This is a genomic window from Pannonibacter carbonis (assembly GCF_003012935.1).
In the GTDB taxonomy this organism is placed as follows: domain Bacteria; phylum Pseudomonadota; class Alphaproteobacteria; order Rhizobiales; family Stappiaceae; genus Pannonibacter; species Pannonibacter carbonis.
The window spans coordinates 56,363-169,072 of the sequence record NZ_PUDR01000008.1; the positions used below are offsets into that span (position 1 = coordinate 56,363).

Genomic DNA, 112,710 nt, shown 5'->3' on the forward strand with positions numbered 1-112,710 from the left:
AGCGGCAATGAGCATGGCGCGCGCGGTTGCCCCCGCCTGGCGATATTGCTGGAAGGAATTTGCGATGGCGGTGGAGCCGCCCGTGCCCTGCATGCCGAAGAAGAGGTTCTTGTAGACCTCCGCATTGGCCGGTGCGAATTCGACCTGGACCTGATCCCAGGCGGCATCCAGTTCGTCGGCAACCAGCGTGGCAAGGCCTGTGGCAATGCCCTGGCCCTTGTCGAGGTGTTTTGACAACACCATCACGCTGCCATCGGCACGGATGTGGAGGAAAGGTTGCACGAGACTGTCGCCAGTTGCGGCTTTTGCCGGGCTGCCGGGAAGTCGCAGGGCAAGCAGCAGGCCGCCGGCAGCGCCAGCGGTCAGCTTGAGGAAGGTGCGGCGGGACGGGGTGGCAGCGGCGATCGGACTTGTCAGATGGTGCAGCATGGATCAGCCCTCCAGCTTTTCGGCAGCGAGATGGATGGCGCTGCGGATCCGGGCATAGGTGGCGCAGCGGCAGACATTGCCGTCCATGGCCGCGTCGATGTCCTCATCGGTCGGTTTTGGCGTTTCGGTCAGAAGAGCAGTTGCGGCCATGATCTGCCCGGACTGGCAATAGCCGCATTGCGGCACGTCGAGTTCCGTCCAGGCCGCGCGGATGGCGGCCGCAGCCGGCGATTCAATGCCTTCGATCGTCGTGATGTTGGCCCCTTCCGCGTCACCGAGGAAGGTCTGGCAGGAGCGGACCGGGGTGCCATCGAGATGAATGGTACAGGCACCGCACTGGGCAACGCCGCAGCCGAATTTCGTTCCAGTAAGACCGAGTGTGTCGCGCAGGATCCAGAGAAGGGGCGTCTCTGGATCCGCGTCGATAACGCGCGCCTCCCCGTTCAAGGTTAGGGAAATTGCCATGTCACGTCTCCCGTGGCTAAAACCTGGCTGAAGGAGTAAACTACACGGTGCAGTTTACATCCGGTCCGAGCCATCTGTAAACTCCCGAGTTTACATAGGGTGCATTTTTTGAGATCAAAGCCCCATGAGCGAGAGTCAGGGCCTTTCTGTCAGCGACCAGAAGCGCAAGCAGATCATCGAGGCAGCGATTGCGGAGTTTCAGGAACGGGGATTTGCCGGGGCCAGCATGGACCGCATCTCCGATCGTGCCGCCGTGTCCAAGCGCACGGTCTACAATCACTTCGCCAGCAAGGACGTGCTGTTCCGGGCCATCATCGATTGTCTGACGGACCGCATGCTTGCGGCGCTTGATGTGGTTTATGTTCCGGGTGAAGACTTCAGGACGCAGCTGTTGCGTCTCGGCTGGGCCGAAGGAAATCTCCTGATCGATCCCTGTTTCATGCGCATGGCGCGGATGCTGATGGGCGAAACCATCCGTCATCCGGCGCTCGCGGCCGAGTTTGCCCAGCAGGTCGACAAGATGCGCGCCTTTGGCGCATTCATGGACGCAGCCTTCGCCGACGGTGCGCTGACGCAGGGCACGCCCGAGCTTGCTGCGACCCAGTTCATGGGCCTGATCAAGGCGCGTGGGTTCTATCCCTACCTCATGACGGGCGGCGCGCCTGACCGTGCAACGATGCAGGCCATCGTCGATGACGCCGTTTCCCTGATGATCAAGGCGTACACCTGAGGCGCCTCTGGAACTGAAGGCCAGCGTCTACTTGCCTCAGCTTGATGAGACCGAGCGAGATCCAGGAAGCAAACGCGGGTTGTCAGTGGTCAAAGGCCGACGCGATGCGCCGGCCTCTGTCATTCATCCGATCGGTCGCGGTCAGGCTGCTGCGACGTTGCGCAGGAACGAACTTACCAGATGGCCAAGCTGATCGACCCGACCGGCTACAGAGCCGGATGCCGTGTCGACTTCGTTGGCACAGGTTCGGGTTTCCGCCACCGAACTGGTCACTTCGTTCATGTTGCGGGCTGCGGCCACCGTGCTGCTGGAGGTGTCGCTTGCGCTGCGGCTGATTTCCCGCGTGGCTGCGTCCTGTTCCTGTACGGCGGCGGCAATCGAGCTGGTGTACTGGTTTGCCTTGTCCATGATTTCGGCAATGCCGCTGATGGCGCGAACAGCGTCACCGGTCCAGGACTGGATTTCAGAGACCTGGCCGCTGATTTCCTCGGTAGCCTTGGAGGTCTGGTTGGCCAGTTCCTTGACTTCGGCGGCAACGACCGCAAAGCCACGGCCAGCTTCCCCGGCACGGGCGGCCTCAATCGTGGCATTCAGGGCAAGAAGGTTGGTCTGTTCGGCGATGGCGCGAATAAGGTCGACAACTTCCCCGATTCGTTGCGCGGCCGTGGCGAGATTGTTCATCTTCTCGTTGCTCTCGATGGCCTGCTGCGTCGCATCACGGATGACAAGGGTTGTCTCGTTGACGCGGCCACCGATCTCGGAAATCGAAGCGGAAAGCTCCTCGGCTGCGGATGCGACGACCTGCACGTTCTCCGACGCCGTTGTTGTCGCGTCCGCTGCATTGCCTGCGGTCGCTGCGGCTGAGGTCGAGATCCGGATCAGGTTCTGTGCCGTTGTCTGCATCTGCTGCATGTTGGAGGCCACAGATCCAAGCATTTCCTCTGACTGGAAGCGGAACTGGTCGAGCAGGTCCTCGATCCGCTTCTGCCGTGCCAGGCGTTCTTCCTGCTCGCGCGCTTCGGCGGCAGCAAGACGCGCTTGTTCGGCCACGGTATCGCGGAAGCCGGCGATGGCCTGGGCAATATCGCCGATTTCGTCCTTGCGGCTTGCTGCCGTGAAGTCGACGTCGACATTGCCGCCGGCAAGCTCGGAGGCATCGCGCACCAGCCCCTGGATAGGCCGAACAATGCCACGGGCGATGAACAGGCCAACCAGCGCCACAACGACGGCAGCGCCGGCGAAGATAAACAGGATCTGGTTGCGCAGTTGCCGTGCTGGCGCGGTCACCTCGTCATAATCCTGAACGGCGACGATGGCCCAGTTCGTGCCCTGGAATTCAAGTGGCGTGACAGCGGCAACAAAAGTCGCGTTACGGTACCCGGTCAACTCGCCGGCGGCGGTCTTGCCGGAGATGCCGGCAGCAATAATGTCGCCACTGAGTTCAGTCACCTGGATATCGTTCACCTCGGGCGACTTGGCTGAGTCCGCCCGGAACCGTCCATCTGCGCCAATCAGGATGGTCTCACCACTGACCCCAAGTCCACCAGCCTGGCCCATGATGCTGTTCAGGCGATCAACCGGCATCTGGAAGGCAAGCACGCCAATCCGCTCCCCATCGCGAAAGACGGGAGTTGCGATAAAACTGGCCTGGGCCCCGTTGCTGGGGCCGTAGCCTTGGAAGTCGAAGAAAGCTGCGGTCCCGGCCGGCGACATGGCAGCAGCCCGGAACGCGTTGCCGAGATCGCTCTCTTTCCAAGTGCCGGTGTTCAGGTTGGTCGCGTAGTCCAGTTCCTTGAAGACCGTGTAGATCAGATCTCCCGACTGGTTGAACAGAAAGATGTCATAGTAGCCGCGGGTCTTGAGGAAGTCGCGCAGCCAGGGATGGTAAGTGCCGTGAACTGTATCATAGGCGCTCGTCCCGGCACTCATCAGGGCGTCTTTTTCCCCGGTCGGGTTCGGATTGTCCTCGATATAGGCCTTCTGCAGCGTTGCATGCGGATTTTCACCAAGTTGTTTCCATGCATCGTCATAAGCAAGCAGTGCCTGCGAGACCATCGGACTGCGGCTGATGACGGACAGGTCTTCGACGATACTGCCCAGATACTGCGCCAGTTCGGCCTTCCGGGCTTCCGCCAGGGCCTCGAGTTTGACTTCCGATGCCTTGAGCAGTTCACTTGAACTGCTCTGGTAGGACAGAACGCCGATGAGTGCGCCGGTTGCCAGGGCGCAGCCGACGAGCGCTGCGGGAATCCGGATGCTCAGCCGTGCAAGCGAAAATGCCATTTTTCTGTTCCCAACCTGTCCTGCTTCGGGACTGTTGAATCCACTAAGCGCCTGTTGCTTTAATAAATGTCTAAAGTTCTCGGTCTTCAGTGGCGCAACGGAAGTTGTTGTTCAATTTTATCGGCTTGCGCGGTTGCGGGTTGTTCGTTAGGTAAAGGAAAGATTGTTTCGATATTCTGCATCTATTTCACTATAGCGAACATTGTGAACATGTTCGTTTCTGTTCGATTTCGCTCACATAGGTGTGGGGTCTGGCGCTAGGTACTTGCTATCCTTTCAGCTGACCATCTCTAACCCTGCAAGGCCCTTGAAAGAAAAAGGACCGGCTATAACCGGTCCTTTCTCTTGGTTCCAAATCGGCAGCAAGGTGATTTACTGCAGGCGCGCGACCAGTTCATGCGTGATCTGGCCAAGCCAGGTTTCGCTGACCACATCGTCACCCTTCTTCAGGTAGACGCGGGCTTCGATCGGGTCGTGATCGGCAACCTTGGCGTCGAAGATCAGGCGCCAGCGGTCGGTTCCGACAACCGGCAGCAGATACGGGTTGATGGCTTCGCCGCGCGACAGTTCCACAACTGGCTTCACGCCATCGCTCTGGCCGAGGCCCTTGAGAGCCGGACCTTCGAAGTCGATGGACACCTTGATCTGGTCTGCCGGGCGCGGCTGGCCCGGGACACCGCCCTGGCCGACGCGGGTTGCAACCGTGCGCGAACCCACGCCCGGAAGCGGATGGTGGTCCTTCCAGTACATGCGATAGGCAAAGCGCCGCTCCTCGCCGGCGACCGGCAGGGTCTTCGGCAGGAAGTAGGCAACGATGTTGTCGTAGATCTCGTCGTCGGTCGGGATTTCGACCAGCTGGACAGCGCCTTCACCGAACGGAGCCTGCGGCTCGATCCACACCGACGGACGCTTGTCGTAGAACACGCCATCGTCTTCATAGTTGACGAAAGCTCGGTCACGCTGGGCAAGGCCAAAGCCCTTCAGGTTGGACGCCTGGAAGGTCGAGGTGCGCAGGCCCTTCGGGTTGTTCAGCGGACGCCAGATCTGCTCGCCATTTTCCATGACGATGGACAGGCCGTCGGTGTCATGCACCTCCGGACGCCAGTCGAGGCCCATCGAGCGGTTGGTCTCCGAGTACCAGTACATGCTGGTCAGCGGAGCGATCCCAAGGCGTTCAACGGGGGCGCGGAAGAACAGGCGGCTGTCGATGTCGATGGTCTGACCTTCGCCATCGGCGTTGCGCATGGTCATCTTGTAGGCGCCAGCAACGCTCGGGCTGTCGAGCAGTGCGTAAAGGATCATGGTCTCGTCGGCATTCTCGCCCGGCGCGAGCCAGAACGAGGTGAAGCGCGGGAACTCTTCCGGCTGCGACATGCCGGTGTTGAGCGCCAGGCCGCGGGCGGACTGGCCGTACTGGTTGGACTGGCCGTCGGTGCGGAAGTAGGACGCGCCGAGGAAGGAGATCCAGTCGGTCTTCAGATCGCCGCGCATGATGCGGAAACCGGCAAAGCCGATATCTGCCGGCAGATCACGGGCCGGGCTGTCGTCCGGGCTGGCGAAGTAGCTCGGATCATAGAGAATCTCGCGGGCAACACCGCTGTTGACCTCGTAGATCCTGACCGGCTGCTTGAAGTAGCGGCCAAGGTGGAAGAACTGCACCGGAGCCGTCTCTGAGATCTTCACGGTCTCGTCTGCATCGAAGCGGATCTTCCAGTGCGCATCAAAGTCGATCTTTTCCAGCGTCTCGGCAGCACGCGTGCGCGTTTCGACATAGGGCTTGGCACCAAGTGCCTTTGCCTGATCGATCACGGCGTCGAAGCTGAACGGTTCGGCTGGGCCGCGCTTGGCGGACAGGTCGCCGGCGACCACGGGGAGGGCAGGGGCGGCGAGAATTCCAAGGAGCAGAAGGCAGGAAGCGATGAAACGCATGGGTCACCCTTGTGGCAAAGGCGCCTGAAGCTGCAGGGAGGCAACGAGCGCCTCCCCACAAGGCGGCGGCGGAAAATACATCTGCCCCCGAATGCCTGCAAGCGGCTGATTCGCGGCGATGCATTCCATTTCCGAACAAGGTGAAGCCGCCTTACAAAAGGACTTTCCACTGCGCACGGTCCTGACTAGAGTGCCGGCGGTTTTGATGGCATTCGAACCTGGTTTCGGACGGCCAAATCTTTCGCAGAACAGCATCGGACATTTCTCATGGCCCATGGCGACATCAAGAAGGTCGTGCTTGCCTATTCCGGCGGCCTCGACACCTCCATCATCCTGAAGTGGCTCCAGACGGAGCTGGGCGCCGAAGTGGTGACCTTTACCGCCGACCTCGGCCAGGGCGAAGAACTGGAACCGGCGCGCAAGAAGGCCGAGATGCTGGGCATCAAGGAAATCTTCATCGAGGACGTGCGCGAGGAATTCGTCCGCGACTTCGTGTTCCCGATGTTCCGCGCCAACGCCGTCTATGAAGGCGTCTACCTGCTGGGTACATCCATCGCCCGCCCGCTGATTTCCAAGCATCTGATCGAGATCGCCAAGAAGACCGGCGCGGACGCGATTGCCCATGGTGCGACCGGCAAGGGGAACGACCAGGTTCGCTTCGAGCTGTCGGCCTATGCGCTCAATCCGGACATCAAGATCATCGCGCCGTGGCGTGACTGGACCTTCAAGAGCCGCACCGACCTCCTGGACTTCGCCGAGAAGCACCAGATTCCGGTGGCCAAGGACAAGAAGGGCGAGGCGCCGTTCTCCGTCGATGCCAACCTGCTGCACTCGTCCTCCGAGGGCAAGGTGCTTGAAGACCCGGCTATGGAAGCCCCGGAATACGTGCACATGCGCACGATCTCTCCGGAAGCTGCCCCGGATAAGGCCACCGTCATCAAGATCGGCTTCGAGCGCGGCGACGCCGTGTCGATCAACGGCGAGCGTCTGTCTCCGGCAACGCTGCTGGCCAAGCTCAATGACTATGGCCGCGACAACGGCATCGGCCGTCTTGATCTCGTCGAGAACCGTTTCGTCGGCATGAAGAGCCGTGGCGTCTACGAGACCCCGGGTGGCACCATCCTGCTCACCGCCCACCGGGCCATGGAATCGATCACGCTGGACCGTGGCGCTGCGCATCTCAAGGACGAGATCATGCCGCGCTATGCCGAGCTGATCTATTACGGCTTCTGGTTCTCGCCGGAGCGCGAGATGCTCCAGGCTCTCATTGACAAGAGCCAGGAGCACGTCGAGGGCGAAGTGACGCTGAAGCTCTACAAGGGCAATGTCATGGTCATCGGCCGCGAGAGCCCGAAGTCCCTCTACTCCGACAAGCTGGTCACCTTCGAGGATGACCAGGGCGCCTATGACCAGAAAGACGCGGCCGGCTTCATCAAGCTGAACGCCTTGCGCCTGCGCACGCTTGCCAAGCGCAACATGCTCGGCTGAACTGTTCTTTCAGTTTAGATCGGTCCCGGCGCGAGGCTCTTCGCGCCGGGATTTTTGTTTGTCGTCTGGCGCCGGACAGTGCACCGCTGCTGTGATACCGTCATGCGTATCCAGCTGTGCCAAATCGAGATTGACCATGGATCTGACACTGGGCTTGCCAATCGACCCGCTGCTGAATTTCCTGCAGGTGCTGGATTATCTCGGCGTTGCCGTGTTCGCGGTGACTGGGGCAATCGTCGCCTCACGCAAGAATATGGACCTTATCGCGTTCCTCTTCTTTGCCACCATGACCGGTATCGGCGGTGGTACGTTGCGCGACCTGATGCTCGGTGTGCCGGTGTTCTGGACGAAGTCAGAAGGCTATCTGCTTGTCTGCTTCGGCGTCAGCATCCTGATGTGGTTCGGCGCCCATGTCGTCGAGAGCTGGGGCAAGCCGCTGCGCTGGGCCGATGCGATAGGGCTGGCTGCCTATTGCGTGATGGGATCGGCAAAGGCTCTGTCAGTCTCCGACATGCCGGTTGTCGCCGTCCTGATGGGTGTGCTCACGGCTACGTTCGGCGGGGTTCTGCGGGATGTCGTGGTGGGCGATCCCTCGGCCATCGTTAAGCCGGAGTTGTATATTTCCGCAGCTGTGATCGGTTCCACGGTCTTTGTCGTGTTGACTGTGCTCGGGCTTGCCCTCTGGCCGGCGGCCATCATCGGTGCCGCAGCCGCTTTTGTCCTGCGGGCAGGGGCCATCGCACGTGGCTGGACGTTACCTGGCTACCGTCCGCCAGTATCCGGCGGCAAGTCCTGATACGGAGATGCTTCACGCCAAGCGCGCTTCCTCCGTAGATTTCACGGGAACATGCTGGCATTGTCAGCGAGGTCGTCAAACGCTGTTCGCCGTGAGGGCATCATGACAAGACATGGGCATTTTCACTGGAATGAGTTGAACACGCGCGATCCGGAAAGGGCGCGCATGTTCTATGGCGCCACCTTGGGCTGGGCCTTCTCGGAGATCCCGATGGAAGATGGCGTCTATTGGGTCGCCATGATGGACGGCTGCCCCGTTGCCGGCATCTTCACCATGACCAGCCCGGACTTTGATGGCCTGCCGGAGCACTGGTTTTCCTACCTCGCCGTCGATGACGTCGATGCACGAGTGGGGCAGGCCGTACAGGCCGGCGCCGAGCTGATCCGTCCGCCCTTTGAAGCTCCTGGTGCCGGGCGCCTCGCCATCGTTCGAGATCCGTCGGGCGCGGTGCTTGGGTGGATCACGCCGGAGGCCGACGACGCAACCGGCAGCTAAGGCTCAACAGTTGAAGGGCGCGCGCAGTTCAAGGGCCGGTGGATTGCGGCCTTCAGGCAGCGCGACTGTCCTTGCCGGGGGCGGGCAGGGCAGGGCCACCGGTCGTTGTCGACTTGTCTGCCACGACTGCACGCAGTTGATCTGCCTCCCGATGCCACTTGTCGGCTTCGCTGCGCTTCACCCGTGCCTCCCGACGCCATTTGCCCTGTTTGGCCCAGGCACCGAGACCGCCGAGCAGGATGCCGACGAGAATGGCGGCGAAGATTACCCAGAACAGCGGCACATCCGTAATGGTCAGGCGTGGATCTTGCGGATCAAACGGATTGAGCGAGATGTTGACGCCATGGCGGTTGGCAACAGACAGCGGCAACAGCACAAGTGCAATGATGAACAGGATGATGTTCTTCAGGAAGCGTGTCACGGGTCGGAAGCCTTTCGCTTGAATGCGGACGATCAGTCGTCGTCGTCTTCGCCGTGATCAACGCCGTCGTTCAGGCGTTCCCGCATTTCCTTGCCCGTCTTGAAAAAGGGCACGTATTTCTCGTCCACGTCGACCTTCTGGCCGGTGCGCGGATTGCGACCGACGCGAGCCGGGCGATTCTTGACGGAAAAGGCACCGAAGCCGCGCAATTCGACACGATCCCCGCGCATCAGCGCTTCGGTCACTTCATCAAGGATGGCGTTGACGATGTTCTCGACGTCCCGCTGGTAGAGATGCGGGTTCTGTTCGGCGATGCGCTGAACCAGTTCGGACTTGATCATTCCCCGCCCCCTCGTTTTGCTTCTGTCTCTGCCGCGTTGGGAGCGTGCCAAACAGAGACCAGTCCGTCAAGCGTAAGGCTCGGAGAAATCAGTCCTTTAGCGTCCGAAAGATGCCCGATGAGGGCACCGGCGAGGCCTTCGCCCAGGCTGCGGCCGATCTGCATCGAGAATGGCAGGTTTTCCCGCTCTGACGGGACCTTCCATGTCACGATGGGCAATCCGCCGGGGACGCCCTTTTCGGCGCGCAGCCAGGCAATCGCTGTGTCCTCGCCGCCGATGGCATCGATCAGGCCGGCCTCCTTTGCGCGGTATCCAGTGAGGATCGCGCCGTTGGCCAGTTCCCGGGCACGGGCATCGTCGAGATTGCGCCGGTCGGCAACGAGCCGGACAAACCAGTCATAGCTGTCGCCTACCAGTGTCTCGAGCACCTGACGGGCTTCCGGGCTTGTTGCGGAATAGAAGTCCGGTTCGGCCTTCAGCGGAGAGCTTTTCACGGCGTCCATCTCGACGCCGAGAGTGCTGAGCAGTTTCTCGATGTTGCCATACTGGAACAGCACGCCAATCGAGCCGGTGATCGAATTGTAACGCGCCACCACATGGTCACTGGCGAGCGCGATCATGTATCCTGCCGAGGTGCCAACCGTGCGGATTTCGGCCACGAGTGGCTTCTTCTTGGCCAGTTCTGACAGCGCTTCATACAGGGCTTCGCCGCCCGTGGTGCTGCCACCTGGAGAGTTGATCGACAGGATCACGCCCTTCACAGCCGTTGATTCCGAGATGTCCCGGATCATCTTGAGCTGCTGCCGGTCATCGAGGATGACACCCTCGACTGAAATGCGGGCAATGTGAGCCGAGCGCCGCGAGGGCGCGTTCAGGCCTGTCACGGCCATAATAGCCGCGCCAAGCGCGACGGCGAGGATCACGAAGGCGGCGATCCGCCAGAAGGTCAGCTTCCGGCGCAGGCGGCGGCGGTCAACAATGGCATCGGCATCCAGGGACATGCGGCGATCTCTCCGTGAGGACTGACCCTCGTCAGTGCTCATGGCTACACAGCCGCAGGAGGCTTGGAAAGACCAAATGCGGGTGAATCTGCCTGCGGCAATTTCACCCGGACGGTTTGCACCGGCTACGCGCCTGCATAACCCTCGCTCTCATGCCCGTTTCAGGCCAAGGACTAAGATGTCTGCAGCATGCTTTGGGTGCCGTAAGGTCAGGTTGGTCTCAGCTGACGCGCTGGGTTGCGATGCTCTCCGCCGTCCGATCCGCATGTCGCATGGCTGCCAGCGTTGCCTGCAAGGCACCGGCCTGGATGTCGGCGAGGTTGTCCATGGTCAGCTTGCCGGCATGTTCAGCGGTAAAGCCGCAAGCACTGAGGTGACCATTCTCGAAGAGATAGCGCATCGCAAGAACGGCTGGATGCGGGGCAGCCGGTGCGGCCTCGTCCCGGGGGTCACGATGTTCGATAATATAGCGCTCCAGCTCGAAGTCCGTCTGGATTTGCGGTTTAGATGCACGCATTCCGGTCCTCCCTGTGCCACATTCGTGACCGGCGATCTGGGGCTTGCCGGTTCAGAATGCCACTTTGTGACAGACAAGTTGCAGAACACTTGCGGGGCGGGATCCTGTTCAAGATACGGTTAAACAGATGGAAATGCGGCAGAATAAGGGAGCTTTGCCTTACCGGCGCCGTTTTCCGATAGTTGGCTAAGGAACAGTTGGTCGACCTGTTCGCCGGGGACGACGTTCTCTGCTCCGGAGGTTATTCTCATGCGCAAGACCCTGCGCTCGCTTATTGTTGGTGCATCTTTTTCTGCGGTTGTTCTGCCTGCTCCGGCAGCCTTGGCGGCGAAATGTGGCTCTGATGCCAGTGGCTTTGCAGCCTGGCTGCAGGCTTTCAAGCAGGAGGCCACGTCCAGGCACGGGTTGAGTTCCTACACCGTTTCTGCGGCCTTGAATGGCGTCACCTATGACGCACAGGTGATCAAGCTTGATCGGAACCAGAAGTCCTTCAAGCTGAGTTTCGATGAATTCTACAAGCGCCGGGTCAACAACGCGCTGATCAAACGTGGTCAGACCCTCTGGGCCCAGTATGGTGGCCTGTTCTCTCGCATCGAACGCGACTACGGCGTGCCGCCGCAGATCATCCTGGCCATCTGGGGACTGGAGACCGGCTACGGCTCGGGATCGGGCAAGATGCAGGTCGTGCGCTCGCTCGCCACGTTGTCTTACGATTGCCGCCGCAGTGAGTTCTTCACGCGCGAACTCGTTGCTGCGCTCAAGATCATCGAAAAAGGCGACAAGTCGCCGGAAGACATGCGCGGTGCCTGGGCCGGCGAGCTTGGCCAGACGCAGTTCCTGCCGAGTTCCTATGTCAATTATGCCGTCGACTATGACGGCGACGGCAAGCGTGATCTGATCCGTTCGGTTCCCGATGTTCTCGCCTCCACCGCCAATTACCTGAAGCAGAAAGGCTGGCGGCCGGGGGAAGGCTGGGGGCCGGGCAGCGCCAACGAGGCCGTCCTGCGCGACTGGAACAGGGCCGAGGTCTATGTAAAGACCATCGGTGTCATGGCTGAAAAGCTCGAGAACTGATCCGGACCGGTTGGCGCGGCTCTGATATCTTTCGCCAAGTGACGCGGAATTGCCGGCGTGAGGGCGCCAGTGCACTTGCGCCAGTGATGCGTGTCACTGGGCTGTTTCAGGAGTTGCAGATGTCGCGGTTCTCCCTCATTTCCCTGTTGAGTTTCCTCGTGCTTGTTGTCGGCGGCGGCCTGTTCATCGGCGCTACCAATCTGCCGGGCGAGTGGTACGCGGGGCTGGTGAAGCCGTCGTTTACGCCGCCAAACTGGCTGTTCCCGCCGGTCTGGACCCTGCTTTACTTCGCCATTGCCGTGGCTGGCTGGCGGGTGTGCGCCCTGGGGCTGACCGCCGCCCCGTTCCGGCTTTGGATCTTGCAGCTGGTTCTCAATTTCGCCTGGAGTCCGGTGGTCTTCACGCTGCACCGGCTGGATTTTGGCTTAGGGATCATTCTGGCGCTGCTGATCACCATTGTCCTGTTCATCCGGGCATCCTGGCCTGTCGATCGGCTGGCGGCGCTGCTGTTCGTGCCCTATGCGGTCTGGGTTGCCTATGCCAGCGCCTTGAACGGGGCTCTGGTGGTCCTCAACTGATCCGGGAAGACCGTTTACCGGCTTAACAACGGACCTTTCCTCCTCTATTGCGCTGCAGCACGAGCCTCATTAGGCTCTGCGGCCTTGGAATGATGAGAAGGGTCAGCCGATGCTCAGCCGGGCGACGGATTTCGACAGCCTGGGTGCCGGGTTCTCCTGGAGCCTGCCGGCGCGCTACAATATCGCCCGATCGGTCTGTGATGACTGGGCGGCGCGGGAGCCTGACCGGCTCGCGATCCGTCATGTGTTTGCCAATGGCAGCCATCATGACTGGAGCTACGCCGCGCTGGCTGCCGCCTCCAACCGCTTTGCCAATGTTCTGGTTGAATCGGGCATCAAGCCGGGCGACCGGGTGGCGCTGTTGCTGCCGCAAGCCCCGGAAACCGCGATCGTTCATCTGGCCGTCTACAAGCTTGGCGCCATCGCCGTGCCACTGGCGGCGCTCTTCGGGTCGGATGCGTTACGCTACCGGCTGACCGATTCCGGTGCGCGGGTGCTGGTGACCAATGCCGCCGGCCTGGCCAAGGTCACACCCTTGCGCCCTGAACTGCCCGGGCTGGAAAAGGTGATCAGTCTCGACGGGGCGGCGGACGGCGCAGACGGGTTCGAGGACCTGATGCTGAGGGCGAGCGATTGCTTCACCTGCCGTGATACCGGGCTGAGCAATCCCGCCCTGATGATCTACACCTCCGGCACCACCGGCCAGCCGAAGGGCGTGCTGCATGGCCACCGGGTGCTGCTGGGGCATCTGCCGGGCATCGAACTGTCGCAGGAATTTCTCGGTCAGCCGGGGGATCTGCTCTGGACGCCTGCGGACTGGGCCTGGGCTGGCGGCCTGCTCAATGCCTTGTTTCCATCGCTGCATCAGGGCGTGCCGGTTATTGCCTTCTCGGCGCAGAAGTTTGACCCGGAACAGGCGTTTCACCTGATCGCCTCGCAGGGCGTGCGCAACGTGTTCGTGCCGCCGACTGCGTTGAAGATGATGCGCGCGGTTGAAAACCCGGGCCGCCGGTTTGACCTCAAGCTGCGCAGCATTGGCTCGGCCGGCGAGGCGCTCGGCCGTGAAGCCTTCGAGTGGACCCGGGCCGAACTGGGCCTGCCGGTGAATGAGTTCTATGGCCAGACTGAGTGCAACGCCGTCCTCGGCTCTTGCGCCGGTCTCGGCGTCTCCCGTGCGGGTGCCATTGGCCGCGCCATCCCGGGGCATGAGGTTGCGATCATCGGGCCCGATGGTGCCGTGTTGCCGCATGGCACCCAGGGGCAGATCGCCGTTCGGCGGCCGGACCCGGTCATGTTCCTGCAGTACTGGAACAAGCCGGAGGCAACGGCGGAGAAATTCGTCGGCGACTGGATGACCACCGGTGACCAGGGCGTGATGGACGACGACGGCTATGTCGAGTTCATCGGGCGGGACGACGATGTCATCACCTCGGCGAGTTATCGCATCGGTCCCGGCGAGATCGAGGACTGCCTGCTCACACATCCGGCTGTGAAGTTGGCCGCAGCGATCGGCAAGCCGGACAAGCTGCGCACTGAAATCGTCAAGGCCTATGTGGTGTTGGCCGAAGGCTACCGCGGGGACGAAGCCCTGGCGCAGGAGATCCGCGCCCATGTCCGCACCCGGTTGTCGGCGCATGAATACCCGCGCGAGATCGCGTTTCTGGATGAACTGCCGATGACGACCACCGGCAAGATTATCCGGCGCGAATTGCGTGAGCGGGCGAAGGCCGAGGGCTGAGCCTTCCCCGTCAGCGCCGTTTCAAGCGGTGATACAGCCGTCGTGCCACCTTGAACGCGAAATTGTCCGCCGCCTGCACAGCCGCGATTGGCGCCGCCAGTGGACCCCGCGTGAAACGGAGCGTGGCATAGGCCATCCGCCCGCGCCACAGCGGGTTGATCATCGGATGGTCAGGGATGGCCAGGGAATCGCCGCCTCCGATCAGGCGGGCGTCATTCACTCCGGTACGCAGAGCCTGCAGCGTGATGCGCTGGCCGGGAGAAAAGCGGGCAAGCTCCTCGTCATGGGTGATCTTCCAGGCGTAGGCCCGGCCTCCATGCTCGGCCATTGCAAGCAGAGCAATCGGACGCCCATCGAGCCGCAAGGCCTCGACCCGCAACGCGTCTGCCTTCGCCAGTGCAGCCACGAAGCTATGCGCAAAGGCGGCCACTTGCCCGTTGCTGGCGAGCGCCGTGCCCGCGCGTCCCTTCCAGCCGGCAGCTTCCAGGGTCAGGAACTCCTCGAAGGCGGACAGGGCCGCAGCACCCCGGTAACTGTCCTCGCGCACGTCGCCAAGCTCCTGCAGGCGGCGCGCCAGCCGGTCGTATTCCTTGCGCCGCTTGCCGGTCATGACCTCTGCCAGCTGCTGCGCCCCTTCAGCGCCTGCCGAATGGGCCGCGCGATCCTCTGCCGGTCCTTGTGAGACGGTCCAGCCGTTTGCGCCCTGGCGTAACAGGCGGGCAACAGGCCCGTCCAGCGGCAGGAACGGGATATCGAGGGTGCTTGCACCCGGCAGGGTCGAGACGGATGCGGCCGTTTCCAGGAACCCCGGAATGGCGTCGGCAGGGCATTGCGGGTGAACAAGTGGCGTGCCGAGCGGGCCATATTCGCTGGCCCAGAGGGTGGCAGTTGGAACAAGGAACCCCGCACGCGTCCGACCGACGGGCGCCGCCATTAGCCAGCGCCCTGTTTCCGCGTCCTTGACGACGACAAGGCGCAACTGGCCGCGTTTCAGATGCGTGGCATAAGGCAGCAGGAAGCCGGGGCCGAAGAAGGGATTGGGCTCCAGCGCCTCGGCATAGAGCTGGTTCCAGCCATCATTTTCGGCAATCGGGCACAGACGGGCGGTGAAGGTCATGCGGTGCCTGTCCGGCTGGATTTGTCGCGCCTGTCCGGCAGCAGGGCGAAGGGGACAAACCCCAGCCGCCGCCGTGTCATCAGCGCAAGGGCAAGGGCTTCGATGACCATGGCAAGCGATGTCGCTATGGCAGCGCCGATCAGCCCATATAGCGGGATCATCACCACGTTGAGGCAGACATTGACCGCAAATACGCCGGCATAGACAGCGGCGCAGCTTTTCTGGTGGCCGCTCATGCCCAGAAGGGCATCCGCCGGCCCGATGCTGGCGCGAGCCAGGACCCCGATGACCAGGATGGCGATCAGCGGGGCTCCGGCGCTGAACTGGGGTCCGAACAGGGCCAGGAGCAGCGGCGACAGGAATATGAGGACAGTTCCTGCGGCCAGGGACGGCCAGAAGGTCCAGCGGCTGGCCTGCCGGGCATAGGCGGCCAATGCGCTGCGGTCCGCGTCCTGGGCAAGGCCGGCAAAGCGGTGCGCGGAGGCCGCACGGACGGCAAAATGGACAAAATGCACCAGGGCAAGGGTCTTTGAGGCGGCAAAGTAAACCGCAACCTCTTCCGGCGGGCGCCAGAAACTGACCATCACCACATCGGCACTGCTGAGAAGCTGGAGAAACCCTTCGACCATCAGCAACGGCAGGGACACAGTGATCCAGAGCCGCATCTCATGCTGGTGCGGGCCTGCGGGGATCCGCCGGTTCAGCTCCCGTCGCAGCCGCCAGGCCTGGTGTGCCGTCACGGTCAGGCTGGCCGCGACAGCCATCACGGCGGCAATGGCCGCTGTCACGGCATGGCCGGTCAGGACCAGGGGCAACAGCAGGGCCAGCAGCAGCAGCGGCCGGTAGATGAAGGAGGCAAGCAGTCCGAGCGCCGGCAGGTCATAGCTGCGGGCGATGGCATCCTGCACGCTGGTCAGCGCAAACAAGGGGACCGCGAACAGGGCAATGGCCGCAGGCCAGACATAGAGCGGATCGATCAGCGACCGGCTCCACAAGATGATTTCCAGCCCGGCCAGGGTGGCGAGACTGGCCGCAGCAAGCACGAGGAGACGGCTGGCGCTTAAAAACCCGCGCAGCCGGTCCATGTCCCTTGCGGCATTGTATTGCGGCACGAACCGTGTTGGCGAGGCGGAGAAGCCGAGACTGGCCAGCAGCCCGAGCACCAGCGCCAGCGTCCAGACGACGGCGAAAATACCGTAGTCGGCAGCGCCCATCCAGCGCGCCAGCACGATCTGGGACAAATAGGCAAACGCCGCGCCGGCGATGCGGATGGTGAGGATGACCAGCGCCATGCGCCCGGCACCGGTTGCAAGCCTTTGCGCCAAGTGATGACGCAGACCGTGCGGCAACACGCCTTGCAGGCGGGAAAACATGGCGGGTTGCCGCGCTGCGGCGCCTGTCCCTGCCTGTGCCGCCCGTTGCCTTGCCACCTGCTATCTCCGCCCGTCCGGTCTCTTGCCCGCCTTGTCTATCGCATGGCGCATTTAAGATTTGGTCATCCCGGCCCATCGCCTTGTGGCCAATGATTCTGGTTGTTCGTCAACGTGGCATGGCAAGGTCCGGCTTTCATCCGGGTTTGACCCTTGTGAAATTTTCGCTGCTTGACTCTCGTCCGGAGATCGGGAATCCATAAGAACAGAAAGAGAACAAAAGACGAGGCATTGAGGGCGCGATGGAAAGGTCCAGAACGGAACCGACCCCGGCTCGCCCGGTGGATGATGCGAAGCATGGCGCAGGCACGGGGACAGCGCAAGGTCGCGCTGCTGGCCCCGTGGAGCCTTCCGGAGAATCCTTCGGAAGGGGGGAGGGAGACTTTCCTGTGTCCTGTGTTGCCGCATCCCTGCCGCCTTGCCCCAGACAGGTTTCGCCTGCCGGAAACGAACAGGAGACGGTGCCCCCGCCCGCTCACCTGCGTTCCCGCCCGGCCCTTGATGAGCTGCGCCGCCGCATTGCCGGACTTGAGGGACGCCTCCCTTCAGACGCGCAGCTCATGCCGGTTTCCCCTCCCGCCGCCAGGGCGGGGAAACCGGCCAGGGTCGACCGTGCCGGCGCGTCGTTACAGGCAAAGTCCAGCGCAGGGCTGGACAAGGCTGGGGCCTCCGGTCGCGTCCGCCTTGGGGTGCCGGAGGTTGACAGGCTGATGGCCTGCGGCGCCGGCCTTGCGCTGGGCGCGTTGCACGAGATTGGTGCGGACGAAAGCCGGGATTGCGGAGCGCTGTCCGGTCTCGGGCTTGCCTTTGTCGCTGCCGCCACACGCTCACGGCTGGGGCACCTGCTCTGGGTGTGTGATCCGATGGTGCGGCGTGAGGCCGGTTTGCCGCATGCGCCGGGCCTGTGGCAGTTCGGACTTGATCCGGCCCGGATCATCCTTGTCCTTGCCCGCCGGCCGGAAGAGGCCTTGTGGGCGATGGAGGAAGGCGCCCGCTGCCCGGCGCTTGCCGCCGTGGTGGGTGAGTTTCATGGCTTTGTCCGTGCCCTGGACCTGACGGCCAGCCGCCGTCTGTCCTTGCGGGCGCAGGAGAGCGGCGTGCCGGTTTTCCTGCTGCGCCACGGCGCGGCGGCGGAGCCGGGGGCAGCGCTTACCCGCTGGCGTGCTGCGCCGGCCGCTTCGGGGCCTGTTACCCTTGTCCCTGGCGGCAATGAAACCGGGATGGGAAGGCATCCCTTCATTGGCCTGCCGCGCTGGCGGGCTGCCCTTGATCGAAACCGGGAAGGATCGTCCGCCCGGCTCACCCTGGAGTGGTCACATGCCGCGAGCAGACTTGCCGCGCCAGCGGCTTCTGACGCTCTGGTTTCCGCAACTGCCGCTGGACCGGATCCTGCGGCTGCAGGCGGTGAACTTGTTGCCTTCCCGGGGCGGCGGACAGGCTGAACTGGCCCGTGTGACGACCCGGCCGCAGGCCGTCATCCATGACAGCGGGCAAGCCTTGCGGCTACGCAGCCTTGATGCAGCTGCGGTTGCCCGTGGGTTGCGACCGGGTGATGCCCTGACCGATGCCCGGGCCCGGGTTCCGGAGCTTCAGGTTCACCGTGAAGCCCCGGAGCTGGAAGCTGCATTGCTTGCGTCGCTTGCCGACTGGTGTGACCGTTACACGCCCCTGGTCGCCCTTGAAGCACCGGATTGTTTGGTGCTGGACATAACAGGATGCGCGCACCTGCATGGCGGCGAAGCCGGGCTGATGGCCGATGCCCTTGCACGGCTTCAGCGGCAAGGCTTTGCAGTGCGGGCCGCCATTGCGGATACGGCAACTGCCGCCCGGGGCCTCGCACGCCATGCGACATCGGCGCAGCAGCCAGCGGTTCTGGTTCCGGAAGGAGAAGTGCGAAAGGCCCTTGCGCCCTTGCCGCTGGCTGCACTCGGCATTGCGCCGGAGACGGTGGCTGCGCTGTCGGCGGTCGGCCTGACCCGGATTGCCGACATCCTGGGCCAGCCCCGCGCCCCGCTGGCCGCGCGCTACGGCCTGGAGTTGCTGCGCCGGCTTGATCAGGCCCTGGGGGAGGCCGGCGAGAGCATTTCACCCCGGCTCGCCCCGCCGCTGATCCTGGCCGAACGGCGACTGTTCGAACCAGTGGCCCGGCTGGAGGATATCGAGGCGATCCTGCTTTCGCTTGGCGGGCAGGTCAGCGATGCGCTGGAGCGGCGTGTCGAAGGCGGGCGCCTGTTTGAGTTCACCCTGTTCCGGGTCGATGGCCATGTCCAGCGGCTGATGGTGGGCACCAGTCGGCCCCTGCGCGGCGGGGCGGGGCTTTTGTCCCTGTTCCGTCAGAAGCTGAAGGCCGACGAGGGTGCTTTGGAAGCCGGCTTCGGCTTTGATCTCCTGCGTCTCGCCGTTCTGGAGGCGCAGTCCTTTGCCCCGCATCAGACCAGCCTCGAGGGGGCAGGGGATGATGCGACAGCAGACCTTGCCGGCCTTGTCGACCGGCTGGGCGCGCGGCTTGGGCTCGCCCGGGTCGCCCGGTTCCTGCCGGTTGACCATCATCTGCCCGAGGCGCGGGTTCATCTGGTGCCGGCGGCATCGGTGGCTGATGCCGCACTGGCCTGGGACTGTGAGCCACGCCCCGGCGAGGAGGCCCCTCTGACACAGCCCCTGCGCCTGCTGGTTCCGGCCGAGCCTGTGGATGCCGTCGCCATCGTGCCGGAGGGGCCGCCGCTGCGGTTCCGCTGGCGCCGGGCACTGTATCGGGTGGTGCGGTCCGAAGGGCCGGAGCGTCTGGCTCCGCCCTGGTGGCTGGGGGCGGGCGGGGCCGGCCGCCTTCCGGACGTGCCGGGTGAGGCCGTTCACATGCCGACGCGGGACTATTACCGCATCGAGGACGAGGAAGGACGTCGCTTCTGGATCTATCGTGATGGTCTTTATGAGCGGGAGACGGCGGATCCGCGCTGGTTCCTGCAAGGGGTTTTCGCGTGAGCGGGCCCTTGCCGCCTGTTGCCATTCGTCCCGGGGGGCAGCAGGCGTCTTTCGCTGAACTGGGCGTTGCCAGCAACTTCTCATTCCTGCAAGGCGCCTCCCATGCCGAGGAACTGGTTGCAACAGCGGCGCAGCTCGGGCTGTGCGGACTTGGACTGACGGATCGCAACAGCCTTGCCGGCGTGGTGCGGGCGCATGTGGCGGCAAGGGATCTCGGGCTGCGCTATGTTCCCGGCTGCCGCCTGGTGCTTGCCGATGGCACGCCGGATCTTTTGATCTGGCCGCGCGACCGGGAGGCCTATGGCCGGCTTGCCCGTCTTTTGACCCTTGGCAACCGGCGCAGTGCCAAGGGGCAGTGTACCTTGATGCTCGAGGATGTGCTCGCTGCAGGTGGCGGTTTCGCGCTCGCACTGGTGGCTCCGCCCGGTCTGCCACAGCCGGAGCATCTCCTGCCCATTCTGTCCCGGCTGCGCGAGGGACATGGCGCAGCGCTGCGCCTGGCTGCCCCACCCGCCTATGACGGACTTGACCGTCGCCGGCTGGGTCTGCTGATGGAGATTTCCGGCCGGGCGGAGGTGCGTCTGCTGGCCACCAATGACGTGCTCTATCATGCGGTTGATCGTCGGCCCTTGCAGGATGTCCTGACCTGTATCCGCCTGCATGAGCGCCTGGCCACTGCCGGACGCCGGCTGGCGGCCAATGCCGAGCGCCATCTGAAGGGGCCGGAGGCGATGGCGCGTCTGTTTTCTCCTTGTCCGCAGGCGCTGCGCGAGAGCCTGGTCATTCTGGAGGAGACCAGTTTCTCGCTTGATCAGCTGGGCTACGATTATCCCGACGAGCCGACCGGCTCCAGCGCCAGCCCGCAGGAAGAACTGGAGCGGCTGACTGAATTAGGCAAGGCGCGGCGCTATCCGGGTGGCGTTCCGGCAGCTGTAGAGGCGGTCATCGCGCATGAGTTGCAGATAATTAGCCAGCTCAATTATTCACCCTATTTCCTCACCGTGGCGGATATCGTCCGTTTCGCCCGATCGCGCGGCATCCTCTGCCAGGGGCGGGGGTCGGCTGCCAATTCCGCCGTGTGTTTCTGCATCGGCATCACCGAGGTTGATCCGAAACGTGGGGACCTGCTGTTCGAACGGTTCATCTCGCCCGAACGACGGGAACCGCCCGACATTGACGTCGACTTTGAACATGAGCGGCGTGAGGAGGTGATCCAATATATCTACGGCAAATACGGGCGTGAGCGGGCCGGGCTTGCGGCAACTGTCATCAGCTATCGCTCCCGCTCGGCCTTGCGCGAGGTTGGCAAGGTGTTCGGCCTGTCAGGCGATGCCGTATCTGCGTTGTCGGGAACAGTCTGGGGGCATTCCTCCTCCGGCACGCGGGAGGGGCATGTGCGGGAGGCGGGGCTTGATCCGGACGATCCGCTGCTGGCCCAGGTGCTCGCCCTGTCGCGGCAACTGATCGGGTTTCCCCGTCATCTGTCGCAGCATGTCGGTGGCTTTGTCATCACGCGCGGCCGGCTTGACGAGGTGGTGCCGATCCAGAATGCGGCGATGGCCGACCGCACCGTGATCGAGTGGGACAAGGATGATCTTGATGCTCTTGGCATTCTCAAGATCGATGTGCTGGCGCTCGGGATGCTGTCGGCCTTGCGCAAGGCGCTGGACATGCTGCGAGCCGATTATGACCGCGACCTCACCCTTGCGACGATCCCGGCGGAAGATCCGGCGGTCTATGACATGCTGTGCCGTGCCGATTCCATCGGCGTGTTCCAGGTCGAGAGCCGGGCCCAGATGACGATGCTGCCGCGCCTCAGGCCGCGCCATTTCTATGATCTTGTCATCGAGGTGGCGATTGTCCGGCCGGGGCCGATCCAGGGCGACATGGTTCATCCCTATCTGCGCCGGCGCCAGGGCAAGGAACGGGTCAGCTATCCGTCGCCTGCGCTGGAGGCAGTCCTTGGCAAGACCCTTGGTGTGCCGTTGTTCCAGGAACAGGCGATGCGGATCGCCATTGTCGCGGCGGGATTTACGCCCGGCGAGGCCGATCGGCTGCGCCGGGCCATGGCCACGTTTCGCAAGGTCGGGACCATCGGCAGCTTTCAGCAGAAAATGATCGAGGGCATGGCCGCCAATGGCTATGACCGCGACTTTGCCGAGCGCTGCTTCCGCCAGATCGAGGGCTTTGGCGAATATGGGTTTCCCGAAAGCCATGCGGCCAGCTTTGCCCTCCTCGTCTATGCTTCGGCCTGGGTCAAGGCGCGCTATCCGGATGTGTTTCTGGCTGCCCTGCTCAACGCACAGCCGCTCGGCTTTTATGCTCCGGCGCAGCTGGTGCGCGATGCGCAGGAGCATGGCGTCGAGGTGCGCGAGGTTGATGTCAATCTGTCGGGCTGGGATGCGCATCTTGAGCCCGGGCTTGCTGCCTCGCGCGGCCTGCATCCCCGCCACCGGGAGATGGCCGGCGTTGTCCAGTCTGACCGCGCGGTCCGGCTCGGGTTCCGGCAGGTGAAGGGACTTGCCGAAGCAAACATGCGACGGCTGGTTGAACTGCGCGGCGAAGGCTACGATTCCCTTCGCGACCTGTGGCTACGCACCGGCCTGCCCCGGGCGGTCATTGCGCGGCTGGCGGAGGCTGATGCCTTTCGCTCCCTTGGGCTCGATCGCCGGACCGCGCTCTGGGCGGCGCAGGGGCTAGAAGCCGGCGGGGCGGCGGAGCGGTTGCCGTTGTTTGACCAGGCATCCCTGCCGGATCTGCGGCCCGAGCCCGATGTTGCCCTGCCGCCCATGCCGCCGGGCGCCCATGTGGTTGCCGACTATCGCAGCCTGTCGCTGTCGCTCAAGGCGCATCCGGTGAGTTTTGTCCGCGATGCGCTGATGCGGCGCGGTGTGACGCCAGCGGTGCATCTTGCCCGTCTTTCCACCGGGCGGCGCCTGTCGGTTGCCGGTCTCGTGCTGGTGCGCCAGCGCCCGGGCTCGGCCAAGGGCGTCATCTTCATGACGCTGGAGGACGAGGGCGGTGTTGCCAATGTCATCGTCTGGCCGGCAGTGTTCGAACGCTTCCGCGCCATCATCCTGGGGGGGCGCTTCGTCCAGGTGCGCGGCCGGCTCCAGAACGAAGCGGGGGTCATCCACGTGGTCGCGGAAGAGCTGGAGGATGTCACACCGCTGCTGGCCCTGTTGTCGGACCAGCCACTCACCAATGCCGGCTTGTCACGCGCCGACGAGGTGCGCCGTCCGGTGATCGAGCAATCGGAAAAGCTGAAACCTGCCAGTCGCCTTGCCATGCTGGTGCGCGAGGTACCGGAACTGCGGCAGGACATTGCCCGTCTGCCGCTGCCACGCGACCTGATGGACAGTGCCCGCCAGGTGCTGCCGCGTGGCCGCAACTTTCATTGAGCTTGATCCCGGCGCGGCCGGCCTCAGCTCTCGTTCAGGGCCTCGACGTAATACCAGCGCCCGCCGGATTTGCGAAACAGGCTCAGTTCCCGGTGGGTGTGCAGCTTGGCGGCCGCAAGGTAGCGCGCTTCGAACAGGACGGTGCCGTCGCGCGCCGTCCCCGTGCCCTTGTCTGTCGCCAGAACGGTCAGCCCTGTCCAGCGGCTTTCCTCCGCCCAGCGGCTGGTTGCGTCAAAGTCGAAGCCCGGCTGAAACTTCGGCCACAAAGTTTCCTTCAGATAGGCAATATCCTTGAGCACATAGGCGCTGTACCGCGAGCGCATCAGGGCCTCGGCGGTCGCGGCAGGCGTTGTGCGGGCCAGCGCCGGGCCACAGCACAGGCCAAGCGTCTGCCCTGATCCGCAGGGGCATGGCGGGTTCGGGGCAAGTGGGGTCATCGCGCTCATGCCTCAGGGCAGGGCAGTCTGCCCTGCGTTGCTGCCGGTCGCCAGCCAAGGGTGGTGCCCGGACAGGAAAGTTGCCAGGAAACTTGCCAGGAAAGTTGCTATAAAAATTGGCAGGAAGGAGCTGGTGGAGCCGAGGGGAATCGAACCCCTGACCTCTGCAGTGCGATTGCAGCGCTCTCCCATCTGAGCTACGGCCCCGGTCAGGTCGCGGCATTTAGGAGGGGGTTCGCAGCCCTGTCAAGCGCTTCGCTTAAGGCTGAAACCAGATCGCGTCTTGCAGCGGAAGAGGGGGGCCGCTACATGATGCGTCACGGCCAAACGCGGATACGGACAACACGATGCGTGCAATTCTCGACGTCTTCCTCCTGGTGCTTCAGCTCTACACCTATGTGCTGATCGCCAGCGCCATCTTCTCCTGGCTCTATGCCTTCAATGTGGTGAATTCGAGCAACCAGTTCATCGCGACTGTCGGCCAGATCCTTTACAATCTGACCGAACCGGCGCTTCGTCCGATCCGCCGCTTCATCCCGTCCATGAACGGGCTGGATCTCTCCCCGATCGTGCTTCTTCTCGGCATCTTCCTGCTGCAGAACGTGATCGTCCGTTACATCTATCCGAACGTTTTCTGATCCGGTGTCGAGCCGGCGCCGGCGATGACAGCACCCGCCACTGACCTGCCGTATCGCGTTGACCGTGACGGGATCCGGATTACCGTCCGGCTGACGCCGAAGGCCGCCAGGGACAGTGTCGATGGCCTCGGCATCTTGTCCGATGGCCGGGCCGTTCTTCTGGCCCGGGTCCGCGCTGTCCCGGAAAAAGGCGCGGCCAATGCCGCCCTGGAGGCTCTGCTCGCCAAGGCCCTCGGCGTCGGGAAGAGCCTCGTCTCTGTTGACGGAGGGGCAACCGCCCGTCTGAAGCAGGTCCATGTTACTGGCGATGCCGAGATCCTAGCCGGCAGTGTCCAGGCCTTGCTATATCCCTGACATGTCCCGACGGGGCAGCCCATCGGGACCTCGCCTCAGTCTTCCAGCTTGCGGGCCTCGTCGGCCAGCATGATCGGAATGCCATCGCGGATCGGATAGGCCAGCTTGGCAACGCGCGAGATCAGTTCCTGCCGCGCAACATCATATTCAAGCGTCGTCTTGGTTACCGGGCAAACCAGCAGTTCCAGCATCTTGCGGTCAATCCTGCGGTCGCCGGGGCGCGGAGTGTCGTCGGTCATCGTCGTTTCCTTGATGCGTTTATTGCAGTGTCGAGCCGCCGTCATTGCCCGCCGCGCGGGCCAGGTCAATCTCCGTGATGGCAACTAGCGTCTCGGCGCGTGTCTTCAGGTCCTTGGCTTCCAGCATTGCCTGCTTTTCGGCAGCTCCATAGGGGCTCATCATGCACAGGGCATTGACGAGCACCTCTGTCTCGGCGTTGTCGACACTGTCCCAGTCAGCGTCCATGCCATGGGCGTCGAGATAGGCGCGGAACGCCTTCAGCAGTCCGGCGCGATCGACCTCGGCTTCGCCAGTGCCCTGCATCAGATCACTCGCGTAAGGGGTGAAGTCCACTGCGGCCTGGCGGAACGGCGTGATGGTGTCGAGTTCCGACGTGAAACTGAACCGGGCAACGCCCTGGAGCGAGATCAGATAGCGTCCGTCGCCGCTTTCCTGGAAGCTGGTGATCCGGCCAGCGCAGCCAACGCGCGCCAGGGCAGGCTTTCTTGCGTCATCCGCCTGACCGATTGCGGGCTGGATCATGCCGATCAACCGCTGCCCGGCGAGCGCTGCATCCACCATGGCAAGATAGCGTGGCTCGAAGATATTCAGCGGCAGCTGGGTGCGCGGGAGCAGAAGGGCTCCCGTCAGCGGAAACACGGGCAACGTCGCCGGAAGGTCATCGATGGTGCGGTAGTGCGCATTCCCGGCCTGCATATCCTGATCCTTGAAAACGGGGCCTGCGGTCCGGCCAGTCCGGTCCGCAGGCCTTATACGCTCAGGAGAACAGAACGGACGACAGTTTCCGCCGGCCATAGTTGGTCGCCGGATCCTTCGCGCCCCAGGCCTCGAAGAACTGCAAAAGCTGCTTGCGCGCGCCATCCTCATTCCAGTCGCGGCCACGGCGGACGATCTCGATCAGATGATCGACAGCGCCCTGATGATCCGCGCGGGCGGCAAGGCCAAGGGCGAGATCGAACCGGGCCTGGTGGTCAGCCGGGTCTGCGGCGATGCGGGCCTCCAGTTCGGCAAGATCTCCAAGGGACTCCGCCTGTTCGGCAAGCGCAAGAGCGGCCAGGGCTGCGGTGTAGTGTGCATCCTTGCGGCCGGCCTCCGGAACCATGTCGAGCGCCTGGCGGGCGCGGTCGAGGTCACCGGCTCCAAGATAGCAGCGGGCGAGACCAGCGAGGGCGCGGACATTCTCCTGGTCGATCTGCAGCGCCGCCCCGAACATCTGGGCTGCCTGGCCATAGTCCTTGGCCTCCAGCAGGGCGTCGCCCTCCACCAGAAGGTCATCGGGTCCACCAGCCGGTGCCGGTCCGCCCAGGCGTTCGATGAAGGCCTTGATCTGGCTTTCGGGCTGTGCGCCCATGAAGCCGTCGACCGGTTGTCCGTTCTTGAAGGCGATGACGGCCGGAATGGACTGGATGCCGAGTTGGCCTGCCACTTCCGGGTGGTCGTCGATGTTCATCTTGGCCAGCTTGACGGTGCCCTTGGCGGCTTTGACGGCACCTTCAATCACCGGGGTCAGCTGACGGCACGGGCCACACCAGGGCGCCCAGAAATCGACGAGGACCGGCTGATGCCGCGAGGCTTCCAGAACATCCCGGGCGAAGGATGCGGTGGTCACGTCCTTGATCAGGTCATCGCCGCCGGCCGGCGCCGGACTGGCTGCCGGTTTTGCGCCGCCGCCAAAGCTGCCGCCGAATCCGCCGCCAATCTGGCCGCCCATGGAATAGCTACCCGTGCTCATGTGTCCTGGCCCCTTGAAGTGCCGGCCGTTCGACGCGGCCACAATGCCTTTGCAGCAGCGGGCGCCATTCGCCCTTGCCGCGATTTGTCGTCCATAACATGGACGTTGACCACGTGAATTACAAACCCTGCGCTTTTGCCTCTTCCGTCACCGCAATCACCAGCGGCGCGTGGCCGCAGCCCCTGGCAAAGGTCATCAGCCCATCGCGCGAGATCGTGGTGGTGGCGTCATTGGACAATGGATGGAAATTCAGCACATCGTGCTGCATCATCGCTGCGTCAAACACCACCGTCAGTTCCTGTCCGGTGTCATTGATCAGACCGAAGGGCGTAACCGAACCCGGAATGACGCCGAGATACTGCATCATCTGCTCCGGCGAGCCGAACGAGACGCGGCCGGATCCACTGATCAGATTGTGCACCTGTTTCAGGTCGACGGTCGCATCGTGCAGCACGACGATCAGGAACAGCTTGCCCTTCTTGTCCTTGACGAAAAGGTTGCGGGTATGGGCGCCGGGGATCATTGCATGGATGTCCGCGCCTTCCGCGACTGTGAACACCGGGCGATGGTCGACGGTGGTCGTCTGGATGCCGTGCCTGTCGAAAAATGCCATCAGATCGTCGCGGGTTGCCGGCATCAGGGTCTCCAGAATTGCGCCGGATTTCGTCGGCGGGTTGAGATTGTCGCTGTTCTAGCCGATGCGCCTTGCAGGGCTCAAGGCTCGGCGCGACGCCAAACAATGTGCAAGCGGCGTCCCGCAAGGAGGGGCAGCGGTCATCGGTAGAAGCCGGCAAGCCTCTGTCCACAGGTCGTCCACAGGGGCGCGGAAGCACTGAAAATGCCGCAAAAAACCCTGTTGCAATCTGAACCGGCTTGGTTCATATACAGCCCACCTCGACGGCGGGCAGCAATGTCGGTGCCGGAAAATGCGGGTGTAGCTCAGGGGTAGAGCACAACCTTGCCAAGGTTGGGGTCGAGGGTTCAAATCCCTTCGCCCGCTCCATTCTCTCTCGGTAACTGATCTGCGATCAGGAATTCGGTTGAGTTGGGTGGTTTCGAGGTTGCCGCCGGTTACCCACCGGTGGTCAGGATGCGGGTGTAGCTCAGGGGTAGAGCACAACCTTGCCAAGGTTGGGGTCGAGGGTTCAAATCCCTTCGCCCGCTCCATTTTCTCGCAAGTCGAGAGCAACAACAAAGCCACCGCAAGGTGGCTTTTTGCTTTTCAGGGGCCTTGTCCTCGCTGCGGCCGCTCACGCCACCCGCCAGCGGCCACGCCACACCAGCCAGGCCTCGACAGCCACCAGATTGATCAGCCAGCTGCCCCATGCCGTGACATTGTACGTCTCGAGCGGGGTCTGGCCGGCTACGATCAGCGGAATCATCATGATGCGCAGGGTCACGGCGGCGAAGGTCAGTGCTGCCGAGCGCAACATCCAGATCTGATGCTCGGCGAAACGCCCCTGCAGCGCACGGATGAGGCCCATGCCGGTCGTTCCGACCCAGAGCAGGGCAAGCGTGAAGAAACCGGCCGCCGTCCACGAGGATCCCTGATAGCCTGGCAGCATGGCCAGGGAGCCGATGGCGGCCAGCAAGATCGACAGGACATAGAGGCGGCCTGCCCAGCGGTGCAGGCCGGGCCGGCGGCGCGAACCCTTCCAGAATTGAAACGGCACCAGCGCCAGGGCCAGCGGCCCGAAGACGAGATGTGCAAACAGGGGCAGGCTATAGCCCTGCGTGTAGTGCACAAGATGCGCCATCACCTGTTCGAAGGGCGCGACCAGCCCGCGCCAGGACGCAACGGCAACCAACAGGCATGAGATGCTCATGGCAATGAACCACGGATTGCGGGTTTGCGGCTGTCCAGACATGTCTCCCTCCTTGACAGTGTAAAGTTTAGACAGGTTTGAGGGGCTTTCTTGACACTGTCAAGATCCGGAACATACTCGTCGCATGTCAGAAACACCGAAACCTGCCGATTCCCTGTCCGGACCGGTACGTCCGCATCATCACGGCAATCTGCGCCAGGCGCTGATCACGGCCTCCATTCAGTTGCTCGACGCAGAAGGGGCCTCAGGGCTGACCTTGCGCAAGGCGGCAGCGAGGGCGGGCGTGTCGCACGCTGCGCCGGCGCATCACTTTGCCGGCCTGCCGGATTTGCTGACAGCAGTTGCGACCGAGGCATTCGCCCTGTTCACCGGGGCGATGCGTGAGGCCCGCCAGGGTGCAGGTGATGATCCGACGGCACGGCTGGAGGGCATATGCCGGGGCTACATCCGCTTCGCCAATGACCATGCCGGCCTGTTTCACGTCATGTTTCTGGCTGCTGACGTGGATCGGTCCAATCCGACTTTCCTGTCGACGTCTGAAACGGCCTATGCCGAACTCCGGCTTGCCTGCCTGCCGTTTTCCCGGCAGGCGCCCGACCCGGACCAGCAACTCGAAATCGCGGTCTGGTCGCTGGTGCATGGTTATGCGGTGCTCGGATTTGGCGCATGTGATCCGAAAGGATTTACGCCAACACCCCGTCCGGACTTCAACGGCCTGTTGCGCCGGCTGGTCCTGCCAGCAGGAGCGGCGGATTGATCCTGCGCAAGGCCGCCCCGGATTGCCCGGCGTAGGCTCTTGTTGCGTGAGACTGTCGCGCGGTTCCGTTCCATCCGGCTTGGAGGCTATCCCGATGCGCTGGTTTCTCGTGCTTTGCCTTGCTGCGGCGGTTCTGATGCCCGCCGGGCCGTCTCTATCGGCCCAAGGAGACGCGGGGGCTGGTGAGCACCTTGCGCAGCAATGGTGCGCTGCCTGTCATGTCGTCTCGGAAAATCAGGCAAATGCGGCAACGATCGGGGTTCCGTCCTTCTTCGACATCGCCGCCAATCCGGACATGACTGAAGCCAAGATCGCGACATTTCTCGCCGATCCGCATCCGAAGATGCCGGACATGGGTCTTTCCAATCCACAGATCCGGGACCTTGCGGCCTATATCGTCTCGCTCGGGCGCTAGGATCAGGCGGGTCGTCAGCGTGGCCGATCAGTCACACCCTTCCGAAATTGACAATCCGGTAACCAGTCGGTTGCAATTGGAGGTATAAGCTGCAGGAACGTTGTTTCCCCAGAATCGGACCCGACAAGATGCTCCTGTATCGCTCGATCGCACTCGGCTCCATTGCAGCCCTCTCGTTGACCGCCGCGTCCGCCCTTGCGCAGGACGAGATGCCAATGCCGCAGAAACAGTATGTGCTGGATCTGGGCGCTGGCGTCTTGGTCAAGCCGCGTTACGACGGCTCTGATTCCTATCTCTTTTCTCCGATGCCGATCATTGCGGTCGGTCGCTTCTACATCCCGGGCCTAGGCCAGGTGGCGGACGGCAAGAAGGAGACGGGCGTATTCTTCTTCCCGTCCCTGAATTTCGTCGGCGAGCGCAAGCCGTCGGATGACAAGGACCTGCGCGGTACGCGCAAGATCAACTGGGCATTTGAAGCAGGCCTCGGGGCTGGCTTCCAGGGCGAGAATTTCCGCGTCTTTGCCGAGGTGCGTCAGGGCTTCAACGGCCACAAGGGACAGGTCGGCCAGGTCGGTGCCGATCTGATCACGCGTCCGATGGACCGTCTGGAGTGGAGCATCGGCCCGCGCGTCGGCTTCGCCTCGTCCAAGTACATGAACACCTATTTCAGCGTCTCGGCGGCAGAATCAGCCGCCAGCGGTCTGTCCCAGTTCAAGGCGGGCGGCGGCTTCAAGAGCGTCGGTGTCGAGACGCGCTTCAGCTACGATCTGAACGACCAGGTCAAGCTGCATCTTCAAGGTGGTTATGACCGGCTGATCGGCGATGCCGGCAAGAGCCCGCTGGTCAAGGTCGGCAGCAAGAACCAGTTCAACATCGGCACCGGCGTGACCTACCGGTTCTCGTTCGACGTATTCTGATAGACGCGATTCGAAAGACCCTTTGAAAGGCCGGACATCTGTCCGGCTTGAGTCTGATGTCAAACCTTGACCTCTCCGAAGTCATCCCGGCCAAGCGCAGCGCCGAGCCGGGACCGGAGAGCCGTGGCCTCTATCTTTCAATGAGTTACCACAGGAGAGACCTTGGCTCTCCGGTCCCGGATCTCCGCTTCGCTGCGTTCGGGATGACGATAGAGGGCTTGTCAGCAGTCTGAGGCCGGGCCAAGTGCCCGGCCTTTTGTATTCAGCTGCAAGGCTTCAGGTTTATGCCCTTGGGCAAGCGGGTTGCCGCGTCGCCGCAGGCATTGATGATGCGGTCCTGCGACAGGCCGCGGACCGTGCTGAGATCCGCGCCGGGCAGGCGTGTGTTGCGCAACAGCGCATCGGTCATGTTGGCATTGCCGAAATCCGCACCGGTCATGTCTGCACTGCTCAGGCGAACACCGGTCAGATCCGCCCCGCGAAACGAGGTGCCCCTGGCGATGAGCCGGTCGAGGTCCGCTTGCATCAGGCGTGCACCTGAAAAGTCTGCACCACTCACGTCCGCCCGTTCCAGGTCGACACCATCCATTTTGGCGTTGCTGAAGTTTGCTCCCATGGCGCCAGCCCGGATCAGGGAGGCGTTGCGCAGGTCCGAGGCGGTGAAGTCCGCGCCTTCCAGCCGTGTCTCGTTGAGATCGGCGTCCCTCAGGTCCGCGTTGCCGAACCGCGCGCGGGTCAGGTTCGCCTTCTCCATGTCGACACCGCGCATTGAAGCACCGGTCAGATCGGCCTCGACAAGCGTGGCACGTTCCAGCTCGGTACGGCGCAAGTCCGCGCGGGACAGCAGCGCACCGGAGAGGTCCGCCTCTTTCAGGTCAGCTTCCCGAAGATTTGTGCCCTTCAGGTCGAAACCCGCCATTTGCAGCCCGCGCAAGGTCGTCAGCCGCAGGTCGCAGGACGGGCAGCCCTGGTTGCGAACCAGGTCTGCGACCGGATCCTGCGCTTGCGCCGCGCCGGTTCCGAGGCCGATCAGCAGCAGGGCGGCGCCGATGCTCCCTTTAACGAGCGCAAGAAACACAGGGGTGCCGGTGACGATTGGATGGGAGGGGCGATCCGCTACCATGGGGGGTCTCCTTGTGCTCAACGATATCTAGACCTTTGCCTGGCAACTGCAAGGCGCAATCGGACGCGGGTGGCGCGGAAGGTCTGAACGGGCGGCGGGGAGAGGAAAAGCGGCACGGAAGAAAGTGGCGGGGTCGCAGGTGCCACTTTCTTCCGTCCAAAAGCGCTGACGACGCACAACCTGACAATCAGCATGTTCAAACTAGGGCAAATGTATTGCCAAATGGTTTTCGATGTATTTTTTGTTTTGTTTCAGTTGCGCTGATCGAATTAATGTATTCGAAAGTATATGTTGTTGCGTGGTCGCGTTATGCATCGCATTCTGCAAAATCGAAGTTAATTGCTGTTAACTGCATGCTGTTAGGGAGATTGCTCAGAGAAATTCTGCGCGAAGATCAACGGTAGAGCGATTGCCAATGTGGTCAAAATTGCGCTCAACCCAGCTGGCTGCCGTTTCGCGGCCAATCCGATGCAGCTCTTTCAGAAAGGCCCATTCCGCGTTCACTTTCGAGGAGGCTTGCAGCGGCTTGAGTGCTTCGCCGTCGATGCGGTGAAGCCGCACGTCCATGTATTTTTCAGCGCTCAGCTTGCCTTCCTGGATCAGCCTGCTGACAAAATCGATCGACCGCATCTCCCGCAGCAGCGTGGAATTGAAGGTGATCTCGTTCAGCCGGTTGAGGATCTCGCGTGCGGTGCGCGGGGTTTCCGCCCGCTCGATCGGATTGATCTGGATGAGAACAGTGTCCTGCGTTCCCGTTTCATAGAACAGCGGGTACAGGGGCGGATTGCCCATGTAGCCGCCGTCCCAGTAGGGCACGCCGTCAATCTCTACGGCCTGGAACATGTGCGGCAGGCAGGCAGAGGCCATGACGGCATCCAGCGTGATTTCCTTGCCGGAGAAAACCCGGATCTTGCCGGTCTGAACGTTGGTGGCCGCAAGAAACAGCCGCAGGCCATCGCAGGCCCGCACGGCGTCGAAGTCGACCGTTTCCTCCACCACCTCGCGCAAGGGGTTGACGTTCAGCGGGTTGAATTCATAGGGCGAGGCGAAGCGCGAGATCAGGTCGAAGGCAAGATAACTCGGCGAGAAATCAAGGCTCCACTGGCCAAGCGCCATGTCGAGGGGCGAGCGCTTGATCGGACTGAGGAACGCATGCTCGCTGACCTTCCGCCAGAATTGTTCAAGCGCTGCACGCGCGCCCTCGCTGCCGCCGGCATGAAAGCCGCTGGCAAGCGCAACGGCATTCATCGCGCCTGCAGAGGTGCCGGTGATACCGTCGATCTCGATCCGGTCATCCTCCAGCAACCAGTCGAGCACGCCCCAGGTGAAGGCGCCGTGGGCGCCTCCCCCTTGCAGGGCCAGGTTGATCCGCTTGCGGTTGGGCTGCGATGAGTGGCCGGGCGCAGGGCTGGTCTTGTCTGTCATGCCTTACTGCGCGGTCCAGCCGCCGTCCATCGGCAGGACAGTACCGGTCATCGAGCTTGCTGCATCCGAGCACAGGAACACGGCGAGGGCCGCAACCTGTTCGACGGTGACGAATTCCTTGGTTGGCTGCGCCTTGAGCAGGACTTCGCGCTTCACTTCCTCTTCGGTCATGTTGCGGGCCTTCATCGTGTCCGGGATCTGGGCTTCGACCAGCGGCGTCCAGACATAGCCCGGGCAGATGGCGTTCACGGTGATGCCCTGTTCGGCAACTTCCAGCGCCACCGTCTTGGTCAGGCCCGCAATGCCATGTTTGGCGGCGACATAGGCCGACTTGAACGGCGAGGCGACGAGCGCATGGGCAGACGCGGTGTTGATGATCCGGCCCCAGCCGCGCTTCTTCATGCCCGGAAGGGCAGCGCGGATCGAATGAAATGCCGACGTCAGATTGATCGCGATGATCGCGTCCCACTTTTCGATCGGAAACTCGTCGATTGGCGAGACGTGCTGGATGCCGGCGTTGTTGATCAGGATATCGACCGAGCCGAATTCGTTTTCGGCATTGAGGATCATGGTGGCGATCTCTTCGCCATTCATCATGTTGGCGGCCGAATAGACGCACTGGACGCCGAAGTCCTTCTCGATGGCGCTGCGCTCGGCTTCGATCTTTGCGGCGTCGCCAAAGCCGTTGATGACGATGTTGGCACCTTGTGCCGCCAGCGCGCGGGCGTAGCCAAGGCCGATGCCAGAGGTCGATCCGGTGATGACGGCGGTCTTGTTCTTCAGCATGCAAGGGCACTCCTGTTCAGCAGTTGGCCGGAGCTTCCCATGAAATCACCTTGCACTGCAACACGGCAGAAGATGATGTTTCTGTAACGGTTCGTCGGGACGGCCATCAGCGCCGGCCAAGGTTCTTGACCCTGGCAATGGCCTCCGCCGCATCATGGCGGGTGCGTGCTTCTTCCGTCTGGCCGGGGGTTAACCCGACCCGTTCGGCATATCGCTCGCGCACCAGCCCATAGCAGGTCGCATGCAGGCTGGCGAAGAGCCAGACGCTGACGCCGACGCTGCCGAGCGGCAGGGCAGCCGAGATCGCAAGTGCGACGACCGGATCTGGGAAAGCGGCCTTCAGGAGGCTGAGGATCCAGGTCCAGGCCAGCGTCATGACAACAGACAGCAGGCCAACGACCAGCGCCGCGAACGCCATCGCCCAGCCGAGGCCAGCGCTGGCACTCTACGACTGGCGCAATGTCAGGTCGTCCTCCAGCGCCGCGGCGGGCAGGATCAGCGACAGTTTCTGCATGAGCATGAGGGCAACGAAGGGCGCGGCGATGAAGGCGATGATGCCAAAGCCTGCGGTTACTGCCGTGATGATCCCGGCGATGGCGAACAAGGGCACCAGCATCAGCGCGCCCAGCAGCAGGAGCAGCAACAGCTTCACCATCACCTTGAGGACGCGCGGGGCAAACGAGAAGGGAAAGTCCCTCGCTCCGATCAGGATGCGCCGCATGTAGGCCGTGGCCGCAGCAAAGCCGAGCAGGATGTTTGCAAGGCCCGCGACGAGACGCAGCGCGCCATCGTCGGCGGCGACGACCGGTTCCGTCATGTAGGAAACTGTGGTGAAACCATCGCCGGGCAGCAGCTGGCCGCTGAGCGCGAGGTTCAGTCCGGCCATCAGCAGGATGTATCCCCAGCTGGCCGCCAGCAACGTTCCGATCCGCCCGAAGGCGAGCGCGAGAGCCCTTTCGAGCACGGACAGGATCATGACGGCCTCCAGTGATACGGTATCACCCCCAAGATAGGGATTTCAGCTTCCTACAAAAACAGGGTCGTTCGGGTTTTCTGCCCAGAGCGTCTCGATTGCCCGGCGATAGGCAACAGTCACGGCGGCGAGTACTACGCTCATGCCTAGGTAATCTATTGATGCCCTGATCGTAATCGAGAATAATTCCTCCAAAAAATGCGGAAAAATTCCAATCAAAAATGCCTTATCATAAGATGCCCAATAACATACTGCAGATGGAATAAACGTTAATATTCCGATTATTGTAATTAATAAAGCTATTTTTCTTGTCATTTCGAACGATTTAGACAATCGAATTCGATGATTAATGGCTGAAGCTGGAATAACAAAGCAGTATCTAAAATAAAAATAACTTGAAATCAAAATTATTACTAAAAAAGCTATGAATGAACTTGTTGATGGCTTCGTGTAAAATGCGTTTAAACCAAGATTGAGTACCCAGGACGCAGAGAATATCAGAGTTACAATCAAGATTAATGCGGGAAGACTTGCGATGGTTGCAAGCCAGATCCTCCCTAGGACCTTCAGCTCAAGCCTGCCAAAGCGCAAGTGAATGAGCCCGGGGCGTTCTTGCAGCAGGCCAAAGCGGTGCCAAGCCGTTGCGATGCTCGCATATGAGAGAAACGCCCATATGAATGCCGTGAGACTGAAGGCCGTTCCGATCCATGTGCCTTGCGTGAATGCCTCGCCAACGCTCAGCAGGATGCCAATCGCCATCCAAGCGCCCGCAATGCGCAAGGTCACTCCAATGTTTCCCGCAACGAGGGTGTATGTTTCTGAAAGAATGTATCGATACATGGGGCATGGTCCTGAAATCGAACATGCGCAGCGCGCCGTCGTCGGCGGCTACGACCGGTTCGGTCATGTTGGAGACGGTTGTGAAGCCATCGCCGGGCAGCGGCTGGCGGCAAGCAGCGTTTCGATCCGCCCGAAGGCGAGCGCGAGAGCCCTTTCGAGCACGGACAGGATCATGACGGCCTCCGGTGATGCGGTTTGTTCCTGGGATGGGGATTTCAACGCTCGGCAAAAACAGGGTCGTTCGGGTTTTCTGCCCAGAGCGTCTCGATTGCCCGGCGATAGGCAACAGTCACTGCGGCGAGTGTCACGCTCATGCTAAAAATCTGCAGCAGCGCAAAACCGATGGTCAGGAGAATCTGTCCTGCAAGTGTGGACGCCCCAACGAATCCATGGAGCAGGAGGGCAAAGAAGCCCAGTGAAATCAGGGCTGGGATTTGAAGGCTCAGTCCAGAGAGAAGTGCGGGAAAAAAGTAATTTTCTGAAATCAAATACGATTTTCTGATTCCGACGTTGTGTCCAACGGCGGCGGCGGGCACGATGAAGCAAACTCTGAAATAGAAATAGAGATAAAATAGAACGCATGCAAAGAGTGCGAAAAATATAAGTAAGCCGGAGAGGCCGCCAATTGGTATGGCATTTACGATCAAGACCAGAAATACAAAAGGAACGAATGCAAGTGCCATCGCGGGAGCGCTGACGAGCGCTGCCAGCAAGATGCGACCGAGAACTTTCAGTTCCAGGCGTCCAAAATGCAGCTGAAAGGTCTCAGGCCGTTCATTTAGCAATCCGAAGCGATGCCATGCTGTGGCGATACTGCCCGAGGCAAGCAGGCTGCAAATGATGTTTGCGACCATGAACAAGGTGCCAAGCGGACTGAATGAAGTCATGGTCTGGGCGAGGTTCAAGCCGATGCTGATCGCCACCCATGCGCCCGCGATGTGGAGGGTCGTGTGTATGTTTTCGACAACAAGCGCGAACATGTCCGAGAGAAAGGAGCGATACATTCAACGAGTCCAGTGTCTACCAACGGCGGGTCTGAGGCGAGTTTGCGGTTTTGATACATCCCATAGGTGTATATTTTGACAATGCGTTGCCCTTTCCCTCGTGAGACTTCGTCCCAGTTTCTTTGCGTGCGCTTCTTGATTGCCCTTTTGCCAAAGGCAAATTAAGCAAGCGCGGGGGCGTGAGGGGCGTTTTCCCGCGCGGATGAAGACAGGTTGGCCTGTACAATGACCGAATACACACCCATGCGCCTGCCGCGCCGCAGGTCTGTTGCCGTTCAGGTGGGGCATATCCTGGTGGGCGGCAATGCCCCCGTCGTCGTGCAATCGATGACCAACACCGATACGGCCGATGCCGACGCCACCGTTGCGCAGGTGGCAGCGCTGGCCCGGGCGGGGTCCGAGCTGGTGCGGATCACGGTGGACCGGGACGAGTCTGCGGCGGCGGTGCCGAGGATCCGCGAACGGCTGGAGCGGATCGGTGTGAATGTGCCGCTGATCGGCGACTTCCATTACAATGGTCACAAGCTTCTGGCTGATTATCCGGCCTGCGCCGAAGCTCTTGCCAAGTACCGGATCAATCCTGGGAACGTTGGTTTCAAAGGAAAGCGCGACACCCAGTTCTCCCAGATCATCGAGATTGCGCTGCAATACGACAAGCCGGTGCGCATTGGCGTCAACTGGGGGTCGCTCGACCAGGATCTTCTGACGAAACTGATGGACGAGAATGCCGTCAGCGACAATCCGATCTCGGCCGCAGCCGTGATGCGCGAGGCGATCATCCAGTCCGGCCTTCTGTCCGCTGCCCGCGCCGAGGAATTGGGCATGGGCCGGGACAAGATCATCCTGTCGGCCAAGGTCAGCCAGGTGCAGGACCTCATCGCCGTTTATGCTGATCTTGCAAGCCGTTGCGACTATGCGCTGCATCTCGGACTGACCGAGGCCGGCATGGGAACCAAGGGCATCGTTGCCTCTTCGGCCTCGATGGGCATCCTGTTGCAGCAGGGCATTGGCGATACGATCCGCGTGTCGCTGACACCGGAGCCGGGCGGGGACCGGTCGCGGGAAGTGCAGGTTGCCCAGGAACTGCTGCAGGTCATGGGCTTCCGCGCCTTCGTGCCGGTGGTGGCGGCCTGCCCGGGCTGCGGGCGGACAACTTCCACGGTATTTCAAGAGCTTGCGGGCGATATTCAGGATCACATCCGCGATTCCATGCCGGAATGGCGGGAGAAATATCCGGGCGTCGAGACCCTTAATGTTGCTGTCATGGGCTGTATTGTAAATGGCCCGGGCGAATCGAAGTTTGCCGACATCGGGATCTCCTTGCCGGGAACCGGCGAGACGCCGACGGCGCCGGTCTTTGTCGATGGCGAGAAGGTGACCACCTTGCGTGGGCCGAATATCGCCAGCGAATTCAAGGCGATGGTGCTGGATTACATTGAGCGGCGTTTCGGGCGCGGGGCGAAAGCCGTTCCGGAAATCGAGACGTCAGCCAGCTGAAGAAGGACTGCTCCGCGATCATGGCCCATGCCCCGAGCGAAGGTGAGGCCGACCGTCCGGCCATTCTGGTGATCACATCGCAGGTCGTGCGTGGCGGGATCGGTGGACGTGGCGTGGTGTTTGCGCTGGAGCGGCTCGGTTTCCCGGTCTGGTTCCTGCCAACCGTGCTGCTGCCCTGGCATCCGGGGCAGGGCCGGGGAACGCGGATCGTTGCGGAAACGGCGGATTTCAGCGCTATTTGTGCGGATCTTGCGGGCTCCGACAAGCTGCCGGAAATCGGTGGCATCCTGTCCGGATACCTCGGGCATCCGGCGCAGGCGGAGGCGGTGGCCGGGCTGGTCAAGGCGGTGAAGAAGGTTTCGCCGGAAGTTCCCTACCTTTGCGACCCGGTGATCGGCGACCTCGGCGGGCTCTATGTGCCGGAGGAGACTGCGCGGTCAATCCGCGACAATCTGCTGCCATTGGCAGACATTTCCACGCCCAATCGCTACGAACTCGCCTGGCTGACAGGACGGGACATCGAGACCGAGCTGCAGGCCCTGTCGGCAGCCCGCAGGCTTGGCCCGGAGCGGGTCATCGTCACCTCCGCACCGGCGCTGCGCCGCAACTCGATCTCCAACCTCCAGGTCGGACCGCGCGGGGCGATCGCTGCCGAACATGGCACGATCGAGAGCCCGCCGCATGGCACCGGCGACCTCCTGTCCGCCCTGTTCCTTGCCCGGCACCTGGAAGGGCTGGAGGACGAGGCGGCGCTGGTCAGGGCAGCAGGGTCCACATTCGAGATGGTGGCCCGCAGCGTGCGCAAGGGATCGAGCGAGTTGCTCTATCCGTCGGAGCAGCAGGCGGTTGCCAGGCCGATGGCGCTGGTCAGCACCCGGCGGGTGCTGGAAACCGCAACGGCGCGCTGAAGATGACGGGGGCACCGCGATGGATCGCCGGGGTGGACGGGTGTCCGGCCGGCTGGATCGCGGTGATGGCGCCCGAGAATGACCTGTCCCGGCCGCAGGTGCGGATCGTGCCGGCCCTGGCCGATCTCATGACCGCTGAGCCACGGCTCGAGGTGCTGGCCGTCGACATGCCGATGGGACTGCCCGAGCTGACCCGTCCGGGAGGGCGAGGCCCGGAATCGGCCGTGCGGCCCCTGCTGGGCGAGCGCCAGTCGTCCGTCTTCTCCATCCCCTCACGCCGGGCGGTCTATGCGCAGGAGTACCGGCAAGCCTGTGCCGAGGCGCTGGAAACGTCAGAGCCGTCGCGCAAGGTGTCGAAGCAGGCGTTCTTTCTGTTTCCCAAGATCCGCGAACTGGATGCGCTGCTTCTGGCCGGAGAGGAAGCGCGGCTGTTCGAGGTGCACCCCGAAGTTGCCTTCTGGCGCCTGAATGGCGAAGCGGCGATGCGTCTGCCGAAGAAGATCAAGGGCAGGGTCAACCCGGATGGCATGGCCGAGCGCCGGGACGTGCTCCGCCGGTTCGGGCTGCCGGGGAGCTTCCTGGAACAACCGGCTCCACGCGGGGCGGCGGCGGATGATTTTCTGGATGCGAGCGTCAACCTGCTGATCGCCGGGCGGATCCTGCGCGGCGAGGCGCGGCCTTTTCCGGCCGAACCAGGCCGCGACGCGCGCGGCCTGAGGATGGCGATCTGGGCCTGAAGCCACTCATACCAAGGCGTTGAGATGCTGACGCATCACGCCTTGAAAATGCTCAATCGCCACACGGGCTTGACCAACTCTCGGTGAGTCAAGCTCACCGAGAGTTGGTCTGAGGTGTTTCAGGGTTTGGCTGCAGGAACCTTGGAGACAGGCAGGGCGGTCGGCCGAGCCTGGGCCGTCGCCGCTGCAGCTTCAGGCGAGAGCGGCGGCAGATCGCCGGCAGCTTCTTCCTTCGAGCCAAAAGTGAACCAACGCTTGAGGAACCCCTTCTGCTCGCCAGCTGCCGTATCGCCGCTGGAGGCATAAGCCGTTGCCGTTACGTCAGAATTTTGCGGTGTAGTCGGCGATGCACCACTGGTCGCGGTACCGGTAAAGAGGCTAGCAAAGGCACCGTTGGGGCGTGGCGCAGGCTGGCCGGCACCTGAGCGTGGCGTCTGGTCGGCGGCTGACGCTACCGCCTGTGCCGCCGGTGTGGTGATGGCGCCAGGTTGTGCTGTTCCATTGGTCGCGGCGATCGCCGCTGTGCCTTCCGGTGCTGCAGCCGGCAACGCCGGCGACCCGTCGGCATTGAAGTCCTTGTTGCCAACGAAAGCGGCGATTTGCGTCTGGGTTTCCTTCCAGCGCTTTTCGCGGGCTTCCTTTTCGTCCAGCGCAGCAACCTGGGTCAGGAACGCGGCCTCATCCTGCTTCTGCTTCGAGGCAACGGCCATTGCAACGGCCTGCGGAACCTCAAATGCCGGACATTGGGCCGAAGCGCGGAACGGCACGCCGGCGACCAGAGGCGTTGCGTCGAAAACGTATTTCTTCTCGCAGACGGCGATCTTTGGCGGGACTTTCGTGACCTCGAAGTGGTCATAGCCGGTCTTCAGCATGCGCCAGAAGTCCATATGCGGGCTCTTGCGGTGCCGTGCCATGTTCTCGGCGGTCATACGGAAGGGAAAGGCCTGGACCTGGAACGACTTCTGGCCACCCTTGAAACTGTCGCGGGCCAGCGCATAGATGTCCTGGACCTGCTTGTCCGTCATGGCGTAGCAGCCGCGCGAGGAGCAGGCACCATGCACCATCAGTTCCGATCCGGTCCGGTTGTGTGCCTGGTCGAAGGAATTCGGAAAGCCCAGGTTGAAAGCCAGATGGTAGCTGGAGTTCGGGTTCATCAGACCAGGCGTGATTTCATAGAAACCTTCCGGTGCCTGCCGGTCGCCTTCCTTGATCTTCGGGCCGAGCTGACCTGACCATTTGCAGATGTCGAAATCTTCCAGGAGGGCATAGCGCCCGCTGCGTGTCTGCTTCCAGACCTCGAGCTTGGATTCTTCTTTGAAGATGCGGATCATGATCGGCGAGCGCAGATCCATCTTCAGTTCGGACAGTCTGGCTTTCACCTGCGGCGAGACCTCCCGCAGATGCTTGGGGCCTGACCCCATGTACATGTCGTCGGCCTGGCAACCGACAAGCAGCCCTGCCAGCGCAAGCGCGCCTACACCGCGCCCGATGCGTCCCAATCCGAGGGAATATCGCTTGGCCTTGCCCATATTCACGACACCTACCATCAACGCCGCATTGCAGCATACTACAGCAACGCCCGGCTCAAGCGTAGCGGTGTGTGGTTTACGAGACCTTACGCCCGGCCATACCGCCTGCTTTTGCGGGCTTGCCGCAATTCCTGCGGGATTGATCCCTGAAATTGCGGCAAAGCGACGGCAAGAGGATTAAAGCGAGCGGCCGATGGCCAGATACTTGGCCCGGCGCTGCTGCCGGATCTCATCCGGGGACAGGTTCGCCATGTCGGCCAACGCGGTTTCAATGGCGGAGCCGGTGCGGTCAATGATGGTCTCGCGGGCGCGGTGCGCGCCGCCAACCGGCTCCTCGATGATACCGTCGATGACGTTGAGCTTGAGAAGATCCTGCGCCGTGATCTTCATGTTGGTCGCCGCTTCCTGCGCCCGGGCGCTGTCGCGCCACAGGATGGAGGCCGCGCCTTCCGGCGAGATCACGCTGTAGACGGCGTGTTCCAGCATCAGCACCTTGCTGGTGGCGGCAATGGCGATCGCGCCGCCGGAGCCGCCTTCGCCGATGACAATCGCGATGCTGGGCACGCCAAGGCTGAGGCAGCGGTCGGTCGAGCGGGCGATGGCTTCGGCCTGGCCGCGCTCTTCAGCGCCGCTGCCCGGATAGGCACCGGCCGTATCAATCAGGGAGATCACCGGAATGCCGAAGCGCTCGGCCAGATCCATGATGCGGACCGACTTGCGGTAGCCTTCCGGCCGGGCCATGCCGAAGTTGTGGCGCAGGCGGGTCTCGGTGTCGGAGCCCTTTTCCTGGCCGAGAATGGCAACGGACTGGCCACGAAACCGACCGAAGCCGGCGATAATCGCCTGGTCCTCACCAAAATGCCGGTCGCCGGCGAGCGGCGTGAAATCCTCGATGAGGCCCTTGATATAATGGGCTGCATGCGGACGGTCCGGATGGCGGGCTACCAGCGTCTTCTGCCAGGGCGTTAGCTTTGCATAAATATCGGCGAGTGTCTGGTCGGCCTTGGTGTCGAGCCGGGCAACCTCGGCGTCCACGTCAACCGCTTCACCTGATGCAGCCAGGGCCTTCAGCTCCTGGGCCTTGCCCACGATGTCGGCGACGGGTTTTTCGAATTCCAGATAGCTGTGCATGAACCGGTTACCTGAAAGCCGCAGGCGAGGTGAGCATGAATGCTCCGCCCCGGCTGATCGTTGGGACTGGCCTTATGTCGTGGCGCGACACTGAACAGCAAGGCCTGGCAAGTCAAGCGGGCGCTGTACCAGCTGACCGGATGAGGTGCAAGGCAGGTGATTGATCGGACGGGCGTCAGAGCCTGGACAAGACGATAAATCCCGGGCGCAAGCTCAACGAGCGGCCTGATCCGAGCCCGAGCCGTCAAGTCTCAGCTTGGCCGCTTCGACAACCATCTGACCATTCTTGGTTGGGATCGAAATGCGGTAGGGAACCAGAACATCGTTCCGTCCCATCGGTGCAAGCCAGGTTTCGATATCGGCATCGGCCATCTGCTGGACCTGTTCACGGCCTGGACGATGCCCGGCGACCGGAACCCACTTTGCCGAGCAGACGACAACGGGGCCATCATAGCCACGACCGGAAACCTCGCGGACTTCCTTGAAGCTGAGCTGAATGTCGAACCGCGTCCAGCCATCGAACACTGGTAGCTTGCGATTGCAGGCGGCTGCACCGAGGCCGGTCTTGCCAGATGAAACCGGCATCAGCGCGGCGCTCAGCGGGTCCATCGCATTCTGGCGATGCTTCTTGGTGACTTCGATGCGATCCGGCATCGGCTTGAATGGAGGCGTGGCCTCGAAGTCACGGATGCTGCCAGAGCCCTGCAGCAGGGAGACGTAGAAGTCCCGGCTCGCGGCCTGGGAGGTCATGATGTATTTTGACGGGACCACCTTGGTGCCGACCAGCCAGCCGGAGGCCTCGGCCCCGCCCTTGCCGGTAGAAAACACGCTGCCGATGCCGGCAGGTTCGATTCCGACCTTGGCAGAATAGGCGTTGCCCTGCAGCACGAGCGACATGGTGGCGCGGCCGATGGTGAGACCCGCGACCGTAATGTCATAGAGCCCGCCAACCTTGTTGGTCTTGGCAAGCGCCGCCTCGTTGCCGAGCGTTGCCGCAAGCAGGGCTGAAACGGCAAGAAGGCCCTTGCGCCATCCGGCTTTCGTCATCCTCGACACGTTCTGTCCTCCTCGGGGCCTGTCCGTCTCGACGGGCGCGAAATACTTTGGCAAACTTATGGCTCTTGTCCAGACAAGAGCAAGCGAGCACGGGAACGTGACGGCGTTCGAGCGTCGCACGATCATGGTCCAGTACTGGTCCGGTCCGGCGATTTTTGGGCCGGTATGGTAACTGTTCGGTTAAAGTACCGCGTTTTGCAGGCAAATGCCATTGATTGGCACTGGTTCGTCGGCGAAGCCTTGACGTTGCCCCTCCAGGCCAGTATACGAACCCCGATTTTTCCGAAATTGGCCGGTGGTGACGTTGCCGGACCTCGCGGTCCGCCGCAAATCGGCTGTAACCACACCGGGACCCTTCGTGGCCCGGCCAGAAGAATAAAGGGTAGTCCCATGGCACGCCGCTGCGAGCTGACTGGCAAGGACGTGATGTCCGGCAACAACGTTTCCCACGCCAACAACAAGACCCGTCGCCGGTTCCTGCCGAACCTGTGCAACGTCTCGCTGATCAGCGACACGCTGGGTGCCAGCTTCAAACTGCGCATTTCCGCGCACGCCCTGCGTTCGGTCGAGCACCGTGGCGGCCTGGATGCCTTCCTCGTCAAGGCTGCCGATGGCGAACTGTCCGACAAGGCTCGCCTGATCAAGGCAGAAGTGCGTCGTCGTCAGGCTGAAGCTGCCTGAGACCAACACCCAAAGGGGTGAATTGATGATCAAGGCCGAGAGATTCTCAGCCGGTCGCGTCGCCATCGCAGTCACTGCGATGGCGATTGTCGTTCTGGCATCCAATTATCTGGTGCAGTTCCCGGTTCAGGGCATGCTCGGTGGCATTGTGCTGGCCGATCTGCTGACCTGGGGCGCGTTCACCTATCCGGCGGCGTTTCTCGTCACCGATCTGACCAATCGCCGTTTCGGTCCGAAGGCTGCGCGTCAGGTGGTCTATGCCGGCTTCGTGCTGGCCGTGATCCTGTCGGTCTGGCTGGCGACGCCGCGCATCGCCATTGCCTCCGGCACGGCCTTCCTCGTGGCGCAGTTGCTGGACGTGACGGTGTTCAACCGCCTGCGGCAAGCGGCCTGGTGGAAGGCGCCGTTCATCTCGTCGCTGCTGGGCTCGATCATCGACACGATCCTCTTCTTCTCGATCGCCTTTGCGCCGCTGTTCGGCGGCGATGACGCCTTCGCGCTGGAACTGGCCCCGTTGTTCGGCGTGTTTGCCACGGACGTGCCGCGCTGGATCTCCTGGGCGCTGGGTGACTTCTCGGTGAAGATGCTGGTGGCGATCGCGCTGCTTGCGCCGTACCGCGTGCTGATGGCGATTCTGGTGCCGGCAACGCAGGAACGCGCGGCCTGACAGGACTGCTTCCGATGAAACTAAAAAGCCCTGGGCCGATGGTCCGGGGCTTTTTTGTAGGTAACGGGTGTCGCCCCGGGCGCAGCGAAGCGGAGACCCGGGGCCTACTCGTTCGCAGAGCAGCAGGGTTCGGTCCAGCGGTGCCAAGGGCTGCAGTGCCATGCATGAGGGCTGCTGTTGCGCCGCGATCCACTCCTTGCCGCTCTGGAAGCGAGTAGGCCCCGGCTCTCGCGTTGCTCGGCCAGGGTGACACGGAGCGAAATTCTAACACTCAGTTGGGCCGGGATGACGCGGGTGGGCTATCGGCCTGTCCGGTTACGGTGGTCTAGTCGTTGAGGCGGAAGCGCAGCAGCAGGGTGCGCTGGAGCAGGGAGCGGTTGTCATCGGACAGGAGGGTGAGGATCGTGCGCCCCTGAGCGTCCTGATGCACGCCGAGGCCCTCCATGTTGTCGATCTGGTGCGACGGGCCTGCTTCCATCAGGACCGTGCCCTTGAGCACAGAACCGGGCTTTACGTCGGCGGCGGCAAAGCGGCGCAGGCGCATGCCGACCCAGTCGCGCAGGTTGAAGCGGCGCTCCAGCAGCAGAAGATCGCCGCCTGGCAAGAAGGCGGCGTCGGTGGCGTCGTAATTGCCGGAGCGCTCGATCTCGAAGCTGCCGGCGCGCGGGCCGCCGATGATGAAACCGGGCAGGTTGTGCGCCTGGCTCTGTCCGCGCTCGCCGATGGCCACCAGCGCGCCGCCGAGCGGGCCGTCGTCAGGAGCGGCGGCGAGGGCTTCGATCCCCTTGTTGCCGCGCAGTTCGCGCAGGGCCTTGGGTGTCTCCACGCCTGAAATCATCCGGCTGGCGCCGTTGGTCAGCGGCCAGGCAAAACGCAGGATGCGGTTGTTGCGTTCCGTGGCAACGAACAGTTCCAGCTTGCCACGGTTGCGGCCGAGGGTGACGGCTTCCGTGTCGCTGGAACTGGTCTTGCGCAGTTCGACGCCCTTGGCATCGAGCATGGGAGCAAAGCGGACGTCACTGAGACCGAGGGGCGCGCCCTCCGGTGACTGCCGGATCCGCGCGGCGACCCACAGGGCATTGTCGGTGACCGCCAGCATCTCAGAGCCGCCGTCGAGCACGATCAGGCCGGAGAGGCCGCCGATCTCGCGGTTGGTTGCAGTCAGATCGAGGCCGCCGAGAAAGGTCAGCTTGCCGAAGCCGGTGGCCTCGCTGCCGCGTTGGAAGCGTTCAATGCGGGCCGCTGAAATGGCGACGGGCGTGCCATCAGCCAGCAGCGGGCCGGCGGCGAGAGACGGCGTGGCGAGGCTCAGGATCAGCGCCAGAGCAAGGCCGGGCACCGAAAGGCTGGCCCAGCGGAACCGGCCGGTCATGCGCGCCGTCTTGCTCTGCCGCGACCTGCGCCACGGCCACCGGTGGCCTGCTGCGAGGTGTCCTCGAACAGGTCGGCGAGTTGGTCGGTCATGGCACCGGCCAGTTCCTCGGCGTCGACGATGGTGACGGCGCGGCTGTAGTAGCGGGTGACGTCATGGCCGATGCCGATGGCGATGAGTTCCACCGGCGAGCGGTTCTCGATCTCGTCGATGACGAAACGCAGATGGCGCTCGAGATAGTTGCCCGGGTTGACCGACAGGGTGCAGTCGTCCACCGGCGCGCCGTCAGAGATCATCATCAGGATGCGGCGGTTCTCGGGCCGGGCGAGCAGGCGGCGGTGGGCCCAGTCAAGCGCCTCGCCGTCGATGTTCTCCTTCAGGAGCCCCTCGCGCATCATCAGGCCGAGATTGCGGCGCGAGCGGCGCCAGGGCGCGTCGGCGGCCTTGTAGATGATGTGGCGCAGGTCGTTGAGGCGGCCGGGCTGAGCCGGCTTGCCAGCGGCCAGCCAGGCCTCGCGCGATTGCCCGCCCTTCCAGGCCTTGGTGGTGAAGCCGAGGATCTCGACCTTGACGCCGCAACGTTCCAGCGTGCGCGCAAGAATATCGGCGCAGGCGGCGGCGACGGTGATCGGGCGGCCGCGCATGGAGCCGGAATTGTCCAGCACCAGGGTCACAACGGTGTCGCGGAAGTTGGTGTCGCGCTCCTGCTTGAACGCCAGCGGCTGCATCGGGTCGATGACGGCGCGGGTGAGGCGGGCGGTGTCGAGGATGCCTTCCTCGAGATCGAAGTCCCAGGAGCGGTTCTGCTGCGCCATCAGCTTGCGCTGCAGACGGTTGGCAAGGCGGGCGACGGCGCTCTGCAGGTTGACGAGCTGCTTGTCGAGGAACGCGCGAAGGCGCTCCAGCTCGGCGACGTCGCACAGATCCTCCGCCGAGACTTCCTCGTCGAAGCGGGTGGTGTAGACGCGATAATCGGTGACCGGCTTGTTCGACTGGGGCAGCTCGCGGCGCTGGCTTTCGCCTGGCTCCTCGGCCTCCATGTCGAGGTCCTGGTCCTCCATGTCGAAACTGTCGCTGTCAGCAGCTTCGGTCTCGCCGGCGGCCATTTCCTCGCCGGTGACTTCGGTTTCCTGCGGCGCGGTTTCTTCCTCGCCCTCCTGCTCCTGGTTGTCGGAGCCGGTTTCGGAATCCTCGTTGCGGCCGCTGTCGTCGCTTTCTTCCGGGTCTTCGGTCTTGTCCGGCTCGTCGCCGAAGTCTTCGCCCATGTCGAGGGCGGTCAGGACGCTGCGCATCTGGCCGGCGAAGGCGGCCTGGTTGTCGAGGCGGGTGACAAGCCGGTCGAGGTCCTTGCCGGCCTTCTGCTCGATCCAGTCGCGCCACAGCGACACGAGCTTTGCGGCCGCCGGTGGAGGCGGCGCGCCGGTGAGACGCTCGCGCACGATCAGCGACAGGGCATCAACCAGTGGAGCGTCCTCGCGCCGGGACACGTCCATCGCACCCTGGCGTGTGTAGCGGTCGTCGAGCATGACCGAGAGATTGTCGGCAACGCCCGGCATGCGCGACGCGCCGACGGACTCGCAGCGGGCCTGTTCGACGGCGTCAAAGATGACGCGGGCGTCGCCGCCCTTCGGCATCGATTTCTGGTGGACCTTCGCATCATGGCAGGCAAGGCGCAGCGCCATCGAATCCGACAGGCCACGGGTGATGGCGATGTCGCGCGACGACGGCTTGCGGGCCGGCTCGGGCAGACGGGCGGAACCGCCCGCCAGCGCCGGACGGTCGCCGGAGAAGATGACTTCAAGCTCGGACGTGCCGGCGATGGCGCGCATCGTGCCGGCAACGGCCTGCTTGAAGGGCTCGTTCGGCGCCTGTCCCTTGGTGCCGCCGCCGCTGTTGGAAAGGCTCATACGTCTTTTCTCATATAGATGCGGTCATGGCCGCCGATGAAATCTTCCAGACGGCTGAATTCGCGGTAGCCGAGCTTTTCATAGAAGCCTGCTGCCTGAAAGCCGAATGTGTCCAGATAGAAATGCCTGCGACCCTTGGCGACACCCTCTGCTTCCATCGCCTGCATCAGGGTTCTGCCATGGCCTGCGCCGCGATGGTGCTCATCGATCCATAGATAGTCCACGAAGACCCAATTGCCCTGACATTGCGCCATCACGCCGCCTACAATCTCCTCGCCGCGGCGCAGGGTGAAGGTGATCGGAGTGGCGACCCGCCTGGCCGGCAGGAAGCAATCATTGAAGGCGCGCAACCCTGATCGGATCACGCGCCGCACGCTTGCGTGCTGACGTTCCTGACGGACTGTGATCATCGGCCTCTCAGCTCATGACCAGTTTGATCGAGGACTCAGGCAGTTCCTCGCCGAAGCAGCGCTGGTAGAACTCGGACACCAGTGAGCGTTCGGTGTCGTCGCACTTGTTGAGGAAGGTGAGGCGGAACGCGAAGCCGAGGTCGCCGAAGATCTCTGCGTTTTCGGCCCAGGTGATCACGGTGCGCGGGCTCATGACCGTCGACAGGTCGCCGTTGACGAAGGCAGACCGGGTCATGTCGGCGAGACGCACCATCTTCGAGGCGATGGCGCGACCTTCGGCTCCGGTGAGGTGCTTTGCCTTGGCCAGGATGATGCCGACTTCGTTGTCATGCGGCAGATAGTTCAGCGCGGTGACGATTGACCAGCGGTCCATCTGCGCCTGGTTGATCTGCTGCGTGCCGTGATAGAGGCCGGAGGTGTCGCCGAGACCAATCGTGTTGGCAGTGGCAAACAGGCGGAAGCAGGGATGCGGGCGGATGACGCGGCTCTGGTCGAGCAGGGTCAGGCGGCCGGAGGATTCCAGCACGCGCTGGATCACGAACATCACGTCCGGCCGGCCGGCGTCATACTCGTCGAACACCAGGGCAATGTTGTTCTGGTAGGCCCAGGGCAGAATGCCGTCGCGGAATTCGGTGACCTGCTTGCCATCCTTGAGGACGATCGCGTCCTTGCCGATCAGGTCGATACGGCTGATGTGGCTGTCGAGGTTGACGCGGACGCAGGGCCAGTTGAGGCGCGCTGCAACCTGTTCGATGTGGGTGGACTTGCCCGTGCCGTGATAGCCGGTGACCATCACGCGGCGATTGCGCGCAAAGCCGGCGAGAATGGCCAGCGTCGTCGGCCGGTCGAACAGGTAATCAGGATCCACGTCCGGCACATGCTCGGTCGGGGTCTTGTAGGCAGGCACTTTCAGGTCACTGCGGAAGCCGAACACCTCTTCGACGGAAACTTCGGTGTCGGGCATGCCTTCGGCCACGGTCATCTTGTCAGTCATCGGTCCTCCGCTGCCTCGGCCGGGCCGGGGTCAGGGTCATGTGGGGAAAGCCGGCGCGAACGCACCAGGCTAGGGATACTCTCGGCGAAATGGCGCTGCCATATGTGCTCCATTTCCTCTTTTCGCAATTCCAGGCGCAAAACCGGTTCCCACTTTTGCTGGAATTGCTCTAGCAGAAACCGGCTTTCTTCAGGACGTTGTAGGCCTGAATGATCTGCCGCAGGCGATCCTCGGACGACCGGTCACCGCCATTGGCATCCGGATGATTGAGTTTCACCAATTCCTTATAGCGCGCCTTGATCTCGTCGCCACGCGCCTTCTCCGACAGATTGAGCACATCAAACGACCGCTTTTCAAGGGCGAGAAGCTTGCGATCCCGCGTGTGCGTCGTTCCGCCATGCCGGGCATACGCGCGGGGCCGGGCGTTCGTGCGTGGATCATGGCCATCAGGCCCCTGTGCGGCCTCCTTGTTGACGCCCATCTTCCAGGTCGGCCGGTGTCCGGTCAGCGCGTCCTTCTGGTAGACGCGCACGGCGTCATCATCCATGCCGGTGAAGTAGTTGTACGTCTTGTTGTAGTCCCGCACGTGATCGATGCAGAAAAAGAAGTACTGCCCCTCGCGGTCGCGGCCCTGCGGCGCCTTGTGGGTGCCGGGGCGCGCGCAGCCGGGGTGCTGGCAGGGCGGGAAGATGTCTTCGTCGAGCCGGTCCTTGTCAGGTTTGACGCGGATCCGGTCGAACAGTTTGGAATCCAGTTTCATGGGCCCGATTATGGAGAGGGTGGCTCGAACGAACAAGGTTAGCGGGGGGAATAAAAGAAAGGGTTTCCGTCCGGCGGGCATCCTTGCAACAGGGTTGACGCGCGGGCGGCATATGGACAGAACATAGCGTATGACCATTCGCCAGCAGATGACCGACCTCCTGACCGATGCCTTCGCGCCGAGCGAACTCACGGTCATCGACGAATCCGACAAGCACAAGGGCCATGGTGGCTGGCGCGAGGGCGGGGAAACCCACTTCCGCGTCCGCATTGTTGCCGAGGCCTTCGCCGGCAAGGGACGGGTCGACCGTCACCGGGCGATCAACGGCGTGCTTGCCCCCTGCTTCGCGGCCGGTGTGCATGCGCTGGCCATCGAAGTTCGGTCCCCGGACGAGCCGGCCCCCCGCGCGGCCCGGGTGAGCGGAGCGGTTTGAAGGGGCGTGGTCCCGGTAGCCTATCGCTCGTCGCTCCTGCGAAGGCAGGAGCCTAGTAACCGAGGCGGTTAGCGGTGGGCACTGGCTGTGTCTTCTGCTGTTGTTTGGGTTGGGTTTTCCGCCGAGTTTTCCAAGATGCACCGGGGGTACTGGGCTCCTGCCTGCGCAGGAGCGACGAGGGGAGGTGTCTTGGGGGATCTCTTCCGTGTCGTTACACTCCACGTAGCAATCCTCCGTGCTGTCCCGGCCTTGGGCCGGGAACTGTCAGGATTGCGTTGCTGTGACGCGGGTGGTGGGGTCGCGGACAGCATCACAGGTCCCGGCACTGGGCCGGGACGGCGCGGTTGAGAGGGGAGGGGGGCGTGACCGGTTCCGTGCTCCCGCCCCAAAATGGACTAACCCACCTTAGACGGCGTGGCCGCCAGCTTGTCCGCCCTTGCGTCCTGGGCCTTGGCGGCGGATTTGATGTCCTTGGCGTTGAGCGGCATGATGCGCAGGCGGGTGATGCGGTTGCGTTCGCGGCGCAGGACGGTGAAGCGGAAGCCGTGGAAGGTGAAGATCTGCCGCTCGTCCGGGATCATCCGGGCCTCGTGGATGACGAGGCCGGCGATGGTGGTTGCCTCCTCGTCGGGCAGGTTCCAGTCGTTGGCGCGGTTGAGGTCACGGATGGGAACCGAGCCATCGACAATGACCGAGCCATCGGCCTGCGGCCGCACGCCGGTCAGTTCGATGTCATGCTCGTCGGCGATCTCGCCGACGATTTCCTCAAGAATGTCTTCCAGCGTCACGAGGCCCTGCACCTCGCCGTATTCATCGATGACGAAGGCGAAATGTGACTTGCGCTTGAGGAAGGCGTTGAGCTGGTCCTGCAGGCTGGTGGTGTCCGGCACGAACCAGGGCGGCGTGGCGATCTTCAGGACATCAAGCTTGTCGAAATCATTGCCGGCCGCCTTGAGCGCGCGCAGAAGGTCCTTGGCGTGCAGCACGCCAACGAAATTGTCGCTTTCGCCGCGCCACAGCGGCATGCGGGTGTAGGGTGCCGCAAGGGCAGCATCGACGAGCTTTGACACGTCCTCATCGACATTCAGGGCCATCATGTTGGTGCGGTGGACCATGACGTCGGAGACTTCGAGCTCGGCGAGATCCAGCAGGCCACCGAGGCGATCGCGGTCGGCCTTGACGAGGCCGCCTTCCAGATGCTGCAGGTCGACGGCGCCGCGCAGCTCGTCATGGGCGGAGAGGACCGCCGTGGTCTCGTCCACCCGCACGCCGAAAAGGCGCAGGATCAGCCGCACGATCCATTCAATGGTGATGACCACCGGGCCAAAGATGGCAACGATGACGCGCACGACCGGTGCAACAGCGAGGGCGAAGCGGTCCGGATTGGAGATCGCCATGGTCTTGGGCATGACTTCAGACAGGACGACGACAAGGATCGTCATTACGACTGTTGCCAGCGCGACGCCGGCCTCGCCGAAGAGCGACAGGAACAGACTGGTGGTCAGCGCAGACGCGAGGATGTTGACGATGTTGTTGCCCAGCAGCAGCGCGCCGATCAGCCGTTCGCGGGTCGCGATCAGGCGTGAGACGACACTGGCCCGCACGTCTCCGGCCTTTTCCAGCTGATGCATGCGCGCGCGGGACGCTGCGGTAAGCGCGGTCTCAGAACCCGAAAAAAAGGCTGACACGGCCAGCAGGCAGAGGATTCCGCCGATCGTGAACCACAAGGTCGTATCGATCATGTGCGCAGCTTCTCCTGTAGGAAGGTCAGCACGGAGGCTGGGTCAACGCCCTTCTCGACGAAGGCCTGGCCGATGCCACGGGTGAGAATGAAGGTCAGCGCGCCACGGCTGACTTTCTTGTCCTGGGCAATGATGTCGAGCAGCGTTTCGGCGGGCGGCATCTGCCCCGGGATTTGCCGAATGTGGGTCGGGAGGCCGACTTCGACAAGATGCGCGGTCACCCGGTCGACGACGGCATCGTCGATGAGGCCGAGACGGCAGGAGAACTCATGCGCCAGTGTCATGCCGATGGAGACGCCCTCGCCGTGCACCAGGCGCTCGTTGGCATAGTCGACGGCTGATTCCAGCGCGTGGCCAAAGGTGTGGCCAAGGTTGAGCAGGGCACGCTGACCGGCCTCGCGCTCGTCGGCGGACACGGTTGCCGCCTTGGCCATGCAGGAGCGGGCGACGGCTTCCTCGCGGGCCGGTGCACCCGAGACGACATCGCGCCAGTTGACCTCAAGCCAGGCGAAGAAATCGGCATCGCCGAGGAGGCCGTATTTCACCACTTCGGCATAGCCGGCGCGGAACTCGCGGTCGCTCAGCGTGTCGAGCAGGGCGGTGTCGGCAAGGACGAGATCCGGCTGGTGGAAGGCACCGATGAGGTTCTTGCCATGGCGGGAGTTGATGCCCGTCTTGCCGCCGACGGAGCTGTCGACCTGGGACAGGAGCGTGGTCGGGATCTGGATGAAGCTCATGCCCCGGCGTACGGAGGCCGCCACGAAGCCGGCCAGATCGCCGACGACGCCGCCGCCGAAGGCGAGCACCGCATCGCCGCGTTCCAGGCGGGCGGCCAGAACCTCGTCGCACAGGCGCTGGTATTCGGCAAAGCACTTGGTCTGCTCGCCCGGCGGGACGGTCATCACGGTGTAGCCGACGCCAGCGGCATCAAGGCTGGCGGTGAGCGTGGAGAGATGCAGGCGGGCGACGGTGGCATCGGTGATGATGGCGAGCCGCCCGCCCGGCATCAGCGCGGCAATGCGCTCGCCCGCGGAGGCGAGGAGGCCGCGGCCGATGAGGATGTCATAGGAGCGGTCCCCCAGGTCAACGGGAACGGTGATGGGCGGCGTGTGCGTCGGCAGGGTCATGGTCACTCGGCAGGGGTTTCAGGTCCGGATGACAGGTTGGGCCGGGAAGACAGATAGGTCTCCAGCGCCTGCATGATGTCTTCCATGACTGTTTCGTGGGGGACGTCGCGCGACCAGACCGACAGGTCGGCCAGGGCATAGACCGGTTCGCGCGTATCCAGCAGCTTGCGCATCGTGCCTTCCGGGTCAGCATTTTGCAGCAACGGGCGGGTGGGCCGCTTGCGCACGCGGCTCATAACGGTGTCGAGATCCGCACGCAGCCAGACGGAGACGGCGCGGCGGGATATTTCCTGGCGGGTGGTCTCGCTCATGAAGGCGCCGCCGCCGGTCGCCAGAACCATCGGCCCTTCCTGCAAGAGCCGGGCGATGACACGTTCCTCGCCGCGGCGGAACTCCGGCTCGCCATGCACAGCAAAGATTTCGGACACGGTCATGTTGGCCGCCGTCTCGATCTCCGTGTCTGCGTCAAGGAAGGGCAGGCCGAGGCGCTGGGCAAGGCGGCGGCCGACGCTGGACTTGCCGCAGCCCATGATGCCGACCAGCACCAGACAGCGGCTTCCAAGGGCCGCAACGAGCCGGGCTGCGCGTTCGTCGGTGATGAGTGTGCCCGATCCGGCTGCCCCCACGGCTGTCCTCCCTTGTGTCTGTTACCGGGCCTTTTATCATATTCCGACAAAATGCAAGCGCGTCGCAATTGAGTCGATGCAAGGAGTTGTCGAAGCCGTGCCCACGCTGACCCGTCTCATTGTCTCCGTGCTCGTGCTGGCGGGGCTCGGCTATGGCGCGGTGTTTGCGCTGGCGAACCTGGTCGAGCCGCACGAGCGGGAAATCACGGTCCGGGTGCAGAAGGACGGGTTCGCGCGATAGCGCGGCGCGGCAGGAGCTGGAGCAATGGCGGCTGATTCCGGCATCGAGACCTTTCTGGAAATGCTGGCGGCGGAACGCGGCGCGGCGCTGAACACCCTGGAAAGCTACCGGCGGGATCTGGAGGACTTTGCCGAGTTTCTGGGGTCGACGCCCGTCTCGGACGCGGACCAGGACGATGTCAGCGCCTATCTCAGCGACCTGACGGCCCGTGGCTTTGCCGCGTCCTCGCAAGCCCGGCGGCTGTCGGCGCTGAGGCAGTTCTTCAAGTTCCTGTTTGCGGAAGGCCGGCGCAAGGACGAGCCGACGCGGATCCTGTCGGCGCCGAAGAAGCGGCAGGCGCTGCCCAAGGTGCTGAGCGTGGCCGAGGTGGACCGGCTGATCGAGGCGGCGCGGTTCGATGCGGTGCAGGTGCACGAGACGCCGGGGCGGCAGCTCAGGGCCTCACGGCTCTACACGCTGCTGGAGGTGCTCTACGCCTCGGGGCTGCGCGTGTCCGAACTGGTGGCGCTGCCTGTCCGGGCGGCCATGCGCGATGCGCGGCTGATCGAGATCCGCGGCAAGGGCGGCAAGGAACGGCTGGTGCCGCTGAGCCCGCGCGCGCAGGAGGCAATGCGGGCCTATGTGGCGCTGCGCAAGGCCGAGGATGCCTTTACCGAGAGCCCCTGGCTGTTCCCGTCCTATTCGGAAAGCGGGCATTTCACCCGGCAGGCCTTCGCCCGTGACCTGAAGGCGCTGGCGGTAGGCGTCGGGCTTCAGGCCGACCAGGTGTCGCCGCATGTGCTGCGGCACGCCTTTGCCTCGCATCTGCTGCAGAACGGCGCGGACCTGCGCGTCGTGCAGCAGCTTCTGGGGCATGCCGATATCTCGACAACGCAAATCTACACCCATGTGCTCGACGAGCGCTTGCGCGATCTCGTCGAGACACATCACCCGCTTGCGAAGGCCTGAGGCTCAGCGGGACCTGGTGAGGGCCGGCGGTGGCGTTGCCGGCAGCAGGGTCTCGAGGGTCCGCGCGACGGCGAGGAGGTGCCGGTCGGAATGGGCCGGGCCGTCAATTTCGAGACCAACGGGCAGACCGTCCGTCGTGACGCCAGCCGGCAGCGAGATGCCCGGGATGGCGGCATTCGATCCCGGATCCGTGTTGCGGATGAAGGTGGGGAAAGTCGGAACCTCGACGCTATCGAGGCGGACGGTGCGGTCGGAGGTGGCGATCGGCGTGGCGGCCAGCGGCACGGTCGGGAAGACCAGCGCATCAAGCCGCTCACGCGTGAAGACCTCGGCATAAGCGGCCTGAAGCCGGGGCCGCAGATCCTGCATCGCCTCCTGGTAGACCGCCTCGGGGATCGCGCCGGCGCCTGTCACATACTCGGAGAAGACATAGGCGACGTCCGGGCTGGCGATTGCGGCGGCAAGGCCCTCGAGCGTGACGCCAGTGCCATTGGCCGCGAGAAACTCCGGCATGTCGCGGCGGATCTCGAAGAGCGCTATGGCAATGCCGACCCGGTCGCTGAGGTCCCGGATGTGCGTCAGGTCGACCGGAACAAGGGTCACGCCGGCCTGGCGCAGCCGGTCGAGCGCAGTCTCGAACACGGCGGCAGTTGCCGGATCGAGACCTTGCGTGAAGGGAGCGGCAAGGCCGAGGCGAATCGACTGCGGGGCGACGTCCGGCAGCTCGTTGGTTGTGCCGGTGATGACCGCATCGAGAAGCGCAAGATCGGCGACGCTGCGGGCCATCGGGCCGGCTGTGTCACGGGTGCGGGCAATCGGGACGATGCCTGCCCCCGGATAGCGGCCGACGGTCGGGCGCAGCGCCGAGATGCCGTTGAGGGCGGCGGGAATGCGGACCGAACCGCCGGTGTCGGTGCCAAGGCCGGCCGGGGCAAGGCGCGCGCCGATGGCAGCGCCAGTGCCGCCACTGGAGCCGCCCGCGATCCGGTCCGGTGCATAGGCGTTGGCGACAGCACCGAAGGCGGAATTGTTCGTGGTGATGCCGAAGGCCAGCTCGTGCATGTTGGTCTTGCCGAGGATGATCGCCCCGGCGGCGCGCAGCCGCGCGACCACGGGCGCATCCGTTGCCGGCACCCAGTCCTTCAACGCCGGTGTGCCGGCGGTATTGGGCAGGCCGGCGACGGCGATGTTGTCCTTGATCACCAGCGGCACGCCCTGCAACAGGCCGGCGGGTGCAGCACCCGCAGCGTCAGATGCGGCTGCGGCCGCGCGTGCACCAGCCTCGTCGAGGGTGATGAAGATGTTGTCGCCCGCCCGCGCCTTCGCGGCCTCCAGCAGGGTGGCCACAAGGGCGGTGGTGGTCAGGCTGCCGGACGCACGGGCGGCCTGAAGGTCGGAAATGGTCATCTCGCGCATGGTGCCCTCTCGCCGTCGTTTCCGGGAGCAGACAAGCTCCACCGACGGCAATGACGCAGTCAAGCACAAGCGCCGTGCAACGACATGCAAAGCTCGGCTACCTGCACGTTCAGGCAAGCGAGATTGCAGCTTCTGCCAGGAATGCGGCGGCTCATACCGGCATCAGCGCCCAGTAGTCGAAGTCGAGGATAACGTTTTCGGCGTAGACGCCGTTGTCATCGGCATAGGGGAAATCGGCGCAGGGGCGGTTCTTGGTGGCGACGAGGCGCAGGCGCAGGGCACCGACGTCGTTTCGGCCTTCGATGCGTGCGGTGTCGATGACTTCCGACCAGGCATAGACCGTGTCACCGGCGAAAAGCGGGGCGACATGGCGGCCGGCGTTGATCGCGGCGATGTGGAAGGCCGAGCCGAGGCCATTGAAGGACAGGGCGCGTGCCAGAGAGATGACGTGTCCGCCATAGATCAGCCGGCGGCCGAAGCGGCCCTGACCTTCGGTGTGCTGGTTGAAGTGCACCTTCGCAGTGTTCTGGTAGAGGCGCGTGGCCAGCATGTGGTCGGTTTCCTCGACCGTCATGCCGTCGACATGGTCAATGCGCTCGCCGGCAACATAGTCGGCAAAGCGGAAGCGGCTGCCGGCGAGCGCGGCGTCCCAGGCATGGGCAGACAGCATCGGGCAGGCATCACCGAGCGCATCGGGATCAATGCTTTCCGGGAGGGTCGGAACAACGGGAGCCGGCGCAGGGCTGCCCGGTTCGCGCTTGTTGACCATGACCCAGCGCACATAGTCGAGCACTTCCGTGCCGTCGGACTTGTAGCCGGTGGAGCGGACATAGACGACGCCGGTCTTGCCGTTGGAGTTTTCCTTGAGGCCGATCACCTCCGACACGGCTGAGAGGGTGTCGCCGGGATAGACCGGCGCGAGGAAGCGGCCGCCAGCGTAGCCGAGATTGGCCACGGCATTGAGCGAGATGTCCGGAACGGTCTTGCCGAAGACGATGTGGAAGGTCAGCAGGTCATCGATCGGCGCGCGCGGATAGCCCAGCTTGCGTGCGAAGGCTTCCGACGACTGCACGGCAAAGCGCGGGCCGTAGATTGCGGTGTAATGGGCGACGTCGCCCTCGGTGACGGTGCGCGGCGTGGCATGGCGGATCACCTGGCCGACGTAGAAATCCTCGAAGAAATTGCCCGGGTTCGTCTTGGTCACGCCTGAACTCCCACTGCCACCGACCTGTTTCTGCCCGCGACTTTGACCTGTTGCTGCAATGCGAAGCAAGTGGGACCTTTGTCGGAGGTGCGGCTTGTCATGCGCGATGGCACAGCCTACATCGGCGGCTACGAATAAACACGTATACTGGGGCCTGGCTGTCGGGTCGCATCGTGCCGGTGTCGGCATGTCGGGGTAAAGCGAATGGAAAACCTACTCGCCCTGGCCGGGCAAAACCTGCTGTCGCCGATCATCCTGTCCTTCGCGCTTGGACTGGCGGCAGCACTCGGGCGATCAGACCTGTCGGTGCCGGAGGCCGCAGCCAAGGCGCTGTCGATCTACCTGCTGTTCGCCATCGGCTTCAAGGGCGGTGTCAGCGTGTCGTCACACGGGCTCGACGCGCGTCTCGGCCTGTCGCTGGTCGCGGGCGTGCTTTTGTCCTTTGTCCTGCCGTTCATAGCCTATGGGCTGGTGCGCAGCCTGACGCGCCTGTCGGCGCTGGATGCCGCGGCCGTTGCGGGTCACTACGGGTCGATCTCCATCGTCACCTTCGTGGCGGCAAGCTCCGTGCTGCAGGGCAGCGGCATTCCGGGAGAAGGCTACATGGTGGCGGTGGCCGCTGCCATGGAGGCTCCGGCGATCCTTTCCGCGCTCTGGCTGGCCAGCCGCTCGCGCAAGCCGCAACCCGGCGCCGCAGCCGATCAGCATGACGGCGGCCTGATGCGCGAAATCCTGCTCAACGGTTCCATCGTGCTGCTGGTGGGCTCGTTCTTCATCGGCATGATCACCGGGCAGAAGGGCTTGAGCGATATCGAAAGCTTCATTGTTGCCCCGTTCAAGGGCGTGCTGTGCTTGTTCCTGCTGGACATGGGACTGGTTGCCGGACGTGGCCTGCGCGCGGCGCGGGGGATCCTGTCGCCGGGGCTGGTCGGGTTCGGCGTCCTCATGCCGTTGATCGGTGCGCTGGCGGGGCTTGGGACCGGCGCCGTGCTGGGCCTGTCCACCGGCGGCGTGGTGCTGATGATGACGCTGTGCGCCTCGGCCTCCTACATTGCCGTGCCGGCGGCGATGCGCGTGGCATTGCCGGAGGCCAATCCGTCCGTCTACCTGACGGTGTCGCTCGGGATCACGTTCCCGTTCAACCTGACTGTCGGAATTCCGCTTTACATCGCAATCGCCACCGGGCTGGGCATCGGAGGGTAAGGGCATGCAGACGACCAAGGCAAAGCGCGTCGAGATCATCATCGAGGCGCCAATGGAGCGGCGCCTGACGCAGGCCCTGACGGCGGCCGGCGTGACCGGCTTCACCATCCTTCCGGTGCTGGGCGGCAGCGGCCGCTCGGGGCTCTGGAGCCGCGAGGGCCAGGTGTCGCTGGCCGGTGGCATGGTGGCCTTCATCTGCATCGTGAAAGAGGAGCGGCTCGAAAACCTGCTGCAGAAGGCGATGCCGCTGGTTCAGCAGCATATCGGCGTCGTCAGCATCACCGATTGCGAGGTGCTGCGGGCCGAGCGGTTCTGACGACTGGTCGGGTTGTCTGCCTTTTAGCCGGTCCGCTGTTCTGCCGGGTTGACCGCAGACGGCATTCCATGACTGTATCCGCCCCAGCACCGGGGCGGCTTTGCCTGCGCCCGCGAGACGAACCCTGAATGCTGGCGAGGACACACATACGTGGCACATGACTTCCCCAATCATCTGGTCGCCGGATACAGCCGCTATCTGAACAAGGGCTATGTCCGTTTTCGCGAGACGCAGGAACAGCTTGCCATCTATGGCCAGCGACCGGATGTGATGGTGATCTCGTGCTGCGACAGCCGCGTCACGCCGGAAGGCGTGTTCCATGTGGGGCCAGGCGAATTGTTCGTCGTGCGCAACGTCGCCAATCTCGTGCCGCCCTATGAGGAAACCGACGGTCAGCACGGCACCAGCGCGGCCATCGAATATGCCGTGCGCGTGCTCAAGGTGAAGCACATCGTCGTCATGGGCCACGCCAAATGTGGCGGCGTCCATGCCTTCCGCGAAAACGCCAATGCACCACTGGCAACCGGCGCCTTCATTGGCCGCTGGATCAAGCTGCTGGAACCGGCCGCGATTGCCATGGCCTGCATGCCGGTCGACAAGCTCGATGATCCGCAGCTTGCGATGGAATATGCCGGGGTGCGCCAGTCGCTGAAAAACCTTGCGACCTTCCCCTTCGTCGACGAGGCCATGCGCACCGAAGGCCTGAAGGTGCACGGTGCCTGGTTCGATATCGGTTCTGGCGATCTCCGGATCATGGATCCGGAGACGAGCAAGTTCGAAAGCTGTGCGCCGGAGAATTTTGCCAGTGAGGTTGCGGCGGGATAAGCCGTGAGGAATGGCTTGTCGTCCCTGACAGGTCCCGGCTCAAGGCCGGGACAGCGCGGAGAGGCGGAGGGACCTTTGGGTCCCTTGCCGATTTTCCGGATCCTGTGTCACTGGGGCGCTGACGCCAGCACCAGGCTCCAGAACACCTTGTATTTCGAGTTCGGCGCAAAGGTGGTCGCGATGCCCATGCGGGTGGCGCGCGGATCCAGCATGACCTTGTTGTGGCCGGGAGATTCGCGCCAGCCGGAGAAGGCTTCCGCGAGCGTGCGATAGCCGGCGCTGACATTTTCAACCGCGTCGGTCTTGGTCTCGCCGATGGCGCTGAGACGGGTCTTGAGCTGGTTCTGCGGCTCGAGCGAGGCGCGGATGCTGTCCGCTTCGGCGATGGCCCGCGCCTGGGATTGGGCGATGGCGCCGAGCGTCGGATCAAGCGTCAATAGGCCAAGGCCGTTGTTCTGGCGGTACTGGTTGATCATCTGCAGCGCTGCTTGCTGGTCAATGCTGGCATTGACCCGCGCAAGGTCACGGTAGAAGGGCGGCAGTTCTACGGGCTTTTCGGTCTGACAACCTCCAAGCAGGAGGAGGCCTGCGGCCAAGGCCAGGCCTGCCAGCCGCCCTGTCGTCTGACGGGTCATGGGTTTCGTCATTTCAGTTTCTTTCTGCTGCGCCCCAGCCTTGCGAATCACCGGCGAGATTAGGCCGCTTTGCCTGGGAGTGCCACGGCCCGGCGCTTCATGAAAGAACGGGCCCAGAACGGGACTTGACGAAGACCTCAGCCATATGCCCTTGCTGTATGTCAGTATAGATACGGTGGTATTGAGCTTGTGTTTACGCTCTTGCCATATAAGTTCGACCATAAATCGATAATAACCGAGGGGAATTTTGGCGCGTGTCTGACGAAGAGGAAGATAAGCCGATCAAGGTGATCATTGCGGATGATTCCGGTACCGTCCGCAAGTTCGTCGAGAAAGCTTTGCTGGCAACTGGCCGCAACATGGAGATTACCATGGCGGCCGATGGCAAGGACGCGGTCGAGAAGCTGAGCCGTGCCGCGTTCGACATCGCCTTCCTCGATATCAACATGCCACAGCTCAACGGGGTTGAGGTGATGGCGGCCATTCACGTCATGGGTGCGAAGACCTTTGCCGTGTCAATGTCCGACGGACTGGGCGAGGAAGCGGAAAAGAAGCTCAAATCCTTCGGCGCGTATGACTTCCTGACCAAACCCTTCAGCGCCAGCCAGGTGCGGCATGTGGTCGAGGTCTATGAAGCGATCAATATGCCCTTCGACGTGCTTGTGGTTGATGATTCAGCCACGGTCCGCCGGATCGTCAAGCGGGTGCTGGAGCGGTCGATCTTCAAGCTGAACATTGTCGAGGCCGAGGACGGTCATGCCGCAATCAAGCGGGTCAGCGAAAAGTCATACCGGGTCATCTTCACTGATTTCAACATGCCGAACATGACCGGGCTGGAACTGGCCGAACGACTGGCGGCCACGACGCGTGGCTCGGATGTGATCCTGATGTCTACTGAGTACAATACGACGCTGGATCAGGCGGCCGAGCGAGTGAAGGCCAAGGCCTTCCTGCGCAAACCGTTCTACCCGGAAGACGTGGACAGCATCCTGCATCACCTGTTCGGCTTGCGGCACTCGCATTTTTCCAAACAGGTACGCATGTTCGCGATGACCTGAGCAACGGCCGCCCTCAAGGGGCGGCCGGCCAGGGTTTGTCAGCGCTTGCCAGCTTCCAGGACGTCCTCGAAGGTGCGCAGGCCGGGCATCGGCGAACTGACCAGAACAGCCATGTTGCCGGGGGCGTGCTGGTTCTTCCACATCTTGGTGTGCGCCTTCGGGATCTGGTCCCAGGGGAACACTTCCGACATGCACGGGTCGATGCGGCGGTCGATGACGAACTTGTTCGCCTCGGAGGCCTGCTTCAGGTGGGCGAAGTGCGAGCCCTGGATGCGCTTCTGCCGCATCCAGACATAGCGGGCGTCAAAGGTGATGTTGAAGCCGGTTGTGCCGGCGCAGAACACGACCATGCCGCCGCGCTTGGCAACCAGACAGGAGACCGGGAAGGTCTGTTCGCCCGGGTGCTCGAACACCATGTCGACGTCATTGCCCTTGCCGGTGATGTCCCAGATCGCCTTGCCGAACTTGCGCGCTTCCTGGGTCCAGGTGTTGAACTCGGGCGAATTGACCTTCGGCAGCTGACCCCAGCAGTTGAAGTCCTTGCGGTTGATGACGCCCTTGGCGCCGAGGGACATGACGTAGTCGCGCTTGTCCTCGTCCGAGATGATGCCGATGGCATTGGCGCCTGCCGCAGCCGCGAGCTGGATGCCGAACACGCCAAGACCGCCGGAGGCGCCCCAGACAAGCACGTTCTGGCCCGGACGCAGCTGGTGCGGCGCGTGGCCGAACAGCATGCGGTAGGCGGTGGCGAGGGTCAGGGTGTAGCAGGCGGCTTCTTCCCAGGTGAGGTGCTTGGGCCGCGGCATCAGCTGCTGCGACTGCACCCGGCAGAACTGGGAGAAGGAACCGTCCGGCGTTTCGTAACCCCAGATGCGCTGGGTCGACGAGAACATCGGATCGCCGCCATTGCACTCCTCGTCGTCGCCGTCATCCTGGTTGCAGTGGATGACGACTTCATCGCCGACCTTCCAGCGCTTCACCTTGGATCCGACGGCCCAGACGATACCCGAGGCATCGGACCCGGCGATGTGGTAGGGGCTCTTGTGGCTGCCGAACACGGAGATCGGTTCACCAAGGGCCGCCCAGACGCCGTTGTAATTGACGCCTGCGGCCATGACGAGCACGAGAACTTCGTGGCTGTCCAGCTCCCAGGTCGGCACGACCTCGATCTTCATCGCGTCTTCCGGCGCGCCATGGCGATCCTGGCGGATCGACCAGGCATACATGTTCTTCGGCACATGGCCGAGCGGCGGGATCTCGCCGATCTCGTAAAGGTCCTTCAAGGGGACGTCTCCCGTGTGTCGGTTGTCGTTTGCCTGCAGCGCCGAGCTCATTGTTGTTCCTTCCCCTCCATGCGCCGGACCCTTGCCGGACGCCCATCCTCATGTCCGGGTTGAAAAATTCCGGCCAGATTGACGTAGTTCCAGTCGGAAGCTTGTGTCCAAGCCGGTCGACCGTTGTTCGGGGTGCTGCGTTGCAGCAGCCCCATTAGGGCCAACTTCGTCCGTTTGCGCAACTATCAAACCAAAAAAGCTTTCGATCTATACGACTATTGCGTAACTTGAATTTGCCTCGCAGGTGGATTTTGCATCGCACATAGGCGAGACCTGTGAGTGCCCTTCGCGGCGGCGCAGGCGTTAAGGAGTGAGACATGAGCCAGGCAGCAGAAACCGGATCGTCCAAGGCACCGCGCCGGCGCGACCAGCCCTGGATCTTCCGCACCTATGCGGGCCATTCCACAGCGGCGGATTCCAACCGGCTGTACCGGACGAACCTCGCCAAGGGGCAGACCGGTCTTTCCATCGCCTTCGACCTGCCGACACAGACGGGCTATGACCCGGACCACATGCTGGCGCGCGGCGAAGTGGGCAAGGTGGGCGTGCCGGTGGCGCATCTGGGCGACATGCGGACGCTGTTCAACGAGATCCCGCTTGAGAAGATGAATACGTCGATGACGATCAACGCCACCGCGCCCTGGCTGCTGGCGCTGTATGTGGCGGCCGCCGACGAACAGGGCGCGGACCGCAAGCTGCTGGCCGGCACGACGCAGAACGACATCATCAAGGAATACCTGTCGCGCGGAACCTATGTGTTTCCGCCCGCGCCATCGCTGCGGCTGACCGGCGACGTGATCGCCTGGACCTACAGCGAAATGCCGAAATGGAACCCGATGAACGTGTGTTCCTATCACCTGCAGGAGGCCGGGGCGACGCCGGTGCAGGAACTGTCCTTTGCACTGGCAACCGCAGTTGCAATCCTCGACGGCATGAAGGCCAGTGGGGCTATTCCCGAAGCTGAGTTTCCGCAGGCGGTCGGGCGCATCTCGTTCTTCGTCAACGCGGGGATGCGCTTCATCACCGAACTTTGCAAGATGCGCGCCTTCACCGAGCTGTGGGACGAGATCTGCCGCGACCGGTACGGAATCACCGACGAGCGCTATCGCCGCTTCCGCTATGGCGTGCAGGTCAACTCGCTGGGCCTGACGGAACCGCAGCCGGAGAACAACGTCTACCGCATCCTGATCGAGATGCTGGCGGTGGTCCTGTCCAAGAACGCCCGGGCGCGCGCCGTGCAACTGCCGGCCTGGAACGAGGCGCTGGGCCTGCCGCGGCCGTTCGACCAGCAGTGGTCGCTGCGCATGCAGCAGATCCTGGCCTATGAGACGGACCTGCTGGATTTCGATGACATTTTCGACGGCTCATCGGTGATCACCGCCAAGGTGGAGGAGCTGAAGGCCGAGGCACGCGAGGAGCTGGCGCGGATCGACGCCATGGGCGGTGCTGTGGCTGCGGTGGAATCCTCCTACATGAAGCAGAAGCTGGTGGAGGCGAACACGCGCCGGCTGGCCGGAATTGAAACCGGCGAGCAGATCGTCGTCGGCGTCAACAGGTGGACCGAAAGCGAGCCTTCGCCGCTCGCCACCGGCGAGGATGGGGGCATTCTCACCGTGCCGGAGCATGTGGAAGACGAGGCAATCGAACGGATCAAGGCCTGGCGCGCTGCGCGGGACGGGGCTGCTGTCGAGGCGGCGATTGCCGGGCTGAAGGCTGCCGCGCGCGAGGGGCGCAACATCATGGAGCCCTCGATCACGGCCGCCAAGGTGGGCGTGACCACCGGCGAATGGGGCGCGGCCTTGCGGGAAGTTTTCGGCGAGTACCGGGCCCCGACGGGCGTTGGCCGCGCGGCGCGGGACGATGCCGGTGACCTCACCGCCGTTCGGGAGAGCGTGGAAGCCGTGTCGCGCAAGCTGGGCCGGCGGGTGAAATTCCTCGTCGGCAAGCCGGGACTGGATGGTCACTCCAATGGCGCGGAGCAGATCGCCGTGCGCGCGCGCGATTGCGGCATGGAAGTGGTCTATGAAGGCATCCGCCTGACCCCGGCGCAGATCGTCAATGCCGCGCTGGAAGAGGGCGTGCATGTCATCGGCCTGTCGATCCTGTCCGGGTCGCATCTGGCGCTGGTGCGCGATGTGATGGACAAGCTGCGCGGCGCTGGCATTGGCGACGTTCCGGTCGTCGTCGGCGGCATCATTCCGGACGAGGACGCCCGCGCGCTGAAGGCGATGGGTGTTGCGGCCGTCTACACGCCGAAGGACTTCCAGCTGACCGACATCATGGCCGATGTTGTGCGGATCGTCGGCGAACGCGGCGCTGAGGCTGCGTGAGGAGGCTGACGACGCATGAGGTAACCGTAGCTACCCCGACACAGACGTTACGTTGGTGCCGGGGCTGGCGGGCTTTCGGGTAAATCCCCGTTCTGAAATTTTCCTCGTGCTGTCCCGGCCTTGTGCCGGGACCTGTTCGTGTTCTCCAGCCGTTGCCGGACAACTGCACCGCGGTGCCATCCTGACGGGTCCCGGCACAAGGCCGGGACGGCGCGAGGGGCGGGCTTCGGGGGGGGGGCTACATCAAGCGCAGGCCGCAATGGGTGGCGAAGGGCTGAAAGTCGCGGTCTTGTTGCAAGAGCTGGTAACTGTTGCGGATGCAGTAAGTAGCGATCACCATATCGACGGTACGGCGGATCGTGATGCCTCGGGCGCGAAGATCGCGATAAATAGCAGCTGCTTCAACAGCAATGGACGGCTCGCAAAGGGTCTCTACCTTGAAGCGGCGTAGTGCGTGCTCCAGAAACCGGGCATTGCCTGGCGACTTCGCCCCTTGCAGGACTTCGAGCAACACGAGATCTCCGACGATAATTTCAGACGGATTTTCAATAGTTTCAAGTTTTTCAACTGCTTCGGAGGCGTGACCTTTGATCAGTGCGATCCACACAGAACTGTCGACGACGATCATGCTGCATCGGTTTCCAGAGCCGGAATGTCTTCCGGGGGACCCCAGCCATCGCGCATCTCATCGAGATCGCCTTCCCAGCCAATCCCTTTGATGTCGCGGATCACGGCCCGAAGCTCCTCGTCCTTGACGAGGCGGCGCAGGGCTTCCTTAACAACGGCCTTCTTGGTGGAGAGGCCTGTCACAGCCATTGCCTTGGTCATGAGGTCGTCGTCGATGTCGATGTTGGTGCGCATGCTGCGCTCCCCGCGATGTGTATGATCATCCAAATCTATACACATCGCGTGACTTCCGCAAGGTGAGGTTCGGCGGCCTACTGCGCCTTGCGGTAGACTGAGGAGTTGATGAAGCTTTCGGTTTCCGTGATGTGCACGGTCTGGGTGACGGTGAGGGTGCGGCCGTCGGGGGAGATTTCGCGGTCGGCGGTCATGATCACGGCGCCGCCGCGCAGGGCTTCGCTGACGAGGTTGCTGTCACCGCGCAGGCCGTGACGCATGGCGTCGGCGAGACCGCTCTTGCCGAGCTTCGTTTCAGCCCCGTTGGGCAGGGCGGTGAAGCTGTCGGTCTGGCTGGTGCCATCTGCGGCAACGCTGGTCATGGTGAACTTCAGCGTGCCGAAGAAATCCTCGATCGTGAGCGTGGCGCTCTGGGGCAGCTCGCCGTGGTCGAATTCGCTCTCGTCCCGGTCGAAAATCCAGGTGCCGAAGAAGCGCTTGAGCGGGTCGGTCATGGGGGGCTCCTGTGCCATCGTCAGCCTTGACGGCCTGTTCTGGCCGGAACGGATAAGGCCGCAGCCTGCGGGATGCAAGCTGCGGCCTTCGAGTTTTGCGGAGATGCCAGGGATCAGGCGCTCAGGGCGTTCAGTTCGGCGACGATGGCGTCGCCCATCTGGGTGGTGCCGATGACAGTCGAGCCTTCCGAGGCGATGTCCCGGGTGCGCAGGCCCTTGTCGAGCGTGGCCGAGATGGCGCGGTCGAGGAGGTCAGCCTCGGCGACCTTCTCGAAGGAGTAGCGCAGGCACATGGCGAACGAGGCGATCATAGCGATCGGGTTGGCGGCACCCGTGCCGGCGATGTCCGGGGCCGAGCCATGCACCGGCTCGTAGAGGGCCTTGCGCTTGCCCGTTGCTGCATCCGGTGCGCCGAGCGAGGCGGAGGGCAGCATGCCGAGCGAACCGGTCAGCATCGCGGCGACGTCCGACAGCATGTCGCCGAACAGGTTGTCGGTGACGATGACGTCGAACTGCTTCGGCCAGCGTACCAGCTGCATGCCGCCAGCGTCGGCCAGCATGTGGCTGAGCATGACGTCGGAGAAGCGGGCGGCGTGGGTGGCGGTGACAACGTCGTTCCAGAGCACGCCGGACTTCATGACGTTGCGCTTTTCCATCGAGCAGACTTCGTTGCGGCGGGTGCGGGCCAGCTCGAAGGCGACGGCGGCGATGCGCTCGATCTCGTAGGTGTCATAGACCTGGGTGTCGATGCCGCGCTTCTGGCCGTTCGGCAGATCGATGATCTCCTTCGGCTCGCCGAAATAGACGCCGCCGGTCAGCTCGCGCACGATCAGGATGTCGAGGCCTTCGATGATCTCGCGCTTCAGCGACGAGGCATCGGCCAGGGCCGGGTAGCAGATCGCCGGGCGCAGGTTGGCGAAGAGCTGCATGTCCTTGCGCAGGCGCAGGAGGCCAGCTTCCGGGCGCACGTCATAGGGCACCTTGTCCCACTTCGGGCCGCCGACGGCGCCGAAGATGACCGCATCGGCCGCCATTGCCTTGGCCATGTCGGCCTCGGAGATCGACTTGCCATGGGCGTCATAGGCCGAGCCGCCAACCAGGCCCTCGTCTGTCTCGAAGGTGTCGCCGCCGCGTGCGTTGAACCAGGCGATGATTTTCTTCACTTCCGGCATGATTTCCGGACCGATGCCGTCGCCCGGCAGCAGGAGCAGGTTGTGGGTGGCCATGGGTGTTCCGTCCCGATCTTGTGTGGAATATGGCTATGTCGGTAGCGGCTCGGCCCGGTCTTTTCAAGTCGGACGAGCGGGCGTTTGCTCAAGCGTGGGCGGGCGAAACGTCAAGTGACGCTGGCCAGGGCGGGCGCTGCAAGGGCGCTGAGGTCGGCATTGCCGCCACAGACAAGGATGCCGATGCGCTCGCCGCGCTGAGGGACGTAGCGGCTGCTGGTGAGGGCGGCAAGGGCGGCCGCGCCACCTGGTTCAGCGACGACCTGGGCTTCGCGCCACAGGCGAAGCTGGGCGTCGCGGATGTCGTTGTCGGTCACGATGATCACGTCATCCACCGCCATGCGGCAGATGTCATAGACCAGTTCGCCGCAGCGGCGGGCCCCGAGACTGTCGGCGGCAATGCCTCCGACATCCACATCGACCGGACCACCGGCGGCGAGCGCCGCCGACAGGGAGCGGCAGCCTTCGGGCTCGACGCCGATGACACGCGTCTTGCCGGCAAACCAGGTGGCGATGCCTGAAATCAGGCCACCACCACCAACGGCGACAAGCAGTGTGTCGAGGCCGCGCGTCTGGGCTTCCCATTCGAGGGCAAGGGTGCCCTGGCCAACAATGGTGGCCTCAGCGTCATAGGCGTGGATGTCGAGCGCGCCCGATGCCTCGCGCCAGGTCTCGCAGGCCCGCCGCGCTTCGGCGTAGCTGGCCCCGCCAACCTCGATCTCGGCACCATAGGCGCGGATGCGGGCGACCTTCGCCGGGGTGGCGATCTGCGGCACGAAGATCCGGGCGGGAATGTCGAGAGCCCGGGCGGCGAAGGCGACGGCAGCGCCATGGTTGCCGCCCGATGCCGCCGTGACGCCGGACAGCGGCACGTCCTGGCTGAGCAAGGCATTGAAGGCGCCGCGTGCCTTGAAGGATCCGCTGTGCTGCAGGGACTCCAGCTTCAGGGACGTTGCAAAAGGCAAGCCGAGGTCGCCCTTGCGCAGTTGCAGCAAGGGTGTAACACGAATATGCGGGGTGATGCGATCATAGGCGGCCTCGATGGCTGCAGCTGTAATTGGCATTTTCCTGTCCAGTCAGGCGGATTTCCTTACATGCTAAGGAAATCGCCGATGGGCCGCCACAGGAGATTTATGGCAAGAAGCGTCATAACCCAACGAAATGCTTTGCGAAACCTAGCCTCTGGCATATGTCCGAGCAGCCGCGTGCCAGTCAGCGTGCCGAGAAAGCCGCTGATGATCATCGTGGCGATGAGGCCAGCCCAAGGCGCGAAGGCAAAGCCGAGCAGGCCGAAGACGGCGATTTTCAACACATGCATGGTCAATGCGGTTGCAGCCTGGGTTGCAACGAAACTCTGGCGCGGAATGTCTAGGCCCGACAGAACAGCTCCGCTGATGGGGCCAGCAGCGCCGAAGAACATGCTGAGCGCCGTGGACACGAAGCCCGCGACAGCAATGGCCGGCTTCGGCGTGTGGCGGTAGCGCGGGGCCTTTCCCCACACGGTCCAGAGCAGGAACAGCCCGATGCCGATGTTGAGCCAGACCTCCGGCAGGGTGATGGCGATCTGGCCGCCGACCAGGGCGCCCAGAACAGCGCCGGCGGCAAACCAGGCCATCAGGTCCCAGGCGATGTGGCGCACGAGCACGATGGCGCGGCCGGCATTGGAGCCGAGCTGCACCAGCCCATGCACCGGAACGAGGGCGGCCAGCGGCATGAGGTTTGCCATCAATGCCAGCAGCGCCACGCCGCCGCCAAGGCCCACTGCAGCCGTCAGGGCCGAGGTAAAGAAACTGGCGAGGATGAGCACAAGCGAGGACCAGATCGGGAGCTGATCCGGCAGAAGAAGGGCAAGCAGGTCCATGTGCTGGGCTCCTTGTCAGGATGACCTGTTATCGCATGGCTCATTTTTGTATGCAAGTGTATGCAATATTCGGTGTGCCCGGTGTTGGCCGTGCCGGCGGCAGGGTCACACGCCGAAAATCAGGGCGCAGCCGATGACCACCAGGGCGGCGCCGATCCACGCACCAAGCGCCGGGCATTCCCGGGTGCGGGCCCACAGAAGCGGTAGCTGGATGGCGGGTGTGGTTGCCGAGAGGGTGGAGATGATGCCGACCTCGCCGCCGGACAGGGCGAAGAGGATGAGCGTCATGCCGATGCCCATGCCCATGATGCCGGTCATGGCAACGCCAATGCCGACACTGAGCGTCATCGGCTTCTGGGCCTTCACCATGGGCGTCGGCAGGGCGGCGATCAGCGTCAGGCCGAAGGCCGCCACGCCGATGCGCAGCGCTGAGGCCGCCACCGGATCGACACCGGCTTCCATGATGGGGCGGGCAATGAGCGAGCCGACGGACTGCGACAGGGCAGCGGCCAGACCCAGGACGAGACCAATCCAGAGCGGTCCCTTGATCGCCTCCCACTGGTGCAGCTGTGACCGCCTCTTGCCGAAGCCGATGGCGAGGATGACACCGGCAAAAGCAACGAGCACGCCGGCTAGCGCCTGACCGGACAGCGTCTCACCCAGGATGATCCAGCCGAGGAGGGCCGAGATCGGCGCATTCAGCGAGAACAGCATCGCCGTGCGGCGCGGGCCGAGCCGGTTGAGCGAAAGAAACAGCGCCGTATCGCCGAGGAAAATCCCAATGAACCCGGAGAGGATCAGAGGCAGCAGATGTGCGCTGCCAATCGAGCCCCAACCGGGAACGACGGTGACATAGGCGGCAAGCACCGCAAACACCATGAGCATCCGGTAGCGGTTGAACGCGATGGCGCCGAGATGCTGGGACGGGGTGGTGGCAATGAGGCCAGTGACGGCCCACAGGGCAGCTGCGGCCAGGGCCGCGATTTCATAGACGTACATGAACACACACTGTGGGGCGTGGCGAATGAGGTCCAGGCAGTGCTGGGCCTCACCCGACTGGCGCGGAATCAGGCAGGGAGCACAGGCTTACCAGTCCAGGCGGCCTCAAAGAAAGCGAATTCCAGTTCGCACATGCGGGAGAAAATGGCGGAAACACGGGCCTGATCGGCTTGCGACAGCGCCGGGCCGACCCTGTCCATTTCCTCGCGCAGCCAGCCGACAAAGCCTGAAAAGCCGGGGCCGGCATGGAGATCGATCCACTCCGCCAGCCAGAAGGCATCGGGCCGCGGGTGGGCTGCTTCCCGTTCACCCCAGGTGAGATAGACCCATTCGGCGCAGAGCAGGCAGGCAAGGCCCTCGGCGTAGGTGCCCGCCCCGGCGCTGTCGAGCAACAGCTGCGCAAAGGCGCGGGTGACCGGACCCTGGGCTGCGGCCACATAGGTCTCCGATGGCGCGTTCAACGCCGCAAAGGACCGCAGGAAATAGTCATTTTCCTCTGAGGTCAGCAGGGCAAGGAAGCCGGCGAGCCGCCGCTTTGCCGCCATGTCCGGTGCCTTGGCGACGAGATAGCCGAGGACCGAGGCGAGATCGGTGATGAACGTGTAGTCCTCGATCAGGTAACGGACATAGGCCGCCTCCGGCATCGAGCCGTTGCCGATCGCGACGGTGAAAGGATGGCCGCAGGCCTGGTTCCATCTGTCGTCCGCTTGCGCAACCAGCCAGTCAGAGAAGCGGGCATCGGGATGAGCGGCTGCAAAGCCAGCAAAGGTGCGGGGCGATGTCATGGCAGGACCTGGCGTCAGGAAAGGCGGGCTGAAAGAAAAATCCCGGGGCGCTAGGCCCCGGGATGGCAGTCTGGTGATGAGATCGCGCGGGATCAGGCGGCCTGCTTCTTCGGGGTCAGCAGGCGACGGTTGACCAGCACTTCGGCGATCTGGATCGCGTTGAGGGCGGCACCCTTGCGCAGGTTGTCGGCGACCACCCAGATGTTGAGGCCGTTCTCGACGGTCGCGTCTTCGCGGATGCGCGAGATGTAGGTGGCGTCTTCACCGGCGGTTTCGTAAGGCGTGATGTAGCCACCGTCCTCGTGCTTGTCGATGACAAGGCAGCCCGGAGCCTCGCGCAGGATGTCGCGGGCTTCATCGGCCGTGATCGGACGCTCGAACTCGATGTTGACGCTTTCCGAGTGGCTGATGAACACCGGCACGCGGACGGCCGTGCAGGTCAGCTTGATCTTCGGGTCGAGGATCTTCTTGGTCTCGGCCATCACCTTCCACTCTTCCTTCGTGTAGCCGTCTTCCATGAAGACGTCGATGTGCGGAATGAGGTTGAAGGCGATGCGCTTGGTGAACTTCTGGTTCTCGACCGGGTCGTTGACGAAGATGGCGCGGGTCTGGTTGAACAGCTCTTCCATCGCTTCCTTGCCGGCGCCGGACACCGACTGGTAGGTGGAAACGACAACGCGCTTGATGCCGGCCGCTTCGTGCAGCGGCTTGAGCGCGACAACGAGCTGGGCCGTCGAGCAGTTCGGGTTGGCGATGATGTTCTTCTTGGTGAAGCCGGTGATGGCGTCAGCGTTCACTTCCGGAACGATCAGCGGGACTTCCGCGTCGTAGCGCCAGGCGGAGGAGTTGTCGATGACAACGCAGCCCTGTGCACCGATCTTCGGCGCCCATTCCTTCGCGACGTTGCCGCCGGCGGACATGAGGCAGATGTCGGTGTCGGAGAAGTCGTAGTTCTCGAGGGCCTGGACCTTCAGCGTCCTGTCGCCAAAGGACACTTCCGTGCCAAGCGAGCGGCGGGAGGCCAGCGCGACGACTTCGTCCGCCGGGAAACCGCGCTCGGCCAGAATGTCCAGCATTTCGCGGCCCACATTGCCCGTGGCGCCAACAATCGCAACCTTGTAACCCATGATCGTGTTCCTCATCCGTCTCCCCGAGACCCGGCGCCGCGACGCATCACGACTGCCTGGCTCTCTGGCGCTCCCCATCCCGGGGGAGAGCGGGACGAGAGGCACCATTAACGGGTAGTTTTGGTAGTCGTTTTGGTGAGTTTGGTGGCGGTGACGAGCGTGCGAGCGCGAGCAGCGACGGCGGTTGCCATCGTCATCATGCCCGTCATGTCGGCGGCGTGCCGAATGCCCATAACTCGTCTTTCCTGTCCGAGACGGGCAAGGTTGTGACCGGGAACACCCGTCTTGTCAACATTTCATTGCGCGGTGCGGGAAGTGGCACGGCAGCGGCATGCATGCGGCGGCGGGTGCTGATGGGGGCGGTTGTGGCTGCTTGACTACCCGTTGGAGGCAGTCGCATCATGCGTCCGGATTGCTGATTTTGACGTCTTGTCATATTTTACATGAATAATACTTGCGATAATAATCTATATTATTTTCAATTTACGTTGCGTATAAACCTGATTGGTTAAACTTAATATTAATAAATTAACCAAATTCTACTTCAGTCTTCATATTCGGGTGTCTTGATCATGATCTCCATCTTCGGAAGATTGCGGGTTGCGGCTCGCGTTCTGCTCCTGGTCGGTATTTCTGTTGCGTCGGCGTGTTTCCTGGTTGCGGCGCATTTTTACAGCGAAGCCGAGCAGGCCGTGATCCTTCATGACCAGGCGGAGTTTGTTGCCTTGTCCGAGACCTCGCAGGAGTTGCAGGTGGGCGCGTTGCAGATGCGGCGCCGCGAGAAGGACTTTCTGCTGCGGCGGGACATGAAATATGTCGAGCAGTACAGGCAGGCCGCGGCCGAGGTATCGAAGTCCGTGAATGAGGTCCGGACCATGTCACTCGCAGGGCCTATCGCGGGCACTGTAAAAGGGCTTGGTGAGGGAATTGACCACGCCACGGCGCAGTTTGCCAAGGTTGTCGAGTTGCAGCAGACGCTTGGGCTGACCGAGAACGAAGGCTTGCAAGGCAAGCTGCGTGCGGCGGTACACGGCGTCGAGAAGGTGATCGGTGAGGCCGGGCTCGATCCGATGACAGTCAAGATGCTGATGATGCGGCGGCACGAAAAGGACTTCATGCTGCGAGGCGATGCCAAATACATCAAAAGCGTCGATGATCGCCGGGCAGAGTTCGATGTATTGCTCTCGGCCTCGACGCTGAATGACAGCCAGAAGGCGGATCTGTCAAAGCTGATGGATACGTATCAGACGAGCTTCAAGCAGTATGCGGCCGGCGTTACGGACTTCAATGCGGCCGTGGCCGAATTGAGCGCGATCTATGGTGAGGTCGAACCTCTGTTTGACGAGGTGATGCTTTTTGCGGCTGAGGGCCGCAGCGGGATGGAGGCACGGCTGAAAGAGCGGCAGGCGCTGGTGGGACACATGTTCCTCGCCTTCGCCGGCCTGATGCTGGTGCTGACCACCGGACTTGGGGTGATGATTTCGCTCAGCGTATCGCGGCCGCTCAATGCCCTTACCCGCGTCATGGGACAGCTGGCCGAGGGCGACACCAGTGGGACGGTGCCGGTGCAGGCTCCCAAGACGGAGCTTGGCATGATGGCTGCGACATTGCGCGTCTTCCGCGAGAACGTCCTGCGCAACCGGGAGCTGGAAGCGGAGCAGGTGCGCAGCGCAGCTGAGGCGGCGGCGGCCAAGAAGATGCTCATGCAGCAGATTGCGAACCAGTTTGATGCCAGCGTCGGCGAAATCGTCAGCACGGTGTCTTCGGCCTCCGCCGAGCTGTCGGCAACGGCTGGTGCCATGTCGACCGTATCCGCAAACTCGAACGACCGCGCCTTGACGGTTTCGGCGGCGGCCGAACAGGCGAGCGCCAACGTGCAGATGGTAGCGTCCGCGACCGAGGAGATGGCTGCATCTGTCGCCGAGATCAACATGCAGGTGGTCAAGGCGTCCGAAGTCGCAAGGGTGGCGTCGGACAACGTGACCAAGTCGGCGACGCAGATGGCCTCCCTGGCACAGCGGGCAGACCGGATCGGCGAGGTCGTGTCGATGATTTCTGCAATCGCCGAACAGACCAACCTTCTGGCGCTGAACGCAACGATCGAAAGCGCCCGGGCCGGTGTTGCCGGCAAGGGCTTCGCCGTGGTGGCCTCGGAAGTGAAGCAGCTGGCCAATCAGACCGGGGCGGCGACGCAGGACATCGTCAAGCTGGTTGAGGCAATCCAGGGCGAGACGCGCAATGCCGTCAACGCCATCAACGGGATCGGTGATGTCATCCGCGATCTGGATGCGATGGCCACGGCCATTGCCGCAGCAGTCAGCGAGCAGGGCGCGACCACGCGGGAAGTGGCGCGCAACATCTCGGAGGCCGCGACCGGCGCACAGAGCGTGTCCCAGAACATGACGGCTGTGACCGAAGCCTCACAGGAAACGCTGGCGGCCTCGTCGCAGCTCTACAGTTCCGCCGAAAGCCTCTCTTCCCAGGCTGCGCGCCTGAAAACGGAAGTCAGCCGCTTCCTCGAAACGATCCGCGCGGCGTAACCGCGCGGACTATATCTGCGCAAGTCAGGTGCCCTGGTTCTGACGGTCTGCGGACCTCAGGCCGGGGTGCTGTTCTTGAGGTCTGGCCCAAGCGTCAGGGCCGCGAAGACCAGCGACAGGACCGAGCACAGCGCGATGGCGCCGACCATCGGCAGCACCGTGCCATCAAAGAACGGGCTGCTGGCGACGATCATCAGGCCTCCGGCAACCATCTGCAGCGTGCCGCCGAGCGACGAGGCAAGGCCGGCATTCTCGCCGTGATCGTCAAGCGCCATCACCATGGTGGGTGCGATCACCAGACCCATGAAGGCGTTGCCGAGGAACAGCAGCGCCATGACCAGCCAGAGGCTGTCGTTGCCAAGGGCAACCAGCACCAGCAACAGGCAGGATGAGACAGCAAAACCGAGCACGGCGAAGAAGGCCGCGCGGGCCATGCCGAAGCGCTGACCCATGCCGGCGGCCATCTGCGAGGTGGCGAAGAAGCCGATGGCATTGAGTGCGAAGGCGAGGCTGAAGCCGGTGGGCGACAGGCCGTAGTGCGACATGTAGACGAAGGCGGCCGAGGCGATGAAGACGAAGAAGCTGGCCATGCCGAAGCCGCCGATGAACGTCAGGCCGAGGAAACGGCCATCCTTCAGGAGGTCGATGCATCCGCGCAGCATCGCACCGCCGCGCATAGGCACGCGCTTGTCCGGCGCCAGGGTCTCGGGCAACTGGAATGCGGTGAGAGCCATCGCGACGATGGCCGCGCCGGCGAGTGCCACGAAGATCAGCCGCCAGCTGCCCACGGCAATGATCGCGGATCCGGTCAACGGGGCGAGCATCGGCGAGATGCTGATCACGAGCATGATGAGAGCCATCAACCGCGTCGCGTCAGTGCCGGTGTGCAGGTCGCGGATGACCGCACGCGGTATGACCATGACGGCGGCCGCGCCGAGGGCCTGAATGAACCGTCCAACCGTGAGCCAGAGGATATCCGGCGCGAAGGCGCAGACAGCCGAGCCGGCGATGAAGATGATCAGTCCGGCATAGATCGGCGGCTTGCGACCAACCCAGTCGGCCAGTGGGCCATAGGCCAGCTGTGCGACGCCGAAGGCGAGGAAGTAGGCGGTGAAGGTGAACTGGGCAGCGGCGATTGTCGTGCCGAGGTCGTCAGCGATCTGTGGCAGGGCGGGCAGGTAGAGATCCACCGCGAAAGGGCCGACGCAAGCCAATAGCCCGAGCACGATCGCCGAGCGAGCGAAGCTGATTTGCATGTGTGAGGGTCCGTCAAACAGGAAGGAGGCAGGGGCCAAAACGGCCAGTTGCACTATGAAGTGCTAACTGGTCGCGCCTGTCGACTGGAAACCGCAGGCTTCTGCCATTTTCGCGCGAGGTGTTGCAATGCAACGACTGCCGCTGCGGCGACTTGCCCGGTCGATTGCTGTGATTATCCGGCTGCAAACAGCGCACGGAGGGGCTTTAACCGGTCAGCCGGTGTCAGATCGCCCGCTTGCCGCCCCCGTCGGCCTGCTCGTCAGTCAGGGCGGGTGATCGGCGCGATGTCACGGAACATTCATCCCAATGTCACGTCGAATGCATCAAACCTCAACTAGCGTGCGCTCCGCATCGTAATTTTCTCGCATAATGGAGGCACTCATGGGTTCTCTGCGCGGCCAGCTTCTGGCCAGCCTCAGCATCCTCGTCGCAACTGCTGGCACAGCGAATGCCGCGGACGCATTCTTCAACCGCATCGCGACGATGCCCGTCTACAAGACGCTCGCCGAAGGCGTTGATCCGGCGACGCAGACGTCGGCCGAAATCATCACGGCCACGAAGGACGGCATGATGCTGGTCTTCACCGACAGCCCGTCGAAGGCGCTGGGCTTCGTTGATATCGCCACCCCGTCGGCGCCGAAGTCGGCTGGCCGTCTGGAGCTGGGCGGTGAGCCGACCTCCGTCACCACCTCGGCCAAGTTTGCCCTGGCTGGCGTGAACACAAGCGAAAGCTACGTCAAGCCGTCCGGTCATGTTGCCGTTGTCGACCTGGCGACAAAGGCCGTCGTCGCCACCTGTGACGTCAAGGGGCAGCCGGACTCGGTCGCCATCTCGCCGGATGGCAAGTTCCTTGCCATTGCGATCGAGAACGAGCGCGACGAAGAGCTGAACAAGGGCGCTCTCCCGCAGATGCCGGCCGGCCATGTCGCGATCTTCGATCTCGATGCCGATGGCAAGCCGGTGAACTGCGACGCTGCCCGCATCGTCGAAATGACCGGTCTGGCTGGTGTCGCCGGCGAGGATCCGGAGCCGGAATATGTCGCAATCAACGAAGCCAATGTGGCAGTCGTGACGTTGCAGGAAAACAACCACCTCGTCCTGATTGACCTGGCGTCGGGCAAGGTCACCAATCACTTCTCCGCTGGTGCCTCCAGCGCCGAGGCCGTTCCGGTCGCCAAGGGCGTTAGCTCCGACGCCTCCGGCAACATCGAAAATGTGCTGCGTGAGCCTGATGCGGTTGCCTGGCTTGACGCTGACCGTTTTGTCACTGCCAACGAAGGCGAACACGGGGGTGGCTCGCGCGGCTTCACCATCTTCAACACCAAGGGTGAAGTGCTGTTCGACAGCGGCAACCAGCTGGAACACATCGCCATGGCGCATGGACACTATCCGGCCAAGCGCGCCTCGAAGAAAGGCAACGAGCCGGAAGGGGTGGCCATCGGTACCTTTGGCGGCCAGACCTACATCTTCGTCAATTCCGAGCGCGCCAACATGGTCTCGGTCTACAAGGACACCGGCGCTCAGCCGGAATTCGTCCAGGTGCTGCCGACCCATGTCGGTCCGGAAGGCGTTCTGGTGATCCCGTCGCGCAACCTGTTTGTGGTTGCCAACGAGGTGGATGACGCGGAAGCCCCGGTGCGCGCCCAGATCGGTCTCTATGAGTTCGGTGCGTCCAAGCCGGCCTATCCGTCCATCGTGTCGGTGAAGGATCCGGAAACCGGTGCTCCGATTGGCTGGGGCGCTCTGTCTGCACTTGCTGCCGACAAGACCGACCCGAACAAGGTCTATGCCGTCTCCGACAGCTTCTATGACAAGGCTCGCATCTTCACACTGGACGTGTCCAAGCAGCCGGTCGAGATCGTCTCCTATGTCAACGTCACCGGCGGCACGCCGAAGAAGTATGACCTGGAAGGCATCGCGCTTGCCAAGGACGGCGGCTTCTGGCTGGCCAGCGAAGGCAACCCGGAAAAGGAAGGCATTCCGCACCTGCTGGTGAAGACGGATGCCAATGGCAAGGTGCTCGAAGAGATCGCCCTGCCGGAAGCGGTTGTCGCCCAGTCCAAGCGCTTTGCCTTTGAAGGCGTTGCCGAATTCGAACGCGATGGCAAGACGATGGTGATCGTCGCCGTGCAGCGCGAATGGGGTGATGACCCGAAGGGCATGGTCAAGCTGGCGCTGTACAACCCGGCTGACAAGTCCTGGGGCTTCGTCCACTACCCGCTCGACAAGGCCAAGAGCCCGGCTGGCGGCTGGGTCGGCCTTTCGGAAATCACGCATCTGGGTGGCGAGCGCTTCGCTGTGCTGGAGCGCGACAACCAGGGCGGCGAGATGGCAGCCATCAAGCAGGTCACCGTCATTGACCTGGCCGGCGTGACCCCGGCCAAGGCAGGCGAGACGCTGCCGGTGGTGACCAAGGCCGTGAAGCTGGACCTGCTGCCGGCGCTGGCCGAAGGCAATGGCTGGCTGCTCGACAAGCCGGAAGGCTTCACCGTGACCGCCGATGGCAAGATGATCCTCGTCACCGATAACGACGGCGTCGATGACGCCCCGGGCGAGACCAAGATCCTCATGCTCGGCGATGCTGCCAAGCTGAACTGATCGGGTTCATCGTTGAATGAGAAAAGCCCGGGTGCGTGAGCGCCCGGGCTTTTTGTATGGGCGGTGGGGTTTGGTAGGGTGCCGTGCAGCACGCGCAGGCCCCTCCCTCGTCGCTCCTGCGTAGGCAGGAGCCCAGTAATCGGGGCTTGGGATCTTTTTCTCTGCGCCTGAACATCAAACTGAGTCAGGTGGTTACTAGGCTCCTGCCTGCGCAGGAGCGACGAGGAGTGGCTGCAGCGTCCACCTGTCAGCCCTCACTGCGCTGTCCCGGCCTTGAGCCGGGACCTGTCATGCCCTCAGATCGCGCGCGACCGCTTCAGGGCAGTGCCTCCCTGACGGGTCCCGGCTCAAGGCCGGGACAGCGCGGAGAGGGTGTTGTGGTCGGGATGACCCGTGACTGCGCGGAGGGGGGGGCGCTCGGGATGATCCGGGAAGGCTCCTCCCTCGTCGCTCCTGCGAAGGCAGGAGCCCAGTAATCGAGGCTTGGGATGTTTTTCTCTGCGTCTGAAAAACAAATTGATTCAGGTGGTTACTAGGCTCCTGCCTGCGCAGGAGCGACGAAGGAGGGGCAGGAGATCCTGCCTGTCAGTCGTCACCGCGCCGTCCCGGCCTTGAGCCGGGACCTGTCATGGTTTCGGATCGCGATTGACCGATTTTCGGCAGTGCTTCCCTGACGGGTCCCGGCTCAAGGCCGGGACGGCGAGGGGGGGTGGTCGGGATGACCCGTGACTGCGCGGAGGGGGGGCGCTCGGGATGATCCGGGAAGGCTCCTCCCTCGTCGCTCCTGCGAAGGCAGGAGCCCAGTAATCGGGGCTTGGGGTGTTTTTCTCTGCGCCTGAAAAACAAATTGATTCAGGTGATTACCAGGCTCCTGCCTGCGCAGGAGCGACGAAGGAGGGGCAGGGGATCCTGCCTGTCAGCCCCACGCGCAGTCCCGGTATCTCAGCTTGCCCGTTCCAGCGCGCGTTCGGCGAGGCGGACCCAGAAGGAGCTGCCGACGGGGATGAGGGTGTCGTTGAAGTCGTAGCGCGGGTGGTGAAGCCCGGCGCTGTCGCCGTTGCCGGCGAAGATGTAGGCACCGGGACGCTCCAGCAGCATGTAGGAGAAGTCCTCGCCGCCCATCATCGGCTCGACCTTGCGATTGACGCGGCCGGGACCGGCGATCTCGTCGGCGATGCTGGCGGCAAATTCGGTCTCGGCTTCGTGGTTGAAGGTGACCGGATAGCCGCGGCGGAACTGGATCTCGGCCGTGGCGCCAAAGGCAGCGCAAACGGAGCCGGTGATCAGGCGCAGGCGTTCTTCGGCAAGCGCCCGCGTTTCCGGCGTCAGGCTGCGGATGGTGCCGCGCAGGGTCGCGGTTTCCGGAATGACGTTGAAGGCACTTCCGGCCTCGAAGACGGTGACCGAGACGACGACCGACTGCAGCGGATCGACGGTGCGGCTGGCGATGGTCTGCAGGGCGCTGACGAGCTGGCTGCCGATGACGATGGGATCAATGGTTTCCTGCGGTTTTGCGGCATGGCCGCCACGGCCGGAAATCTCGATCTTGAACTCGTCGGTGGCGGCCATGATCGGGCCGGTGCGGATGGCGAACTCGCCAACCGGAAGGCCGGGCATGTTGTGCATGCCATAGACTTCGTCGATGGCCCAGCGGGTCATCAGGCCATCGTCGATCATGGCCTTGGCTCCGGCCCCGCCTTCCTCGGCAGGCTGGAAGATGACAACGACGGTGCCATCGAAGTTGCGTGTCTCGGCAAGGTACTTGGCCGCGCCCAGCAGCATCGAGGTGTGCCCGTCGTGGCCGCAGGCGTGCATCTTGCCGGGAACCTTGGAGGCATAGGGCAGGCCGGTTGCTTCCTCGATCGGCAGCGCATCCATGTCGGCGCGCAGGCCGATGACCTTGCCGGAGCCGCCGTTACGCCCCTTGATGACGCCGACGACGCCGGTCTTGCCGATGCCGGTCGTCACCTCGTCGAGGCCGAAGCTCGTCAGCAGTTCAGCGACACGGGCGCCAGTGCGGACGGTTTCGTAGAGCACTTCCGGGTTCTCGTGGAAATCGCGGCGCCAGGCGGCAATTTCATCGGTGAGATCGGCAAGGCGGTTGACGATCGGCATTCACGGCTCCTGGGGTGTTTTGATCCGGCGCGGCATGGGCGCCTGCGAGACTGGTCTGTATTGGAAGGGTTTGACGCAGAAAGTGCAAGTCACATCGGCTTCGGCGCCGACGGACGCAGTTCAGGCCGGGGCGCGGTAGCGGTAGACGCTGGTCTTTTTCACTTCCGAATCCTCCAGGCTGCGGATTACCGGCACGGTGTAGGTGGCGAGATGCTCGAGCCGGTCCTTCGGCAGGTAGGAGCGGCCGGGATCGCCAACGAGAATGATGCTTTCGTCCGGATCCATGCGGCCGAGCCACTCAAGAATGCGGTTGCTCATCGGCAACTCGTAGAAGACATCGCCGCAGACGAGAACCTCGACCTCGGGCGGGGCCTCGCCGGTGATGTCACCCAGGCGGGTCGCGACCTCGACACCATTCAGGGCGGCGTTCAGCTCGATGGAGGCAATGGCGAAGGCGTCGATTTCGACGGCCAGCACCTCACGGGCGCCAGCTAGTCTGGCTGCGATGGCAACCACGCCGGAACCGGCGGCGAAATCCAGCACGCGCTTGCCGGCGACCAGGTCCGGATTGTCGAGGATGTAGCGGGCAAGGGCCTGGCCACCGGCCCAGGCAAAGGCCCAGAACGGCGGCGGCAGGCCGATCTCGCCGAGTTCGTCTTCCGTCTTCTGCCACAGGTCCATGGCCTCGGACGCCAGATGCAGCCGGATCTCGGAGGCATGGGGAACCGGCAGCACCTCGGTGTTGCTGCGGATGAAGTCCTTCGGATCGACAATGCCAGCCACCAGGGGAGGCCTTTCGGGTTCGAGGCAGAGGGCCGGCGGTGAGGGCCTCACCGCAGACCAGTCGCAGGCACGGCGGTCAGACGTCCGGATCCAGCCCGCCCATTTCGCAGACGACTTTCCACTCCTCCTCGGTCACCGGCTGCACCGAGAGGCGCATGGAGGTGACGAGGGCCATCTGGACAAGGCGTGGCTCGGCCTTCACGGCCGCCAGGCTGACCGGGCGAGGCACATCGCAGACGGCACGGAAATGGACGCAGTCCCAGCGGGGATCCTCCGAGGTGCTGTCGGGCGCGATGCCGCTGCAGACCTCGGCGACGCCGACGATTTCCTTGCCGATGTTGGAATGGTAGAAGAAGGCGCGGTCGCCGAGCTGCATCGCCCGCATGTTGTTGCGGGCGAGATAGTTGCGAACGCCGGTCCATTCCTCGCCGGCGGCACCCTTGGCCTTCTGCTGCTCCCAGGACCAGACATCAGGCTCGGACTTGATCAGCCAGTAGCGCAAGTTACTTGGCCTCCGGGTTCTTGATCACCCAGTTCCAGGCCTTGATCTCGACGCTCTCGAACAGGCCAGCGTGGGCATAGGGGTCCTGCTGCGACACGGCCAGAGCCGCGTCACGGCTCTCCGCCTCGATGATGACGAGGCTGCCGGTCATGGCACCCGAATCGTCGAGGAAGGGGCCGGCGGCCTTCAGTCGGTCGCCGAGGCCTTTCAGGAAGTCCACATGCGCAGGGCGGGTGTCGAGGCGGACTTGCAGGGAATTCGGCTTGTCCTTGCAGATCAGGGCATACAGCATGCGGGGGTCTCCGGCGTTGGCAGGTCGAGGCAACCTATGCGGCCTTGGCCGCGAACTCAATCGCTGCTCGCCTCGCGCTTCAAGGGGCGGTTCATCAGCGCGGTCAGGGCCTCGTCGATGGTCATCTGGCCGTCCAGCACGCCGGCAACGGCCTCGCACACCGGAAGCGCAACCTTGTGGCGGCGGCCAAGTTCAACGGCGATGCGGGCAGAGTGGGCGCCTTCGGCAAGTTTCTCGCCTGCGGCGATCAGATCTCCCGGCGTGCGGCCTTCGCCGAGCTTCTGGCCGAAGGCGAAGTTGCGCGACTGGGCGGAGGAGCAGGTGAGCACGAGATCGCCGAGGCCCGACAGGCCCGTGAGCGTCTCGGGCCTTGCGCCCATGGCACTGCCCAGCCGCGACAGTTCGGCAAAGCCGCGAGCGGTGAGCGCTGCCTGGGCGCTGGCCCCCAGTTTACGGCCGACGACGGCACCGCAGGCAATCGCCAGCACGTTCTTCAGCGCGCCGCCGATCTGGGCGCCGATGATGTCGGTCGAGGCGTAGGGACGGAAGCTGGCGGAGGCAAGCGCGCGTGCGAGCGCATCGGCGATGTCGCCATCGCCTGCGGCAATTGTTACGGCCGTGGGAAGCCCACGCGCGACGTCCATGGCGAAGCTCGGGCCGGACAGAACGCCCGGATGCGCCTCAGGCGCTTCTTCGGCAAGGATTTCCGACAGGAGATGTCCGGTGCCGCGCTCGATGCCCTTGGCGCAGAGGACGACCGGAGTGCCGGGCTTCAGATGCGGCTTCAGGCTGGCGGCGAGGCTGCGGGTGGTCTGGGCGGGTGTGACCAGCAGCAGGGCGTCAGCGTCTGCGGCCTCACCGAGATCGGTGGTGGCGGTGAGGCGTTCGTCGAAGGTGATGCCGGGCAGATAGGCGCTGTTGCTCTGGCGGCTGCGCAATTCACTGACAAGCGCGGTGTCGCGGGCCCACAGGGTGACGGACCGGCCGGCGCGGGCGGCGGAGAGCGCAAGGGCCGTGCCCCAGGCACCGCCACCGATCACACCGATGCTGTCGTAGTTTGGCATGGTCAGCCTCCGGTAACGCGCTGGCGCAGCAGGGGCAGCTGCGCATCAAAGCCCTCGTAGAACGCCGCAGGATCGATCTCTCCATCAAGATCAAGCCAGAACAGACGGAAGCGGATCGGATCGCCGCCGTCATTCGGCGTCATCTCGAAATGCTCCCACTCGTCCCGGCCGATCCGGGCCACGCGAGCATGGAAATGCCGCCGGCGATGCAGGTCGCGGCCACGGCCGTTGTCGAACAGGTGGTCCTGGTCGGCGAGGTGGTCAAGCGCGCCATCGAGGAGAAGACCGGTTTCCTCGTGAAACTCGCGCCGCGCGCCGATGAGATGGCTTTCGCCCGGATCCAGCGTGCCGCCGGGGACCTGAAGCCCGACATCCGGCTGATCAGGCTGGCTGAACACGAGGAGCTTGCGGCCGCAGGTCAGATAGACATAGGCCTTGTGAAGCACGCGCATGAAAGGGCATCCGGAACGACGAGGGCCCCCTGCCTAGCAAGTTCGCGGGCAGCTGTGAACCGCCTTCACACCTTCGCGCCTTTCTTGCCGGCGCCGAGGAGGCTGGCGGAGGTTTCGTCGAGGGGCCAGCGGGGGCGGGGGGCGACGGACTGGTCGTCCAGGATCTCTCCCGCACGGGCGGCAATATCGAGCCGTTCGATGCCGGCCCAGGCGATCATCGCGGCGTTGTCGGTGCACAGGCGGTGCGGCGGGGCGACGAAGCGGGCGCCGGCATTGCGGCAGGCGTCATCCAGCGCGGCGCGGATTTCGGAATTGGCCGCGACGCCGCCAGCGACAACGATAACCTTTTCGGTATCCGGAAAGCGCTCGGCGAAGAGGCTGAGGGCCGCGCGGGTGCGATGGGCGAGCACATCGGAGACGGCGCGCTGGAAGCCGGCGCAGAGGTCCCGCGCGGTCTGTTCGTCAACCGGCTGGGCCTTTTCGGCCGCATTGCGCAGGGCCGTCTTGAGGCCGGCGAAGGACATGTCGAGGCCGGGCCGGTCAAGCAGCGGGCGCGGCAGGGCGAAGCGCTTCGGATCCCCTTCGCGGGCCATGCGTTCGACGGCGGGGCCGCCGGGATAGGGCAGGCCGAGAAGCTTGGCCGTCTTGTCGAAGGCCTCGCCGATGGCATCGTCGATGGTGGAGCCGAGGCGCTCGTAGTCGCCGACGCCCTTCACCAGCAGGAACTGGGTGTGGCCGCCGGAGACGAGCAGCAGCAGATAAGGAAACGCCAGGTCATCCGTCAGGCGCGCGGTCAGGGCGTGGCCTTCGAGATGGTTGATCGCCAGCAGCGGCTTGCCAGCGGCCATGGCGATGGCCTTGGCCGTCATCAGGCCGACAATGACACCGCCGATAAGTCCGGGACCGGCGGTGGCCGCGACGGCGTCGATCTCGTCAAAGCTGACGCCGGACTCGGCCATGGCCTCGGCGACGATGCGGTCGAGCACGGCGATGTGCGCCCGGGCGGCAATTTCCGGCACCACGCCGCCAAACTCGGTGTGTTCGTCGATCTGCGAGCGGATGACGTTGGACAGGATGCGCGACCCGGTGCCGGACCCATTGCCACTGCGCACGACAGAGGCCGCCGTTTCGTCGCAGCTGGTCTCGATCCCCAGGACAGTGAAATCGCGCAAGTCTGGCAGCATTGGCTCATCCAGTGGTGGTTTTGCAGATCGACGCAAGATCAGGCGGGCCATGGCGAGGAGCAAGCCGATCGCACGGGCTTGCCGATCAACATCCGGGATAGTGCCGCATTGGCCTGTGGCGCGTGACCGCCTATTGTGCTTCAAACCGTTAAAACTGCCCCTAACACCCGGATCGTTTGTCTTGCAATCAAAACCTTTGCGTATCGGAACCCGCGGCAGCGCGCTTGCTCTGGCCCAGGCCCATGAAACCCGCAGCCGGCTGATGGCTGCCCATGGTCTGGCAGAACAGGATTTCGACATCGTCGTCATCAAGACCTCCGGCGACCAGATCCAGGACCGGCCCCTGTCGGAAGCGGGCGGCAAAGGGCTTTTCACCAAGGAAATCGAGGAAGCGCTGCTCGACGGCCGCATTGATATCGCGGTGCATTCGTCCAAGGACATGCCGACGCATCTGCCGGGCGGACTGGCGCTGACCGCCTTCCTGCCGCGCGAAGACGTGCGCGATGCCTTCATTTCGCCAAAGGCCAAGCGGCTGGAAGACCTGCCGCAGGGCGCTGTGGTCGGGTCGTCCTCGCTGCGCCGGCAGGCGATGATCAAGCGCCTGCGCCCGGACATCCAGGTGGTGATGTACCGGGGCAACGTGCAGACGCGGCTGAAGAAACTGGAAGAGGGGCAGGTGGATGCCACGCTACTGGCCTATGCCGGATTGCGGCGTCTTGGCCTGGCGGACGTTGTCACGAGCCTGCTGGAGACGGACACGTTCCTGCCGGCGGTTGGTCAGGGGGCGATCTGCATCGAGAGCCGGGCGGCTGACCAGCCAGTTCTGGATATGCTGGCTGCCATCCATCACCGCGAAACCGAACTGCGTCTCACCTGCGAACGCGCGTTCCTGGCCGAGCTGGACGGCTCCTGCCGCACGCCCATTGGCGGTCTGGCGCTGATTGACGGCGAACGCCTGTCGTTCCGCGGGCTGATCCTGAAGCCGGATGGCAGCGAGCTGCATGAGCTGACGCGCGAAGGCTCGGTCGATGACGCCGAGGCCATTGGCCGAGAGGCGGGCCGCAGCCTGAAGGCGCTGGGCGGTCCAGGTTTCTTTGCGGTCTGACGGGGAGGGGGCATGCGCGTACTCGTCACACGTCCGGAACCTTTTTGTGCTGCAACGGCGCGCCGGCTGCGCCTGATGGGGCATGTGGCGCTGGAAGCGCCGCTGCTGACCATCGTGCAGACGCCGCCCGACGAGATGGATCTTGATGTCGTGACGGCGGTGGCCGTCACCAGCGGCCAGGCGGTCGAGGTGCTGGCGCGCCATCCGCAACTGCCCAAGCTCGCGGGATTGCCGTTCTACGCTGTTGGTGCGCGCACGGCTGCGGCCGCGCGGCAGGCCGGTTTCCGGCAGGTGCTTTCGGCAGACGGCGATTCCAGCGATCTGGCGGCCCTGATCCGCATCAGTCACGGCAGCGGCGTCGTGCTCTATGGGGCGGGACGCGACCGGGCGGGGGATCTGGAAGGGCATCTGCGCCGGTCGGGCATTTTCTGCCAGGTCGTGGAACTTTATCGCACCGATCCGGTTGTGGATTGGCCCGTGGGCGTTGACGAGATGCTGCGGCGGCAGGAGATCGACGCGATCCTGGTCTATTCGGCGCGGACAGCGGAAGTCTGCGCCACATTGCTGCAACAGACGGCGCCGAAGGTGCTTCCGCGCATCGTGGCGCTTTCGGCCAAGGCCGGGGCACCGCTGTCAGCGCTCGGCCCGGTGGAATGGGCCGCGACGCCGGATGAACCGGCCCTGTTCGCGCGCGCCTTCACCGGCTGTTAACTGCGGCAGGCGAGTCCTTGGTGCGGCCTCGACCTTTGGTCGCGGTGCCGCCCGAGCGATCAGTGTGTATAGTCGCAAGCGGTCACCCGCTTTTCGGCAAGAGGAGGAAACGCGATGGTCTCCGACGAGGACAAGTCCGGCAAGGACAAGCCCGCTGCCGGTGCCGGTGCCGGGTCTGGTGCCGGATCTGGGCCAGGCGGCGAGGCAGGCAAGACCAGTGGCCGCCGTCCGGTGACCATTGATCTCGTGCCGGAAAAGGTCGAAGCGAAGGCCGAAGCGAAGGCCGACGCAACAGCCGACGCGAAGACCGGCGCGAAAGCTGAACCTGTTTCCCAGGCGAAGGTACAGCCTGCGCCGGGGTCGGCAACCGGTGCTGCGTCCGGTGCAGCCAAGGGCGCCGATGCGGCAGCACAGGCGAAACCCGCAGCACCTGCCTCGACAACTGCGAGTGCCTCGGCTTCGGCCAGCAGCCAGCCGAAGACCAGCGAAACGTCCGCCAGCAAGCCTGCAGGCGCGGCTGACAGCGCCGCAGCGCGCCCGCCTTTGCCCGAGCGTTCCAATCCGTTCAGCCCGCAAGGCACCCCCTCTTCTACCTCGTCATCCTCGGCCGGCGCGGCGTCGGCAGGGGCAAGTTCTTCGGGAGCAGCCTCAGCGGCAGGTTCGCCGACCGCCTCTGCACCGACGGGCGCACAGCCGGCTCCCGCGTCTGCAGCGTCCTCTGCGGCCAAACCTGCCTCTGGCTCTTCCGGGTCTTCTGCGGCGTCCGACAAGCCGGCCTCGCCGCAGGGCGTCAGCTTTGGCGGTGCGATGGCTGCTGCGTTGCTGGTCGGCGTGGCGCTGCTCGGCGGTTTTTACACACTCAACCAGACCGGCGTGCTGCCGCTGAAGGGCAACGGCCCGCTGGTCACCGAGGACATGCTGGCCGATCGGGCCCGGCTGGAGACGCTGGAGCGGCGGTTTGCAGAAATGGCAGCCGCCGAAACCAAAGCCGCGACCAATGGCAGCCCGGACACCGAGGTGGCCCTGCGCGATCTGGAAGGTCGCCTGACAGCTTCTGTTGATGCCTTGCGCGGCGATGTGGAGTCGCGGCTGGCGGAGATGACGGCTCGGATGGACAGCCTGCAGGCGGGATCCCCCACCCCTGCGCCTACTGCCGAAGCCAGCGACACGTCAGGACCGGACGGGCTTGCCACACGGGCCGACAGCCTGCAGCAGGGACTTGAGGCGGTGAATGCTGCGCTGGCAAGCCTGCAGACGGCCGTATCGGCCTCTGATGCCGCGCTGAAAAGCCTGTCCGACGGCCAGGCCCGGGATGGCGAGGCGGTTTCGCGGTTGCAGGGGGAACTGGCAAAAGTCTCGGCCGAGGGCGAAGCTGCGCTGGCCAACCTGAGCAAGACGGCGGAGGATCTGTCGGCCCGGCTTGTCCAGGTGGAAGAAACCATGGGCGATGCCACGGCGCGGGAACTGGCGGCACGGGCGCTGTCCGTCTCCATGCTTCAGGCCGCCGTTGACGCGGGACGTCCGTTTGCAACCGAACTGGCTGCCGTGAAGGCGGCGCTGGGCGAGGCGGGTGCCGCGGACATTGCGGCTCTCGAAGCGGAAGCGGCAAAAGGGATCGCGCCGACGGCGAAACTCATGGCCGAGTTCCCGCCGATTGCGCGGGCCATCCATCTGCAGCTGGTGCAGCCTGATCCCGAGGCGAGCGTGCTTGACAGCCTGCTGTCCAGCGCAGCGTCCCTGGTGGCGGTGCGTGGGCCGGGCGATGCCAGTGGGGAAGGGCCTGCAGCGGCGCTTCGCCGGATGGAAAACGCGGTCAAGGCCGGCGATCTTGCAGCGGCGCTGACCGCCTATGACGCGCTGCCTGCGGATGTTCGCGCACCGGCAGCAGCCTGGGTTGACGCTGCCCGGGCGCGACTTGCCGTTGACCGGCTGACCACGGACACCGCGACTGCGGTGCTCTCCGCCATCGCCCGCAAGGGCAACTGAGGTGACCTGGAACCGGGAGCAAGCGGCATGATCCGTGCGTTCGTCTTTTTCGCCCTGCTGTTCGCCGTCGCCATGGGCCTTGCCTGGATGGCTGACTTGCCGGGCTTCGTTTCCATCGGCTGGGAAGGCTATGTCTGGGAGCAGCCGCCGATCGTGGCGGCGCTGCTGTTTGGCTTGTTTCTGGCACTGTTTCTCGGGTTGGTCTGGCTGGTGCTGACCATCCTGCGCTCGCCGAAGATCGCCGGCCGCTTTTTCCGCCGCCGCCGCCGTGATCGCGGCTATCATGCCTTGTCCAGTGGACTGCTGGCGCTGGGAACCGGCAACGCAAAACTGGCACGCAAGCTCGGGCTGGAAGCGGACAAGCTGCTGACCCGGGAGCCGGCAGCGAAATTGCTGCTGGCGCAGGCTGCACAGCTGTCTGGCCAGCATGCGGAGGCTCGGCAACGCTTCGAGGCGATGCTGGAGGATCCGCAGACACGGGCCCTCGGCCTGCATGGGCTGTTTATTGAGGCGGAAAGCCAGGGCGAGCCTGTGGCCGCTCGGCACTATGCCGAGGAGGCGCTGAAGGCGCAGCCTGGCCTCGAATGGGCCGGGCGCGCCGTGCTCGGCTATCAGGCGGTCGCCAATGACTTCGAGGCGGCCATTGCCACGCTGGAGCGCAACTTCACCGCCAAGCTCATCGACAAGCCGACCTATCGCCGGCACCGGGCCGTGCTCTTGACGGCGCGGGCGCTGGAGCTGGAGGACCGGGAGCCGGATCTGGCCATGAGCCTTGCCAAGGAGGCGCATGGCCTTGCCGCAGACCTCGTGCCGGCTGCCGTTGTTGGCGCCCGGCTGGCGACACGCAAGGGCGATGTGCGCAAGGCTGCCAAGTTGATCGAGACCACCTGGCGTCTGTCGCCGCATCCCGATCTGGCCGAGGCCTATGCCCATGCGCGCATCGGCGATTCGGCCAAGGACCGGCTGAAACGGGTGAAGGCATTGGCCCAGATGCGGGCGCACACGGCGACTGGCGCGCTGGCGGTGGCCCGCGCGGCCCTAGAGGCGCGTGATTTTGAAGAGGCGCGGGAGCAGCTGAAATTTGCCCTGACGACCGAGCCGAGCCGGGGCGCCTTCGTCATGATGGCCGAACTGGAAGAGGCCGAACATGGCGACAAGGGCCGCATGCGCGAGTGGCTGGCCCGTGCCGTGCAGGCACCGGCGGACATGGCGTGGATGGCTGATGGCATGGTCCTCACCGACTGGCGGCCCGTGTCGCCAGTGACGGGCCGGATCGATGCCCTGGAATGGGCCCGGCCGCAGGGGCCGGAGACCGGCAATCTACTGCTTGAGGAAGCGTTGTTCGAGACGCTGCAACTGGACGAGCCACGCGATACCGACAACGGGGCCGCGGCGGTCATTGCCGCTGTCTCTGCTGCCAGTGACCCGAAACCGAGGCGTGACGAGACGGCCAAGCCTGTGGACGTGATCGAGGCCGAGGTGGTCAGCGTGGCAGCAAAGGCAACGCAGGCTTCGCCGGGCAATTCGGGAGCCGCAGCCGCTTCGGCACCGTCTGAGGAAACCGAAGCGTCCCGGGGCGTTGCCGAGGACAAGCCGGCATCTGATGCCGCTGCAACGCCGGGTGCGTCTCCTGAGGGCGGGCCAGACAAGGGGCCGAGGCCCCAGCCCCCAGCAGTGGTGTCAGCCGCAACGACACAGGCGGCGCGTCCTGCCAGTCGCTCCCCGTTCAAGACGCCGATGGATTATCCGCCGGCGCGCATGCCTGATGATCCGGGTCCAGAGGCCGAGGCAGAGGAAGATGCCGCCAAGAAACGCGAGCCGGGGGCCGCATTCTTCGGTTAGAGCAATTCCGGCAAAAGGGGCAACCTGTTTCCCGTCTCGGCTTGCCTGCAAGCGAAGAGCAGCGCAGGTTCAGCAGCTCCGGTCTGGCCGAAAATGCCAGGCCAGTGAGCCAGCTTTTCAGTGAGTCAGTGTGCTGCGGAGAAATGTGAATTCAGCGGCAGGGCGCCCCACGACGACCTTGAGTGCCCTGCTTAGTGGCTAGGCGCCCGTTTGGATCACGGCCCTCGGAAAAGTGTGCCTTTGCTCAGGCCCGTGTTTGACCGGATGTGCTGCCTGACCTTGCGGGTTCAAGCGGGCAGGGGGGCAGGGGGGCAAGGCGGAGTTCCGCTTCCCCGTTTCCCTGACCCGGGCGTTCAATGAGCCATCAGGCAGTCTGTCCGCCAAAGCCTGGCCGCTGCTTGGTCAGATGCGGCTCTCTTGTTGTTGCCGGATGTGGCAAACGCTACAGACCTGCAGCAAGGGGCTTGCATCGCTCGCCTCTCTCCGCTATCACCCGCACCAGCCGCGCAGGACAGTGCCTGTCCGCCGGCAAGCCTGCCTGACCCGCAGGCGCCTGTTCCGCACGCCGGGGCCGGAATGCCGCTGTAGCTCAGATGGTAGAGCACGTCATTCGTAATGATGGGGTCGTAGGTTCGAGTCCTATCAGCGGCACCAGTTTTCAAGTTCCCATGTAAAGCCCAGCCTGTTGGCTGCAAGGTGTTGCCCTTGTGACGTGGCGATCCGGTTCTGCTTGCTGTCAGACCGTGCCAGATGCGCAAGTCTGCCGGCGGTCTGTCGCATGACGGACTGACAATCGCTGGAACGACCGGGTTCTGTGGCCGCCGGGATGCCGGATTGTTCGGGCGGATCGCCGTCCTGTCACCGGCTCTGATCCTGCCGGCCAGGTGGTGAGAGCCCGGCAGTTGGAAATGGTGATCCCGGCGCGATTCGAACGCGCGACCCTCAGATTAGGAATCTGATGCTCTATCCTGCTGAGCTACGGGACCAGCCGAAATCGCCTGTAGCATGTTTTGCCGGTCAGGGCGAGACTGTGCATGCAGCGTTTTCTGCTGTGCCCGTGAAGCTTGGGGACGGTCATGTGGATGAGGCAACGCCGGCATCTCTCGAAATGGATGTGCTGGATGGCGTCCCGCCGGATAAACCGCGCAGGTACCGGGTTGTCCGGCCATAGCCGGGTGCTGACGGCTGGTGCCGACCGGATCCTTGCGGAAACTGGCTTCAGGCGCGGACTTTGCGCTGCCGTCAGAAGTGTGCTGTTGCAGGGGCTTGCCACAGGACTGGTCCTCTGGCCGGGGCCGGCCCACTCGGCGGCCTGTTTGCCCGGCGCCCCCGAGCGTGAGCTGGATCGGGGGCAAGCTGGCAGCGTAGAACGTGTCCGGGCAGACGGCGCGCTGGTGCTTGACGACGGGCGGCTCGTGATGCTTGCAGGCCTCTATCTTGATAGCACCGCTGCGCAGTCATTGACTGGTCGTCAGCTTCGGCTGCTGCCTGTGGAGGAGCCGGATCGCTGGGGCCACGTGCTGGTGCTGGCTTTTGACGGTGATCTGCTGCAAGCGCAACTACTTGCAGATGGTCTGGCGGCGGTCTGGCCGTTGAGGGTGCCGGCGTCCTTGCCTCCGGGGTGCGCTGCGGAGTTTGCCCGGGCAGAGGCCGCCGCACGGGCCGAGGGTAAGGGGCTTTGGGGCCGGCCCGGTCTGCGCTTCGAGGCAAGTGACCCGCAAGCGGTGCTGGCGCGCAACGGTCGGTTTGCAATTGTCGAAGGCCGCGTTGAATCGCTTGGAAAAGCTCGCGATACCCGGTATTTGAATTTTGGAGGTCGCTGGGCCACCGACTTTACCGTTACATTCAGCAGCAGCATCGAGGGCCAACTGGCCGCAAAGGGGATGGACCCGGCGCGGATGGAGGGGGCAAGGGTGCGTGTGCGGGGCGTTGTGCTGGAAAAGGATGGCCCCCATATTGAAGTGGCCGATCCGGCCCAGATCCAGTGGGCCAATTGACGAGATGCGACAGGCGGGAAGCAAGTTGCCGGTTGAGATGATGCCCACACCGACGGAACGCCTGGAACGCAGCGCTTCGGCGCGCTCTTTTGGCAGCGGCAGGCAAGCCCTGCGCCAGGCTGTGCGAGCGACCGTGCGTGCGACCGTGCTGGTGTCGGCCATTGCCCTGCTGGCGGGCTGCCAGATGCTTGGCGGCAAGTCGGCGACCGTCGGCGTCGTGACGCCCGGAACGCTGCGGCCGGGGCTCGCCGCAGATATTGGCGAGCGCGAGCATCCACGTGTCGTGGCCACCTATGGCGGCGTCTATGAGGACGCCGGCGCGGAGCGTGCGATCGCCTCGGTCGTCGGGCGGCTGGTTGCCGCATCGGATGACCCCAGCCAGAGCTACCGTATCACCATCCTGAACTCTCCGGCTGTCAACGCTTTCGCGTTGCCGGGAGGTTATCTCTACATCACGCGCGGGCTGCTGGCGCTGGCCAATGACACATCCGAAGTGGCCGCCGTGCTGGCGCATGAAATGGCGCATGTGACTGCCAATCATGCCATCGAGCGGCAGCAGAAGGCCGAAGCGACGGAACTTGCCAACCGGGTTGTCTCGAATGTGGTGCGGGATCCGGCGCGGGCCCGTGAAGCTGTGCTGTCGTCACAATTGTCCTTTGCAAGGTTCTCGCAGGTGCAGGAGCTGCAGGCGGATGTCGTTGGCGTGAAAACGCTGGCGGGCGCCGGGTTCGACCCGTTTGCGGCGGCCCGCTTCCTGTCGTCCATGTCGCAGTTTGCAGCGCTGCAGAACGCCCGCAAGGATGGCTCCAGCGCACCGGACTTCCTGTCCTCGCACCCGACGACGCCGGAGCGCGTGACGCTGGCGGTACAGGCGGCGCGGCAGGTCGGAGCGCCCGGCATCGGGGAGCGGGACCGGACCGCTTATCTGGCCAGCATCGACGGCATGCTGTTCGGGGATGATCCGCTGGAAGGCTTCGTCCGCGGACGTGACTTCCTGCACAAAGCGCTGGGTATCGGTTTTTCTGTGCCGGCGGGCTATGTGCTGGAGAACTCGCCCGAGGCGGTGCTGGCCAGCAATGGCGCGGGCACGGCCATGCGTTTCGACGGTGCGGACCTCACGAATTACGATGACTTGCGCAAATACATGACTGCGGGCTGGATCAACGGGCTCCTGCCGGAAAGCGTGCGCGAGACCACCATCAACGGGCTTCCGGCCGTGGTCGGATCGGCAATCACGCAGGGATGGTCGTTCCGCATTGCTGTTGTCCGGATCGGGCGCAATGGCTATCGCTTCATCTTTGCCAGCCGGGATCCGAACACGGCCTTCAACCGGGAATATGAAGACACGATCCAGAGTTTCCGCCAGCTGACGCCGACCGAACGGGCGCGGCTGCAGTCGCTGCGGATCAAGGTCGTGAAAAGCCAGCCCGGCGATACTGCCCGCCAACTCGCCATCGGCATGGGCGGCATCGAACCGTCGCGGCGGCTGGAGTTCTTCTCGGTGCTGAACGGCTTCGGCCCGGATGAGGAAATCCCGGCCGGCACGGCTGTGAAGCTAGTGGTTGACTGAAGGCAAAACAGAAAGCCGGACCCTGGGATCTGGCTGAGCTTGATGACAAACCTCGGCTTCACCGAAGTCATCCCGGCTCGGCGCTGCGCTTGGCCGGGATGACCATTGAGGGTTTGTCACCAGTCTGAGCCGGACCATTGGGTCCGGCTTTTTCTTTTCGGCTTGTGAAGCGCTGCATCAGGGCATGAAGGCGAGACGGTCCGGGTGGATCTTCAGCAAGGCTGCGCGGAGTTTCTCCAGGGCGCGGTTCTCGATCTGGCGCACGCGTTCTTTCGAAATGCCCATGGTCTGGCCAATGGATTCCAGCGTGGCGCTGTCATCGCGCAGACGCCGTTCCTCAAGCACCTTGCGCTCGCGTTCGGTCAAGACGTCCATGGCAGACCGCAACCAGCGACGCTGGCGTTCGCCGTCGATGTTGTCGCTCACAAGCTCCTCCGGCAGCGGGGCATCGGCGACCAGGAAGTCCTGCCGATCCGCAGTGCCGCCATCAGCCTCGTTCAGCGGGGCATTGAGGGATGTGTCGGGGCCGGACAGGCGCGCGGCCATCAGGTCGACGTCGGAGGTCTTCACGCCCAGGGTCTCGGCGATCTGGCGGTGCATCTCGCTGTCCGGGAGGCCCTGCTGCTCGGATGCGAGCTTGGCGCGCAGGCGGCGCAGGTTGAAGAACAGGGCTTTTTGGGTCGAGGATGTGCCACCACGCACGATGGACCAGTTGCGCAGGATGTAGTCCTGGATCGAAGCGCGGATCCACCAGGTGGCATAGGTGGAGAAGCGGACTTCACGCTCCGGCTCGAAGCGGCTTGCGGCCTCGAGCAGGCCGACATGGCCTTCCTGGATTAGATCACTCATGGACAGGCCAAAGGTGCGGAAGCGGGATGCAACCGCGATGACCAGGCGCATATGCGACAGGGACAGGCGCTCGAGGGATTTCTGGTCGCCTTCAGCGCGCCATTTCACGGCAAGTGCGTGTTCTTCCTCGCGGGTCAGATAGGGGGCGGACATGGCTGCCTTGACCATGTTCCGGCGGTCGCTCATCGATGTAGACATGATGGCATCGCTCCTCATCGTTGCTGGTCCATCTACGCCGTCTCAATGACTGTAGATCAATCGCACGCGATGAATCTACGGGGTCAAGGCTCACTTTTCCGGCACTTCAGCCGTGGCGGGACGTCGCAGGCTGACCGAATGGAAACGCGGCGGGGGCGCCCGGGTTGGTAGACCGGTCGTGCCTTCATCGCTGTCATCCCGGCCAAGCGTAGCGCCGAGCCGGGACCGGAGAGCCGAGGTCTGCATGTTTCATAGAGCTTGATGCGGAAAGGCTTTGGCTCTCCGGTCCCGGATCTCCGCTTCGCTCTCGTCCGGGACGACGAATGGGGTTCGTCTGCAAGCAAAAAGGCCCGGCAGGGGTCTGCCGGGCCTTTGAATGGTCTGGTTCGGATCGAAGCTGCCGATCAGGCGGCTTCTTCCTGGTCGCCATCGGTCTCGTCGTCGACGCCATCGAGCGGCTTGGCGCGGGCCGGGGTCTTGGCGAGGTTCTGCTCGATCTGCTTGACGGCCTCGGTCTCGGAGCACTTGTTCACGGCTGCGATCTCGCGGGCCATGCGGTCGAGAGCTGCTTCATACAGCTGGCGTTCGGAGTAGGACTGTTCCGGCTGGGTGTCGGAACGGTACAGGTCGCGCACGACTTCCGAGATGGCCAGCAGGTCGCCGGAGTTGATCTTGGCTTCGTATTCCTGCGCGCGGCGGCTCCACATGGTGCGCTTGACGCGCGGGCGGCCGCGGACGGTTTCCAGGGCTTTCTTGATGGCCGGACCATCGGCCAGCTTGCGCATGCCGACAGTGACGATCTTGGCCACCGGAACGCGCAAGGTCATCTTGTCCTTTTCAAAGCTGATCACCAGCAGTTCCAGTGTATGGCCGGCGACGCTCTGCTCTTCGATGGCCATGATCTGGCCGACACCATGGGCCGGATAAACGATGTGCTCACCGGTCTTGAAACCCTGACGCTGCGCGGTCTTCTTAATCGTGGTTGCCATACGCCTTGTAACTCCTGCGCAGTTGCCGGCCCGATGGGCCGTATCATGCCGCCTCGGCGGCGGCACGTGTTTGTGTTGAAACGAAAACCGGGCGCGCGAATGCATAAGAAAAGCGCCGCACCAGTCTTTACGTCTATGGATGGTCAGTCATCGGAGACTGCGTGTCCCAGCGGGTCGCTCTTCATCTGGTTATCTGTGGTAGGCGGCAGGGCCTGACACACAATCCAGCATCGGACTGCGACCATAAAAAAACCTCCTGCGGGAGGGTGGGGACCAAAGACTGCGACGACAACTTCAGTAAGCTAGCACAAAAACCATGAAAACCAAAGCACAAAGCGCACAGGCTGTTTTCAGCCGGTGCGCCTGCATTGCTTACGCAAGGGCAGTTGGTATGTTCCGGAATGCTGTTCTACAGCCTCAGCCCTCGTTCGGACCCTTGGCGGAGAAGTGGTTCTCGAGCTTGTTCTTGACGCCGTCGAACTCGGGCGCTTCGGGCAGCGCATCCTTTTTCTCGGTGATGTTCGGCCATTTCGCCGCATATTCGGCGTTGAGCTCGATCCATTTTTCGAGGCCAGGTTCGGTATCCGGCAGGATGGCCTCGGCCGGGCATTCGGGCTCACAGACGCCGCAGTCGATGCACTCGTCCGGATTGATGACGAGCATGTTCTCGCCCTCGTAGAAGCAATCCACCGGGCAGACTTCGACGCAGTCCGTGTACTTGCACTTAATGCAGTTGTCAGTGACGACGTAGGTCATCGCGATCCTCTTGCTGATGGCCGTCCCATGGGACCGGTTCGCCCGCCCGTTGGTCGCAGGCTTTGGCCAAGGCACCGTTTCTGGGCCGCTTGGGTATCTCTTTTGGCTTTTCCTGGCAAGCAAACTAAGGCGATCCGCAGCGCCGGGAAAGAAAAGCTGGTGCGTCTCGTTGCCTCTCCGGGGATCAACTTACTCCGGATCATCCCTTCCGGGCCTCAATCCATCCAAGAAGCCGTCTGCAGGCTCTTCTGTGAAGGCATCCATGCGGCGGCGGTCGCGTTTCGTCGGGCGTCCTGAGCCCGGGTCGCGCGCGGCCACCCGCTGCGGTCTTGCGCCCTGCTCTGCCGGTGCCGGCGGGGGCGTCAGGTCCTTGTAAAGCAGTGCGGCTTCTGGCGCCGGCCCGCGACGTGTGCCAAACCCTGCAACCTCGAGCACCAGAACACGGCGATCGAGGGTGATTGTCAGTACGTCGCCCAGGCGGATCGCCTTGCTGGCGCTGTCGATCTTGTCGCGATTGACCCGGACATGACCTCCGGAGGCCAGCTTCTGCGCCAGCGTGCGCGACTTCGTGACCCTGGCGAACCAGAGCCACTTGTCGATCCGCTGTGAGGGCTGCGGGCCTGCCGAAGATGTCTGGCTCAGGACTTGCCTTTTTCCATGCTGGCCTTCAGCGCAAGCAGTGCGGCGAAGGGCGAGTTCGGATCAATCGGCTTTTCGGCGCGCGGCGCGCGGTTGGCCTGGTTGCCCTGGTCACGGTTGCCCTGGTCGCGATTGCCGTGACCCTGTGGCTTGCCGCCCTTGCGGTCATCCCGGCGCGGGCCGCCACGGCGGTCATCGCCACGCGGTGCACCATCAGGACGATTGGCGTCGTTGCGACGGCCTTCGGGACGACCGCCCTCACGCGCAGCTTCCGGCCCGCCATCGCGCTTGCCCTGATAGGGACGACGGTCGCCGCGACCCTGGCCACGGCCTTCACCCCTTGCCTCGCCCTGGCCTTCGCCCTGCGTCTGACCCTGGCCCTGGCCTTGCCCCTGGCGGCGGTTGCGGTCGCCGCCGCGACGGGCATCGCCTTCAGGCCGGCCACGACGCTCGCCGCGGCCCGGACGCCAGATGTCGATGGAGATGGTTTCCAGTTCGGGAGCATCGGCAGAAGCCTCGGCGCCCGTTTCAGCGGCAGCCTGTTCCACCGGGGCAACATCGGCAGCCGGAGCATCCTCGGAAACCGCATCGGTTGCCGGGATTTCGGCCGGAACGTCCGCAGCTTCGGCGGTCTGTTCCACCGAGGTTTCAGTCTCGACCGGTGCGGCTTCGGCAACGGCTTCGGCAGCCTTCGCTTTGGCGCTGACCGGGCGCTGGATCTCGCGCTTCTCGGCGCGGTAGCCGAGCGACTTGAGGATCTCGGCGAAGTCCTCGCCAGCACAACCGAGCAGCGATGTCATTGCCACGGTGACGGTAAAGGCTCCGCCCTGGGCGATGGCGCCATCGGGCGGCATGACGGTCGGGTCAAGCGGCTTCCAGGCAATCAGCGGACGGATGAGGTCGGCCAGACGCTCCAGGATGTCGACGCGCACGGCGCGCGGACCGCAAACGCGGAAGCCGACGACCTTGTACAGCGTCTTGTCGATCTGCGGATCGACCATGATCGAGGTACGGCCCGATGCAGACAATTGCGGCAGTTCGGCGAGGCCCGGCATGTCCGGCGTGCCATGCTTCAACGCCCAGAGCTGGGCGAGCAACTGGCTCGGCGCCGGCTTCAAAAGCGCAGGCACATAGATGTTGTAGGCGCCAAAGCGCACGCCCAGCTTGCGCATGGAGGCGCGCATGTCCTGGTCGAGCTGGCGGATTTCATTGGCGGCGTCCTGGCGTTCCAGAATGCCGAGGCTTTCATAGATGCGGAAGGCGATGCCACGGGCGAGGCCTTCAAGGCCTTCGGCATCCTTCAGATCGGTCAGCGGCTTCAGCAGCGTGCCGATATGGGCCTTGAGCCAGAGATTGACCCGCTCCTGCACCTTGTCACGGGCCGGACCCGTCAGATGCTCGTCTGCGAGCAGCACAAAACCGGGGGCAAGGGCATCCTCGCCTGCGGTCAGCTTGGCGACCGGTTCACCCTGCCAGCGAATGCTGCCTTCGCTCGACAGGACAAAATCCTCGTTCGGAGCGCGCGACAAGCGATCTGCGCGCGCCTCGATTTCGCTCGCAAGCGCCTTCTGGGCAGCGGCGCGGACGGCTTTGCCCTCCGGACTGTCCGCAACCGCATCGGGTGCGAAGCGGAAGCCCTGCAGGCGGCCAATATGCTGGCCCTCCACAAGCACGTCTCCACTCGGCGTGATTTCCGCTTCCAGCATGGCGTTCTCTCTCAAACGTCTCATCAATACGCTTGTCCGCCTGTCAACGAAACGCTGGGTCAAGCGTTCGTGCAAGGCGTCCGACAGTCTGTCTTCTATGCCGCGGGTGACGCCCTGCCAGTGGGCAGGGTCCTTCAGCCAGTCGGCACGGTTGGCTACGAACGTCCAGGTGCGGATATGCGCAATCCGGTTCGCCAAAGTGTCGATATCACCATCCACCCTGTCTGCGAAAGCCACTTGACGCTGAAACCAGTCATCGTCGACGTGGCCGTTGCGCACGAGCAACGTGTAAAGTTGCGTCAAGAGGTCCGCGTGGTTGGCAGGCGCTATCTTCCGGTAGTCCGGAACCTGGCATACATCCCATAGCAGTTCGATGCGTGCCTGTGCACGCGCCATGTCGCGGATGTCGGTATCGCGGGCGGCGTGTTCAAGGGCGAGAATGTCATCGCCGACCGGTGCCCGGGTGAGGCCCTCCTCGCGCGGCGGCTGGTCAAGGCTTTCGCGCAAGCTGACCAGCGAGGAAAAGTCGAGCTGGCTGTTGCGCCACTGCAGCACTTTCAGCGAATCGAAGCGATGGCTTTCGATGGCCTCGACCAGATCGTCGTCGAGCGGATCGACGCGGCCAGTGACGCCAAATGTGCCGTCGCGCATGTGACGTCCGGCGCGGCCGGCGATCTGGGCCATCTCCGATGGGCTGAGGGCCCGGTACTGGTAGCCGTCGTACTTGCGGTTACCGGCAAAGGCGATGTGGTCGACATCCAGGTTGAGGCCCATCCCGATGGCATCGGTGGCCACGAGATAGTCGACATCGCCGTTCTGGAACAGTTCGACCTGGGCATTGCGCGTGCGCGGGCTGAGCGAGCCGAGGACCACGGCTGCGCCGCCGCGCTGACGCCGCACCAGTTCCGCGATGGCGTAGACTTCCGAGGCAGAAAAGGCGACGGCGGCCGACCTCGGGGGCAGGCGGGTGATCTTTTTCGAGCCGGCGTAGGTGAGCACTGACATGCGCGGCCGGGTGACCACGTTCAGGCCCGGAATCAGCTTTTCCAACAGGGGGCGGACCGTGGCCGCTCCGAGCAGAAGCGTTTCAGAGCGACCACGCAGGTTGAGAATGCGATTGGTGAAGACGTGGCCGCGATCCAGATCGGCGGCGAGCTGCACCTCGTCGATGGCGACAAATTCGGTGTTGAGGTCGAGCGGCATCGCCTCGACCGTCGAGACCCAGAAGCGCGGCGACTTCGGGATGATCTTTTCCTCGCCCGTGATCAGGGCGACGGCTGCCTCGCCCGCGCGGGAGACAAGCCGTGTGTAGACCTCCCGCGCCAGAAGGCGCAGCGGCAGGCCGATGAGGCCGGAGGGCTGGGCCAGCATCCGTTCGATGGCCAGATGCGTCTTGCCCGTGTTGGTCGGGCCAAGCACAGCGGTCACGGTTCTGGACCGGGCGGCCGGTGGCAACGGCAAGGTCTTGATGGAAGGCATTGCGGCGGGTGCTTTGTTCCGGCCTTGCAGGTTGCGGCCTTGCAGTGGAGGGGTCGGCCGGTCCCGGAGGACGCGGGCCAGACCGCAGAAGAAGGCTTCCCTGCAGCAGCTTTTCTGGCAAGGAAGCCGGGTCGTGGCTGTCTAGCACAGGCTTTGCGGCTCTGTCCCCCTCTCATTTTGGCGGCTCTGAAGGGGGAGTTCCGATGCACGCGGAACGAGTCTGGAACAAAGCGCGCCCGAATCGCTGACATCGTCTGATTCAGGATTTGTTCCCTACGATATGTAGTTGTCGGGTCAGGGTGCGCCACGAAATCATGAATCTGCTCAAGGATTTGGCGCGATTTCCCGAGAAGTGAGGCGACTCGCGCCGGGTGCCGTCAAGTGTCAAGATCGGGTTAATCTGCCAGGTGATTTTGCAACCCGCATCTGCTACCTGTGGGGCTATTGGTGAACACAGCACGGACGAATCGCTGACCTGGCGTTGTTCCGGACTTGTTCTGTCTGGATCTGGTGTCCCTTGCTGGGGCAGCTACCAGATGAGCGCAGCGTATCCGGCTCGGTTTCTGATGTAACCAATCTTGCCGCGCGAACTATTAAGGAAACTGTCCCATTTCAGGGCGCAAAGGCGTCAGAAGAGATCATCGACCGGAAGGTCAGTGATACTGGCCCTTTCCTTGCACATCATCCCTTTGTATGAGTTGTCGCCATCAATCCAAGGGAGGGTACGGGCTTGAGCATCCGCAAGATACTTGTCGCCAACCGGTCAGAAATCGCAATTCGTGTATTCCGTGCGGCCAATGAGCTTGGCCTGAAAACCGTGGCCATCTTTGCGGAGCAGGATAAACTCGCCCTGCACAGATTTAAGGCAGACGAAGCCTATCAAGTAGGCAAAGGTCTCGGTCCCATCGAGGCCTATCTGTCGATCGACGAAATTATCCGCGTTGCCAAGCTGTCCGGCGCCGATGCAATCCATCCCGGCTACGGCTTCCTGTCCGAAAGCCCGGAATTCGCCGAGGCCTGTGCCCAGAACGGCATCATCTTCATCGGCCCGAAGCCGGACACCATGCGCCGGCTCGGCAACAAGGTGGCCGCGCGCAACCTCGCCATCGAGGCTGGCGTGCCGGTGATGCCGGCGACCGATCCGCTGCCGGACGACATCGAAGAGATCAAGAAGCTCGCCGCCGGCATCGGTTATCCGGTGATGCTGAAGGCATCCTGGGGCGGCGGCGGTCGCGGCATGCGCGTCATCCGTGACGAGGCGACGCTGGTGCGCGAAGTCGTTGCCGCCAAGCGTGAGGCCAAGGCCGCCTTCGGCAAGGACGAGATCTATCTGGAAAAGCTGGTCCAGCGCGCCCGTCACGTCGAGGTGCAGATCCTGGGCGATAGCCACGGCAACCTCGTCCACCTGTTCGAGCGTGACTGCTCGATCCAGCGGCGGCACCAGAAAGTGGTCGAGCGCGCGCCGGCGCCTTATCTCGCCGAAGACCGTCGCAAGGAACTGTGCGACTACGGCCTGAAGATCGGCCGTGCGGTGGACTATTGCGGTGCGGGTACGGTCGAGTTCCTGATGGATGCCGACACGGGCGCGATCTACTTCATCGAAGTGAATCCGCGCGTGCAGGTCGAGCACACGGTGACCGAACAGGTGACCGGCATCGATATCGTGAAGGCACAGATCCGGATCGCCGGGGGGGCTGCTATTGGAACCGAGGCCAGCGGCGTGCCGGTGCAGGCGGATGTGCGCCTCAACGGCCATGCCCTGCAGTGCCGCATCACCACGGAAGATCCGGAACAGAACTTCATCCCGGATTACGGCCGCATCACCGCCTATCGCGGCGCGACCGGTTTTGGCATCCGTCTGGACGGTGGCACCGCCTATTCCGGCGCGGTGATCACCCGTTTCTATGATCCGCTGCTGGAAAAGGTCACCGCCTGGGCACCGAGTGCCGAGGAAGCCTGCCTGCGCATGGACCGCGCCTTGCGCGAGTTCCGCATCCGCGGCGTTGCCACCAACCTGGTGTTCCTGGAGAACATCATTGGTCACCCGGCCTTCCGCGCCAATGACTACACCACGCGCTTCATCGATGACACGCCGGAGCTGTTTGCCCAGGTCAAGCGGCAGGACCGCGCCACCAAGCTCCTGACCTACATCGCCGATGTGTCGGTGAACGGCCATCCGGAAACACGCGGCCGGCCGCGTCCGGGCAAGGATGTTGCCGATCCGGTGGTGCCGGACTTCGGCAGCGTCAAGCCTGAGGGCACACGGCAGCTGCTGGAACAGCTGGGCCCGAAGGGCTTTGCCGCCTGGATGAAGGCGCAGCCGCAGGTGCTGGTGACGGATACGACGATGCGCGACGGCCATCAGTCGCTGCTGGCCACCCGCATGCGCACCCACGACATCGTTGCCATCACGGATGCCTATGCCACCGGCCTGCCGCAGCTGTTCTCGCTGGAGTGCTGGGGCGGGGCGACCTTTGACGTGGCCATCCGCTTCCTGACGGAAGATCCGTGGGAGCGCCTGCGTCTCATCCGCCAGAAGGCGCCGAACATCCTGCTGCAGATGCTGCTGCGCGGCTCCAACGGCGTCGGCTACACCAATTATCCCGACAACGTGGTGCGCTTCTTCGTGCATCAGGCGGCCAGCGCCGGTGTCGATGTGTTCCGTGTGTTCGACTGCCTGAACTGGGTGGAGAACATGCGTGTTTCCATCGATGCGGTGCTGGAGACCGACAAGCTCTGCGAAGGTGCGCTGTGCTACACCGGTGACCTCCTGGACAGCGCGCGGCCGAAGTATGACCTGAAGTACTACGTCAATCTGGCGAAGGACCTCGAGAAGGCCGGCGCGCACATCCTCGGCGTGAAGGACATGGCGGGCCTCCTGAAGCCGGCCGCCGCGCGGGTGCTGTTCAAGGCCCTGAAGGAAGAAGTTGGCCTGCCGATCCACTTCCACACCCACGACACCTCGGGCATCGCGGCGGCCACTGTTCTGGCGGCGGTCGAGGCCGGCGTCGATGCGGTCGACGGGGCGATGGATGCCTTCTCCGGCAACACGTCGCAGCCGTGCCTCGGCTCCATCGTCGAGGCGCTGAAGGGCTCGGACCGCGATCCCGGCCTTTCGGCCGAAGCGATCCGCCGCATCTCGTTCTACTGGGAAGCCGTGCGCAACCAGTATGCGGCCTTCGAGAGCGACCTGAAGGGCCCGGCGTCGGAAGTCTACCTGCATGAAATGCCTGGCGGACAGTTCACCAACCTGAAGGAACAGGCCCGCTCGCTCGGCCTCGAGACCCGCTGGCACGAGGTGGCGCAGGCCTATGCCGACGCCAACATGATGTTCGGCGACATCGTCAAGGTGACGCCGTCGTCCAAGGTGGTCGGTGACATGGCGCTGATGATGGTCAGCCAGGGCTTGACCGTTGCCGATGTCGAAAATCCGGACAAGGACGTGGCTTTCCCGGATTCCGTGGTGCAGATGCTGCGCGGCGATCTTGGTCAGCCGCCTGCCGGCTGGCCGCAGGCACTGCAGGCCAAGGTGCTGAAGGGCGATGCCCCGATCACCGCGCGACCGGGCTCGCTGCTCAAGACGGAAGACCTGGAAGCACGGCGCAAGGAAGCGGCCGAGAAGACCGGCATGGACATCGACGACCACGCACTGGCGTCCTACCTCATGTATCCGAAGGTCTTCACCGACTTCGCCAAGGCACAGAGCCAGTATGGCCCGACCTCGGTGCTGCCGACGCCGGCCTATTTCTACGGGCTGGAAGCGGGCGACGAACTGTTCATCGAGCTGGAGCCGGGCAAGACCCTCGTGGTCCGCTGCCAGGCGTTTGGCGAGACCGACGAGCAGGGCGAGAAGAAGGTGTTCTTCGAGCTGAACGGCCAGCCGCGCATCGTCAAGGTGCCGGATCGCGCCCATGGTGCCGCTGGCGCCGCCCTGCGCCGAAAGGCGGAAGTTGGCAACGAGGCGCATGTGGGCGCGCCGATGCCGGGCGTCGTGTCGACCGTTGCCATTGCCGCTGGTCAGGCGGTCAAGGCCGGCGATGTGCTGCTGTCGATCGAGGCCATGAAGATGGAAACCGCCCTGCATGCGGAGCGCGATGGCACCATTTCGGAAGTGCTGGTGACGCCGGGCAGCCAGATTGACGCCAAGGACCTGCTGGTCGTCTACAAGGCGTGAGTCTGGATGTAATTCTGGTCTGACCGGAACAAGACGACAGGGGAGGCCGGTGGGCTGGCCTCCCCTCAGACTACTGACAAACCCTCTATGGTCATCCCGGACGCAGCGAAGCGGAGATCCGGGACCGGAGAGCCAAAGTCTCTTCGGGATGAACTCATTGAAACATTGAGGCCTCGACTCTCCGGTCCCGGCTCGGCGCTACGCTTGGCCGGGATGACTTCGGTGAGGTAGAGGTTTGTCATCAACCTCAGGGGAGGCCGGTGGTCTCCCCTTTTTTGTTGGCTCTGCTTCAGTTTTGCAGCGCTCGTGTAGTCATCGCGGGTCTCGCGCTGCGCTTCGCCCGGGGTAACCGAGGAGGATGTGGCGGAGTATGGAGGCATGTGAATCAGATGGCCGGACTGCCCTGAGACTGCTACAGCTCCCCGCCTTGTACGGGGATCTTTTTGGCTACTCCCGGGCTTTCGCGACGCTCTGCTGCTGGTTCGGTGCTGTGTGGATCCCCGCACAATGCGGGGATGTCCGCCGAGTGTGGCGTGGAGCCGAACCTGCAGGGGCGGTCTGCACGGACGTGACCGGGTGGAACCGCAAGGTTGAACATTGCCCTGTCCCAGCGCTGCCGGGACAGCGCGGCTTGAGGCGTCGTCGATGGAATTCTCCTACGAAATTCTCGCCATCCTGTTTGCTGTCGCACTGCTGGCCGGATGGGTGGATGCCATCGCCGGAGGTGGGGGGCTGTTGACCATTCCCGCGCTTTTGCTGGTTGGCGTGCCGCCGGCAACTGCGCTGGCGACCAACAAGTTGCAGGGCAGCTTCGGCGCAATGACGGCAGCGGTCTATTTCATCCGGCGCAAGATGGTGTCGGTGCGCGCAAACCTCTTGCCGATTGCCGCGATTGCCATTGGTTCGATGTTTGGCGGCTGGGTGCTGCAACAGATCAACGCGGACATTCTCGTCCTGTTCATTCCAGTGCTGCTCGTTTCGATCGGCCTCTATTTCCTGTTCTTTGCCCGCAATCTTGATGAGGAACGGGAGCCGAAGATCAGTGAAACCCGATATGCAACGACGGCGGCGCCGCTGCTCGGCTTTTATGACGGGTTTTTCGGGCCGGGTACGGGATCGTTCATGGCGACGTCGCTGGTCATCTTGCGCGGCATGCCGATCCGTGTTGCAACGGCCCATGCCAAGCTGTTCAACGTCACCAGCAATCTGGCAGCGCTCGCCTATTTCGTGCTGTTCGGGAACATTGCCTGGATCGCCGGTGGCGTCATGATCCTCGGCCAGATCGGCGGGGCCTATCTCGGCGCGCATTTTGCCTTCAAGGGCGGCGCGAAGATCATCCGGCCGATCACCGTGATCATGTGCTTTGCCATGAGCATCCGGGTGCTGATCCGGATGTGGCCAGCCTGAGGCTTGCCTGAAAGGCGGACCCGTCAGGCCTTGTCGGCCCGGCCGATCCACAAGTCCAGGAAATCGTCCAGCCATTTGCGCACGGCGCCATCGAAGACGAAACGGCCGGCGAAATGGTCCTGGCGGCCCTGTGCGCCGGGCTGCGCCATGCGCGGCGCACCCTTCGTGGTCCAGCGCACCATCATGGCGTGAGTCAGTTCGGGATGAAACTGGATGCCATAGGCTCGCGGACCGACGCGGATGGCCTGGTTGGGATAGGTGTCGCCCGTTGCCAGCAGATCTGCACCGCGCGGCAGGTCAAAGCCCTCGTTGTGCCATTGATAGACCTTGCCGGGCCAGGACATCAGCGACTTGCCTGTCTCGGTCGGGTGCAGCGGATAGTAGCCGATTTCCACCTCCTCGCGGGGGTGCGCGGCGACCTTGCCACCGAGATGGCGGACCATCATTTGCGCGCCAAGGCAGATGCCGAGAAATGGCTTCTGCTCTTTCAGTGGAACGCCGATCCAGTCGATTTCCCGGCTGATGTAGGCGTCCGGGTCGTTGGCGCTCATTGGGCCGCCGAACACCACGGCACCGGCATGGTGCTGCATGTCGGCCGGCAAGGGATCGCCGAAGCGCGGGCGGCGGATGTCGAGGCTGAACCCGCGCCGGACAAGTTCCTGGCCGACACGTCCCGGTGTCGACGTTTCCTGGTGCAGGACAATCAATACGCGCTTGTCTGTCATGTCTGGCCGCTGGAACGGCTGATCCGACTGGGGTCCCTGTGGGGGCGTGGATCAGCTGTTGCTGGTGTCGGTTGCGTCGGTGTGATCCTGCTCCCGGGCGACCTTCTGGCGCAAGGCAATCCGGTCACGCGACGAGACGCCCAGCAGTTCTGCCACACGCCAGACCGTGTTGTCCTCGAACTCGTGCACATGGCCGTCAGCGTAGGCGATCTGCCACATCATCTCGATGATGGCATGGCGTTCAGTCTCATCCGTCTTGCGCTTGAGGATCGAGGTGAAGCCGTAGAGATCGACTGCCTCGTTGTCCCGATCCGTCGCGAGCTTGATCAGCTCCTCGGTGTCCTCGTCGGTCAGCTCGTAATGCTGCTTCAAGATGTTGGTCAGCTTCGTCTGCTCGGCCGGATCCATATCGCCGTCGACACTGATGACGTGGATCAGCAACGCGGCAACGGCGAGGCGCTGGTCGTCGTCGGCAAAGGTGAGCGCTTCGGTTTCTCCGAAGGTGACTTCCCTGATGAAGCGCTTGATCGATGAGAGCATTCGTTCCGTCCGTCCTTGAAAACCAACTCTGTTGCCGCCGGAATCCGGGTAAATGGCCTTCAGGGTTGCAGCATAAGGCATAATCCTTACGGAGCCTTTTTATATGGCGCTTTGGAGGCAGTTTGCGAATGACTTGCGGCACTTAGGACACAGTGCAAGATCAGAGGTCCGTTTAGATGTATTCTAAACTATTGATTTTTCGACCCTATTAACTTGACACTGCGTCTCAGGAATTGTTTGGATCCCGCACCAGGTTCCGGCATTCGGCCTCTGCGGCAGTGTGCCTTGCGGAGGTTGACCGGAGCTGTTCCCTTCAAATGGAGATCAATCCATGTTCCGCTCGCTTCGCCTCGCCCTCGTTGCGGCCACTGCGTTGAGTGCTTTCCCGGCCGTTGCCAAGGACGTAGCTCCTGCCGATGTGCTTGCGACCTATCAGGATGTCGCTGCTGCTGCCTACGCGGACTCCCTTGCCGGTGCCAAGGCGCTGAAGGTGGCGGTTGATGCCCTTGTCGCCAAGCCGTCGGACGAGACGCTGGCCGCCGCCCGCAAGGCCTGGATCGCGGCGCGCAACCCTTACCAGCAGACGGAGGCGTACCGGTTCGGCAACGCCATCGTCGATGACTGGGAAGGCAAGGTGAATGCCTGGCCGCTGGACGAAGGCCTGATCGACTACGTCGATACCGCGTCCTATGGCGACAGTTCGGAAGAGAACGCTTTCTTTGTTGCCAATGTGATCGCCAATCCGACCCTGAAGGTTGGCGGTGTCGAGATCGACGCCAGGGAGATCACCCCGGCGTTGCTTGCCGAGAAGCTGCAGGAGGCCGGCGAGGTCGAGGCGAATGTGGCCACCGGCTATCACGCCATCGAGTTCCTGCTCTGGGGCCAGGACCTGAACGGCACCAAGGCCGGTGCCGGCAATCGCCCGGCCACGGACTTCGATATTGCCAAATGCACGGGCGGAAATTGTGAGCGCCGGATCGCCTATCTGAAAGCGGCGACGGATCTGCTGATTTCCGATCTGGAGGAAATGGCCAAGGCATGGGCGCCCGGCGGCGCAGCCCGGATGGAACTGAAGGCGAAGGGTGAGGCTGGCGGTCTGGCGACGATCCTGACTGGAATGGGATCGCTGTCCTATGGCGAACTGGCCGGTGAGCGCATGAAGCTCGGCCTGATGCTGAACGACCCGGAAGAGGAGCATGACTGCTTCTCCGACAACACCCACATGTCGCACTACAATGACGTCATCGGCATCCGGAACGTCTACTTCGGCACTTACGGCGGCAAGGTTGTCGGTGCGTCGCTGGCGGATTTGGTCAAGGCAAAAGACCCGAAGCTGGCCGAGGAGATGCAGGCTAAGCTGGACAAGACGCTGGCTGCCTTCGAAGCCTTGAAGACGCGGGCGGAAACGGTCGAGGCCTATGACCAGATGATCGGTGAAGGCAACAAGGACGGCAATGCCGTGGTGCAGGCTGCAATTGACGCGCTGGTGGACCAGACAAAGTCGATCGAACGCGTGGTTGCGACACTTGGTCTGGAAGCGATTGCGTTTGAAGGCTCCGACAGCCTCGACAATCCGACGGCAGTGTTCCAGTAAATCACTGTGAAATTTCCGGGCGGCGGACGGCCGCCCGGGATGCTGCCGGTGGTGAGAGGGATCCCGGCTGGCCACGGATGCGACCGGGGTGGTCCTGAAAATGACACATGATGTTCTGGGTGGGCTTGCTGCGCGGCATTCGTCAACGTGGACGAATGGCAGCAGTTCCGTGGGGTTCGGCGCAACACCTTGCTTTTTTGGGGAGGAGCCCCCCACCCCCAGCCCCTCCCCACGAGGGGGAGGGGAGCTGAGGGGCTCTCGCCCGGATCGTCTCCGAGATTTGTCGCAGGGCCTGTCTGCCCCCCTCCCCCTCGTGGGGAGGGGTTGGGGGTGGGGGGCTCGGGCGATCAAGATGACCGCAGGCCTCGCCGCGGCGTGCCTGTTGGCCCTCCCGGCTTATGCCCAGGACCTGTCCCACCGCACCGACCTGACGGAAGCGGACCGGGCGCGGGTTGGCGAGATCCTGAAAGCGCCGGAGGATTTCTCCAGGGCTGAAGCATTCGAGGCCATGAGCGCCGGGGCGGCGACGTCGAAGAAGCGCATCAACCGCGACTCCTTCTCGCATCCGACGGCCAATCTGAGTTTCGAAGAGCAGCAGACGTTCCGGATCGGCAACGGTATCTTCCGCAAGCTCTGGGTGGCAGCGCCCTCGTCAACACAGGCCTCCGACGGGCTGGGGCCGCTCTACAACGCCCGTTCCTGTCAGGGGTGCCACCTGAAGGATGGCCGGGGCCAGCCGCCTCTGCCGGGTGACGAGGCCGTGTCCTTGTTCTTGCGGCTCTCCGTGCCGCCGCGCACCGACGCCGAGCGGGAGGCGCTGGCTGCGCGCAAGATCCAGTCTGTGCCGGAGCCAACCTATGGCGGCCAGTTCCAGACCTTTGCCGTGACCGGTCTGCCTGGCGAAGGCCGGATGTCGATCACGCATGAAGACATCCCGGTGACGCTGACCGGCGGCGAGGTCGTGACGCTGCAGAAGCCGGTCTATGCCGCCGTTGATCTCAACTATGGCCCGATGCAGCCGGACACGATGATCTCGCCGCGCGTGGCGCCGCCGATGATCGGTCTGGGGCTCTTGGAGGCGATCCATCCAGGCGATATCCTGGCAAAAGCCGACCCGGAGGACCGGGATGGCGACGGGATATCCGGCCGGCCGAACCTGGTGCTTGATCCAAAGACCGGAGAGACGGTGCTTGGCCGGTTTGGCTGGAAGGCGACGACGCCCAATGTCCGCGTCCAGAGTGCCGGAGCGTTTTCCGGCGACATCGGCATTTCAACGCCGGATCATCCCGATCCACATGGCGATTGCACGACCGCGCAGACCGCCTGCCGCGCCCAGCCGACCGGCGAACAGGAGCGGCTGGGGCTGACGGAAGCGCCCGATCCGGTGATGGATCTGGTGACCTTCTACTCGGAAAACCTGGCGGTGCCGGCGCGGCGCAAGGTGGATGACCCGCAAGTGCTGCGCGGCAAGGCGCTGTTCAGCACGCTGGGCTGTGCCTCCTGCCATACGCCGAAATATGTCACCTCGCGCGAGGCGGCCAATCCGGCGCACCGGTTCCAGCTGATCTGGCCCTACACCGACCTGTTGCTGCATGACATGGGCGCGGGACTGGCGGACAACCGGCCGGACGGGGACGCGGATGGCCGGGAATGGAAGACGCCGCCACTGTGGGGCATCGGCTTGACGGAAACGGTGAGCGGGCATACGCGTTTCCTCCATGACGGCCGCGCAAGGTCTCTACTGGAAGCCGTGCTGTGGCATGGCGGCGAGGCGCAGGCCGCGCGCGACGGCGTCGTTGCCCTTGCGCCCGATGACCGCGCGGCGCTGATCCGCTTCCTGGAGTCGCTGTAACATGTTGAGAATCCCCGCCGCGCTCGTTGCCCTGTCCCTGCTGACGGCCGGGGGCGCGCGTGGTGAAACGACTGTTCAGCCTGTTCAGGTCGGGCAGCCGGCTCAGGTTGCGGCTACCTACGGGGATTATGCGCGCGCGAGCCTTGAGGGCTACATCCGTCCGGCGATGGGACGGTTTGCCACTGATGCCGCACGGCTGCCCGATGCCGTGCAGGGGGCTTGCGTGGACGGTGATGACAGCGCCCGCGAGGAATTCCGCGCGGTGTACGGGGCAACGCTGGCGTCCTTTGCCCGAATCAGCTTTCTGCGGTTCGGCCCTCTCGCGGAAGGTAACCGGCTGGAGCGGCTGGCCTTCATGCCGGATGCGCGTGGTGTTGCCCAGCGACAGGTGCGCAAGATCCTGGCCGACAGGGATCCGACCGCTGCGACCGCAGAGCAGCTTGCTGGCAAGAGCGTGGCCGTGCAGGGGCTGACGGCCCTTCAGCTCGTTGCCTTTGATGACGCTGGAGCCGTAATGCTGGGCGGGCAGGGAGAGGATGCTGGTTTTGCCTGTGCCTATTCTCTCGCCATTGCCACGAATGTCGCGACCATCGCCGGCGAGCTGACCCGGGACTGGGCTGACCCGGCCGGTTTTTCCGGGGAACTGCTTGGCCCCGGGCCTGAACGGCCACGTCTGAAGAGCGAG

104 protein-coding genes and 5 tRNA genes (2 of these 109 only partly in view) are annotated in these 112,710 nt (G+C 63.7%); 45 read left to right on the forward strand and 64 right to left on the reverse strand.

Annotated features, from left to right (window positions below; all coding sequences use genetic code 11):
- On the reverse strand, positions 1-429 hold the 5' end (the start) of the coding sequence (locus C8348_RS12420) for a xanthine dehydrogenase family protein molybdopterin-binding subunit (protein ID WP_106753663.1). It extends 1,761 nt beyond the left edge of the window; the window shows 429 of its 2,190 coding nt (coding positions 1-429); the start codon lies at positions 427-429; its stop codon lies off the left edge, out of view.
- 3 nt (positions 430-432) lie between these two features.
- The gene (locus C8348_RS12425; RefSeq protein ID WP_106753664.1) at positions 433-894 is read right to left on the reverse strand and encodes a (2Fe-2S)-binding protein; all 462 of its coding nucleotides are present in this window, start codon (positions 892-894) and stop codon (positions 433-435) included.
- Between the two features lie 124 nt (positions 895-1,018).
- Between C8348_RS12425 and C8348_RS12430 the strand changes: the two genes are divergently transcribed.
- Complete coding sequence (locus tag C8348_RS12430) at positions 1,019-1,624, forward strand: TetR/AcrR family transcriptional regulator (RefSeq protein ID WP_106753665.1); 606 nt, start codon at positions 1,019-1,021, stop codon at positions 1,622-1,624.
- Positions 1,625-1,765: 141 nt separating this feature from the next.
- Here C8348_RS12430 and C8348_RS12435 read toward each other — a convergent pair whose 3' ends face one another.
- The gene (locus C8348_RS12435; RefSeq protein WP_106753666.1) at positions 1,766-3,907 is read right to left on the reverse strand and encodes a methyl-accepting chemotaxis protein; all 2,142 of its coding nucleotides are present in this window, start codon (positions 3,905-3,907) and stop codon (positions 1,766-1,768) included.
- Positions 3,908-4,279: 372 nt separating this feature from the next.
- Positions 4,280-5,836 carry an OpgD/OpgG family glucan biosynthesis protein gene (locus C8348_RS12440; protein ID WP_106753667.1) on the reverse strand — a complete coding sequence of 519 codons (1,557 nt, stop codon included), beginning with the start codon at positions 5,834-5,836 and terminating at the stop codon, positions 4,280-4,282.
- Between the two features lie 267 nt (positions 5,837-6,103).
- Here C8348_RS12440 and C8348_RS12445 point away from each other — a divergent pair, with 267 nt between their 5' ends.
- The 3 genes from C8348_RS12445 to C8348_RS12455 all read left to right on the forward strand — a co-directional run bounded on the left by C8348_RS12445 (position 6,104) and on the right by C8348_RS12455 (position 8,615).
- A complete protein-coding gene (locus tag C8348_RS12445) occupies positions 6,104-7,324 on the forward strand; it encodes an argininosuccinate synthase (protein ID WP_106753668.1) in 1,221 nt (406 codons plus the stop codon).
- Between the two features lie 136 nt (positions 7,325-7,460).
- Positions 7,461-8,120, forward strand: a complete 660-nt coding sequence (locus C8348_RS12450) for a trimeric intracellular cation channel family protein (RefSeq protein ID WP_106753669.1) — start codon at positions 7,461-7,463, stop codon at positions 8,118-8,120.
- 102 nt (positions 8,121-8,222) lie between these two features.
- On the forward strand, positions 8,223-8,615 hold the full coding sequence (locus C8348_RS12455; RefSeq protein ID WP_106753670.1) for a VOC family protein: 393 nt from the start codon (positions 8,223-8,225) through the stop codon (positions 8,613-8,615).
- Positions 8,616-8,667: 52 nt separating this feature from the next.
- Here the strand turns inward: C8348_RS12455 and C8348_RS12460 are convergent, their stop codons facing one another.
- From C8348_RS12460 to C8348_RS12475, 4 genes are all read right to left on the reverse strand, one after another.
- Positions 8,668-9,036 (reverse strand): lipopolysaccharide assembly protein LapA domain-containing protein, encoded by a 369-nt coding sequence (locus C8348_RS12460; RefSeq protein ID WP_106753671.1) that lies wholly within the window; start codon positions 9,034-9,036, stop codon positions 8,668-8,670.
- Positions 9,037-9,068: 32 nt separating this feature from the next.
- Positions 9,069-9,377 carry an integration host factor subunit beta gene (locus C8348_RS12465; protein ID WP_106753672.1) on the reverse strand — a complete coding sequence of 103 codons (309 nt, stop codon included), beginning with the start codon at positions 9,375-9,377 and terminating at the stop codon, positions 9,069-9,071.
- Positions 9,374-10,378, reverse strand: coding sequence for a signal peptide peptidase SppA (gene sppA / locus C8348_RS12470; RefSeq protein WP_106753673.1), 1,005 nt, complete (start codon positions 10,376-10,378; stop codon positions 9,374-9,376). The genes C8348_RS12465 and sppA overlap by 4 nt, the downstream gene beginning before the upstream one ends.
- 220 nt (positions 10,379-10,598) lie before the next feature.
- A complete protein-coding gene (locus C8348_RS12475; RefSeq protein ID WP_106753674.1) occupies positions 10,599-10,895 on the reverse strand; it encodes a hypothetical protein in 297 nt (98 codons plus the stop codon).
- Positions 10,896-11,144: 249 nt separating this feature from the next.
- On the opposite strand from C8348_RS12475, the gene C8348_RS12480 reads away from it, so the two are divergent.
- From C8348_RS12480 to C8348_RS12490, 3 genes are all read left to right on the forward strand, one after another.
- Positions 11,145-11,969, forward strand: a complete 825-nt coding sequence (locus C8348_RS12480; RefSeq protein ID WP_106753675.1) for a lytic murein transglycosylase — start codon at positions 11,145-11,147, stop codon at positions 11,967-11,969.
- Positions 11,970-12,088: 119 nt separating this feature from the next.
- Positions 12,089-12,547 carry a TspO/MBR family protein gene (locus C8348_RS12485; RefSeq protein WP_106753676.1) on the forward strand — a complete coding sequence of 153 codons (459 nt, stop codon included), beginning with the start codon at positions 12,089-12,091 and terminating at the stop codon, positions 12,545-12,547.
- 109 nt (positions 12,548-12,656) lie between these two features.
- On the forward strand, positions 12,657-14,285 hold the full coding sequence (locus C8348_RS12490) for an AMP-binding protein (RefSeq protein ID WP_106753677.1): 1,629 nt from the start codon (positions 12,657-12,659) through the stop codon (positions 14,283-14,285).
- A gap of 10 nt (positions 14,286-14,295) precedes the next feature.
- On the opposite strand, the gene C8348_RS12495 is transcribed toward C8348_RS12490, so the two are convergent.
- Together C8348_RS12495 and C8348_RS12500 are read right to left on the reverse strand one after the other, a co-directional pair.
- Complete coding sequence (locus C8348_RS12495) at positions 14,296-15,402, reverse strand: GNAT family N-acetyltransferase (protein WP_106753678.1); 1,107 nt, start codon at positions 15,400-15,402, stop codon at positions 14,296-14,298.
- Positions 15,399-16,775 carry a lipopolysaccharide biosynthesis protein gene (locus C8348_RS12500; protein WP_106753679.1) on the reverse strand — a complete coding sequence of 459 codons (1,377 nt, stop codon included), beginning with the start codon at positions 16,773-16,775 and terminating at the stop codon, positions 15,399-15,401. The genes C8348_RS12495 and C8348_RS12500 overlap by 4 nt, the downstream gene beginning before the upstream one ends.
- Positions 16,776-17,542: 767 nt before the next feature.
- On the opposite strand from C8348_RS12500, the gene C8348_RS21965 reads away from it, so the two are divergent.
- From C8348_RS21965 to C8348_RS12515, 3 genes are read left to right on the forward strand one after another with little or no spacing between them, the layout of a single operon-like run.
- Entirely contained in the window at positions 17,543-18,274 is a 732-nt protein-coding gene (locus C8348_RS21965; RefSeq protein ID WP_106753680.1) for an ImuA family protein, read from the forward strand.
- A gap of 10 nt (positions 18,275-18,284) precedes the next feature.
- On the forward strand, positions 18,285-19,811 hold the full coding sequence (locus C8348_RS12510) for a DNA polymerase Y family protein (protein ID WP_244294007.1): 1,527 nt from the start codon (positions 18,285-18,287) through the stop codon (positions 19,809-19,811).
- Positions 19,808-23,212, forward strand: coding sequence for an error-prone DNA polymerase (locus tag C8348_RS12515; RefSeq protein ID WP_244294000.1), 3,405 nt, complete (start codon positions 19,808-19,810; stop codon positions 23,210-23,212). The genes C8348_RS12510 and C8348_RS12515 overlap by 4 nt, the downstream gene beginning before the upstream one ends.
- A gap of 23 nt (positions 23,213-23,235) precedes the next feature.
- On the opposite strand, the gene C8348_RS12520 is transcribed toward C8348_RS12515, so the two are convergent.
- Both C8348_RS12520 and C8348_RS12525 read right to left on the reverse strand, forming a co-directional pair.
- A complete protein-coding gene (locus C8348_RS12520) occupies positions 23,236-23,649 on the reverse strand; it encodes a YchJ family protein (RefSeq protein WP_106753681.1) in 414 nt (137 codons plus the stop codon).
- A gap of 131 nt (positions 23,650-23,780) precedes the next feature.
- A tRNA-Ala gene (locus tag C8348_RS12525) sits at positions 23,781-23,856 on the reverse strand.
- 140 nt (positions 23,857-23,996) lie between these two features.
- Between C8348_RS12525 and C8348_RS12530 the strand changes: the two genes are divergently transcribed.
- Both C8348_RS12530 and C8348_RS12535 read left to right on the forward strand, forming a co-directional pair.
- The gene (locus C8348_RS12530; RefSeq protein ID WP_106753682.1) at positions 23,997-24,287 is read left to right on the forward strand and encodes a YggT family protein; all 291 of its coding nucleotides are present in this window, start codon (positions 23,997-23,999) and stop codon (positions 24,285-24,287) included.
- Positions 24,288-24,311: 24 nt separating this feature from the next.
- Positions 24,312-24,641 (forward strand): DUF167 family protein, encoded by a 330-nt coding sequence (locus C8348_RS12535; protein ID WP_106753683.1) that lies wholly within the window; start codon positions 24,312-24,314, stop codon positions 24,639-24,641.
- A 35-nt stretch (positions 24,642-24,676) separates the two neighbouring features.
- On the opposite strand, the gene C8348_RS12540 is transcribed toward C8348_RS12535, so the two are convergent.
- The 4 genes from C8348_RS12540 to C8348_RS12555 all read right to left on the reverse strand — a co-directional run bounded on the left by C8348_RS12540 (position 24,677) and on the right by C8348_RS12555 (position 27,250).
- Positions 24,677-24,880, reverse strand: coding sequence for a Trm112 family protein (locus C8348_RS12540; protein ID WP_106753684.1), 204 nt, complete (start codon positions 24,878-24,880; stop codon positions 24,677-24,679).
- A 19-nt stretch (positions 24,881-24,899) separates the two neighbouring features.
- A complete protein-coding gene (locus C8348_RS12545) occupies positions 24,900-25,577 on the reverse strand; it encodes an LON peptidase substrate-binding domain-containing protein (RefSeq protein ID WP_106753685.1) in 678 nt (225 codons plus the stop codon).
- Between the two features lie 61 nt (positions 25,578-25,638).
- Positions 25,639-26,613: a thioredoxin gene (trxA, locus tag C8348_RS12550; RefSeq protein ID WP_106753686.1), complete on the reverse strand. Its 975-nt coding sequence runs from the start codon at positions 26,611-26,613 to the stop codon at positions 25,639-25,641.
- Between the two features lie 118 nt (positions 26,614-26,731).
- On the reverse strand, positions 26,732-27,250 hold the full coding sequence (locus tag C8348_RS12555; protein WP_106753687.1) for a prolyl-tRNA synthetase associated domain-containing protein: 519 nt from the start codon (positions 27,248-27,250) through the stop codon (positions 26,732-26,734).
- Positions 27,251-27,541: 291 nt separating this feature from the next.
- Between C8348_RS12555 and C8348_RS12560 the strand changes: the two genes are divergently transcribed.
- Positions 27,542-27,616, forward strand: a tRNA-Gly gene (locus C8348_RS12560).
- Between the two features lie 89 nt (positions 27,617-27,705).
- Positions 27,706-27,780, forward strand: a tRNA-Gly gene (locus C8348_RS12565).
- A gap of 83 nt (positions 27,781-27,863) precedes the next feature.
- Here C8348_RS12565 and C8348_RS12570 read toward each other — a convergent pair.
- Complete coding sequence (locus C8348_RS12570) at positions 27,864-28,481, reverse strand: DUF2306 domain-containing protein (protein WP_106753688.1); 618 nt, start codon at positions 28,479-28,481, stop codon at positions 27,864-27,866.
- An 82-nt stretch (positions 28,482-28,563) separates the two neighbouring features.
- Here C8348_RS12570 and C8348_RS12575 point away from each other — a divergent pair, with 82 nt between their 5' ends.
- The 3 genes from C8348_RS12575 to C8348_RS12585 all read left to right on the forward strand — a co-directional run bounded on the left by C8348_RS12575 (position 28,564) and on the right by C8348_RS12585 (position 30,528).
- Complete coding sequence (locus C8348_RS12575) at positions 28,564-29,196, forward strand: TetR/AcrR family transcriptional regulator (RefSeq protein ID WP_106753689.1); 633 nt, start codon at positions 28,564-28,566, stop codon at positions 29,194-29,196.
- A 94-nt stretch (positions 29,197-29,290) separates the two neighbouring features.
- Positions 29,291-29,611: a c-type cytochrome gene (locus C8348_RS12580; RefSeq protein ID WP_106753690.1), complete on the forward strand. Its 321-nt coding sequence runs from the start codon at positions 29,291-29,293 to the stop codon at positions 29,609-29,611.
- 128 nt (positions 29,612-29,739) lie between these two features.
- On the forward strand, positions 29,740-30,528 hold the full coding sequence (locus tag C8348_RS12585; protein WP_106753691.1) for a MipA/OmpV family protein: 789 nt from the start codon (positions 29,740-29,742) through the stop codon (positions 30,526-30,528).
- Between the two features lie 262 nt (positions 30,529-30,790).
- Here C8348_RS12585 and C8348_RS12590 read toward each other — a convergent pair whose 3' ends face one another.
- The 7 genes from C8348_RS12590 to C8348_RS12615 all read right to left on the reverse strand — a co-directional run bounded on the left by C8348_RS12590 (position 30,791) and on the right by C8348_RS12615 (position 36,679).
- Positions 30,791-31,651, reverse strand: a complete 861-nt coding sequence (locus C8348_RS12590; RefSeq protein WP_106753692.1) for a pentapeptide repeat-containing protein — start codon at positions 31,649-31,651, stop codon at positions 30,791-30,793.
- Between the two features lie 372 nt (positions 31,652-32,023).
- Complete coding sequence (locus C8348_RS12595; protein WP_106753693.1) at positions 32,024-33,076, reverse strand: patatin-like phospholipase family protein; 1,053 nt, start codon at positions 33,074-33,076, stop codon at positions 32,024-32,026.
- A gap of 3 nt (positions 33,077-33,079) precedes the next feature.
- Entirely contained in the window at positions 33,080-33,862 is a 783-nt protein-coding gene (locus C8348_RS12600; RefSeq protein ID WP_106753694.1) for a 3-hydroxybutyrate dehydrogenase, read from the reverse strand.
- A 106-nt stretch (positions 33,863-33,968) separates the two neighbouring features.
- Positions 33,969-34,280: a hypothetical protein gene (locus tag C8348_RS12605; protein WP_106753695.1), complete on the reverse strand. Its 312-nt coding sequence runs from the start codon at positions 34,278-34,280 to the stop codon at positions 33,969-33,971.
- A 27-nt stretch (positions 34,281-34,307) separates the two neighbouring features.
- The gene (locus C8348_RS12610) at positions 34,308-34,838 is read right to left on the reverse strand and encodes a hypothetical protein (RefSeq protein WP_106753696.1); all 531 of its coding nucleotides are present in this window, start codon (positions 34,836-34,838) and stop codon (positions 34,308-34,310) included.
- Positions 34,839-34,880: 42 nt separating this feature from the next.
- On the reverse strand, positions 34,881-35,675 hold the full coding sequence (locus C8348_RS21970; RefSeq protein WP_157950431.1) for a hypothetical protein: 795 nt from the start codon (positions 35,673-35,675) through the stop codon (positions 34,881-34,883).
- Between the two features lie 215 nt (positions 35,676-35,890).
- Complete coding sequence (locus C8348_RS12615; protein ID WP_106753697.1) at positions 35,891-36,679, reverse strand: hypothetical protein; 789 nt, start codon at positions 36,677-36,679, stop codon at positions 35,891-35,893.
- 225 nt (positions 36,680-36,904) lie between these two features.
- Here C8348_RS12615 and ispG point away from each other — a divergent pair, with 225 nt between their 5' ends.
- From ispG to C8348_RS12630, 3 genes are read left to right on the forward strand one after another with little or no spacing between them, the layout of a single operon-like run.
- Positions 36,905-38,176 carry a flavodoxin-dependent (E)-4-hydroxy-3-methylbut-2-enyl-diphosphate synthase gene (gene ispG, locus C8348_RS12620; RefSeq protein ID WP_106753698.1) on the forward strand — a complete coding sequence of 424 codons (1,272 nt, stop codon included), beginning with the start codon at positions 36,905-36,907 and terminating at the stop codon, positions 38,174-38,176.
- A 20-nt stretch (positions 38,177-38,196) separates the two neighbouring features.
- Positions 38,197-39,084 (forward strand): pyridoxal kinase, encoded by an 888-nt coding sequence (gene pdxY, locus C8348_RS12625; RefSeq protein ID WP_106753699.1) that lies wholly within the window; start codon positions 38,197-38,199, stop codon positions 39,082-39,084.
- A gap of 2 nt (positions 39,085-39,086) precedes the next feature.
- On the forward strand, positions 39,087-39,821 hold the full coding sequence (locus C8348_RS12630; RefSeq protein ID WP_106753700.1) for a DUF429 domain-containing protein: 735 nt from the start codon (positions 39,087-39,089) through the stop codon (positions 39,819-39,821).
- A 119-nt stretch (positions 39,822-39,940) separates the two neighbouring features.
- Here the strand turns inward: C8348_RS12630 and C8348_RS22270 are convergent, their stop codons facing one another.
- The 3 genes from C8348_RS22270 to C8348_RS12645 form a co-directional block, all read right to left on the reverse strand.
- The gene (locus tag C8348_RS22270) at positions 39,941-41,350 is read right to left on the reverse strand and encodes a L,D-transpeptidase family protein (RefSeq protein ID WP_208983726.1); all 1,410 of its coding nucleotides are present in this window, start codon (positions 41,348-41,350) and stop codon (positions 39,941-39,943) included.
- A gap of 177 nt (positions 41,351-41,527) precedes the next feature.
- Entirely contained in the window at positions 41,528-42,481 is a 954-nt protein-coding gene (locus C8348_RS12640) for an acetyl-CoA carboxylase carboxyltransferase subunit alpha (RefSeq protein ID WP_106753701.1), read from the reverse strand.
- Positions 42,482-42,694: 213 nt separating this feature from the next.
- Positions 42,695-43,528 carry a DUF3108 domain-containing protein gene (locus C8348_RS12645; protein ID WP_106753702.1) on the reverse strand — a complete coding sequence of 278 codons (834 nt, stop codon included), beginning with the start codon at positions 43,526-43,528 and terminating at the stop codon, positions 42,695-42,697.
- 399 nt (positions 43,529-43,927) lie between these two features.
- Here C8348_RS12645 and rpmB point away from each other — a divergent pair, with 399 nt between their 5' ends.
- Positions 43,928-44,218: a 50S ribosomal protein L28 gene (gene rpmB / locus C8348_RS12650; protein WP_106753703.1), complete on the forward strand. Its 291-nt coding sequence runs from the start codon at positions 43,928-43,930 to the stop codon at positions 44,216-44,218.
- 25 nt (positions 44,219-44,243) lie between these two features.
- A complete protein-coding gene (locus C8348_RS12655) occupies positions 44,244-44,885 on the forward strand; it encodes a queuosine precursor transporter (protein ID WP_198647034.1) in 642 nt (213 codons plus the stop codon).
- Positions 44,886-45,210: 325 nt separating this feature from the next.
- On the opposite strand, the gene C8348_RS12660 is transcribed toward C8348_RS12655, so the two are convergent.
- The 5 genes from C8348_RS12660 to C8348_RS12680 form a co-directional block, all read right to left on the reverse strand.
- Positions 45,211-46,257, reverse strand: coding sequence for an esterase-like activity of phytase family protein (locus C8348_RS12660; RefSeq protein ID WP_106753704.1), 1,047 nt, complete (start codon positions 46,255-46,257; stop codon positions 45,211-45,213).
- Positions 46,254-48,164, reverse strand: a complete 1,911-nt coding sequence (gene cobT / locus C8348_RS12665; RefSeq protein WP_106753705.1) for a cobaltochelatase subunit CobT — start codon at positions 48,162-48,164, stop codon at positions 46,254-46,256. The genes C8348_RS12660 and cobT overlap by 4 nt, the downstream gene beginning before the upstream one ends.
- A complete protein-coding gene (locus C8348_RS12670; protein ID WP_106753706.1) occupies positions 48,161-48,574 on the reverse strand; it encodes a GNAT family N-acetyltransferase in 414 nt (137 codons plus the stop codon). The genes cobT and C8348_RS12670 overlap by 4 nt, the downstream gene beginning before the upstream one ends.
- Positions 48,575-48,581: 7 nt before the next feature.
- A complete protein-coding gene (cobS, locus tag C8348_RS12675) occupies positions 48,582-49,568 on the reverse strand; it encodes a cobaltochelatase subunit CobS (RefSeq protein ID WP_106753707.1) in 987 nt (328 codons plus the stop codon).
- 169 nt (positions 49,569-49,737) lie between these two features.
- The gene (locus C8348_RS12680; protein WP_106753708.1) at positions 49,738-50,328 is read right to left on the reverse strand and encodes a J domain-containing protein; all 591 of its coding nucleotides are present in this window, start codon (positions 50,326-50,328) and stop codon (positions 49,738-49,740) included.
- A 130-nt stretch (positions 50,329-50,458) separates the two neighbouring features.
- On the opposite strand from C8348_RS12680, the gene C8348_RS12685 reads away from it, so the two are divergent.
- Positions 50,459-50,761, forward strand: coding sequence for a BolA family protein (locus C8348_RS12685; protein WP_106753709.1), 303 nt, complete (start codon positions 50,459-50,461; stop codon positions 50,759-50,761).
- Positions 50,762-51,156: 395 nt separating this feature from the next.
- Here C8348_RS12685 and C8348_RS12690 read toward each other — a convergent pair whose 3' ends face one another.
- Genes C8348_RS12690 through C8348_RS12700 form a run of 3 tightly spaced genes read right to left on the reverse strand, consistent with a single transcriptional unit; the run spans position 51,157 to position 54,256 of the window.
- The gene (locus tag C8348_RS12690) at positions 51,157-52,503 is read right to left on the reverse strand and encodes an HlyC/CorC family transporter (RefSeq protein WP_106753710.1); all 1,347 of its coding nucleotides are present in this window, start codon (positions 52,501-52,503) and stop codon (positions 51,157-51,159) included.
- Positions 52,500-53,630: a 3-dehydroquinate synthase gene (gene aroB, locus C8348_RS12695; protein ID WP_106753711.1), complete on the reverse strand. Its 1,131-nt coding sequence runs from the start codon at positions 53,628-53,630 to the stop codon at positions 52,500-52,502. The genes C8348_RS12690 and aroB overlap by 4 nt, the downstream gene beginning before the upstream one ends.
- Before the next feature lie 2 nt (positions 53,631-53,632).
- Complete coding sequence (locus C8348_RS12700) at positions 53,633-54,256, reverse strand: shikimate kinase (RefSeq protein WP_106753712.1); 624 nt, start codon at positions 54,254-54,256, stop codon at positions 53,633-53,635.
- Between the two features lie 97 nt (positions 54,257-54,353).
- Here C8348_RS12700 and C8348_RS22135 point away from each other — a divergent pair, with 97 nt between their 5' ends.
- Positions 54,354-54,497: a hypothetical protein gene (locus C8348_RS22135; RefSeq protein WP_198647035.1), complete on the forward strand. Its 144-nt coding sequence runs from the start codon at positions 54,354-54,356 to the stop codon at positions 54,495-54,497.
- Between the two features lie 24 nt (positions 54,498-54,521).
- Positions 54,522-55,445: a site-specific tyrosine recombinase XerD gene (xerD, locus tag C8348_RS12705; protein WP_106753713.1), complete on the forward strand. Its 924-nt coding sequence runs from the start codon at positions 54,522-54,524 to the stop codon at positions 55,443-55,445.
- A 3-nt stretch (positions 55,446-55,448) separates the two neighbouring features.
- Here xerD and iaaH read toward each other — a convergent pair whose 3' ends face one another.
- Complete coding sequence (gene iaaH, locus C8348_RS12710; protein ID WP_106753714.1) at positions 55,449-56,861, reverse strand: indoleacetamide hydrolase; 1,413 nt, start codon at positions 56,859-56,861, stop codon at positions 55,449-55,451.
- A gap of 151 nt (positions 56,862-57,012) precedes the next feature.
- Positions 57,013-58,065, reverse strand: a complete 1,053-nt coding sequence (locus C8348_RS12715; RefSeq protein WP_106753715.1) for a MaoC family dehydratase — start codon at positions 58,063-58,065, stop codon at positions 57,013-57,015.
- Between the two features lie 204 nt (positions 58,066-58,269).
- Between C8348_RS12715 and C8348_RS12720 the strand changes: the two genes are divergently transcribed.
- The 3 genes from C8348_RS12720 (at position 58,270) to C8348_RS12730 (ending at position 60,409) form a co-directional block, all read left to right on the forward strand.
- On the forward strand, positions 58,270-59,268 hold the full coding sequence (locus C8348_RS12720) for a sodium-dependent bicarbonate transport family permease (protein WP_106753716.1): 999 nt from the start codon (positions 58,270-58,272) through the stop codon (positions 59,266-59,268).
- A gap of 4 nt (positions 59,269-59,272) precedes the next feature.
- On the forward strand, positions 59,273-59,584 hold the full coding sequence (locus tag C8348_RS12725) for a P-II family nitrogen regulator (RefSeq protein WP_106753717.1): 312 nt from the start codon (positions 59,273-59,275) through the stop codon (positions 59,582-59,584).
- Between the two features lie 150 nt (positions 59,585-59,734).
- A complete protein-coding gene (locus tag C8348_RS12730; RefSeq protein WP_106753718.1) occupies positions 59,735-60,409 on the forward strand; it encodes a carbonic anhydrase in 675 nt (224 codons plus the stop codon).
- Positions 60,410-60,516: 107 nt separating this feature from the next.
- Here C8348_RS12730 and C8348_RS12735 read toward each other — a convergent pair whose 3' ends face one another.
- Positions 60,517-61,056: a CAP domain-containing protein gene (locus tag C8348_RS12735; RefSeq protein ID WP_198647036.1), complete on the reverse strand. Its 540-nt coding sequence runs from the start codon at positions 61,054-61,056 to the stop codon at positions 60,517-60,519.
- Between the two features lie 242 nt (positions 61,057-61,298).
- On the opposite strand from C8348_RS12735, the gene C8348_RS12740 reads away from it, so the two are divergent.
- Complete coding sequence (locus tag C8348_RS12740; RefSeq protein ID WP_106753720.1) at positions 61,299-62,102, forward strand: response regulator; 804 nt, start codon at positions 61,299-61,301, stop codon at positions 62,100-62,102.
- Between the two features lie 38 nt (positions 62,103-62,140).
- Here the strand turns inward: C8348_RS12740 and ccrA are convergent, their stop codons facing one another.
- The gene (ccrA, locus tag C8348_RS12745; RefSeq protein ID WP_106753721.1) at positions 62,141-63,436 is read right to left on the reverse strand and encodes a crotonyl-CoA carboxylase/reductase; all 1,296 of its coding nucleotides are present in this window, start codon (positions 63,434-63,436) and stop codon (positions 62,141-62,143) included.
- A 317-nt stretch (positions 63,437-63,753) separates the two neighbouring features.
- Here ccrA and C8348_RS12750 point away from each other — a divergent pair, with 317 nt between their 5' ends.
- Positions 63,754-65,766 (forward strand): protein meaA, encoded by a 2,013-nt coding sequence (locus C8348_RS12750; protein ID WP_106753722.1) that lies wholly within the window; start codon positions 63,754-63,756, stop codon positions 65,764-65,766.
- A 238-nt stretch (positions 65,767-66,004) separates the two neighbouring features.
- Here C8348_RS12750 and vapC read toward each other — a convergent pair whose 3' ends face one another.
- The 9 genes from vapC to C8348_RS12795 form a co-directional block, all read right to left on the reverse strand.
- The gene (gene vapC, locus C8348_RS12755) at positions 66,005-66,394 is read right to left on the reverse strand and encodes a type II toxin-antitoxin system VapC family toxin (RefSeq protein ID WP_106753723.1); all 390 of its coding nucleotides are present in this window, start codon (positions 66,392-66,394) and stop codon (positions 66,005-66,007) included.
- Entirely contained in the window at positions 66,391-66,627 is a 237-nt protein-coding gene (locus tag C8348_RS12760) for a type II toxin-antitoxin system VapB family antitoxin (protein WP_106753724.1), read from the reverse strand. Before C8348_RS12760 ends, vapC begins: the two co-directional genes overlap by 4 nt.
- Before the next feature lie 77 nt (positions 66,628-66,704).
- Positions 66,705-67,121, reverse strand: a complete 417-nt coding sequence (locus tag C8348_RS12765; RefSeq protein ID WP_106753725.1) for a hypothetical protein — start codon at positions 67,119-67,121, stop codon at positions 66,705-66,707.
- A gap of 113 nt (positions 67,122-67,234) precedes the next feature.
- A complete protein-coding gene (gene leuB, locus C8348_RS12770) occupies positions 67,235-68,347 on the reverse strand; it encodes a 3-isopropylmalate dehydrogenase (RefSeq protein WP_106753726.1) in 1,113 nt (370 codons plus the stop codon).
- Between the two features lie 110 nt (positions 68,348-68,457).
- Positions 68,458-69,411, reverse strand: coding sequence for a threonine/serine dehydratase (locus C8348_RS12775; RefSeq protein WP_106753727.1), 954 nt, complete (start codon positions 69,409-69,411; stop codon positions 68,458-68,460).
- A gap of 26 nt (positions 69,412-69,437) precedes the next feature.
- Positions 69,438-70,208, reverse strand: a complete 771-nt coding sequence (locus tag C8348_RS12780; protein ID WP_106753728.1) for a sulfite exporter TauE/SafE family protein — start codon at positions 70,206-70,208, stop codon at positions 69,438-69,440.
- 105 nt (positions 70,209-70,313) lie between these two features.
- On the reverse strand, positions 70,314-71,207 hold the full coding sequence (locus C8348_RS12785) for a DMT family transporter (RefSeq protein WP_106753729.1): 894 nt from the start codon (positions 71,205-71,207) through the stop codon (positions 70,314-70,316).
- 68 nt (positions 71,208-71,275) lie between these two features.
- Complete coding sequence (locus C8348_RS12790) at positions 71,276-71,992, reverse strand: TenA family protein (RefSeq protein ID WP_106753730.1); 717 nt, start codon at positions 71,990-71,992, stop codon at positions 71,276-71,278.
- A 92-nt stretch (positions 71,993-72,084) separates the two neighbouring features.
- Positions 72,085-73,119 (reverse strand): aspartate-semialdehyde dehydrogenase, encoded by a 1,035-nt coding sequence (locus C8348_RS12795; RefSeq protein ID WP_106753731.1) that lies wholly within the window; start codon positions 73,117-73,119, stop codon positions 72,085-72,087.
- Positions 73,120-73,691: 572 nt separating this feature from the next.
- On the opposite strand from C8348_RS12795, the gene C8348_RS12800 reads away from it, so the two are divergent.
- Positions 73,692-75,659, forward strand: coding sequence for a methyl-accepting chemotaxis protein (locus tag C8348_RS12800; RefSeq protein ID WP_106753732.1), 1,968 nt, complete (start codon positions 73,692-73,694; stop codon positions 75,657-75,659).
- Between the two features lie 56 nt (positions 75,660-75,715).
- Here C8348_RS12800 and C8348_RS12805 read toward each other — a convergent pair whose 3' ends face one another.
- Complete coding sequence (locus C8348_RS12805; RefSeq protein WP_106753733.1) at positions 75,716-76,915, reverse strand: multidrug effflux MFS transporter; 1,200 nt, start codon at positions 76,913-76,915, stop codon at positions 75,716-75,718.
- 382 nt (positions 76,916-77,297) lie between these two features.
- On the opposite strand from C8348_RS12805, the gene C8348_RS12810 reads away from it, so the two are divergent.
- Positions 77,298-79,514, forward strand: a complete 2,217-nt coding sequence (locus tag C8348_RS12810) for an esterase-like activity of phytase family protein (protein WP_106753734.1) — start codon at positions 77,298-77,300, stop codon at positions 79,512-79,514.
- Positions 79,515-80,456: 942 nt separating this feature from the next.
- On the opposite strand, the gene C8348_RS12815 is transcribed toward C8348_RS12810, so the two are convergent.
- The 7 genes from C8348_RS12815 to tsaD form a co-directional block, all read right to left on the reverse strand.
- Positions 80,457-81,629 (reverse strand): M20 aminoacylase family protein, encoded by a 1,173-nt coding sequence (locus C8348_RS12815; protein ID WP_106753735.1) that lies wholly within the window; start codon positions 81,627-81,629, stop codon positions 80,457-80,459.
- 120 nt (positions 81,630-81,749) lie between these two features.
- Positions 81,750-82,412: a class I SAM-dependent methyltransferase gene (locus tag C8348_RS12820; protein ID WP_106753736.1), complete on the reverse strand. Its 663-nt coding sequence runs from the start codon at positions 82,410-82,412 to the stop codon at positions 81,750-81,752.
- Positions 82,413-82,488: 76 nt separating this feature from the next.
- On the reverse strand, positions 82,489-82,914 hold the full coding sequence (locus tag C8348_RS12825) for an EVE domain-containing protein (protein ID WP_106753737.1): 426 nt from the start codon (positions 82,912-82,914) through the stop codon (positions 82,489-82,491).
- 1 nt (position 82,915) lies between these two features.
- Entirely contained in the window at positions 82,916-83,206 is a 291-nt protein-coding gene (locus tag C8348_RS12830; RefSeq protein ID WP_106753738.1) for a YciI-like protein, read from the reverse strand.
- A 56-nt stretch (positions 83,207-83,262) separates the two neighbouring features.
- Positions 83,263-84,270: an NAD(P)H-dependent glycerol-3-phosphate dehydrogenase gene (locus C8348_RS12835; protein ID WP_106753739.1), complete on the reverse strand. Its 1,008-nt coding sequence runs from the start codon at positions 84,268-84,270 to the stop codon at positions 83,263-83,265.
- Positions 84,271-84,272: 2 nt separating this feature from the next.
- Positions 84,273-84,722: an NUDIX hydrolase gene (locus C8348_RS12840; RefSeq protein WP_106753740.1), complete on the reverse strand. Its 450-nt coding sequence runs from the start codon at positions 84,720-84,722 to the stop codon at positions 84,273-84,275.
- A 65-nt stretch (positions 84,723-84,787) separates the two neighbouring features.
- Positions 84,788-85,906 (reverse strand): tRNA (adenosine(37)-N6)-threonylcarbamoyltransferase complex transferase subunit TsaD, encoded by a 1,119-nt coding sequence (tsaD, locus tag C8348_RS12845; RefSeq protein WP_106753741.1) that lies wholly within the window; start codon positions 85,904-85,906, stop codon positions 84,788-84,790.
- A gap of 181 nt (positions 85,907-86,087) precedes the next feature.
- On the opposite strand from tsaD, the gene hemC reads away from it, so the two are divergent.
- The 6 genes from hemC (at position 86,088) to C8348_RS21975 (ending at position 92,441) form a co-directional block, all read left to right on the forward strand.
- Positions 86,088-87,011 carry a hydroxymethylbilane synthase gene (gene hemC, locus C8348_RS12850; protein ID WP_106753742.1) on the forward strand — a complete coding sequence of 308 codons (924 nt, stop codon included), beginning with the start codon at positions 86,088-86,090 and terminating at the stop codon, positions 87,009-87,011.
- Positions 87,012-87,023: 12 nt separating this feature from the next.
- On the forward strand, positions 87,024-87,722 hold the full coding sequence (locus C8348_RS12855) for a uroporphyrinogen-III synthase (protein WP_106753743.1): 699 nt from the start codon (positions 87,024-87,026) through the stop codon (positions 87,720-87,722).
- A gap of 114 nt (positions 87,723-87,836) precedes the next feature.
- Positions 87,837-89,708 (forward strand): hypothetical protein, encoded by a 1,872-nt coding sequence (locus C8348_RS12860; protein ID WP_106753744.1) that lies wholly within the window; start codon positions 87,837-87,839, stop codon positions 89,706-89,708.
- A gap of 27 nt (positions 89,709-89,735) precedes the next feature.
- Positions 89,736-91,550 (forward strand): heme biosynthesis protein HemY, encoded by a 1,815-nt coding sequence (locus tag C8348_RS12865; RefSeq protein WP_106753745.1) that lies wholly within the window; start codon positions 89,736-89,738, stop codon positions 91,548-91,550.
- Between the two features lie 578 nt (positions 91,551-92,128).
- A tRNA-Thr gene (locus C8348_RS12870) sits at positions 92,129-92,204 on the forward strand.
- Positions 92,205-92,300: 96 nt separating this feature from the next.
- A complete protein-coding gene (locus C8348_RS21975; protein ID WP_157950432.1) occupies positions 92,301-92,441 on the forward strand; it encodes a hypothetical protein in 141 nt (46 codons plus the stop codon).
- Positions 92,442-92,459: 18 nt separating this feature from the next.
- On the opposite strand, the gene C8348_RS12875 is transcribed toward C8348_RS21975, so the two are convergent.
- A tRNA-Arg gene (locus tag C8348_RS12875) sits at positions 92,460-92,536 on the reverse strand.
- Positions 92,537-92,944: 408 nt separating this feature from the next.
- Between C8348_RS12875 and C8348_RS12880 the strand changes: the two genes are divergently transcribed.
- Positions 92,945-93,547, forward strand: a complete 603-nt coding sequence (locus tag C8348_RS12880; RefSeq protein ID WP_157950433.1) for a thermonuclease family protein — start codon at positions 92,945-92,947, stop codon at positions 93,545-93,547.
- 40 nt (positions 93,548-93,587) lie between these two features.
- Positions 93,588-95,117 (forward strand): M48 family metalloprotease, encoded by a 1,530-nt coding sequence (locus C8348_RS12885; RefSeq protein ID WP_244294001.1) that lies wholly within the window; start codon positions 93,588-93,590, stop codon positions 95,115-95,117.
- A 177-nt stretch (positions 95,118-95,294) separates the two neighbouring features.
- Here C8348_RS12885 and C8348_RS12890 read toward each other — a convergent pair whose 3' ends face one another.
- The 5 genes from C8348_RS12890 to C8348_RS12910 form a co-directional block, all read right to left on the reverse strand.
- Entirely contained in the window at positions 95,295-96,164 is an 870-nt protein-coding gene (locus C8348_RS12890) for an RNA polymerase factor sigma-32 (RefSeq protein WP_244294002.1), read from the reverse strand.
- A 404-nt stretch (positions 96,165-96,568) separates the two neighbouring features.
- Positions 96,569-97,153 carry a CarD family transcriptional regulator gene (locus C8348_RS12895; protein WP_106753748.1) on the reverse strand — a complete coding sequence of 195 codons (585 nt, stop codon included), beginning with the start codon at positions 97,151-97,153 and terminating at the stop codon, positions 96,569-96,571.
- A 417-nt stretch (positions 97,154-97,570) separates the two neighbouring features.
- Positions 97,571-97,909, reverse strand: a complete 339-nt coding sequence (gene fdxA, locus C8348_RS12900; RefSeq protein WP_106753749.1) for a ferredoxin FdxA — start codon at positions 97,907-97,909, stop codon at positions 97,571-97,573.
- Between the two features lie 189 nt (positions 97,910-98,098).
- Positions 98,099-98,509: an RNA-binding S4 domain-containing protein gene (locus tag C8348_RS12905; RefSeq protein WP_244294008.1), complete on the reverse strand. Its 411-nt coding sequence runs from the start codon at positions 98,507-98,509 to the stop codon at positions 98,099-98,101.
- Positions 98,510-98,547: 38 nt separating this feature from the next.
- Complete coding sequence (locus tag C8348_RS12910) at positions 98,548-101,733, reverse strand: helicase-related protein (protein WP_106753751.1); 3,186 nt, start codon at positions 101,731-101,733, stop codon at positions 98,548-98,550.
- 730 nt (positions 101,734-102,463) lie between these two features.
- On the opposite strand from C8348_RS12910, the gene pyc reads away from it, so the two are divergent.
- Entirely contained in the window at positions 102,464-105,907 is a 3,444-nt protein-coding gene (gene pyc / locus C8348_RS12915; protein WP_106753752.1) for a pyruvate carboxylase, read from the forward strand.
- Positions 105,908-106,552: 645 nt separating this feature from the next.
- Positions 106,553-107,314 carry a TSUP family transporter gene (locus C8348_RS12920; protein WP_106753753.1) on the forward strand — a complete coding sequence of 254 codons (762 nt, stop codon included), beginning with the start codon at positions 106,553-106,555 and terminating at the stop codon, positions 107,312-107,314.
- A 23-nt stretch (positions 107,315-107,337) separates the two neighbouring features.
- Here the strand turns inward: C8348_RS12920 and C8348_RS12925 are convergent, their stop codons facing one another.
- Both C8348_RS12925 and C8348_RS12930 read right to left on the reverse strand, forming a co-directional pair.
- Positions 107,338-108,039, reverse strand: coding sequence for a glutamine amidotransferase (locus C8348_RS12925; RefSeq protein ID WP_106753754.1), 702 nt, complete (start codon positions 108,037-108,039; stop codon positions 107,338-107,340).
- 51 nt (positions 108,040-108,090) lie between these two features.
- Complete coding sequence (locus C8348_RS12930; protein ID WP_106753755.1) at positions 108,091-108,579, reverse strand: tellurite resistance TerB family protein; 489 nt, start codon at positions 108,577-108,579, stop codon at positions 108,091-108,093.
- A gap of 331 nt (positions 108,580-108,910) precedes the next feature.
- On the opposite strand from C8348_RS12930, the gene C8348_RS12935 reads away from it, so the two are divergent.
- From C8348_RS12935 to C8348_RS12945, 3 genes are all read left to right on the forward strand, one after another.
- The gene (locus C8348_RS12935) at positions 108,911-110,173 is read left to right on the forward strand and encodes an imelysin family protein (RefSeq protein WP_106753756.1); all 1,263 of its coding nucleotides are present in this window, start codon (positions 108,911-108,913) and stop codon (positions 110,171-110,173) included.
- 352 nt (positions 110,174-110,525) lie between these two features.
- Positions 110,526-112,025, forward strand: coding sequence for a di-heme oxidoreductase family protein (locus tag C8348_RS12940; RefSeq protein WP_106753757.1), 1,500 nt, complete (start codon positions 110,526-110,528; stop codon positions 112,023-112,025).
- Position 112,026: 1 nt separating this feature from the next.
- Positions 112,027-112,710, forward strand: partial view of an imelysin family protein gene (locus C8348_RS12945; protein WP_106753758.1) — the 5' portion only. Its footprint extends 444 nt past the window's final position; the window shows 684 of its 1,128 coding nt (coding positions 1-684); the start codon lies at positions 112,027-112,029; the stop codon falls past the right edge of the window.

Excerpts from the sequence above, each read along its gene's own strand:
- C8348_RS12425 (WP_106753664.1), bottom strand. The coding sequence starts at position 894 with ATGGCAATTTCCCTAACCTTGAACGGGGAGGCGCGCGTTATCGACGCG.
- C8348_RS12430 (WP_106753665.1), top strand. The coding sequence starts at position 1,019 with ATGAGCGAGAGTCAGGGCCTTTCTGTCAGCGACCAGAAGCGCAAGCAG.
- C8348_RS12435 (WP_106753666.1), bottom strand. The coding sequence starts at position 3,907 with ATGGCATTTTCGCTTGCACGGCTGAGCATCCGGATTCCCGCAGCGCTC.
- C8348_RS12440 (WP_106753667.1), bottom strand. The coding sequence starts at position 5,836 with ATGCGTTTCATCGCTTCCTGCCTTCTGCTCCTTGGAATTCTCGCCGCC.
- C8348_RS12445 (WP_106753668.1), top strand. The coding sequence starts at position 6,104 with ATGGCCCATGGCGACATCAAGAAGGTCGTGCTTGCCTATTCCGGCGGC.
- C8348_RS12450 (WP_106753669.1), top strand. The coding sequence starts at position 7,461 with ATGGATCTGACACTGGGCTTGCCAATCGACCCGCTGCTGAATTTCCTG.
- C8348_RS12455 (WP_106753670.1), top strand. The coding sequence starts at position 8,223 with ATGACAAGACATGGGCATTTTCACTGGAATGAGTTGAACACGCGCGAT.
- C8348_RS12465 (WP_106753672.1), bottom strand. The coding sequence starts at position 9,377 with ATGATCAAGTCCGAACTGGTTCAGCGCATCGCCGAACAGAACCCGCAT.
- sppA (WP_106753673.1), bottom strand. The coding sequence starts at position 10,378 with ATGTCCCTGGATGCCGATGCCATTGTTGACCGCCGCCGCCTGCGCCGG.
- C8348_RS12475 (WP_106753674.1), bottom strand. The coding sequence starts at position 10,895 with ATGCGTGCATCTAAACCGCAAATCCAGACGGACTTCGAGCTGGAGCGC.
- C8348_RS12480 (WP_106753675.1), top strand. The coding sequence starts at position 11,145 with ATGCGCAAGACCCTGCGCTCGCTTATTGTTGGTGCATCTTTTTCTGCG.
- C8348_RS12485 (WP_106753676.1), top strand. The coding sequence starts at position 12,089 with ATGTCGCGGTTCTCCCTCATTTCCCTGTTGAGTTTCCTCGTGCTTGTT.
- C8348_RS12490 (WP_106753677.1), top strand. The coding sequence starts at position 12,657 with ATGCTCAGCCGGGCGACGGATTTCGACAGCCTGGGTGCCGGGTTCTCC.
- C8348_RS12495 (WP_106753678.1), bottom strand. The coding sequence starts at position 15,402 with ATGACCTTCACCGCCCGTCTGTGCCCGATTGCCGAAAATGATGGCTGG.
- C8348_RS12500 (WP_106753679.1), bottom strand. The coding sequence starts at position 16,775 with ATGTTTTCCCGCCTGCAAGGCGTGTTGCCGCACGGTCTGCGTCATCAC.
- C8348_RS21965 (WP_106753680.1), top strand. The coding sequence starts at position 17,543 with ATGGCCTGCGGCGCCGGCCTTGCGCTGGGCGCGTTGCACGAGATTGGT.
- C8348_RS12520 (WP_106753681.1), bottom strand. The coding sequence starts at position 23,649 with ATGACCCCACTTGCCCCGAACCCGCCATGCCCCTGCGGATCAGGGCAG.
- C8348_RS12530 (WP_106753682.1), top strand. The coding sequence starts at position 23,997 with ATGCGTGCAATTCTCGACGTCTTCCTCCTGGTGCTTCAGCTCTACACC.
- C8348_RS12535 (WP_106753683.1), top strand. The coding sequence starts at position 24,312 with ATGACAGCACCCGCCACTGACCTGCCGTATCGCGTTGACCGTGACGGG.
- C8348_RS12540 (WP_106753684.1), bottom strand. The coding sequence starts at position 24,880 with ATGACCGACGACACTCCGCGCCCCGGCGACCGCAGGATTGACCGCAAG.
- C8348_RS12545 (WP_106753685.1), bottom strand. The coding sequence starts at position 25,577 with ATGCAGGCCGGGAATGCGCACTACCGCACCATCGATGACCTTCCGGCG.
- trxA (WP_106753686.1), bottom strand. The coding sequence starts at position 26,613 with ATGAGCACGGGTAGCTATTCCATGGGCGGCCAGATTGGCGGCGGATTC.
- C8348_RS12555 (WP_106753687.1), bottom strand. The coding sequence starts at position 27,250 with ATGCCGGCAACCCGCGACGATCTGATGGCATTTTTCGACAGGCACGGC.
- C8348_RS12570 (WP_106753688.1), bottom strand. The coding sequence starts at position 28,481 with ATGTCTGGACAGCCGCAAACCCGCAATCCGTGGTTCATTGCCATGAGC.
- C8348_RS12575 (WP_106753689.1), top strand. The coding sequence starts at position 28,564 with ATGTCAGAAACACCGAAACCTGCCGATTCCCTGTCCGGACCGGTACGT.
- C8348_RS12580 (WP_106753690.1), top strand. The coding sequence starts at position 29,291 with ATGCGCTGGTTTCTCGTGCTTTGCCTTGCTGCGGCGGTTCTGATGCCC.
- C8348_RS12585 (WP_106753691.1), top strand. The coding sequence starts at position 29,740 with ATGCTCCTGTATCGCTCGATCGCACTCGGCTCCATTGCAGCCCTCTCG.
- C8348_RS12590 (WP_106753692.1), bottom strand. The coding sequence starts at position 31,651 with ATGGTAGCGGATCGCCCCTCCCATCCAATCGTCACCGGCACCCCTGTG.
- C8348_RS12595 (WP_106753693.1), bottom strand. The coding sequence starts at position 33,076 with ATGACAGACAAGACCAGCCCTGCGCCCGGCCACTCATCGCAGCCCAAC.
- C8348_RS12600 (WP_106753694.1), bottom strand. The coding sequence starts at position 33,862 with ATGCTGAAGAACAAGACCGCCGTCATCACCGGATCGACCTCTGGCATC.
- C8348_RS12605 (WP_106753695.1), bottom strand. The coding sequence starts at position 34,280 with ATGGCGTTCGCGGCGCTGGTCGTTGGCCTGCTGTCTGTTGTCATGACG.
- C8348_RS12610 (WP_106753696.1), bottom strand. The coding sequence starts at position 34,838 with ATGATCCTGTCCGTGCTCGAAAGGGCTCTCGCGCTCGCCTTCGGGCGG.
- C8348_RS21970 (WP_157950431.1), bottom strand. The coding sequence starts at position 35,675 with ATGTATCGATACATTCTTTCAGAAACATACACCCTCGTTGCGGGAAAC.
- C8348_RS12615 (WP_106753697.1), bottom strand. The coding sequence starts at position 36,679 with ATGTATCGCTCCTTTCTCTCGGACATGTTCGCGCTTGTTGTCGAAAAC.
- ispG (WP_106753698.1), top strand. The coding sequence starts at position 36,905 with ATGACCGAATACACACCCATGCGCCTGCCGCGCCGCAGGTCTGTTGCC.
- pdxY (WP_106753699.1), top strand. The coding sequence starts at position 38,197 with ATGGCCCATGCCCCGAGCGAAGGTGAGGCCGACCGTCCGGCCATTCTG.
- C8348_RS12630 (WP_106753700.1), top strand. The coding sequence starts at position 39,087 with ATGACGGGGGCACCGCGATGGATCGCCGGGGTGGACGGGTGTCCGGCC.
- C8348_RS22270 (WP_208983726.1), bottom strand. The coding sequence starts at position 41,350 with ATGGGCAAGGCCAAGCGATATTCCCTCGGATTGGGACGCATCGGGCGC.
- C8348_RS12640 (WP_106753701.1), bottom strand. The coding sequence starts at position 42,481 with ATGCACAGCTATCTGGAATTCGAAAAACCCGTCGCCGACATCGTGGGC.
- C8348_RS12645 (WP_106753702.1), bottom strand. The coding sequence starts at position 43,528 with ATGACGAAAGCCGGATGGCGCAAGGGCCTTCTTGCCGTTTCAGCCCTG.
- rpmB (WP_106753703.1), top strand. The coding sequence starts at position 43,928 with ATGGCACGCCGCTGCGAGCTGACTGGCAAGGACGTGATGTCCGGCAAC.
- C8348_RS12655 (WP_198647034.1), top strand. The coding sequence starts at position 44,244 with ATGATCAAGGCCGAGAGATTCTCAGCCGGTCGCGTCGCCATCGCAGTC.
- C8348_RS12660 (WP_106753704.1), bottom strand. The coding sequence starts at position 46,257 with ATGACCGGCCGGTTCCGCTGGGCCAGCCTTTCGGTGCCCGGCCTTGCT.
- cobT (WP_106753705.1), bottom strand. The coding sequence starts at position 48,164 with ATGAGCCTTTCCAACAGCGGCGGCGGCACCAAGGGACAGGCGCCGAAC.
- C8348_RS12670 (WP_106753706.1), bottom strand. The coding sequence starts at position 48,574 with ATGATCACAGTCCGTCAGGAACGTCAGCACGCAAGCGTGCGGCGCGTG.
- cobS (WP_106753707.1), bottom strand. The coding sequence starts at position 49,568 with ATGACTGACAAGATGACCGTGGCCGAAGGCATGCCCGACACCGAAGTT.
- C8348_RS12680 (WP_106753708.1), bottom strand. The coding sequence starts at position 50,328 with ATGAAACTGGATTCCAAACTGTTCGACCGGATCCGCGTCAAACCTGAC.
- C8348_RS12685 (WP_106753709.1), top strand. The coding sequence starts at position 50,459 with ATGACCATTCGCCAGCAGATGACCGACCTCCTGACCGATGCCTTCGCG.
- C8348_RS12690 (WP_106753710.1), bottom strand. The coding sequence starts at position 52,503 with ATGATCGATACGACCTTGTGGTTCACGATCGGCGGAATCCTCTGCCTG.
- aroB (WP_106753711.1), bottom strand. The coding sequence starts at position 53,630 with ATGACCCTGCCGACGCACACGCCGCCCATCACCGTTCCCGTTGACCTG.
- xerD (WP_106753713.1), top strand. The coding sequence starts at position 54,522 with ATGGCGGCTGATTCCGGCATCGAGACCTTTCTGGAAATGCTGGCGGCG.
- iaaH (WP_106753714.1), bottom strand. The coding sequence starts at position 56,861 with ATGCGCGAGATGACCATTTCCGACCTTCAGGCCGCCCGTGCGTCCGGC.
- C8348_RS12720 (WP_106753716.1), top strand. The coding sequence starts at position 58,270 with ATGGAAAACCTACTCGCCCTGGCCGGGCAAAACCTGCTGTCGCCGATC.
- C8348_RS12725 (WP_106753717.1), top strand. The coding sequence starts at position 59,273 with ATGCAGACGACCAAGGCAAAGCGCGTCGAGATCATCATCGAGGCGCCA.
- C8348_RS12735 (WP_198647036.1), bottom strand. The coding sequence starts at position 61,056 with ATGACGAAACCCATGACCCGTCAGACGACAGGGCGGCTGGCAGGCCTG.
- ccrA (WP_106753721.1), bottom strand. The coding sequence starts at position 63,436 with ATGAGCTCGGCGCTGCAGGCAAACGACAACCGACACACGGGAGACGTC.
- C8348_RS12750 (WP_106753722.1), top strand. The coding sequence starts at position 63,754 with ATGAGCCAGGCAGCAGAAACCGGATCGTCCAAGGCACCGCGCCGGCGC.
- vapC (WP_106753723.1), bottom strand. The coding sequence starts at position 66,394 with ATGATCGTCGTCGACAGTTCTGTGTGGATCGCACTGATCAAAGGTCAC.
- C8348_RS12760 (WP_106753724.1), bottom strand. The coding sequence starts at position 66,627 with ATGCGCACCAACATCGACATCGACGACGACCTCATGACCAAGGCAATG.
- C8348_RS12765 (WP_106753725.1), bottom strand. The coding sequence starts at position 67,121 with ATGACCGACCCGCTCAAGCGCTTCTTCGGCACCTGGATTTTCGACCGG.
- leuB (WP_106753726.1), bottom strand. The coding sequence starts at position 68,347 with ATGGCCACCCACAACCTGCTCCTGCTGCCGGGCGACGGCATCGGTCCG.
- C8348_RS12775 (WP_106753727.1), bottom strand. The coding sequence starts at position 69,411 with ATGCCAATTACAGCTGCAGCCATCGAGGCCGCCTATGATCGCATCACC.
- C8348_RS12780 (WP_106753728.1), bottom strand. The coding sequence starts at position 70,208 with ATGGACCTGCTTGCCCTTCTTCTGCCGGATCAGCTCCCGATCTGGTCC.
- C8348_RS12785 (WP_106753729.1), bottom strand. The coding sequence starts at position 71,207 with ATGTACGTCTATGAAATCGCGGCCCTGGCCGCAGCTGCCCTGTGGGCC.
- C8348_RS12790 (WP_106753730.1), bottom strand. The coding sequence starts at position 71,992 with ATGACATCGCCCCGCACCTTTGCTGGCTTTGCAGCCGCTCATCCCGAT.
- C8348_RS12795 (WP_106753731.1), bottom strand. The coding sequence starts at position 73,119 with ATGGGTTACAAGGTTGCGATTGTTGGCGCCACGGGCAATGTGGGCCGC.
- C8348_RS12800 (WP_106753732.1), top strand. The coding sequence starts at position 73,692 with ATGATCTCCATCTTCGGAAGATTGCGGGTTGCGGCTCGCGTTCTGCTC.
- C8348_RS12805 (WP_106753733.1), bottom strand. The coding sequence starts at position 76,915 with ATGCAAATCAGCTTCGCTCGCTCGGCGATCGTGCTCGGGCTATTGGCT.
- C8348_RS12810 (WP_106753734.1), top strand. The coding sequence starts at position 77,298 with ATGGGTTCTCTGCGCGGCCAGCTTCTGGCCAGCCTCAGCATCCTCGTC.
- C8348_RS12815 (WP_106753735.1), bottom strand. The coding sequence starts at position 81,629 with ATGCCGATCGTCAACCGCCTTGCCGATCTCACCGATGAAATTGCCGCC.
- C8348_RS12830 (WP_106753738.1), bottom strand. The coding sequence starts at position 83,206 with ATGCTGTATGCCCTGATCTGCAAGGACAAGCCGAATTCCCTGCAAGTC.
- C8348_RS12835 (WP_106753739.1), bottom strand. The coding sequence starts at position 84,270 with ATGCCAAACTACGACAGCATCGGTGTGATCGGTGGCGGTGCCTGGGGC.
- C8348_RS12840 (WP_106753740.1), bottom strand. The coding sequence starts at position 84,722 with ATGCGCGTGCTTCACAAGGCCTATGTCTATCTGACCTGCGGCCGCAAG.
- tsaD (WP_106753741.1), bottom strand. The coding sequence starts at position 85,906 with ATGCTGCCAGACTTGCGCGATTTCACTGTCCTGGGGATCGAGACCAGC.
- C8348_RS12855 (WP_106753743.1), top strand. The coding sequence starts at position 87,024 with ATGCGCGTACTCGTCACACGTCCGGAACCTTTTTGTGCTGCAACGGCG.
- C8348_RS12860 (WP_106753744.1), top strand. The coding sequence starts at position 87,837 with ATGGTCTCCGACGAGGACAAGTCCGGCAAGGACAAGCCCGCTGCCGGT.
- C8348_RS12865 (WP_106753745.1), top strand. The coding sequence starts at position 89,736 with ATGATCCGTGCGTTCGTCTTTTTCGCCCTGCTGTTCGCCGTCGCCATG.
- C8348_RS21975 (WP_157950432.1), top strand. The coding sequence starts at position 92,301 with ATGCGCAAGTCTGCCGGCGGTCTGTCGCATGACGGACTGACAATCGCT.
- C8348_RS12885 (WP_244294001.1), top strand. The coding sequence starts at position 93,588 with ATGCCCACACCGACGGAACGCCTGGAACGCAGCGCTTCGGCGCGCTCT.
- C8348_RS12890 (WP_244294002.1), bottom strand. The coding sequence starts at position 96,164 with ATGTCTACATCGATGAGCGACCGCCGGAACATGGTCAAGGCAGCCATG.
- C8348_RS12895 (WP_106753748.1), bottom strand. The coding sequence starts at position 97,153 with ATGGCAACCACGATTAAGAAGACCGCGCAGCGTCAGGGTTTCAAGACC.
- fdxA (WP_106753749.1), bottom strand. The coding sequence starts at position 97,909 with ATGACCTACGTCGTCACTGACAACTGCATTAAGTGCAAGTACACGGAC.
- C8348_RS12910 (WP_106753751.1), bottom strand. The coding sequence starts at position 101,733 with ATGCCTTCCATCAAGACCTTGCCGTTGCCACCGGCCGCCCGGTCCAGA.
- C8348_RS12920 (WP_106753753.1), top strand. The coding sequence starts at position 106,553 with ATGGAATTCTCCTACGAAATTCTCGCCATCCTGTTTGCTGTCGCACTG.
- C8348_RS12925 (WP_106753754.1), bottom strand. The coding sequence starts at position 108,039 with ATGACAGACAAGCGCGTATTGATTGTCCTGCACCAGGAAACGTCGACA.
- C8348_RS12930 (WP_106753755.1), bottom strand. The coding sequence starts at position 108,579 with ATGCTCTCATCGATCAAGCGCTTCATCAGGGAAGTCACCTTCGGAGAA.
- C8348_RS12935 (WP_106753756.1), top strand. The coding sequence starts at position 108,911 with ATGTTCCGCTCGCTTCGCCTCGCCCTCGTTGCGGCCACTGCGTTGAGT.
- C8348_RS12940 (WP_106753757.1), top strand. The coding sequence starts at position 110,526 with ATGACCGCAGGCCTCGCCGCGGCGTGCCTGTTGGCCCTCCCGGCTTAT.